The sequence below is a fragment of the Arthrobacter alpinus genome (assembly GCF_900105965.1).
GTDB classification, from domain to species: domain Bacteria; phylum Actinomycetota; class Actinomycetes; order Actinomycetales; family Micrococcaceae; genus Specibacter; species Specibacter alpinus.
In genome coordinates, this window is record NZ_FNTV01000001.1 from 2,759,163 (window position 1) to 2,874,505 (window position 115,343).

Here is a 115,343-nt window from a genome sequence, read left to right on the forward strand (position 1 = left end):
GTGTTCGCCCGTGATGGTGCCCCCCAGCTCCAGGGCCTTGTCGATCGACTCGTCCAGGGCCGCATTCAGCGCCTTGATCCCGGCCGGCTCAAACGTTGGCACCGAGAACGTTGGGTGCAGATTCCCGTCGCCGGCATGCGCAATAACCTGCAGCTCCACCCCGTGCCGCACCGCCATCTCCTCCAGCGCCGTGATGTAGTGGACCAGCTGCGAGCGCGGCACGGCCACATCCTCGCCCACCCGGTTTTCGGCGTCCACGTCCAAGCCGCGGTTGTTGCGCCGCAGCTCAACCAATCGTTGCGCCTCGGCCGGGTTTTCCCTGCTGACGAACCCGCCCAGCTTTTCAAGTTCGACGGCGGCGATCGCCTCTTCCGCTTCGGCCGCCAAGCCGTCGAACTGGATCAGCAGCAGGGCATTCCCCCGTTGCGAGAGCGTGCTGCCGTTGCGGAAATCAAGCTCCTTGAGCGAGGGCCCGTCCAGCAATTCCAAAATGCAGGGCTGTACGCGCGCAGCACCCACGGCCAACACCCCGGCGGCAGCCTGCTGCACCGACGGGAAGAACACAGCCAGTGTGCGCACAATGGCTGGCAAGTACCGCAGCCGGACCGTGGCACCCACAACAATGCCAAGGGTCCCCTCGGATCCCACAAAGAGTCCCGTCAGGTCGTACCCTGCCACGCCTTTAAACGTCCTGTGACCGGTGTGGATCAAGGAACCGTCGGCCATGACCACGTCCAGGGACAAAACGGCGTCTCGCGTCACCCCGTACTTGGCGCAGCGCAGACCGCCCGCGTTTGTGGCGATGTTCCCGCCGATCGTGGAGATCTTGAAGCTGGCCGGATCCGGGGCAAACATCAGCCCATAAGCGGCAACAGCATCGTTGAGGTCTCCGTTGATGACGCCCGGTTCAACGCGAGCAATCTCATCATCCGGATTGATCTCAAGGATTTGGTTCATCCGAGTTAAATTAAGCACCACGGATCCTGCGGTAGCGTGGGCGCCGCCGGACACCCCGGTTCCGGCACCACGGGTCACCAGCGGTACCTTGTGCGTTGCGGCCGCCCGCACCACGGCTTGAACATCGGCCACGCTCTCGGCCCACACCACTGCCACCGGCTGCTGATAGTCCGTGACGGGGCCTTGGTCGATCGCGTACGTCTGCAGATCTGCCGCGTCGACGCTGATCTGGCCCTCCTGCAAGGACGTCCGCAGAGCGTCCAAGAAGTGAGGATCCAAGAGAGTAACGTGTGCGTTCATGTGCTGTGCAGCCCTTCCGTCAATGCCGTGTGTGCCACTTCAGTCTAGGAGCTGCACACCCGGCCAACGGTCGGGGCACCCGCTGCGGTCAGGCGGGGACGTTGATCCCCGGCAGCCGCCACACCTGAACGCCCGGGCCCTGCAGCTCGAGCTCCGTGGCATACACGGCAAAGCCACCCACGCTGAACGCGGGGGCCGCCTTGAGCGACTCATTGCTCCTGGCATCCAAGCCGAGCAGCGCAATCTCCACCCGGGAATCGGCCCGCGTCGCAATGAGCAGCAACGATTCCTCGGGCGATTCGCGCACAAAGGCGAGCACATCGCCGTCGGCCATCAGCCAGCGCATGCCGCCCTCGGACACGGCGGGGCTCTCATGGCGCAACGTCGTCAACGCCGAGTACGCACCGCGCAGGTCCGTGACAACACGCCCCGGCTCGTCCCACGGAATCGGCGTGCGCGCAGCCTCGCCCACATCGCCTTCCAAGCCAAACTCATCGCCGGCAAAAATCACGGGAATACCCGGCAGCAGCATCGACATCGCCGCAGCCACCACGGGCCCGCCAGGAATCATGACGCTCGCCGCCCGCGCCGTGTCATGCGTGTTCAGCGCGTTCATGGTGGCGTTGCGCACGGGCCAGCTGAAGGCGCTGGAAAGATCACGATGCGTGGCAAGTACGACGTCGGCACTCACCTTGTTTGGGCCCGGCAGCGGGGTGCCAAAGAAGTCCACGCGGGCGTCCGGGCTGCCCAACCATTGCCACAGTGGGCGGGTGAAGTTGGAGTACGTCATGGCGCCCTGCCAGCCGAAGCCGTCCACGTCCGCGCCGGCGTCGGAGGTTTCCTCACCCAACAGCAGCGCGTCCGGGTTGATGTCCAGGATCCGCGCCTGGATGAGCGCAGCCACTTCCTTGTTGATGTCCTGGGCGCCCAAACGCCCGGTCATGTTCCCCACATCGATCCGCCATCCGTCAAGATTGAACGGCGGCTTGAGCCAATGCGCCACGACGGAGTCCTCGCCCGTGACAAACGCTTCGCGCAGGGCAGGTGAGGCCCAATTCAGCTTGGGGAGGGACTTTACGCCCCACCAGCTCTCGTAATCGCTATGGTCCTCGTTGAAGTAAAAGTAGCCGCCCTCAACGCTGGACGGGTCCGCCTGTGCACGCGTGAACCATTCATGGGCATCGCCGGTGTGGTTCGCGGTGAGATCACCCATGACCTTCATGCCCCGGGCATGAGCCGCGTCAACCAAGCGGATGAGGGCTTCGTCGCCACCCAACAGCGGGTCCACCTCCATGAACGTTGAGGCGTCATAGCGGTGGTTGGAGCGGCCGGGGAAGAACGGTGTCAGGTAGACAATGTCGGCGCCGAGGGCGAGCAGTTCGTCAAGCTTTTCGGTGACGCCGTCGAGGTCGCCACCATAGAACTGGCGGGCAACATCCGGGCCCCGCCCTTGGACCGGCGTATCCCACGTGCACGCCACAGCCCAATCGGGTGTGGGGCGCCCATCCGCCTGTGCGGACCGCGCAAAACGGTCGGGGAACACCTGGTACATGACGGCTTCGCGCGACCACTCCGGGGCAGCAACGGCCGTGGTGATGCGGAAATCGTTGTAGTCCGAGGTGTCGCGGTTGTGCAGGCCGGCGTTGTTGAGGTGCCAGTAGCTGGCTCCCCCGCCTTCATCACCGGCCACTTCAATGACAAATCGGTACAGAGCCACGGGGTTCACATGGAGCATGGAGGCTTCCCACCAGGTCCAACCGCCATCGGAGCCAACAACTGTGGCCTCGTCATACCGGGGTTCGGCGTCCTGGACGCTGCGCACCCAGACCCTCGAGGCGGTTCCCCAATCTTGAGGCACTCGCAACCGCAAGGTGCAGCGTTCACCAAGTTTCGGCGTCGAGCTTCCCACATAAAGTGCCGAACCATCGTGATGCGGTTGATTAGCTGCCATGTTTACCCCTTTACTCCACCTTGAACCAAACCACTGACAATGTACCGCTGAAGGAACAGGAACAGGGCCATGACAGGCACTGCGGCCAAAACTGCTCCGGCGGAGAATACGCCCCAGTTCTTGGACCGGGTATCAGCAACGAAGGAATACAAGCCCACGGCCAGGGTCTGCGAATCGGGATCGGTCAGGACCACGGAGGCAATCACAAACTCGCTGGAAATGCCGATGAAGGAGAGCAGCGCCACCACGGCCAGGATGGGTGTCACCAGGCGCAGGATGATGCCGAAGAAGATCTGCACGTGGGATGCGCCGTCGATCTTCGCAGCCTCATCCAGCGATTGCGGAATCGTGTTGAAGAAGCCGTACATGAGGTACGTATTCACGCCCAGTGCGCCGCCCAGATAAACCATGATCAGGCCCATCTGGCTGCCCAACCCCAGTGCGGGGATGATCTCGGAGATGCCGCTGAGCAACAGGAAGATTGCGACCACGGCAAGCAACTGCGGGAACATCTGCAGCAGGAGCAGCGAAAGCAGGCCCATCCGCCGGCCCTTGAACCTCATGCGTGAGAAGGCGTAGGCGGCCATGGCACCCAAAAAGACTGTGGCAGCCGAGGTGACCACGCCGATCACCAAGGTGTTGATGAACCAGCGGCCAAAGGGGCGGGCGGGATCATTGAACAGCTTGACGAAGTTTCCAACGTCAACCTGGGTGAACAGGCCCTTCGTGCCAGCCAGCGTGCCATTGGAATTCAAGGCCGCCGAGAGCACATACAGCAGGGGGAAGATGGCGAACAGCGTGACGACCACACCAACGAGGTGACGCCAACCCTTGTCCTTGAACCACACACCGAAGGGACGCCGCTTCGCTTTCGGCAGCTCGGTTACTGTTTGCACGTCAATGGTGGTGGTGCTCATCGGTTCACTTCCTCAAGTGCCTTGGTCTGCTTGAAGCTGATGGCGGAAACGGTGGCCACGATCAGGAAGATGACGATTGCCAGCGCGCTGGCCAGACCGTAGTCACGCCCCGTGCCCTGCCCGAACGCCACCTTGTACACGAGTGTGATGAGGATGTCCGTGGAGCCAATGTCCCGGGTGGTGTCCTCAAAACGCGGCCCGCCGCCGGTCAGCATGTAGATGACATTGAAGTTGTTGAAGTTGAACGCGAACGAGGCAATCAGCAACGGTGCGATCGAGACCAGGAGCAGCGGCAACTTGATGGAACGGAAAACCCGCCACGCTCCGGCACCGTCCACCCGGGCTGCTTCATCGAGTTCGGTGGGCAGCGATTGCAGGGCACCCGTGCACACCAGGAACATGTAGGGGAAGCCCAGCCACAGGTTGACCACCAGGACGCTGATCTTGGCCAGCACCGGATCCGTCAGCCACCCGATCTCGGCCCCGCCCAGCAGCGTCTGGTTCAGCCAGCCGAATTGAGGGTTCAAGATACCTGACCACACCAGGCCCGAGAGGAACGCCGGGAAGGCATAGGGCAGGATCATCAAAACCCGGTAGACCTTCTTGCCGCGCAGATCGTCACGATTAAAGGTGATGGCCAGGAACAGGCCCAGGCTAAAGGTCAGGATCACCGAGGCGATGGCGAAGGTGAACGTCCACGCCACCACGTTCAGCAGCGGTGCCCGCAGGTTGGGATCGGTAAAGGCACGGACAAAGTTGTCGAACCCCACGTTGATCTTCCAGCCGGTGGCCAGCCGGTCACCGTTTGCGTTCGCAAAGGCGCCCTCGCCGTTGTCTGTGAAGGTGTCTCCGGTTTCGGTGTCCGTAAAGGTGTCAGTGTTCGAGTCGTAAACCATGTTGGGTTTGAACGCGTAGGCAGTGCTGCCGTCGGCCGTGCGTAGGCTGCCTTCGGCCGGGTCGTCGGAAGCCGGGACCGAAATACTCAAGATGTCCGTCTGGTTTGCCACGATCTGGGCAAAGTTCAGGGTTTCAAAGCCCGGGAGTGATGCTGCTTTTCCGGTGCTGTCGAGCGTTGCATCGGTGACAGTGGTCAGCGGTTCCGTTGCGGACCCCACGCTGACAGTGCCATCAGGTGCAGTAAACAAGAGGAAGAGTTCACCGTCCTTTTGAAGCACGGCTGTCTTAAATGCTGTCGAATCCGGAACGCGCTTTTGCGCCGTCATCTGGATGGCCGAGATGGCATCCTCTTTGGAGCTGTTGTGCCCGTCGCCATAATTGGTGAAGGCAATGTAGCCGGAGTAAAAGACCACAAACACTTGAAAGATCACCAGAAAGAACACGCCTGGGGCCAGATACTTTGCCGGCAATCCACCTTTGCGAAGGTAGATCCAGTTGACCAGCAGCGTGACAGCGGCTGCAATGGCAAGGATGGCCCATGATTCGCCCAGGAACAGCGTGATCATGACGAAGACGGCAAAAGCATCAACCAACCCCAGGAGCACCACCTTGGCCAGGGTGCCCTTGAGGGAGTCCATGCTGTGTGTCTTCTTCGTTGCCCGCTGTTGTGGCGGTTGCTGGCCGCGGGTCACCCGGGGTGCGGGTCCGGCGTCGTTGGTGGTGGAAACTCGTGTCACGTGGCTGTCCTCTTGCAGGGGTTCAAGCTGGTCAAAACGGTGTGTGGCGCGAAGGCATGGAACCTTTGCGCCACACACCGGTGCAGGCAATGGTGCTTATGCGGCGATCTTGGACTTGATGGCTTCTGCCATCTTGGGCCAATCCGCGGTGGGATCGCCCTTGCCCTTGATCAAGTCCAGCTCGGTGGCTCCCCAGTCGTTCCAGACGGCATCCATTTCCGGAATTGCCGGCATGGGGACGCCGATTTCACCGATGGCACCGAAGGCGGCCACGATGGGGTCCGAGGACGCCTTCTCGAATGACGCCTTCAGGGCTGGCGGACGCCCACCCGTGGCGAACATGGAATCCTGTGCGGCTTCGGTGGTCAGGTAGTTCGTGACGAATTCCGTGGTGGCCAGCGCGTTGGCGCTCTTGGCGCTGATGAAGAAACCGTTGACGCCGACAAAAGGCTGCGCGGGCTTGTCGCCCGCGGTGGGCAGCGGGTCAACGGCCAGCTTGATACCGGCCTTCTGGATCTCCGGGACGTTCCACGGTCCGGTCAGGTAGTAAGGGCTCTTCCCTGCCTTGAACTCTTCCTTGGCAATGTCACCGGTGATGTTGGAGTTCAGAACCTTGGAACCGGCATCTCCCCATTCCACCAACTTCTTGGCGAAGGCAACACCCTCGGGACTTCCGATGAGGAGGTTCTTGGGGTCGTAGCCGCCTTCGGCGTCCAGACCAAAAACAGCCGAACCCATGGAGGTCTGCAGCGGGTACAGGTGGTACGGATCGCCCTGCTTCGGATCCAGCCCCACCAGGAAGGGGTAGTTGGCCTTGCCTGCCTCGACAAGGCCCTGGCCGGCAGCCACCGCCTCGTCGAAGGTCTTGACAGCGTCGGGCAGCAGAGCCGTGTTGCGCAGCAATGCGATGTTTTCAACCGAGTACGGGACGCCATAGGTTGAGCCCTTGAACGTCATGGCCTTGATCGCCGTGGCCGAGAAAGCCGAGGTCTTCTCACCCAGCTCAATGGGCGCAATGACACCGTTTTGTACAAACTTGCCTACCCAGTCATGCGGGCCAACAATCAGGTCCGGGCCCTTGCCGGTGGGAACCTGCGTGATGAAGTCATCCCGCACAGCGGCGAAGTCCTTGACTACGAGCTTCACTTCGATGCCGGTGTCAGCCTTGAACTTTGCTGCGATGTCCTTCAGCGCCGGGGAACGCTCCGCGTCAACCCACATGGTGATGGTTGCTGCGCCGCCGGCAGCCAGGTCTTGTGCCGTGGCTGAGGCGCTGCTTGAGGCCTTGGTATCACCACCGCAGGCACTGAGCGCGAGAGCTCCCACTGCGGATAGTGCGCCAACGGCAAAGACGCGACGGCTGACCGGGGTGGCACTTGTATTTGGCAACTTCATTGGTGTCCCTTTCTTGAGCCCTTACGCCCCTTGAGTGCGGGTTCGGGCAAAAATCACATAAGTGGCCTACCTCACAGAGCGTAAGCATTTTCAAAGATACATGAAAACGGTTCCAAAAAGAAGAGCAACTTGTTCGGAGCTACATTCTGGCGCTCAAATGGCCGAAAAACACTGATTTTCAGGCGGACTTAACACTCGACACGGAATCCACTCATCGCGGGAAATCTTGTTACCCAACAGTATTTTAAGATGACGGTCACCATTTTTGAGAACGTTTACATTCTTGCTTCCAGTCCTTAGAGTAGTAAGCATGTCTGTCTTCTCCCCGGACCTCGTTGTCCCTTCCTCCACAGCTGCAGCAACAACCTCGGCACCCTTTGCCGGCCAATTGACGCCGGTTCATCTGGCCATTGCCGAGAACAAACGGCACTGGTCGGCCGATTCCGTGATCTATCAGGTTTATCCGCGCTCATTCCGTGACAGCAATGGCGACGGCGTGGGAGACCTGGCTGGCATCACGCTTGAATTGGGCCAATTGGCCGATCTTGGTGTTGACGCCGTGTGGCTCTCGCCGTTTTACAGCTCGCCACAACGCGACGCCGGCTACGACGTCTCCGATTATTGCCAGGTCGACCCGCTCTTTGGCACCCTCACCGACTTCGAAAACCTCATGGAGACGGCTGACTCACTGGGCCTGCGCGTGATCATCGATCTGGTCCCGAACCACTGCTCCGATCAGCATGCCCTCTTCCAGGCAGCCCTCTCCGCCGCCCCCGGCAGCCAGGAGCGGGACATGTTCATCTTCCGCGATGGACAAGGCAGCGACGGCTCCCTGCCGCCCAACAACTGGCAGTCCCACTTTGGCGGCCCGGCCTGGACCCGCACAACGAATCTCGACGGCACTCTCGGCCAGTGGTACCTGCACCTTTTCGATTCAACCCAGCCCGATTTCAACTGGGACAACTCCGCCGTCCACACAGAATTTGAACGCATCCTGCGGTTCTGGCTCGATCGCGGCGTTCACGGCTTCCGCGTCGACGTGGCCCACGCCCTGGTCAAGGCCCCAGGCCTGCCCAATTGGGGCGGCACGGCATGGGGTGGCAGCTCAGAGGGCTTCCCCGGGCATCTGGCTCCCATGTTTGGCCAGCCGGCCCTGCACGACATCTACCGCCGCTGGCGCGAGGTCCTGGCAGACTACGGCCCGGACAAGATCCTGTGCGCCGAGGCCAACGTCGATCCGCTTGAGCGTATGGCGGATTGGGTCCGCCCCGATCAAATGCACCAAGCATTCAACTTCCCCTACCTGACCACCGGATTCTCGGCACCCGCCCTGCGCAACGTGGTCCAGTCGTCACTGAACGCCTTCGACGCCGTGGGCGCCACCAGCACCTGGGTGCTCTCCAACCACGACGTCGTCCGCCACGCCACCCGGTTCGGGTACGACGGCGCCGGCCCCCGGGACGGCGACGGCGTCGGCTCAGGTGACGCACAGCCCAACCTCCCGCTGGGCCGCCAACGTGCGGCCGCGGCGTCGTTGTTCATGCTGGCCCTGCCCGGTGCCTGCTACCTCTACCAGGGCGAGGAGCTGGGTCTTCCCGACCACACGACGCTCCCCCATGACGCTCGCCAAGACCCAACCTTTGCCCGCACTGGTGGTGAACGGCTTGGCCGCGACGGTTGCCGCATCCCGCTGCCATGGCGCGCCGACAGCCACGCGGCCGGGTTCAGCGACGGTGCCACGGAACCAGCCGCACCTTGGCTCCCCCAGCCCGCCGACTGGCAAAGCTACGCCCGCGACACCCAAGCCGGCGATCCGGCGTCGCACCTTGCGCTGTACAGCAACGCTCTCAAGCTGCGGCGCGAGCTCAAGCTGGGCACCGGGTCGCTGCAGTGGGCCGAGGAATTCTGCACGGAGCATTCGCTGGCATTCCTGAACGGATCCACCTTGGTGCTGCTCAATACCGGCACCGAACCCTTGCAGTTGCCCGGCGGCACCATCCTTGCGCGGTCACTTCCCGAACTCGGCGACAGTGCTCAACTAGAATCGTCCGAGGCTATCTGGCTTAAACTGTGACATCTGGACCGAGAGGCAATAAAGTGGCGGGCATCAAAGAGGTGGCGGAACTTTCCGGGCTGTCCATAGCTACCGTGTCTCGTGCGCTGGGCGGCAAGGGAAGCGTCTCCGAGAAAAGCAGGAAACTTGCCCAAGAAGCGGCCGCAGAACTTGGATTCGTACTGTCTTATGCAGCGTCCAGCCTCGCCTCCGGTCGAAACCACAACATTGGCATTGTTGTGCCCAGTGTGGATCGCTGGTTCTATTCATCGGTGATTGACGGCGCCTCCTCGGAACTCATCGAGGCCGGCTACGATCTCACCCTGTACACCACGAGCCAGAACGAGAGTCACCGCGCAACCATCCTCACCGATTTCCTCCTGCGCAAAAGGCTCGACGCCGTCATCGCCGTTTCGCTGGAACTCACCGAGTCGGAGGTCAGCCAGCTATTGGCAATCCACCGACCGGTGCTGGGAATCGGTGGACCCCTGCCCGGTGCTGACAGCCTTCGTGTGGATGATTTCCAACTTGCAAAAAGGGCCACCGAACACCTGATCGGGCTTGGCCACACACGCATTGCCCATATTGGTGGCGACCTCGAGTATGACTCAGACTTCAAATTGCCCGGGACCAGGCGCAGTGGCTACCAAATGGCCATGAAGGAGGCCAGGCTGCCCACCTCTGAAGCATGGCAGCAGAGCTCAGACTTTACTGTTCAAGGCGCTTACGCGACGGCACGGGGGCTCTTGGGCGCCGGCAGGATCCGGCCCACAGCTGTTTTCGCGGCCTCCGATGAGATGGCCATAGGAACCATCCTCGCGGCCCGAGACTTTGGTCTGCGTGTCCCCGAGGAACTCTCGGTCATCGGAATTGACGGCCACGAGCTCGGCGAGGTCTTTGGGCTGACAACCTTCGACCAGAATCCACGCGGCCAGGGGGCCCTTGCAGCCCAACGGATTTTGGCTAGGTTGGATCAGTCTGGGCGGGGCGAGGGTGTTGTTTTCGAGCCGGTTGCGGAGGAGTTTCCTACTTTTTTGGTGGTGCGGCGGAGCACGGCCGTTCCGGCGGCGGAGTGAGTGGCGTTTGTCTAAGTAGTTACCCGGTGGTGTTTTGTTTGTTAAGTGAGGGAGGCCCCGCACCATTGCTGGTGTGGGGCCTCGACCTTCTTTTTACGTGTTGTCCGGCGGTGTCCTACTCTCCCACATCCTCACGAATGCAGTACCATCGGCGCTGTGGGTCTTAGCTTCCGGGTTCGGAATGGGACCGGGCGTTTCCCCCACGCTATGACCACCGTAACTCGTTCCCCTGAACCGTCAGCTGTTGCTGGGGTTGGGTGGCTTGTTGGGTGTTCTTGTTATGGAACAACAGTATTTTATTGTACAGGGTCCTGGTGATGGTCCTTCACCACTGATGTGGTGGGGGTTCTCACAGGGGTACCCTGTTTTTTTGGTTTCAACGAACAAACGCCTGGGTTTGTTGGTTGGGAACCACATAGTGAACGCGAGCAATCTTTGTGTATAAAGATGTGTGTGTTGTGTAAGTTATCGGCCTATTAGTACCGGTCAGCTTCACGAGTCTTTAGTCCTCGCTTCCACATCCGGCCTATCAACCCAGTGGTCTAGCTGGGGGCCTCTCACACTTACGTGTATGGAAATCTCATCTTGAAGCGGGCTTCCCGCTTAGATGCTTTCAGCGGTTATCCCATCCGAACGTAGCTAATCAGCGATGCACTTGGCAGTACAACTGACACACCAGAGGTTCGTCCGTCCCGGTCCTCTCGTACTAAGGACAGCCCTTCTCAAATTTCCTGCGCGCGCAGCGGATAGGGACCGAACTGTCTCACGACGTTCTAAACCCAGCTCGCGTACCGCTTTAATGGGCGAACAGCCCAACCCTTGGGACCTACTCCAGCCCCAGGATGCGACGAGCCGACATCGAGGTGCCAAACCATGCCGTCGATATGGACTCTTGGGCAAGATCAGCCTGTTATCCCCGAGGTACCTTTTATCCGTTGAGCGACGGCCATTCCACAATGTGCCGCCGGATCACTAGTCCCGACTTTCGTCCCTGCTTGAGGTGTCCCTCTCACAGTCAAGCTCCCTTGTGCACTTACACTCGATACCTGATTGCCAACCAGGCTGAGGGAACCTTTGGGCGCCTCCGTTACTTTTTAGGAGGCAACCGCCCCAGTTAAACTACCCATCAGGCACTGTCCCTGACCCGGATTACGGGCCGAAGTTAGATGTCCAAAGTGACCAGAGTGGTATTTCAACGATGACTCCATCACAACTAGCGTCGTGACTTCACAGTCTCCCACCTATCCTACACAAGCCACTCCGAACACCAATACCAAACTATAGTAAAGGTCTCGGGGTCTTTCCGTCCTGCTGCGCGTAACGAGCATCTTTACTCGTACTGCAATTTCGCCGAGTTTATGGTTGAGACAGCGGGGAAGTCGTTACTCCATTCGTGCAGGTCGGAACTTACCCGACAAGGAATTTCGCTACCTTAGGATGGTTATAGTTACCACCGCCGTTTACTGGGGCTTAAATTCTCAGCTTCGCTCAACAAGTTGAGCTAACCGGTCCTCTTAACCTTCCAGCACCGGGCAGGAGTCAGTCCGTATACATCGTCTTGCGACTTCGCACGGACCTGTGTTTTTAGTAAACAGTCGCTTCCCCCTGGTCTCTGCGGCCCACACCCGCTCATGAAGAGTAAATCTTCTTCACGGGGCAGGCCCCCCTTCTCCCGAAGTTACGGGGGCATTTTGCCGAGTTCCTTAACCATAATTCTCTCGATCGCCTTAGTATTCTCTACCTGATCACCTGTGTCGGTTTGGGGTACGGGCAGTTTGAACCTCACGTCGATGCTTTTCTAGGCAGCATAGGATCACCGAATTCCCCCCTACGGGGGTCCCATCAGATCTCAGAATCGTCATTGAAGACAACACGACGGATTTGCCTATCGTGTTTCCTACGTCCTTAGACCGGGACAACCATCGCCCGGCTCGGCTACCTTCCTGCGTCACACCTGTTAATACGTTTACCTCCCTAAGTCAGGTCCCACGCTCCCCACACAATCCTGGCCCGAAGGCACGCAATTAGTGGTTTGGGTGGTTAGTATCCTTAGTTCAATATGGGCGGTTCTTCACCGGTACGGGAATATCAACCCGTTGTCCATCGACTACGCCTGTCGGCCTCGCCTTAGGTCCCGACTTACCCAGGGCAGATTAGCTTGACCCTGGAACCCTTGATCATTCGGCGGACGGGTTTCTCACCCGTCTTTCGCTACTCATGCCTGCATTCTCACTCGTGTAGGCTCCACCGCTAGTTCACACTGCGACTTCAATGCCTACACGACGCTCCCCTACCACTCCAAACCCCTGAACCACAGGACGAACCTAATGGCTAGGGCAATGTTTGAAATCCACAACTTCGGCGGTGTACTTGAGCCCCGCTACATTGTCGGCGCGGAATCACTTGACCAGTGAGCTATTACGCACTCTTTTAAGGATGGCTGCTTCTAAGCCAACCTCCTGGTTGTCTAAGCAATCCCACATCCTTTCCCACTTAGCACACGCTTAGGGGCCTTAGTTGGTGGTCTGGGCTGTTTCCCTCTCGACTATGAAGCTTATCCCCCACAGTCTCACTGCTACGCTCTGACTTACCGGCATTCGGAGTTTGGCTGACGTCAGTAACCTTGTAGGGCCCATTAGCCATCCAGTAGCTCTACCTCCGGTAAGAAACACGCAACGCTGCACCTAAATGCATTTCGGGGAGAACCAGCTATCACGAAGTTTGATTGGCCTTTCACCCCTACCCACAGCTCATCCCCTCCATTTTCAACTGAAGTGGGTTCGGTCCTCCACGCGCTCTTACACGCGCTTCAACCTGGCCATGGGTAGATCACTTCGCTTCGGGTCTAGATCACGCCACTACACTCGCCCTATTCAGACTCGCTTTCGCTACGGCTTCCCCACACGGGTTAACCTCGCGACGTAACACTAACTCGCAGGCTCATTCTTCAAAAGGCACGCCATCACAAGAACAACTACACCAAGGTGCACGCTTGCTCTGACGGATTGTAAGCACACGGTTTCAGGTACTATTTCACTCCCCTCCCGGGGTACTTTTCACCTTTCCCTCACGGTACTTGTCCGCTATCGGTCATTAGGTAGTATTTAGGCTTATCAGGTGGTCCTGACAGATTCACACGGGATTTCTCGGGCCCCGTGCTACTTGGGATACTCACCTAAGGGAGTGCACTGCATTTCAGTTACGGGACTCTCACCCTCTACGGTCGGCCATTCAAAACCGTTCACCTATACATGCACCATTCCCCTCAACGAACCGGCAGATCCGTCACGGTAAGTCCCACAACCCCGCACCATGCAACGCCCGCCGGCTATCACACATGACACGGTTTAGCCTGTTCCGCGTTCGCTCGCCACTACTAACGGAATCACTTTTGTTTTCTCTTCCTGTGGGTACTGAGATGTTTCACTTCCCCACGTTCCCTCCACACATCCTATATATTCAGATGCGGGTCACCACCTGGTCTTGCAACCGGTGGCGGGGTTCCCCCATTCGGACACCCTCGGATCAAAGTTTGGTTATCAACTCCCGAGGCTTATCGCAGATTCCTACGTCCTTCTTCGGCTCCTAATGCCAAGGCATTCACCGTGTGCCCTTAAAAACTTGACAACACACAAGTTGTCACTCTTACTTATCGAGAGAACCATGAAAACCGCTACCACCACACCCAAAAGGTGTACCAGCATCAGATCCAGGTTCTAATTATCTCAAAGAAATTGCTTCTTTATAAAGATGCTCGCGTTCACTATGTAGTTCTCAAACAACAACCCCACCACACACATCCCCACCCAACAACACGCAAAAGTGTTTCATCGGTGGATCCGTTGTGTGCGGGAAACCAGAAACACACCAACCCCTTCAACCACACACCCCACAGGGGTGCGGATCGAAACAGTTGTTGTTTCAGGACCCAACAGTGTGCCAAACACATAACAACCAGAAAACCCTCAACCCGAAAGGTTCGTTCCTCACACCCCCAAAAGAGGTGTTGTACTTGAACCAGGCTAAGCGTGACCGATCATCGGCTATTTTATTGATATTCCACCCTTGAGCAACTCACCCAGAAACATACGTTCTGGCAATGAGTCTTTACTCCTCACACCACCAACACAACCCATGCGGGCCATCTCGTGGCGTTTGGTGCTCCTTAGAAAGGAGGTGATCCAGCCGCACCTTCCGGTACGGCTACCTTGTTACGACTTAGTCCCAATCGCCAGTCCCACCTTCGACAGCTCCCTCCCCACAAGGGGTTAGGCCACCGGCTTCGGGTGTTACCAACTTTCGTGACTTGACGGGCGGTGTGTACAAGGCCCGGGAACGTATTCACCGCAGCGTTGCTGATCTGCGATTACTAGCGACTCCGACTTCATGGGGTCGAGTTGCAGACCCCAATCCGAACTGAGACCGGCTTTTTGGGATTAGCTCCACCTCACAGTATCGCAACCCATTGTACCGGCCATTGTAGCATGCGTGAAGCCCAAGACATAAGGGGCATGATGATTTGACGTCGTCCTCACCTTCCTCCGAGTTGACCCCGGCAGTCTCCTATGAGTCCCCACCATTACGTGCTGGCAACATAGAACGAGGGTTGCGCTCGTTGCGGGACTTAACCCAACATCTCACGACACGAGCTGACGACAACCATGCACCACCTGTAAACCGACCGCAAGCGGGGCACTTGTTTCCAAGCGTTTCCAGTTCATGTCAAGCCTTGGTAAGGTTCTTCGCGTTGCATCGAATTAATCCGCATGCTCCGCCGCTTGTGCGGGCCCCCGTCAATTCCTTTGAGTTTTAGCCTTGCGGCCGTACTCCCCAGGCGGGGCACTTAATGCGTTAGCTACGGCGCGGAAAACGTGGAATGTCCCCCACACCTAGTGCCCAACGTTTACGGCATGGACTACCAGGGTATCTAATCCTGTTCGCTCCCCATGCTTTCGCTCCTCAGCGTCAGTTAATGCCCAGAGACCTGCCTTCGCCATCGGTGTTCCTCCTGATATCTGCGCATTTCACCGCTACACCAGGAATTCCAGTCTCCCCTACATCACTCTAGTCTGCCCGTACCCACCGCAGATCCGGAGTTGAGCCCCGGACTTTCACGGCAGACGCGACAAACCGCCTACGAGCTCTTTACGCCCAATAATTCCGGATAACGCTTGCGCCCTACGTATTACCGCGGCTGCTGGCACGTAGTTAGCCGGCGCTTCTTCTGCAAGTACCCTCAACCAGACAACGTCTGGCCTTGTTCCCTACTGAAAGAGGTTTACAACCCGAAGGCCGTCATCCCTCACGCGGCGTCGCTGCATCAGGCTTTCGCCCATTGTGCAATATTCCCCACTGCTGCCTCCCGTAGGAGTCTGGGCCGTGTCTCAGTCCCAGTGTGGCCGGTCACCCTCTCAGGCCGGCTACCCGTCGTCGCCTTGGTGAGCCATTACCTCACCAACAAGCTGATAGGCCGCGAGTCCATCCAAAACCAATAAATCTTTCAACCAATCCCCATGCGAGGAAAAGTCAATATCCAGTATTAGACCTCGTTTCCAAGGCTTATCCCAGAGTTAAGGGCAGGTTACTCACGTGTTACTCACCCGTTCGCCACTAATCCCCAGTGCAAGCACCGGTTCATCGTTCGACTTGCATGTGTTAAGCACGCCGCCAGCGTTCATCCTGAGCCAGGATCAAACTCTCCGTTAATAACTAAACAGACACACACATTCACACCGGAAAAAGGTAATGAACACATGCACTAAATTCGAAACCAGCTAAACGATCAGCCATCACCACAGGGGCGGCAACAACCAATCAAATAACCAATTCAATATAAATAAATTGGTATCAATAAAACTTGGCACACTATTGAGTTCTCAAACAACAACCACACCCAGCCACACACTCGAACCAACTTTTCGTCAGTCCGCCATGATCAGTACCAGGGCAACCCACCAAAGACCAGTAAACCTGGCATCTTGGTGGGGGTTTTTCGTTCCCCCAACGAGCGGGGCAACTCGAAAAACAATACACACCTTTTCGCCAACACGCAAACCACACAGCCCCCTCAAGGCCCCATACGGGCCCCACCGGCCCCTAATGGCAGCGCCACCCCGGCACAACTTCCTTGAGATAGCACCAATTTTGGGCCCCTAAAACTCCGCAATGAGACGTAGCCTACACCCGCCCCAACGGCAACAAAAAGCCACCCAACACACCCCGCCCACCCCTGAAAAAAGGGAAAGAATCCACCCCGAGCAACCACCAGCAAGCAACCCACACACCCTGGCCCGCTCTCAGCCGGCACAAGAGCACCACTTTCTCAGCTCACATGAACACGCAATGACACCCCGGCGAGCACTACCGCCCGGCCCCACGTCTTCATCACGGCCAGGAACCCCACCACCACGCCGGCAAAAGCAACAACAACTGGAGCTGCAGCTACAGCTGTTGTTGCTGTGGCGCCTTGGCGAAAGGCAGCTGGGACGAAGGTGTCTTTGCCGACTCGACCACCCACCACCACACTCCCACCCTGACCACGCCCCCCTATCCCTCACAAACCACACCAGCACCATCCCGGCACCGCCCGTGGAGCCGGCATGATCACACGGCCTCCCCCTCTGACCAGGCCGGCCGCCCCCAGGGGTGTCGGGGAGATCCACGAGCGGGCTGACTCGGGGGGGTGCACTGGCGGGTTAAACAGTGGTGGCCGCCCCTGGTGTGGGGTGGCCATGGTGTGGTGCGGGAAGGCTGCACCGTCCTGCCCTGTCCCAGCAGCGGTGCCCTGCCGCGGTGCTGTGTTGTATCCGTGCACTGCTGCTGCGCGGTGCTGGTGGTGGGATGCAGTGCTGCTGCGCCGTCCAGTGTTCTCGTGCAGTGTTGTCGTGTGGGTGTCTGTTAAACATGTGTGGCCACCTGGTGGGGTGGCCGTTGCGTGGTGGGTATGTCTTAGTGGTGGCGGGTGGTGCTGGCCGTTGCGTTGGGTGGTGGTGGGTTTGGTGTTTTGTTTGTTAAGTGAGGGAGGCCCCGCACCATTGCTGGTGTGGGGCCTCGACCTTCTTTTTACGTGTTGTCCGGCGGTGTCCTACTCTCCCACATCCTCACGAATGCAGTACCATCGGCGCTGTGGGTCTTAGCTTCCGGGTTCGGAATGGGACCGGGCGTTTCCCCCACGCTATGACCACCGTAACTCGTTCCCCTGAACCGTCAGCTGTTGCTGGGGTTGGGTGGCTTGTTGGGTGTTCTTGTTATGGAACAACAGTATTTTATTGTACAGGGTCCTGGTGATGGTCCTTCACCACTGATGTGGTGGGGGTTCTCACAGGGGTACCCTGTTTTTTTGGTTTCAACGAACAAACGCCTGGGTTTGTTGGTTGGGAACCACATAGTGAACGCGAGCAATCTTTGTGTATAAAGATGTGTGTGTTGTGTAAGTTATCGGCCTATTAGTACCGGTCAGCTTCACGAGTCTTTAGTCCTCGCTTCCACATCCGGCCTATCAACCCAGTGGTCTAGCTGGGGGCCTCTCACACTTACGTGTATGGAAATCTCATCTTGAAGCGGGCTTCCCGCTTAGATGCTTTCAGCGGTTATCCCATCCGAACGTAGCTAATCAGCGATGCACTTGGCAGTACAACTGACACACCAGAGGTTCGTCCGTCCCGGTCCTCTCGTACTAAGGACAGCCCTTCTCAAATTTCCTGCGCGCGCAGCGGATAGGGACCGAACTGTCTCACGACGTTCTAAACCCAGCTCGCGTACCGCTTTAATGGGCGAACAGCCCAACCCTTGGGACCTACTCCAGCCCCAGGATGCGACGAGCCGACATCGAGGTGCCAAACCATGCCGTCGATATGGACTCTTGGCAAGATCAGCCTGTTATCCCCGAGGTACCTTTTATCCGTTGAGCGACGGCCATTCCACAATGTGCCGCCGGATCACTAGTCCCGACTTTCGTCCCTGCTTGAGGTGTCCCTCTCACAGTCAAGCTCCCTTGTGCACTTACACTCGATACCTGATTGCCAACCAGGCTGAGGGAACCTTTGGGCGCCTCCGTTACTTTTTAGGAGGCAACCGCCCCAGTTAAACTACCCATCAGGCACTGTCCCTGACCCGGATTACGGGCCGAAGTTAGATGTCCAAAGTGACCAGAGTGGTATTTCAACGATGACTCCATCACAACTAGCGTCGTGACTTCACAGTCTCCCACCTATCCTACACAAGCCACTCCGAACACCAATACCAAACTATAGTAAAGGTCTCGGGGTCTTTCCGTCCTGCTGCGCGTAACGAGCATCTTTACTCGTACTGCAATTTCGCCGAGTTTATGGTTGAGACAGCGGGGAAGTCGTTACTCCATTCGTGCAGGTCGGAACTTACCCGACAAGGAATTTCGCTACCTTAGGATGGTTATAGTTACCACCGCCGTTTACTGGGGCTTAAATTCTCAGCTTCGCTCAACAAGTTGAGCTAACCGGTCCTCTTAACCTTCCAGCACCGGGCAGGAGTCAGTCCGTATACATCGTCTTGCGACTTCGCACGGACCTGTGTTTTTAGTAAACAGTCGCTTCCCCCTGGTCTCTGCGGCCCACACCCGCTCATGAAGAGTAAATCTTCTTCACGGGGCAGGCCCCCTTCTCCCGAAGTTACGGGGGCATTTTGCCGAGTTCCTTAACCATAATTCTCTCGATCGCCTTAGTATTCTCTACCTGATCACCTGTGTCGGTTTGGGGTACGGGCAGTTTGAACCTCACGTCGATGCTTTTCTAGGCAGCATAGGATCACCGAATTCCCCCCTACGGGGGTCCCATCAGATCTCAGAATCGTCATTGAAGACAACACGACGGATTTGCCTATCGTGTTTCCTACGTCCTTAGACCGGGACAACCATCGCCCGGCTCGGCTACCTTCCTGCGTCACACCTGTTAATACGTTTACCTCCCTAAGTCAGGTCCCACGCTCCCCACACAATCCTGGCCCGAAGGCACGCAATTAGTGGTTTGGGTGGTTAGTATCCTTAGTTCAATATGGGCGGTTCTTCACCGGTACGGGAATATCAACCCGTTGTCCATCGACTACGCCTGTCGGCCTCGCCTTAGGTCCCGACTTACCCAGGGCAGATTAGCTTGACCCTGGAACCCTTGATCATTCGGCGGACGGGTTTCTCACCCGTCTTTCGCTACTCATGCCTGCATTCTCACTCGTGTAGGCTCCACCGCTAGTTCACACTGCGACTTCAATGCCTACACGACGCTCCCCTACCACTCCAAACCCCTGAACCACAGGACGAACCTAATGGCTAGGGCAATGTTTGAAATCCACAACTTCGGCGGTGTACTTGAGCCCCGCTACATTGTCGGCGCGGAATCACTTGACCAGTGAGCTATTACGCACTCTTTTAAGGATGGCTGCTTCTAAGCCAACCTCCTGGTTGTCTAAGCAATCCCACATCCTTTCCCACTTAGCACACGCTTAGGGGCCTTAGTTGGTGGTCTGGGCTGTTTCCCTCTCGACTATGAAGCTTATCCCCCACAGTCTCACTGCTACGCTCTGACTTACCGGCATTCGGAGTTTGGCTGACGTCAGTAACCTTGTAGGGCCCATTAGCCATCCAGTAGCTCTACCTCCGGTAAGAAACACGCAACGCTGCACCTAAATGCATTTCGGGGAGAACCAGCTATCACGAAGTTTGATTGGCCTTTCACCCCTACCCACAGCTCATCCCCTCCATTTTCAACTGAAGTGGGTTCGGTCCTCCACGCGCTCTTACACGCGCTTCAACCTGGCCATGGGTAGATCACTTCGCTTCGGGTCTAGATCACGCCACTACACTCGCCCTATTCAGACTCGCTTTCGCTACGGCTTCCCCACACGGGTTAACCTCGCGACGTAACACTAACTCGCAGGCTCATTCTTCAAAAGGCACGCCATCACAAGAACAACTACACCAAGGTGCACGCTTGCTCTGACGGATTGTAAGCACACGGTTTCAGGTACTATTTCACTCCCCTCCCGGGGTACTTTTCACCTTTCCCTCACGGTACTTGTCCGCTATCGGTCATTAGGTAGTATTTAGGCTTATCAGGTGGTCCTGACAGATTCACACGGGATTTCTCGGGCCCCGTGCTACTTGGGATACTCACCTAAGGGAGTGCACTGCATTTCAGTTACGGGACTCTCACCCTCTACGGTCGGCCATTCAAAACCGTTCACCTATACATGCACCATTCCCCTCAACGAACCGGCAGATCCGTCACGGTAAGTCCCACAACCCCGCACCATGCAACGCCCGCCGGCTATCACACATGACACGGTTTAGCCTGTTCCGCGTTCGCTCGCCACTACTAACGGAATCACTTTTGTTTTCTCTTCCTGTGGGTACTGAGATGTTTCACTTCCCCACGTTCCCTCCACACATCCTATATATTCAGATGCGGGTCACCACCTGGTCTTGCAACCGGTGGCGGGGTTCCCCCATTCGGACACCCTCGGATCAAAGTTTGGTTATCAACTCCCCGAGGCTTATCGCAGATTCCTACGTCCTTCTTCGGCTCCTAATGCCAAGGCATTCACCGTGTGCCCTTAAAAACTTGACAACACACAAGTTGTCACTCTTACTTATCGAGAGAACCATGAAAACCGCTACCACCACACCCAAAAGGTGTACCAGCATCAGATCCAGGTTCTAATTATCTCAAAGAAATTGCTTCTTTATAAAGATGCTCGCGTTCACTATGTAGTTCTCAAACAACAACCCCACCACACACATCCCCACCCAACAACACGCAAAAGTGTTTCATCGGTGGATCCGTTGTGTGCGGGAAACCAGAAACACACCAACCCCTTCAACCACACACCCCACAGGGGTGCGGATCGAAACAGTTGTTGTTTCAGGACCCAACAGTGTGCCAAACACATAACAACCAGAAAACCCTCAACCCGAAAGGTTCGTTCCTCACACCCCCAAAAGAGGTGTTGTACTTGAACCAGGCTAAGCGTGACCGATCATCGGCTATTTTATTGATATTCCACCCTTGAGCAACTCACCCAGAAACATACGTTCTGGCAATGAGTCTTTACTCCTCACACCACCAACACAACCCATGCGGGCCATCTCGTGGCGTTTGGTGCTCCTTAGAAAGGAGGTGATCCAGCCGCACCTTCCGGTACGGCTACCTTGTTACGACTTAGTCCCAATCGCCAGTCCCACCTTCGACAGCTCCCTCCCCACAAGGGGGTTAGGCCACCGGCTTCGGGTGTTACCAACTTTCGTGACTTGACGGGCGGTGTGTACAAGGCCCGGGAACGTATTCACCGCAGCGTTGCTGATCTGCGATTACTAGCGACTCCGACTTCATGGGGTCGAGTTGCAGACCCCAATCCGAACTGAGACCGGCTTTTTGGGATTAGCTCCACCTCACAGTATCGCAACCCATTGTACCGGCCATTGTAGCATGCGTGAAGCCCAAGACATAAGGGGCATGATGATTTGACGTCGTCCTCACCTTCCTCCGAGTTGACCCCGGCAGTCTCCTATGAGTCCCCACCATTACGTGCTGGCAACATAGAACGAGGGTTGCGCTCGTTGCGGGACTTAACCCAACATCTCACGACACGAGCTGACGACAACCATGCACCACCTGTAAACCGACCGCAAGCGGGGCACTTGTTTCCAAGCGTTTCCAGTTCATGTCAAGCCTTGGTAAGGTTCTTCGCGTTGCATCGAATTAATCCGCATGCTCCGCCGCTTGTGCGGGCCCCCGTCAATTCCTTTGAGTTTTAGCCTTGCGGCCGTACTCCCCAGGCGGGGCACTTAATGCGTTAGCTACGGCGCGGAAAACGTGGAATGTCCCCCACACCTAGTGCCCAACGTTTACGGCATGGACTACCAGGGTATCTAATCCTGTTCGCTCCCCATGCTTTCGCTCCTCAGCGTCAGTTAATGCCCAGAGACCTGCCTTCGCCATCGGTGTTCCTCCTGATATCTGCGCATTTCACCGCTACACCAGGAATTCCAGTCTCCCCTACATCACTCTAGTCTGCCCGTACCCACCGCAGATCCGGAGTTGAGCCCCGGACTTTCACGGCAGACGCGACAAACCGCCTACGAGCTCTTTACGCCCAATAATTCCGGATAACGCTTGCGCCCTACGTATTACCGCGGCTGCTGGCACGTAGTTAGCCGGCGCTTCTTCTGCAAGTACCCTCAACCAGACAACGTCTGGCCTTGTTCCCTACTGAAAGAGGTTTACAACCCGAAGGCCGTCATCCCTCACGCGGCGTCGCTGCATCAGGCTTTCGCCCATTGTGCAATATTCCCCACTGCTGCCTCCCGTAGGAGTCTGGGCCGTGTCTCAGTCCCAGTGTGGCCGGTCACCCTCTCAGGCCGGCTACCCGTCGTCGCCTTGGTGAGCCATTACCTCACCAACAAGCTGATAGGCCGCGAGTCCATCCAAAACCAATAAATCTTTCAACCAATCCCCATGCGAGGAAAAGTCAATATCCAGTATTAGACCTCGTTTCCAAGGCTTATCCCAGAGTTAAGGGCAGGTTACTCACGTGTTACTCACCCGTTCGCCACTAATCCCCAGTGCAAGCACCGGTTCATCGTTCGACTTGCATGTGTTAAGCACGCCGCCAGCGTTCATCCTGAGCCAGGATCAAACTCTCCGTTAATAACTAAACAGACACACACATTCACACCGGAAAAAGGTAATGAACACATGCACTAAATTCGAAACCAGCTAAACGATCAGCCATCACCACAGGGGCGGCAACAACCAATCAAATAACCAATTCAATATAAATAAATTGGTATCAATAAAACTTGGCACACTATTGAGTTCTCAAACAACAACCACACCCAGCCACACACTCGAACCAACTTTTCGTCAGTCCGCCATGATCAGTACCAGGGCAACCCACCAAAGACCAGTAAACCTGGCATCTTGGTGGGGGTTTTTCGTTCCCCCAACGAGCGGGGCAACTCGAAAAACAATACACACCTTTTCGCCAACACGCAAACCACACAGCCCCCTCAAGGCCCCATACGGGCCCCACCGGCCCCTAATGGCAGCGCCACCCCGGCACAACTTCCTTGAGATAGCACCAATTTTGGGCCCCTAAAACTCCGCAATGAGACGTAGCCTACACCCGCCCCAACGGCAACAAAAAGCCACCCAACACACCCCGCCCACCCCTGAAAAAAGGGAAAGAATCCACCCCGAGCAACCACCAGCAAGCAACCCACACACCCTGGCCCGCTCTCAGCCGGCACAAGAGCACCACTTTCTCAGCTCACATGAACACGCAATGACACCCCGGCGAGCACTACCGCCCGGCCCCACGTCTTCATCACGGCCAGGAACCCCACCACCACGCCGGCAAAAGCAACAACAACTGGAGCTGCAGCTACAGCTGTTGTTGCTGTGGCGCCTTGGCGAAAGGCAGCTGGGACGAAGGTGTCTTTGCCGACTCGACCACCCACCACCACACTCCCACCCTGACCACGCCCCCCTATCCCTCACAAACCACACCAGCACCATCCCGGCACCGCCCGTGGAGCCGGCATGATCACACGGCCTCCCCCTCTGACCAGGCCGGCCGCCCCCAGGGGTGTCGGGGAGATCCACGAGCGGGCTGACTCGGGGGGTGCACTGGCGGGTTAAACAGTGGTGGCCGCCCCTGGTGTGGGGTGGCCATGGTGTGGTGCGGGAAGGCTGCACCGTCCTGCCCTGTCCCAGCAGCGGTGCCCTGCCGCGGTGCTGTGTTGTATCCGTGCACTGCTGCTGCGCGGTGCTGGTGGTGGGATGCAGTGCTGCTGCGCCGTCCAGTGTTCTCGTGCAGTGTTGTCGTGTGGGTGTCTGTTAAACATGTGTGGCCACCTGGTGGGGTGGCCGTTGCGTGGTGGGTATGTCTTAGTGGTGGCGGGTGGTGCTGGCCGTTGCGTTGGGTGGTGGTGGGTTTGGTGTTTTGTTTGTTAAGTGAGGGAGGCCCCGCACCATTGCTGGTGTGGGGCCTCGACCTTCTTTTTACGTGTTGTCCGGCGGTGTCCTACTCTCCCACATCCTCACGAATGCAGTACCATCGGCGCTGTGGGTCTTAGCTTCCGGGTTCGGAATGGGACCGGGCGTTTCCCCCACGCTATGACCACCGTAACTCGTTCCCCTGAACCGTCAGCTGTTGCTGGGGTTGGGTGGCTTGTTGGGTGTTCTTGTTATGGAACAACAGTATTTTATTGTACAGGGTCCTGGTGATGGTCCTTCACCACTGATGTGGTGGGGGTTCTCACAGGGGTACCCTGTTTTTTTGGTTTCAACGAACAAACGCCTGGGTTTGTTGGTTGGGAACCACATAGTGAACGCGAGCAATCTTTGTGTATAAAGATGTGTGTGTTGTGTAAGTTATCGGCCTATTAGTACCGGTCAGCTTCACGAGTCTTTAGTCCTCGCTTCCACATCCGGCCTATCAACCCAGTGGTCTAGCTGGGGGCCTCTCACACTTACGTGTATGGAAATCTCATCTTGAAGCGGGCTTCCCGCTTAGATGCTTTCAGCGGTTATCCCATCCGAACGTAGCTAATCAGCGATGCACTTGGCAGTACAACTGACACACCAGAGGTTCGTCCGTCCCGGTCCTCTCGTACTAAGGACAGCCCTTCTCAAATTTCCTGCGCGCGCAGCGGATAGGGACCGAACTGTCTCACGACGTTCTAAACCCAGCTCGCGTACCGCTTTAATGGGCGAACAGCCCAACCCTTGGGACCTACTCCAGCCCCAGGATGCGACGAGCCGACATCGAGGTGCCAAACCATGCCGTCGATATGGACTCTTGGGCAAGATCAGCCTGTTATCCCCGAGGTACCTTTTATCCGTTGAGCGACGGCCATTCCACAATGTGCCGCCGGATCACTAGTCCCGACTTTCGTCCCTGCTTGAGGTGTCCCTCTCACAGTCAAGCTCCCTTGTGCACTTACACTCGATACCTGATTGCCAACCAGGCTGAGGGAACCTTTGGGCGCCTCCGTTACTTTTTAGGAGGCAACCGCCCCAGTTAAACTACCCATCAGGCACTGTCCCTGACCCGGATTACGGGCCGAAGTTAGATGTCCAAAGTGACCAGAGTGGTATTTCAACGATGACTCCATCACAACTAGCGTCGTGACTTCACAGTCTCCCACCTATCCTACACAAGCCACTCCGAACACCAATACCAAACTATAGTAAAGGTCTCGGGGTCTTTCCGTCCTGCTGCGCGTAACGAGCATCTTTACTCGTACTGCAATTTCGCCGAGTTTATGGTTGAGACAGCGGGGAAGTCGTTACTCCATTCGTGCAGGTCGGAACTTACCCGACAAGGAATTTCGCTACCTTAGGATGGTTATAGTTACCACCGCCGTTTACTGGGGCTTAAATTCTCAGCTTCGCTCAACAAGTTGAGCTAACCGGTCCTCTTAACCTTCCAGCACCGGGCAGGAGTCAGTCCGTATACATCGTCTTGCGACTTCGCACGGACCTGTGTTTTTAGTAAACAGTCGCTTCCCCCTGGTCTCTGCGGCCCACACCCGCTCATGAAGAGTAAATCTTCTTCACGGGGCAGGCCCCCCTTCTCCCGAAGTTACGGGGGCATTTTGCCGAGTTCCTTAACCATAATTCTCTCGATCGCCTTAGTATTCTCTACCTGATCACCTGTGTCGGTTTGGGGTACGGGCAGTTTGAACCTCACGTCGATGCTTTTCTAGGCAGCATAGGATCACCGAATTCCCCCCTACGGGGGTCCCATCAGATCTCAGAATCGTCATTGAAGACAACACGACGGATTTGCCTATCGTGTTTCCTACGTCCTTAGACCGGGACAACCATCGCCCGGCTCGGCTACCTTCCTGCGTCACACCTGTTAATACGTTTACCTCCCTAAGTCAGGTCCCACGCTCCCCACACAATCCTGGCCCGAAGGCACGCAATTAGTGGTTTGGGTGGTTAGTATCCTTAGTTCAATATGGGCGGTTCTTCACCGGTACGGGAATATCAACCCGTTGTCCATCGACTACGCCTGTCGGCCTCGCCTTAGGTCCCGACTTACCCAGGGCAGATTAGCTTGACCCTGGAACCCTTGATCATTCGGCGGACGGGTTTCTCACCCGTCTTTCGCTACTCATGCCTGCATTCTCACTCGTGTAGGCTCCACCGCTAGTTCACACTGCGACTTCAATGCCTACACGACGCTCCCCTACCACTCCAAACCCCTGAACCACAGGACGAACCTAATGGCTAGGGCAATGTTTGAAATCCACAACTTCGGCGGTGTACTTGAGCCCCGCTACATTGTCGGCGCGGAATCACTTGACCAGTGAGCTATTACGCACTCTTTTAAGGATGGCTGCTTCTAAGCCAACCTCCTGGTTGTCTAAGCAATCCCACATCCTTTCCCACTTAGCACACGCTTAGGGGCCTTAGTTGGTGGTCTGGGCTGTTTCCCTCTCGACTATGAAGCTTATCCCCCACAGTCTCACTGCTACGCTCTGACTTACCGGCATTCGGAGTTTGGCTGACGTCAGTAACCTTGTAGGGCCCATTAGCCATCCAGTAGCTCTACCTCCGGTAAGAAACACGCAACGCTGCACCTAAATGCATTTCGGGGAGAACCAGCTATCACGAAGTTTGATTGGCCTTTCACCCCTACCCACAGCTCATCCCCTCCATTTTCAACTGAAGTGGGTTCGGTCCTCCACGCGCTCTTACACGCGCTTCAACCTGGCCATGGGTAGATCACTTCGCTTCGGGTCTAGATCACGCCACTACACTCGCCCTATTCAGACTCGCTTTCGCTACGGCTTCCCCACACGGGTTAACCTCGCGACGTAACACTAACTCGCAGGCTCATTCTTCAAAAGGCACGCCATCACAAGAACAACTACACCAAGGTGCACGCTTGCTCTGACGGATTGTAAGCACACGGTTTCAGGTACTATTTCACTCCCCTCCCGGGGTACTTTTCACCTTTCCCTCACGGTACTTGTCCGCTATCGGTCATTAGGTAGTATTTAGGCTTATCAGGTGGTCCTGACAGATTCACACGGGATTTCTCGGGCCCCGTGCTACTTGGGATACTCACCTAAGGGAGTGCACTGCATTTCAGTTACGGGACTCTCACCCTCTACGGTCGGCCATTCAAAACCGTTCACCTATACATGCACCATTCCCCTCAACGAACCGGCAGATCCGTCACGGTAAGTCCCACAACCCCGCACCATGCAACGCCCGCCGGCTATCACACATGACACGGTTTAGCCTGTTCCGCGTTCGCTCGCCACTACTAACGGAATCACTTTTGTTTTCTCTTCCTGTGGGTACTGAGATGTTTCACTTCCCCACGTTCCCTCCACACATCCTATATATTCAGATGCGGGTCACCACCTGGTCTTGCAACCGGTGGCGGGGTTCCCCCATTCGGACACCCTCGGATCAAAGTTTGGTTATCAACTCCCCGAGGCTTATCGCAGATTCCTACGTCCTTCTTCGGCTCCTAATGCCAAGGCATTCACCGTGTGCCCTTAAAAACTTGACAACACACAAGTTGTCACTCTTACTTATCGAGAGAACCATGAAAACCGCTACCACCACACCCAAAAGGTGTACCAGCATCAGATCCAGGTTCTAATTATCTCAAAGAAATTGCTTCTTTATAAAGATGCTCGCGTTCACTATGTAGTTCTCAAACAACAACCCCACCACACACATCCCCACCCAACAACACGCAAAAGTGTTTCATCGGTGGATCCGTTGTGTGCGGGAAACCAGAAACACACCAACCCCTTCAACCACACACCCCACAGGGGTGCGGATCGAAACAGTTGTTGTTTCAGGACCCAACAGTGTGCCAAACACATAACAACCAGAAAACCCTCAACCCGAAAGGTTCGTTCCTCACACCCCCAAAAGAGGTGTTGTACTTGAACCAGGCTAAGCGTGACCGATCATCGGCTATTTTATTGATATTCCACCCTTGAGCAACTCACCCAGAAACATACGTTCTGGCAATGAGTCTTTACTCCTCACACCACCAACACAACCCATGCGGGCCATCTCGTGGCGTTTGGTGCTCCTTAGAAAGGAGGTGATCCAGCCGCACCTTCCGGTACGGCTACCTTGTTACGACTTAGTCCCAATCGCCAGTCCCACCTTCGACAGCTCCCTCCCCACAAGGGGGTTAGGCCACCGGCTTCGGGTGTTACCAACTTTCGTGACTTGACGGGCGGTGTGTACAAGGCCCGGGAACGTATTCACCGCAGCGTTGCTGATCTGCGATTACTAGCGACTCCGACTTCATGGGGTCGAGTTGCAGACCCCAATCCGAACTGAGACCGGCTTTTTGGGATTAGCTCCACCTCACAGTATCGCAACCCATTGTACCGGCCATTGTAGCATGCGTGAAGCCCAAGACATAAGGGGCATGATGATTTGACGTCGTCCTCACCTTCCTCCGAGTTGACCCCGGCAGTCTCCTATGAGTCCCCACCATTACGTGCTGGCAACATAGAACGAGGGTTGCGCTCGTTGCGGGACTTAACCCAACATCTCACGACACGAGCTGACGACAACCATGCACCACCTGTAAACCGACCGCAAGCGGGGCACTTGTTTCCAAGCGTTTCCAGTTCATGTCAAGCCTTGGTAAGGTTCTTCGCGTTGCATCGAATTAATCCGCATGCTCCGCCGCTTGTGCGGGCCCCCGTCAATTCCTTTGAGTTTTAGCCTTGCGGCCGTACTCCCCAGGCGGGGCACTTAATGCGTTAGCTACGGCGCGGAAAACGTGGAATGTCCCCCACACCTAGTGCCCAACGTTTACGGCATGGACTACCAGGGTATCTAATCCTGTTCGCTCCCCATGCTTTCGCTCCTCAGCGTCAGTTAATGCCCAGAGACCTGCCTTCGCCATCGGTGTTCCTCCTGATATCTGCGCATTTCACCGCTACACCAGGAATTCCAGTCTCCCCTACATCACTCTAGTCTGCCCGTACCCACCGCAGATCCGGAGTTGAGCCCCGGACTTTCACGGCAGACGCGACAAACCGCCTACGAGCTCTTTACGCCCAATAATTCCGGATAACGCTTGCGCCCTACGTATTACCGCGGCTGCTGGCACGTAGTTAGCCGGCGCTTCTTCTGCAAGTACCCTCAACCAGACAACGTCTGGCCTTGTTCCCTACTGAAAGAGGTTTACAACCCGAAGGCCGTCATCCCTCACGCGGCGTCGCTGCATCAGGCTTTCGCCCATTGTGCAATATTCCCCACTGCTGCCTCCCGTAGGAGTCTGGGCCGTGTCTCAGTCCCAGTGTGGCCGGTCACCCTCTCAGGCCGGCTACCCGTCGTCGCCTTGGTGAGCCATTACCTCACCAACAAGCTGATAGGCCGCGAGTCCATCCAAAACCAATAAATCTTTCAACCAATCCCCATGCGAGGAAAAGTCAATATCCAGTATTAGACCTCGTTTCCAAGGCTTATCCCAGAGTTAAGGGCAGGTTACTCACGTGTTACTCACCCGTTCGCCACTAATCCCCAGTGCAAGCACCGGTTCATCGTTCGACTTGCATGTGTTAAGCACGCCGCCAGCGTTCATCCTGAGCCAGGATCAAACTCTCCGTTAATAACTAAACAGACACACACATTCACACCGGAAAAAGGTAATGAACACATGCACTAAATTCGAAACCAGCTAAACGATCAGCCATCACCACAGGGGCGGCAACAACCAATCAAATAACCAATTCAATATAAATAAATTGGTATCAATAAAACTTGGCACACTATTGAGTTCTCAAACAACAACCACACCCAGCCACACACCAACAACAACCCGTAAACAACAGGTAAATCCTTGACGATCAGCACCAGGGCAACTTCATAATCATACCCGCATGAATTCTCGGAAGTCAAATCCTTGATTTCGACTAAATTCAAATTTTTCATTTGAACACAAAACAAAAAAACCTATTTTCGAGGTCATTGTTTTGGTCTTGTCCGGATCCGAACCGTTCGTTCAGCGGAGTACTAACAATAGCACCTGTTTGCCGTGAGAACAAACGGCAAACAGGTGCTGAAGTTAAGGTGTACAGCTACCGGCTAGTAGTCTGCTGGCGCCAGGTAGAGAGCGCCCAGCGGCGGAACCCGCAACCTCAAAGATGAACTCTGCCCATCCCAAGGAAGGGCTTCCGCTTCCAAGAGTCCGGTGTTCCTGACATCGGACCCGCCGTAGACGGCAAGATCTGTGTTGAGAACTTCTTGCCACTGACCGGCCGCCGGCAAGCCAACGCGGTAGCCCTCGTAAGCCAATCCGGCAAAGTTGATGATGCAGACCAATGGATTGCCTGCTTTGTCCCAACGAACAAACGACACCACGTTGTTCTCTGTATCCCCGCCGTTGAGCCAGGTGAAGCCTTCAGGAACGTTGTCCAGTTCGTGAAGAGCAGGAATGGCTGAATAATTCTGGTTCAAATCCTTGACCAGCGTCTGAATTGCACTGTGTGAAGGATTCTCTGCCAACCACCAATCGAGACCGTGTTCTTCGCTCCATTCTGATTCCTGGCCAAACTCGGTCCCCATGAAGATTAGCTGCTTACCCGGATGCGCCCATTGGAAAGCTAGGTAGGCTCTCAGGTTGGCGAGCTGTTGCCACCTGTCCCCTGGCATCTTGCGCAACAAGGAACCCTTCCCATGAACCACCTCGTCATGGCTGATGGGTAAAAGGAAGTTTTCCGTAAAGGCGTAAACCATCGAGAACGTGATCTGGTTGTGGTGCCAGCCTCGGTTAACCGGGTCTTCTGACATGTACGTCAGAGAATCGTGCATCCACCCCATGTTCCACTTGATGCCGAATCCCAAGCCGCCTTCGCTGGTTGGGGCCGTGACACCGGGGAACGCAGTGGACTCTTCTGCGATGGTGACAATTCCAGGGTTGCGCCGGTACGCGGTTGCGTTCATCTCCTGCAGGAAACTGATTGCTTCCAGGTTCTCCCGGCCGCCAAAGCGGTTGGGGCTCCAAGCACCGTCATCGCGTGAGTAGTCCAGATACAACATGGACGCCACGGCATCAACCCGCAGCCCGTCAATGTGAAATTCCTCGATCCAATAGAGCGCGTTGGCCACCAGGAAATTCCGCACTTCATTGCGGCCAAAGTCAAAGATCAGCGTTCCCCAGTCCGGGTGCTCGCCTAGTTGTGGGTTGGCGTGCTCGTATTGAGCCCCGCCGTTGAAATTGGCCAGCGCCCATTCGTCCTTGGGAAAGTGGGCCGGAACCCAGTCCATGATGACGCCCACGCCAGCCTGGTGCAGGGAATCCACAAGGAAACGGAACTCATCCGGGTGACCAAAGCGAGAGGTGGGTGCGTAATACGAGGTGACCTGATAGCCCCATGAACCACCAAAGGGGTGTTCCGAGACCGGCATGAGTTCAATGTGCGTGAATCCGAGCTCCTGAACATAGTCAACTAGTTCAGTGGCGAGCTCTGTGTAATTCAATCCGGGGCGCCACGAACCCAGGTGCACTTCATAAACGCTCATGGGCGAATTGTGCGGATCGCCTTTTGCGCGCTTCGCCATCCAGTCGCTGTCCTGGAAGGAGTACTTGGATTCAACAACACGCGAGGCCGTCAGCGGCGGCACCTCAGTGCCATAGGCCATGGGGTCGGCCTTTTCCAGCCAGTCACCGCTCTCGGTGAGAACCTCAAATTTGTAGCGGTCACCCGCGGCCACATCCGGGATAAAGAGTTCCCACAAGCCACTGTTGCCCAAGCTGCGCATGGCAGTTGAACGGCCATCCCAGCCATTGAACTCGCCGGTGACTCGAACGGCCTGGACCGCTGGCACCCAAACGGCAAAGCTGACGCCGGAAACGTCACCCAATTCGGAGTGGTAGCGCTGAACGTGCGCACCCAGTACCGTCCACAACGTTTCATGCCGGCCTTCGGCGATGAGGTGCATGTCAAGCTCACCGACCGTTGGCAGGTACCGATAGGGATCGTCGCTGCGATGCACGCCATCTGCGTAGGTGACATCGAGGCGGTAATCCGGAACATGCCCCGGCTCTTGAGCCGGCAGTACGGCTACCCAAATGCCGCCGTGCTCGTGCGTCATGGGAATCACGCCCTGTGCGGTAACCAGGTCCACCGCTTCAGCCAAATGCCGCAGTGCACGCACGGTCACGTATCCGTCACTATCCAAATGTGCCCCGAGCACAGAGTGCGGGGCGTAATAGGTGCCCTCGGAAATTCGTGCCAACACACCCGCATTGACTGCCAGAGGGGCCATTTTATTTAGTCCCATGTCCACACCACTTTCAATTGATTCAAACAGTTCCCGCACAGCATTCACCGGCACCCACGTCCAGGTAGGTCGGTTTTGCAATTCATATACAACCTCGTAGAGAGCCTTATCCAGCCACAATGCCACGAAAAGTGCACTATTACGCGAATACGTCTCCCCCGAGCCGCTTTCGTAGCCGGCCATGAAAGCATCGGCATTTCTTTTGGCCCATTTCGCGCCTTGACCGCGTGTCAGCGCGCCAGTACCGGCGGCTTGGGCGCCAGCGTAGTCAAAGGACCGCAGCATGCCAGCCAAATCTCGGATCGTCACGTCGGGCCGAGCCCGTTCGCGCAGGGGCCGGAGGGGTTCGCCTTCAAAGTCCAGGAAGAACCAATCCGGTGTCTGAGCCGAGTCTTTAAGAACGAGCTGGCCCAGGTGCAGATCACCGTGGATTCGCTGAATCTGCGGCACCACATCTATTTCGCGCAACCGAGCCAAAATATTGCGGAACTGTTTGTCATAAGGCCCGACCACGGGGCGGGCGATGCCCCAGGCCCATTCCAACCGGGCGGCAATGGCCTCGACGAACACCCTTGCCTCGGATTCTTCGGCCTGATGAGAGCCCATCCCTGTACGCAGATTGGCGTGGACTCGGGCTAACGCAACACCAATTGCATGGGCGTTTTCGGTGAAGTCCGCATCCGAGCCGGCCACATTCAGGGCCAGCGCCCACCCATCCTGCGCACCTTCGATGAAATCGTGAACTACGCAGAGGATGGTGCCTGAGCTGCCGTACTCCACGACAGCCTGCAGCGTCGGAACGTTGCTGACAGGGGCTTCGGTTGCCACCGAGGCCAGCGCTCGTCCCACTTCAACCTCGGGATGCGCCCCGGCGTGGAGCACCCTAAAGAACTTGGCGATCTGAGCGCGTCCGCCCTGGCGGAAAACGACAGAAGAGTTGGATTGCTCCGAGTCGAGCACTCGAACCTCGGACAAGGTGTCCGTTGGCTGGACCCGGAGTTCAGGGTTGCGCCATATGTGCACGCTGCCGTCACTGGCGAATGCTTCCCCAGCCAGGGATCCTGAACCCGTCAAGGCTGAAAGCCAGACTCGCAGGAAGACGGGATCGGCCAACCCATCACGCACACGCCCGCCGGGCCATCCATCACTCGACGCGACGGCACCCAGCTCTCCGCCCTGCATCGCGGCAGTAGCGGCGAAAACAGGAGAAACGGGAGAACCCACCTCATTTAACACAGCCGCGCCATCTCTATGAAAACTCAGCGGAAGCTGCAGCGTCAGGCGCTGTCCGACGTCGTCCTCGGGGCCAGTGCCGTCGGCAGCCGGGAAATCGACGGCAAGCAACACCACCAAAAGTGTGACATCGGGGTCAGGGGACGGCAGCTCAAAGCGTTCGGCAACAGCCAACCGTGCACCAATGCCGGCGCTGCCTTTGCGGGGGTACCAGCGCTGGTGCGGAAGCCAATCTGCAAGGAGGTCCAGGAGCGTGGCGGCCATCAGTATCCGTACACCGATCCATCGATCACAGGCAGGGCCTGCGTCTGATTTGAGAGAACGTTGGAGGACTGCGAACGCACCCTGAGCCAAAAGAAATCGTATGATCCAAGGGTCAGGGTCAGGTGACCGTCTCCTTCGATACCGGGGAAAATGTCGCCGCCAAAAATATCGCGCAGGCCACGGCCAGCCAGTGAAGGAATATCAAGTGTGGTGGCGGATGGGTGCTGGGAGAGGTTGTAGACGCAAAGGATGGATTCGGGCTCTTCGCTTTCCTCGTTACCCACGGGCAGAACGCGCAGGAACGCCAGAACCGATTCATGGGTGGACGGTACGTTCTCGTACCGCCCCAGCCCAAAGGTTGGATGGGCCTTGCGAACCCTCAGGATCTGCTTGTTCCAGTGCAGCAGGGAACTTGTGTGGGCCGTCTGCGCCTCAACGTTCACATGGTTGTAGTGATACACCAGCGATTGCACAACGGGCAGATACAGTTTGCCTGGATCGACGTGGGAGAAGCCGGCATTGCGGTCCGGATTCCATTGCATGGGTGTGCGGGACGCGTCGCGGTCATCCAGCCAGATATTGTCCCCCATGCCGATCTCGTCCCCGTAATACAAGAAGGGACTGCCCGGCAGAGCCAACAACAGGGCGTTAATGAGCTCCATTTCGGCTCGTGAGTTATCCAGCAACGGGGCCAGCCGTCGTCGAATACCAATGTTGGCGCGCATGCGTGAATCCGGGGCGTACCACCCGAGCATTGCCTCGCGCTCATTGGGCGTGACCATCTCCAGCGTCAGCTCATCGTGGTTACGCAGGAAAGTCCCCCATTGCGCACCGCGAGGAATCTCCGGTGTGGTGGCCATCGTGTCAATAATTGGCGCGGCTTTTTGATCCCTCAGAGCGTAGTAGAGGCGGGGCATGATGGGAAAATGGAACGCCATGTGGCATTCGGGATCTTCCGGCGTGCCGAAGTAGTCGACAACCTCATGGGGCATCTGGTTGGCCTCGGCGATGATGATTCGTCCGGGGAATTCTGAGTCCACCATGGCGCGCAGTTCCTGCAAAAAGTGATGCGTGGCCGGGAGATTCTCACAGTTGGTGCCGTCCTCGGCATAAAGGTAGGGGATGGCGTCTGCACGGAAACCATCGATCCCCTGCTCCAGCCAGAATCGCACCACCTCAAAGATGGCCTCGCGGACAGCAGGGTTCTCAAAGTTCAGATCCGGCTGGTGGCTGAAGAAACGGTGCCAGAAGAATTGGCGCCTGATCGGGTCAAAGGACCAGTTGGAGTCCTCGGTGTCGACAAAGATGACCCGCGCGTCCTTATACAGCTCGGTAGTGTCGCTCCACATGTAGAAATCGCCGAAGGGACCATCGGGATCCGCCCGGGAGGATTTGAACCACTGGTGCTGATCCGAGGTGTGGTTCATGGGCAGGTCGATAATGATCCGCATGCCCCGCTCATGGGCTTGGGTCACGAGCGACTTGAAATCTGAAATTGTTCCGTACGTTTCCATGACGGCCCTGAAGTCACGAACATCGTAGCCGCCGTCGTGCAAGGGCGAATCGAAGAACGGCGGCAACCACAGACAATCGATGCCCAGCCATTGGAGGTAGTCCAGGCGGGAGATCAGCCCCGAAAAATCGCCCGAACCATCACCGTTTGCGTCGGCAAAGCTTTGGACCAGGACCTCGTAGAACACGGCCTTCCGATACCAGTGCGGATCGTGGGCCAGCCCAGGCGCGTTCAGGTTGAACTGCGGTGCACTATTGGTATTGGGAAAGGCCATCTTTTAGCGCCTGATGTGCAAGATGTGAGCAGGTTCCATGTGTGCATCCAGACGGAAGTAATTCTTCTTGCCCCAGTTCCACGTTGCCCCCGTGACGAGATCGTCCACAATGAACGTTCCGTCCGAGGAAAGCCCGTCAAGCGCGAGAGCGTCAAGGTCCAGGGTGACTTGGCCTTCACGCATGCTGTGCGGGTCAACGTTGATCACCACGATGACGGTGTCCTTGCGTGCGGGTTCATCCGCGGTGGAGGCGATGTGCTTGTGTTTGCTGAACACAAGGGTGGCGTCGTCGGAGCTCTCATGCAGGCTTAGGTTTTGCAGATCAAGCAGGGCCGGGTGCTCGCGGCGAATCTTGTTCAGCTTTGTCACGAAGGGCGCCAAGGATTTTCCTTGCTCTTCCGCTGCGGCAAAGTCACGGTCCTTGAACTCATATTTTTCGTTGTCGATGTTCTCTTCAGAACCCGGGCGGGCCACATGCTCGAAAAGTTCATACCCGGCATACATGCCCCACAGCGGACTGCCCATGGCGGCAAGGATGGCGCGGATCTTGAATGCCGCAGGTCCACCATATTGCAGGTACTCGGTGAGGATGTCCGGGGTGTTGACGAAGAAATTGGGGCGGAAGTAGCCGGCCGATTCGCGGCTGACGTGGACGAGGTATTCCTCCAGCTCAGCCTTGGTGTTGCGCCACGTAAAGTAGCTGTACGACTGCTGGAAACCGGCCCTGCCCAAGGCCGCCATCATGGCCGGTCGGGTAAAGGCTTCGGCCAAAAATACGATGTCGGGGCGTTCGGCGTTGATGGTGCCGATGAGCCATTCCCAGAACCAGACAGGCTTGGTGTGGGGGTTGTCCACACGGAAAATACGGACGCCGCGGTCAACCCACAAACGCACAATGCGCAAAATCTCGTGTGAAAGTCCCGCCGGATCATTGTCAAAGTTCAGCGGATAAATGTCCTGGTACTTCTTCGGCGGATTTTCCGCGTACGCGATGGTGCCGTCAACCCGCGTGGTGAACCATTCGGGGTGCGCCTGCGCCCATGGGTGATCGGGAGCGCACTGAAGCGCCAGGTCCAGGGCAATCTCCAGGTTCAGCTCATTCGCTGCGGCCACGAAGGCGTCAAAGTCCTCGAATGATCCCAGCTCCGGATGGATCGCGTCATGTCCACCATCCGCCGATCCGATGGCCCATGGCGATCCGGGATCTCCCGGGCGCGTGGTCAGTGAATTGTTGGGTCCCTTGCGGTTGATGGTGCCAATGGGGTGGATGGGCGGCAGGTACAACACATCGAAGCCCATGTCTGCGACCGCTTGCAGCCGGTTCACGGCCGTGCGGAAGTTTCCGCTGGTCCATTCACCGGATTCAGGATTGCGGTAGGCGCCTTCCGAGCGCGGAAAGAATTCGTACCAAGCGCCGCGTCCGGCAGCGTCTCGCTCAACCAGCAGCGGGAAGGACCTGCTGCGTGTCACCAAATCCCGCAGTGGGAAGAGCGCGACGGCGGTGCGAACCTCACGGCCGGTTCCGGCGGCCAGGCGGTCGTTGACGTTCAGGGACGTATCTGTCAGGGTGTTCGCCGCATGCTTGAATACCTTGGCAGCCTCAGGTGCGGTTTCCTTCGCGGCCTTGGCCGCGTTGCCCAGGAGCAGCGCACCTTCGGCCAGCATGACGTCCACATCGACGTCGGCATTGATTTTGACCTGTGCGTTGTGAGCCCAGGTGGCGTAGAGATCAGTCCACCCCTCTACGGCAAAGCTCCAGTTGCCTTCGAAAGACGGAGTCAACACGCCTTCCCATGAATCGGTGCCCTTTGCACCCGGCTTGAGCCTTGCGTGCTGCGCCTCGCTGCCATCCGGGGCAAACAGGACGGCGGTGGCACCCAAAACATCGTGGCCTTCACGGAAAATCACGGCACTCACCCGGACATCGGCACCCCGAACGCCCTTGGCCGGGAATTTTCCGTCTTCCAACACGGGCTGGACGTTCGTGACAGGAATACGTCCAAACCGCAAACCTTGCTGCGGGTCCGAGGGCTCAGCCGCGGCTGAGCCTTGGGAGGATGCTGCGGCTGACGCTGTGGGTGAATGCTTGAATTTAGTCACAGACATGACGTTAGCGACTCCCTGCCCGGATTGCTAAGGTCTTCCGCCATATCGGCGCGTTGGGGCGTCACACGCGCGCGATTTAGACGCTTGTGTCCCGTGCCCGCGTAATGAATGGGCATTTTTTCACAAGTGCTGTAAACGTTCGCAGAACTTGGGTTAGGGTGACCGGCATGAAGGCAATTCGCAGATTTACAGTCCGCACCGTCGTCCCTGCCCAGATTTCCGCCCTGACCAGGCTGGCCACCAACCTGCGCTGGTCGTGGCATCTGCCCACCCGAACGCTGTTTGAATCGTTCAATCCCGAGCTCTGGGAAAAATCTCGACGCGACCCCTTGGCCATGCTGGCGTCCATGTCGCGAGAACAGCTACAGGAACTGGCCCACGACCCCGATGTAGTTGCCCGCGTCGCCGCCGCCGAAGAAAGCCTGAGCAGATACCTCACCGAACCCCGCTGGTACCAGGGCCTCGGGGCCGGCGCACCGGAATGCATCGCCTACTTCTCCCCTGAATTTGGTATTACCGAGGTACTCCCCCAGTATTCCGGCGGCCTGGGCATTCTGGCAGGTGACCACCTGAAGTCCGCATCCGACCTCGGGGTGCCGCTGATCGGCGTCGGACTGCTCTACCAGGCCGGCTACTTCAAGCAATCACTCTCGAAGGACGCCTGGCAACAGGAAAGCTACCCTCTGCTGGACCCCGACGCCTTGCCACTGACCTTGTTGCGTGAGGCGGACGGCACTCCGATTCAGATTCAGCTCCCGCTGCCCGGTGACAGGTTGCTGCGAGCCAATATTTGGCGCGCCGATGTGGGCCGCGTGCCCCTGCTGCTGCTGGATTCCAACGTTGCCGAGAATGACGACGCCGCCCGCGGCGTCACGGACCGGCTCTACGGAGGCGGCGGCGACCACCGGCTCTCGCAGGAACTGTTGCTGGGCATGGGCGGAGTCAAGGCGCTTCGCGTCTACGCCCGCCTCACCGGAACTGCCGCACCCGAGGTGTTCCACACCAACGAAGGCCACGCAGGATTCCTGGGGATCGAGCGCATCCGCGAACTGATGGACCCGGCTGCGACGGAATCCCCGTTGTCCTGGAGCGAGGCGCTTGCGGCCGGCCGCGCGTCGACCGTTTTCACCACTCACACGCCCGTTCCCGCCGGGATCGACAGGTTCCCGCGCAGCATGATCGAGCACTTCTTTGCCGGCAAACTGGCGCCCGGGGTCCCGGTGCCGGAAATCCTTGCGCTCGGTGCGGAAAACTACGACGGCGGTGATTCCGAGGTCTTCAACATGGCCGTCATGGGGCTGCGCCTGGCTCAGCGTGCCAACGGCGTGGCCAAGCTCCACGGAGTGGTCTCTCGGGGCATGTTCGCAGGACTGTGGCCAGGCTTTGACCAAGAGGATGTGCCGATCACCTCGGTCACAAACGGTGTCCACGTGCCGACCTGGGTTGACCCGGAGCTGGCTGCCTTGGCCCGGGACCGGTTTGGTGCCGAGGTGCTGGACGGGCCCGACTGGTCCAAGGTCTATGACGTGAGCGATGAGGACGTCTGGGCTCTTCGCCGCCGATTGCGTTCAGCCTTGGTGGAGGACGCTCGTGCCCGCCTGCGTGCCTCATGGAAAAAGCGCGGCGCCGCCGATGCCCAGCTCGCCTGGACGGATGCGGTTCTGGACCCGGACGTATTGACGATCGGATTTGCCCGACGCGTACCCACGTACAAGCGATTGACCCTGATGCTGCGCGACCCTGCCCGGCTCAAGGCGCTGCTGCTGCACCCCGAGCACCCCATCCAAATCATCATCGCCGGAAAGTCACACCCCGCCGACGATGCCGGCAAGAAGATGATTCAGGACCTGGTCCAGTTCACAGACGACCCGGAGGTTCGCCACCGGATTGTGTTCCTGCCCAACTACGACATCGCCATGGCCCGCACGCTCTTCCCGGGGTGCGACGTTTGGCTCAACAACCCGCTGCGGCCGCTGGAGGCTTGCGGCACTTCCGGTATGAAGGCGGCCATTAACGGCTCACTCAACCTGTCAGTCATGGATGGCTGGTGGGATGAAATGTACGACGGCGAAAACGGCTGGGCGATCCCCACGGCCAATGCCGGAACGAGCGATGAGGAACGCGACGATATTGAGGCCTCTGCCTTGTACGAGTTGCTCGAAACACAGGTGGCACCGCGGTTCTATGGTGAAGTGGTGGCTGCGGCCGCCGGGGCGGCCGGGCCTTCCCAGCCACACGACGGCACTCTTCCCTCGCACTGGATTTCGATGATCAAGCACACGCTGGCGCACCTTGGCCCTCAGGTCTCGGCCGACCGCATGGTGGCCGAATATGTGCAGCGCTTGTACCAGCCCGCTGCCATTGCCGGCCGGTTGGCCCGTGCCGACGACTTCGCCGCAACAAGGAACTTGGCGGCGTGGATTGATCATGTCCGGCCTGCATGGCATGAGGTCACTGTGGAACATGTGGAATCTTATGGCCTTCAGGACGAACCCCAAATTGGGGAATCTTTGCAGGTTCGCGCCCATGTGGACCTGGGGCAGCTGAATCCCAGCGATGTGCAGGTCAGCGTTGTCTATGGCACCGCTGGCGACACTGATGACCTCAGCGAAACCCGCAGCATTCCCTTGGACGAGGTTACTCCCGCGAAGGATGCCACGTCCGGCCGCTACCAGTTCTCCGCCGAACTCATGATCGACCGGTCTGGGAACTTTGGCTACGGCGTCCAGGTACTCCCCCGCCATGCCGCACTGGCAAATCCGGCAGAGCTGGGACTCATCACGACGGCATAGTGCTCCGGTGATCGAGCTTGTCGAGACCTGGGTCTCGACAAGCTCGATCACCGGAGGGCCACTCGCCCAACGAGGGGTGGCGGCTACTTGGCCGGTAGATCGTTTCGGTAGATCTGCACCGTGTTGGCGTCGACTCGCACCGTCTCGCCGGCCTTGACCACAGGGATGGTACGAGGCAGGCGGAAGGAGGGTTCGCCGTCGTCCGTCAGAGAGGGCTCGGCGGTGGTCATCCGCAACATGTAGGGCCGCGGTTCGGGCGCCTGAGCAGCGTCCGTCTCAGCTGACTCCACTCCCGCCGATTCCAGAGCTTGTGAATCCGCAGGCTCGTGGACAAAACGCGGATTGGCAGGCAGGACCACGTCCTCATTGGTGATGCCGGTGTTGAAAACAACCAAGCCGTCGACCTTGCCATCGGGCGAACCCATGAGCATGGTCAGAACACGTTCGTGCGGGTTCTTCCATTCCTCGGGCGACATGGGGCGACCATCGGCGCCATACCAGTGAATGAAGGATTGCCCGCCACGGGTGGGATAGCTGCTGGGCTGGGCGGCCAGGAAGTCTTTACGAATCTTCAGCAGGCGACGCGTGGCGGCCAGCATTGTTTTCGCTTCCTCGTCCATGGACCAGTCAACCCAGGCGATCTCATTGTCCTGGCAGTAAACGTTGTTATTTCCGCCCTGGCTGCGACCCAACTCGTCACCCGCGGTAAGCATGGGCACGCCGAGCGCCATCAGCATGGTGGCCATCAAGTTACGGCTGCTTCGTGCCCGCTGGGCCAGGACAGTCTTGTTGTTGGTAATACCCTCAACACCGTGGTTCCAGCTGCGGTTGTTGCCGGTGCCGTCCCTGTTTTCTTCCTGGTTGTCCAGATTGTGTTTGTAGTTGTAGGCCGTCAGGTCAGCCAGCGTGAAGCCGTCATGAGCCGTGATGAAGTTGATCGAGGCCATGCGGCTGCGTCCGGAATCGGCAAACAGCTGTGCCGAGCCGCCCAAGGCGTCGCCAAACTTGGCCAGCCCGTTGTGGTGGTAGCCCGCGAGCATGGTGGCCCGATCAGTCAGCCACACTTCGCGCAGGGTGTCGCGGAAAGAATCGTTCCAGTCCGCCCATCCCGTGGGGAAGTTGCCTGTCTGCCAACCCCCGTAGCCAACATCCCACGGCTCCGAGATGAGCTTCGTTGAAGAGAGCACACCGTCAGCGGCCGCCGCCAACAAAAACGGGTGCTGATTATCGAATTCATGCTCACCGTTGCGGGCCAGCGAGACGGCCAAGTCAAAGCGGAACCCGTCAATGTGGAACTCTTCGACCCAGTACCGCAATGAATCCAAGGCCATTTTCATGACCTGTGCATTTCCAAAGTTCAAGGTGTTGCCACAGCCTGTGGTGTCGTAGTACTGGCCGTCACGCATCCGGTAGTACTGCTCTTCAGCCAAACCGCGCCAGCTCAACGACGGGCCGCCCCGGCCACCCTCAGCCGTATGGTTGTACACCACGTCCAGAATGACCTCGATGCCGGCCATATGCAGCAGCTTGATCATGCCCTTGAGCTCTGCCTGGACCGCGGCAGGACCGGCCTCGCGCGCCTCGGCGCTGGCGTAGTCCACATGCGGAGCAAAGAAACCAAGGGTGTTGTAGCCCCAATAGTTGCTCATCCCGGTGCCGTGCAAATGCGGCTCGTCAATGTGGAAGTGAACGGGCAAAAGCTCGACGGCTGTCACGCCCAGATCCTTCAGGTGCGCAATCATGACGGGGTGAGCCATGCCGGCGTACGTTCCACGAATTTCTTCGGGAATATCCGGGTGCAGCATTGTCTGCCCGCGCACATGCGCCTCATAGATGACGGTTTCACGCCACGGGGTGTTGGGCCTGGCCACGGTGCCCCAGTCGAAACCGGAGTCCATGCGCACCGAGAGGTAACTTTCCGCTCCGTCAGGACGTTCAGACTGGTCGATGTAGCGTCCATGAGGGTCCAACAAAAGCTGCACGGCCTCGGGGTCGATCAGCAGCAATTCCTCGCGGGTTGCCTCGAGATCGGTGTAGAAACCGTAGCGGGTGCCAACGGGCATGTCCTCCACGAAAACGTGGTGCACGCCGTCGGTCTTGTCAGGCAGCAGCACCGCCTTCCAGACATCCCCGGGGCCCTGAAAACACAGCACCACGTTTCGGTGAGCAGGAGCATAGACAGCAACATTGGCTGCATGACCGGGACCGTCATTGGGAACGTCACTGACTCCCAACGGAAAATGACGCGACAAAGCCGCCCCCAGCGTACTGATGGCCTCCACCACGGTTTCCGGCATGGTTACGCCTTGACCGCGCGTTGCCTCGAGATCTCGTACAGGCTGATGCCGACTGCCATGGAGGCGTTCAGGGATTCCATGGCGGAGTTGATCGGGATGGAGACAATCTGGTCGCAGTTTTCGCGCACCAGACGGGACAGGCCCTTGCCTTCAGAGCCGACCACGATGCACACCGGCTCCTGAGCCAAGGTGAGATCGGGCAACGCAACGTCGCCGTCGCCGTCGAGCCCCAGGACAAAGAAGCCCATCTTCTGGAACGCGCCGATGGCGCGGTTCAGGTTGGGAGCCTTGGCAACGGGCACGCGCACGGCGGCACCGGCGCTGGTCTTCCAGGCAGCGGCCGTCACACCGGCGCTGCGGCGCTCCGGGACAATCACGGCGTGGCCGGAGAAAGCGGAAACGCTGCGGATGATGGCACCAAGGTTGCGGGTGTCGGTGATGCCGTCAAGTGCCACGATGAGCGGCGCGTTGGCGATATGGCCCTTCTTCCACTTGGCGATGATCTCGCTGGCCGTATCAACGGCGTCCTCGTATTCGTACGGAGGAATCTGCAGAACCAGGCCCTGGTGGATGGCGTCTTCGGTGAGACGGTCCAGCTCCGGCTTGTGGGCTTCCAACAGCGGGATGCCGCGCGCGGTAGCCAGCTTGATGGACTCGCGAACGCGCTCGTCCATGTCTACGCGGACAGCAACGTAGAGGGCCTTGGCGGGAATGCCCGCGCGCAGCGCCTCGACGACCGAGTTACGGCCGGTCACGAGCTCCTCGGTAGCCTTGCCCTTGGGACCGCTGTTGCGGCGCGGGGAGTTGCTGGTGCCGGCACCGCGCTTGGCGGCTGAACGCTCGGCCAGCTCCTGGTTCTTGTATGCCTTGTGGTAGGTGCGCTCGGCAGCCTTGGGAGTGGGGCCCTTGCCTTCAAGAGCCTTCCGGCCATGGCCGCCTGTGCCGACGCTGGGGCCCTTCTTGAGCTTGCGTACTGCCCCGCGGTGTGAATCATTGGCCATGGTGAAACCCTTACGATTGGTGCGGCGCCCTGTGTTTCCATGGCCCCGAAGTTCGTCAAATCAAATCTAGTCGCATGCGCTTTTAGGCACGCAAGATTACGGGAAACAAAAGACCCGTAGCTACCAGCTTACGGCCTGAACACAAATTTCGGGGTGCAGAGCCGAAAAAGTGCGCATTCTCACCGCTCGGCCTGCGGTGAGTGCGAGAGCGCTTTGCGAAAACGGACGTTTGGTGAGTGCGGCGTCTGAGTGGCTAGCGCTTGAGCGACCAGGTGGAGCCGGTGGCGGAATCCGCAATCTCGACGCCGGCCGCGGCCAGGGTGTCGCGGATCCGGTCCGATTCCGCCCAATTCTTCTCGGCCCGGGCCTGAGCCCGAGCATCCAGCTGTGCCTTGACCAGCACGTCGAGCGCCGCCAACTCAGCCCCTGAACCACCGCCTTGTTGCCATTGCGCGTCCAGCGGATTGATGCCCAAGGCAGATGTCATGGCCACGGCTGATGCCAATGCCGCCGCTGCCCCGCCGTTGTCATTGCCGGCCAGCGCGGTGTTTCCTGCGCGAACTGTCTCGTGAAGAACGGCAAGAGCGGCGGGGATGTTCAGGTCATCGTCCATTGCGGCACGGAAGGCTGAGGGCAACTCGATGTTGCCCGATTGGCCGAAGGATCCGTCAGGGTGAACCTTGACAAGGGCAGCATTCACGAACGTCTCAATGCGTTCGACGGCGGCCGCGGCCTCCTCGAGCGAGCCCGGACGGTAGTCCAGCACGGAACGGTAGTGGGCCTGACCCAAGTAGTAACGGACCACCAAGGGTCGGGCAATTTCAAGCATTTCGCGCGGGTTGATCGTGTTGCCGATGGACTTGGACATTTTTTCACCCTGGTAAGTGACCATGCCGTTGTGCATCCAAAAGTTGGCGAAGCCGTGGCCCGCAGCCTGCGACTGGGCCATCTCATTTTCGTGGTGCGGGAAGCGCAGGTCGAGCCCGCCACCGTGGATGTCAAACTCAGTGCCAAGGTATTTGGTGACCATGGCGGAGCACTCAAGGTGCCAACCGGGGCGGCCGGCGCCCCACGGCGAGTCCCAACGGGCGGTCTCGGGATCGCCGTCCTTGTGACCTTTCCACAGCGCAAAGTCGCGGGGATCGCGCTTGCCGCGCGGATCGGCGTCGGGCGCGGCCTGCATGTCGTCAATATTTTGGTTGGTCAAGGAGCCGTAGGCCGGCCAGGAGCGGACATCGAAGTAGACGTCGCCGGAATCATCCAGTGCCGGGTAAGCGTGGCCGCGCTCAATGAGCGTGGCGATCAGCGCGTGCATTTCGGGGATGTGGCCCGTGGCGCGAGGTTCATACGTGGGCTTGAGAATGCCAAGGGCCGCGTAAGCGTCGGCAAAAGCCTGCTCAAAACGGTAAGCCAGTCCCCACCAGGGCTCGTTGTTCTCGGCAGCCTTAACCAGGATCTTGTCGTCAATGTCCGTCACGTTGCGCACTACTGTGACCTCGTAGCCGCTGGTCTGCAACCAGCGGGTCAGCTGGTCAAAGGCAAGGGCGGAACGGACGTGGCCAATGTGTGGCTCGCCTTGGACCGTGGCGCCGCAGTAGTACAGCGAAGCCCGCCCCTCTTTGAGCGGGACGAAGTCGCGTACGGCGGCGGAGGCAGAGTCATGGAAGCGCAGGGTCACGGCTCTAGGTTATCCCGTTGCCCAGCGTCATGGGGTGCACGGGCAACCACCAATGCCGTGGCGTAGGCGGTGATCCCCTCATCGCGGCCGGGGAAGCCGAGTCCGTCGGACGTGGTTGCGCTGACGGAGACGGGCGCTCCGGCGGCTTCGCTGAGTGCCGCCTCTGCCTCGAGACGGCGTGGACTGAATTTGGGCCGATTGCCCACAAATTGCACGGCGATGTTGCCAATCTCAAAGCCTGCCGCACGCACAATTCGGGCAGCTTCGGCCAACAGCCGAACACCTGAGGCGCCCTGGTATTCAGGGCGGTCGGTGCCAAAGTGGGTACCAAGATCACCCACCCCCGCTGCGGAAAACAAGGCATCGGCGGCGGCATGGGCCACGGCATCGCCGTCCGAATGGCCGCTCAGGCCGCGTTCGCCTTCCCAGAGGAGACCTGCGAGCCACAGCGGCGCGGGGCTGTCCTCGGATGCGAACGCGTGAATGTCGACACCAATTCCGGTACGGGGCAACATCATGGGCCTAACCTTCAATCCAGCGCGGACGCAGCGGCCCTGCCAACATGGCCTCGGCCAACAACAAGTCCATGGGTGTGGTGATTTTCAGGCTGTGGGTTGATCCCTGCACCACAAAGACCACCTCGCCCAGGGCTTCCACGAGCATGGCGTCATCAGTGATGCGCGAGGCCGCCGCGGCATCCAGCGTCGACAGGTATTCATGAGCCCGGCGCAGCGTCTCCAACTGGAACCCCTGCGGCGTTTGCACGGCACGGAGTTGGTTGCGTGGCGGAGTGTCAACGACCTTTTCCAGGCCGGCTCCCGTGGCGGGGAGGCTGGCGGGGACAACGGTTTTGATGGTGTCGGTGACGGCCAACGCCGGGATCACCGCGGAGGCGCCGTCGCGCAAGGCTCCGGCCACACGGTTGAAAACGCCCGACGGCGTGAGCGGCCTGGCACCGTCGTGAATCATGACGGTAGTGATCCCGGTGGCGATCGCTTCAAGGGCTGCGCTCACGGATGCCGATCTCTCCGCGCCACCCTCCACGATGGTGAAGAGAACACCGGCTGTGGCGGCCTCGGCACCCACGTTCCGGCAGATGGCGTCCAACTCTGGATCGTCTGCCGGGATGGCGACACAAATTTGCGCAGCCACGCCAGCTTTGATCACGCCGCGGACGGCATGAACCAGCATGGCGTGCCCGCCCAGCGGCACGCGTGCTTTAGGTACCCCGTGTCCGAGTCTCTGCCCGGATCCAGCTGCAACCACCACGACGGCGCACGAGCCGTCCTTCACCTCAGTCATGGACTCCACTTTAGTCCGCCCCGGGTGCAGCTAGGGCGCGCTGCGCGTGCGCATGCGTTGTGCTGTCGAGATCAACTTCGAAGAAGACGCGAAAAAGCCCCCATACCGGACGGTACAGGGGCTCTCGAGGATGGAAGCTATGAAGCCAAAACCTCGTCAAGAACCTCGGAGGCCTTGTCTTCGTCTGTTTTCTCAGCCAAGGCAAGTTCCGAAATCAGGATCTGACGGGCCTTTGCCAGCAGACGCTTCTCACCGGCAGAAACACCGCGATCGTTATCACGGCGCCAGAGGTCGCGAACAACTTCTGCAACCTTGATTACGTCACCGGAAGCAAGCTTTTCCAAGTTTGCCTTGTAACGGCGGGACCAGTTGGCGGGTTCCTCCGTAAACTCTGCACGAAGAACGTCGAAAACGTGCTCCAGGCCTTCCTTGCCTACGACATCGCGCACTCCCACAAGGTCAACGTTCTCAGCGGGAACTTCGATCGTAAGATCCCCCTGGGCAACCTTGAGCTTGAGATACATTTTCTCTTCCCCGCGAATGGTGCGCATCTTGATCTCTTCGATCTTTGCCGCACCATGATGTGGGTAAACTACTGTCTCGCCGACCTCAAAAAGCATGTGGATTCTCCCTTTCCAATACTCCTAGTTTACCACGGTTAACTCTCCACTCCCTTGAGTTTCCGCAGGTCAGAGGTCCAGAAACTACGCTGACCGCGCAATTGTTCCAACAATTGGAGATTACCCACCCCCTTGACTATTGGCTGTTGGGATGCATCTCACCGGTGACCGCGCCAGCAACAAAGTTGCCCGCTTGAGCACCGAAGCGCACATTTGCCGCAATTATGGATAAGCTGGACAAAGATATTTTGTCTTTTCCATGAGGAGTTACTGACGTGAGAATCGCTGCCGGCATCCGCGGTACCAAACGAGCGCAACGCTTGAGCCTGATTGCAGCCATCGGCATTGGCGCCATGGCGTTCACCGGTTGCAGTGCCATCAACGAGCAAAGCACCACCCGCGTGTACTCGGCATCGGACGGTGTCCGCCTTGACATGGGCCAGCTGGAATTGCGCAACGTGCTGATCGTTGCCGAAGCCGCTGACGGTCCGGGCCGCGTGACCGGAACGTTCTACAACCAATCAGAATCCGACATCACCTTGACCATTAGTGGTGCTCAGGGAGCTCAGACGGAGATCACCGTCAAGCCCGGAGCCCCCACAGTCCTGAACAGCACCGCCGACAGCTCCATCCTGAGCACGGTAGCCAGCGCCCCCGGCGCCGTTGAAACCGTTGAGTTGCGCACCTCGGGTAGCTCCAGCGAATCGGCTACCTTGCAGGTTCCCGTCATGAACGGAACACTCAAGGAATACAACAAGTCGCTTCCCACCCAGGCCCCGAGCGTCGAGGCCACCGCAGAAGCAACAGCATCAGCAACTGCAGATGCCGAGCACAGCGCTGAGGCGACCACTGCTCCGTAAGCAGGCACAAAAGTGGGGCCCGTTGCTTGACTGCAACGGGCCCCACTTTTTTGTCCCCACAACGTCCTGACCACCTCAGGATTGGCGAGCAATTTGTTGTGTATGTAGCCAAATGGAGTTGTTGCTGATGGCTGGCCGTACGACGACGCTTCGCCAAAAACACTCCGGCTGCCAGGGACGCCTGTAAAAACGACGAAGGGCTTAGGGCTCGAACTTGTAACCCAAGCCGCGCACTGTAACCAGGAACTTCGGAGCCGCCGGATCGGGTTCGATCTTGCTGCGCAATCGTTTGATGTGCACATCGAGCGTCTTGGTATCGCCCACGTAGTCCGATCCCCAGACCCGATCGATCAGCTGGCCACGGGTGAGAACCTTGCCCGCATTGCGCAGCAACATTTCGAGCAGCTCGAATTCCTTCAAGGGGAACGCCACGGTGTCGCCGAGGACACTCACCACATGACGCTCCACATCCATGCGGACCGGACCGGCATGCACCGTGGAATCCATGAGCTCTTCCGGTTCCGCCTGGCGCCGCAGCACGGCACGAATCCGCGCGATCAGCTCACGGGAAGAATAGGGCTTGGTCACGTAGTCATCCGCACCCAATTCCAGCCCCACTACCTTGTCAATCTCAGAATCCTTGGCCGTCAGCATGATGATGGGCACGCTGGAGCGCTGGCGCAAGTGCTTGCACACCTCGGTGCCACTCATACCGGGCAGCTGCAGGTCCAACAGGACCAAATCGGCACCGTTGCGTTCAAATTCCACGAGGGCGTCCAGGCCGTTGTCCACGACCTGCACCTCATACCCCTCTTTGCCAAGAAGGAATGACAGGGGGTCGCTGATGGACTCCTCGTCTTCAACAATCAAGATTCTGCTCACGCTCGTTGCGCTCCTTTAGATCAAGCCGTGGTGCCGCTGCGCGCGGTGGTGCGTGCCGCCGTCGGACGTTGGTGTGGAAAGTTGGGGAAGCCGGACGGTGAAGGTTGAACCCATCTTCGGGGCCGACCACAATGTCACCTCACCGCCATGGTTGCTCACAATGTGTTTGACAATGCTCAGACCCAATCCAGTGCCGCCGGTGTGGCGTGAGCGGGCGGCATCAACCCGGTAGAAGCGCTCGAAGATTCGGTCCTGCTCCTGTGGAGAGAGGCCATCGCCTTGATCCGAGATGCTGACGGAGACAACGCCGCCACTGACCTGCAGGCCTATGCCCACCTGGGTGTTGTCCGGCGAGTAGCGCACAGCATTGTCAATCAGGTTGCGCAGCGCGGTCACCAATTGCGCCTGGTCGCCATAAACCTCGGCCGGTTGGGCGGCACCGACTGCGAGCTTGATGTTCTTGCTCTGCGCGGGCAGCCGTGTCCGGTCCACGGCCTCGGCAATCACGGCGTTCATGTCCACCTCCGTGGCAACACGGGCTACGTCCTTGCCCTGCAGCCGGGACAACTCGATGATGTCCTGGACCAGAGCCGCCAGCCGGGCCGACTCGGTCATCATATGGGAGGCGAAGCGGCGCACAGTAGCCTGATCCTCCGGCGCAGACTCGAGCGCCTCCGCCAACAGGGAAATGGCACCAACGGGAGTCTTGAGCTCATGGGATACGTTGGCCACAAAGTCATTGCGGACGGCCTCAGTGCGGGCGATCTCGGTGCGGTCATCCGCCAGTAGCAGGATGTATTCCTCGGTCAGCGGCGCCACACGGACCTGAATGACAAGGGTTCCCTGGCCTGGGGCACCGTGGGCGCCCATGGGGTCAGCGACGGTGTGGGGTTCGGCGTGGCTGGAACCGGCGGAATCGGCCGCTTCGTGGTTTGAATTGACCGTAACCTTGGCGGCTGCCGGCAGGGCACCGCGGGCCAGGATGAGGTCCCTTTCCTCAATGACGCCATCTCGGCGCACCCGGTGGGCCAGGTCAAGAAGCTCCTTGTGAACCAGCGTGTGCCCGCGCACCAGACCGTAGGCGTAGGCGCCCGGGCTTGCGCGCACCACGCCGTCGACCGTGTCAATGACGATGTAGGCCTTACCAACCACGGAAAGCACCTCTGCAGCGCCGTCGGGCAAGGTTGGCTCGGTAATGTCCGGGGTGAGTCGGCGCGAACGGTCGCTGATACTGAACGCGAACATGCCAAATATGCCCAAGGCCAGGCCAATGAGCCCTGCTACCAGTCCAATTACCAAGGGATCCACGGAACCAGCCTAAGCTCTGCCCGCGCGAAAATGATCAAAACAGGTGCATGGCGGCACCCGTTCAACTAACGTTCACCTTTAGGTGCTGCCCCGTTTACCTTTGAATGTCATGCTGAGACGTAGTTAGGGCCCCTTTTGCCCTGCCCATGAAAGGACACACGCGTGCGTAAAGTTTTCCAGGCCGAACTTCACCAGATTGGCGAAGGACTCATCGAGATCTCCGACCTGGTTGGAGAAGCCGTTACCAAGGCCTCTGCAGCCTTTGCCGCGGCCGATCTCCAAGCGGCTCAGGAAGTTATCGCCGCGGACGCCCGCATTGACTTCCTGCAGAACGATTTGGACGAGCGCGCCATCGACGTTTTGGCGTTGCAGGGACCGGTTGCCAGTGATCTGCGCATGATCGTCGGATCGTTGCGCATGAGTGCTTCGCTTGAGCGCATGGGTGATCTGGCCCGGCACATTGCCCAGCTGACCCGCCTGCGTTTCCCGAACATCGTCATCCCGGCCCAGCTGACCGAAACATTCGCCGAGCTGGCCCGCCAGGACATGATCATTGCCGCCAAGGTTTCCGAGCTTCTCGAATCCCGGAATCTGGAACTCGTGGCCGATATTTCCACGGCCAAGATCGAGATCAACAAGCTGCACAAGAGCGTGTTCTCCACCATGGCCTCACCGGAATGGACGGAAACCCCGGCCACCACTGTGGATGTCACCCTGGCCAGCCGCTACTTCGAGCGCTTCGGCGATCACGGCGTGTCCGTTGCCCGCAAGGTTTCCTACCTGGTCACCGGCGAATGGCAGCCCGAGGACTTCCTCGCCAGCTAATTTTCCCGGTGGCGTTGCAAAAATGCGCCCGCCTCCCACTAATGAACCCCGTCTACGGGGCGCATTCTTGGGAGGCGGGCGCATTTTTTCATTGGGCCGCACTCCTCGGGGTGGGAGTGCGTGGGGAACGACGACGGCGGGTCACCCTTTCATCAAGGGTGACCCGCCGTCGTTAGTACTTTAAGCGTTGGTTACTTCTTGCCCTGGTTGGCAACGGCCTGGATGGATGCTGCTGCTGCTTCCGGATCCAGGTACTTGCCGCCGGGGGTGATGGGAGCGAAGTTCTCATCGAGTTCGTAAACCAGCGGGATGCCCGTGGGGATGTTCAGGGACGCAATGGCCTCATCGGAGATGCCGTCCAGGTGCTTGACCAGGGCGCGCAGCGAGTTGCCGTGAGCCGTGACCAGAACCGTCTTGCCAGCCTTCAGGTCAACCTTGATGTCTGATTCCCAGTACGGGAGCAGGCGGACAAGGACGTCCTTAAGGCACTCGGTGCGCGGGAGGGCGTCGCCCAAGTCCGCGTAACGGGGATCGTGGGCCTGCGAGAATTCACTGTCGTCGGAGAGTGCCGGCGGCGGGGTGTCGTAGCTGCGGCGCCATTCCATGAACTGCTCCTCGCCGTATTCGGCCAGGGTCTGGGCCTTGTCCTTGCCCTGCAGTGCACCGTAGTGGCGCTCGTTCAGGCGCCAGTCGCGCTTGACGTCGATCCAGCCGCGGTCAGCAACATCGAGGGCGAGGTTCGCGGTGTTGATGGCACGCTTGAGGCGTGAGGTGTACAGCACGTCGGGGAGAATATTGTTCTCAACCAACAGCTCACCGCCACGTGCGGCTTCGGCGCGGCCCTGATCATTCAGGTCTACGTCCACCCATCCGGTGAACAGGTTCTTGGCGTTCCACTCACTGTGGCCATGGCGTAGCAAAATCAACGTATAAGTCATGCTTTCATCCTACCGGGCGGTGCTGGGCGGCCCGAATTGCTACGCGGCGGGGCTACTTCACGACGCGCCCGCGTGCCGTGAAGCTATGCGTGGAATTCACCACGAGTTCAGCGCATTTGTTCACAGCAGCGCCCACCCGCTGTCAGGATTTGGTGCGGGCGCGCCTAAACTTGATGTGTGGTTCAACGTGCGCAGCGGGTCAAGGGTGCCTCCAGCGACCCCGCAACACAGGCGGCGCGCCAGCGCAACAAACCATTTGGCAATGTCACTCGCGGCACCACCAACCCCAACCGCTTGCGTCGAGTTGACCGGTGGCTGGCCGGCCCACAGGCCTGGCGACTCTCCACGGAAGCAAACCCGCTGGTGGTTGACCTGGGCTACGGCGGCTCCCCTGCCACCGCCGTCGAGCTCTATTCACGCATCCACGCAGTATGTCCCAGTGCCCACGTGACGGGCATCGAAATTGAGCCCGAACGCGTCCGCATCGCCAAACATTTAGAACATGAGGGCCTTGACTTCCGGGTTGGCGGCTTTGAAATTCCGGTTCCTGGCAACGCGACCATGGTGCGCGCCTTCAATGTCCTGCGCCAATATGACGAGGCCGATGTCCGCCTTATTTGGGCCACCGTCTGTTCCCGCCTGACACCGCTTGGCATCTTCGTTGACGGCACGTGCGATGAGATCGGCCGCCGCAGCACATGGGTTGCCCTGGGCGTTGACGGCCCGCAATCGCTAACCGTTTCCATGCGTTTTGGTGCCTTCGAGCTGCCCTCCGACGTTGCGGAACGGCTGCCCAAGGCCCTGATCCACCACAACATGCCGGGTGAAAAAATCCACGGATTCCTGCAGTCCATGGATAAGCATTGGCTCGCCGGCGCCTCGCTGGCGCCCTTCGGCTACCGACAGCGCTGGCTGCGCATGTGCAAAGCTATGTACGACGACGGATGGCCAGTTGTGCGCGCACCCTCCCGTTGGCGTTTGGGCGAGTTGACCGTGGCGTGGTCTGCCGTAGATCCGGACCCCATGGAGAGAGGCTCAGCCTAGCCGTGCCGCACCACGTGAAAACAGGAACGGAGCAGGTCATGAGCGATGCAGTAATTCCAGAGGTTCTCCATCTCGCCGCGTTCGCCGATGGCCCCGGAGGCGGCAATTTGGCTGGCGTGGTGTTGGACGCCATGGAGCTCAGCGATGAACAAATGCTTGAGGTGGCCCGGGACGTGGGCTACTCGGAGACTGCTTTTGTCACCACAGCTCTTGACGCCAAGAGGAGTGCCAGTATCAGGTACTTCTCCCCCGGCGCCGAGGTGCCTTTTTGCGGCCACGCCACGGTAGCGACGGCCGTTGCCCTGGCTGAAAAATATGGTCCCGGCACCTTTTCGCTTGCCACTCAGGCCGGTGAAATAGTACTGCAGACAACCCCGTCCGAGCATGGCATGACGGCCTCATTCACGAGCCTTGAACCCTCCGTCACCGAGATCGCACCAACCGTACTGACACGCTTATTAGACTTGCTGGGGCTGGACGCCGAGCAGCTGCACCCCGGGTTTCCGGCCAAGTTGGCCTTTGCCGGAAACACGCATCCGATGATCGTTGTGCGTGACAGGGCGGATTTAGACAGTTTCACCTTTGATGCGCAGGGCCTGCGAACTCTGATGGATGAACAAGGCTGGGCCGGCACCGTCACAGTCATGTGGGTCGACAAAGACGGTGATCACGTACCGGTTTCGCTGGAGATCGAATCCCGGAACTTGTTCCCGGTTGGAAATATCAGGGAGGACCCGGCAACGGGTTCGGCCGCCGCGTCAACCGGCGCCTATCTGCGCTCCATAGGGGCTGTTCGCACGCCGGCGTCGCTGGTTATCCGGCAAGGGCGGCACGTGGGCAGGCCGTGCATTTTGCATGCCAGTGTTCCAGCCCAGGGCGGCATTACGGTGACGGGAACTGCCACGCAGGTGGCGTGATCGCCACACTCGACGGCATCAGTGCACGCGGGCCATACCGTGTGGTGCTTACCAGGAAGAGCCGCGGTTTTGCTGTCCCCGACCACGGCCGCGGACCTCGACCAACGCCGGGCGAACATCGGCCAGATAAACGCCAGCTGCCGTCGCTCCGGCCAGGCTCAAGATCAGCCCCATGCCAATCGAAGGAACACTCAGGGTCATGAGCGGACCAATGATGTACAGGAAGCCGAAGAACACGGCACCGCCGGTCAGGGCCAGCCAAAAACCCTTGGTCCTCTTGTAAACACGCTCAAAATCGCTGGACGAGGTGCGCACGCAATCGATTAGCGCCCACACCTGAATACCCAGCACCACCAGGCCCAGGGCAACCAGAATGAAAAACTCTACAACGTTCAAAAAAGTGAGCACACTTCAAGCTTACAGGGCGCCGTGATGGATGGAAGTGACCACCACCACCGGGGAAGACCCACCCGGCGCCCTGGGCGCTACTCGGACGCAGTCACCGTGGTCAGTGCCTGATCCAGATCGGCCCAGAGGTCTTCAACGTTTTCAATGCCAACACTCAGGCGCAGCAGATTCGCCGGTACGGAGATGGGCTCATTTGCATGCCGACGGCGGCGTTCAATGAGTGATTCCACGCCTCCCAGCGAGGTGGCCGGCGTCCATAGGCGCAGCGCCTCAACCACGGCCTCGGCGACTGCCTCGCCACCTTCAACCTCAATGCACAGGATCGAGCCGAAGCCGGTCATCTGCGCCTGCGCCCTGAGGTGACCGGGGTCGGAAGGCAGGCCGGGGAACAAAACTCGGCTGACGCCGTCGTGCGCGTCAAGACGGCTGGCCAGCTCCATGGCACTTGCCTGCGAGCGCTCTACCCGCAAGGCCAGGGTGCGCAGTCCACGCAAGGCCAGCCAGGCCTCGAAGGGTCCGGCGATGGCGCCATGGATGGAGCGGTGGTGCAGAAGGGCATTGCGCAGCTCTGGGTTTGAGGTCAGCAAGGCCCCCATGATGACATCCGAGTGCCCCGAGAGGTATTTGGTGACCGAGTGCAGCACGATGTCCGAGCCGAGCTCCAACGGCTTTTGCACCAGAGGCGTTGAGAAGGTGTTGTCAGTGACCACCACGGCGCCAACTGCCTGCGCGGAGCGGCACAGGCCGTGGATGTCGGCCACCTCCAGCATGGGGTTTGTGGGGCTCTCCAACCACAGCATGTCCGCAGCCTTCTCCCCTGCCCCGGTGAGTGCGGCAATGACCTCATCGTTATTGGCGATGTCAACGGTCCGCAGCGTGAACAACCCCTTGGCCTCCAGCTCCTGCGCCATGACCAGTGCACCCTGATACGAGTGGATCGGCATCACGAGGATCCCGCCTGCCGGAATCAAGGACAAGGCGGCGGAAACCGCGGCAAGGCCCGAACTGAAGATCAGGCCCGGGAGCGTAGCGCCTTCCAGCTGGGACAGTGCTTCTTCCAACGGATCCCAGGTGGGGTTCGAGTAGCGACCGTACGCCCTGTCTCCATCAACTACCGTCCCCGTGCCCACATAGGTCGAGGACAGGACGATCGGCGGGTTCACTGGGGCGTCATGCTCGCGCGCGGGTCTTCCTGCGGCCACCACAACGGTGTCGGGGTGGAGATTGTCGGGATGCGAGGAAGGCTGGTGCGTCATACCGTCCAGCGTAGACCGCGTACGTCGCCGCCGGGCTCAATATGACACAGGTGTTCAATATTTGGGACGCTCCCTTGTGGACAACGCGTTCCGGGGTCAAGGGTCCATACAGCTTGGGCCGGTAGGGTGGTGGAGTGACTCTTTCTACTGCCGCGCAGCCGGGCCTCTTCATTGCTTTTGAAGGTGGCGACGGTGCCGGAAAATCCACCCAGGCCGCCTTGCTCACCCAGGCCCTGTCCGACGCCGGACGCACAGTTTTGCGAACCCGTGAACCGGGCGGGACTCCCGTGGGCGAAAAGCTGAGATCGTTGGTGCTCGAACACGGCCAGGGAGAGATTGATGCCAAGACGGAGGCGTTGATCTTTGCCGCTGCCCGAGCTGCGCACGCCACACAGGTGATTACACCGGCCGTTGCGCGCGGTGAGATTGTTATTAGTGACCGCTACGCAGACTCCTCGATCGCATACCAGGGTGCCGGACGCGGTCTTGGCACGGAGGCAATCGTCAAGCTCAACGATTGGGCCACGAGCGGGCTCTGGCCGGACCTGACAGTTTTGCTGGACGTCTCCCCTGCCGAGGGCCGCGAACGCCGAACCGCTGGGGAAGCTGCGGAGGACAGGATGGAGTCCGAGCCCGACGACTTCCACGCCACGATTCGCGCTGCCTTCCTGGAACTGGCCGCCGCAAATCCACAGCGCTACTTGGTTCTCCCCGCCGACGGCTCCGTCACGGAGCTCTCGAAAGCAATTCAAGAACGCGTCTCCTCACTTATTGGCGTTTCATGAGCGTCTGGGTTGACCTGCAGGGGCAGGAATCCGTGGTGGCGCAGCTGCGCCGGGCCGCGCAGTCCGGCTCCCCTACGCACGCGTGGCTTTTGACCGGCCCACCCGGTTCGGGGCGTTCCAATGCGGCGTTGGCCTTTGCCGCCGCGCTTGTGTGCGAGCAGCCCGAACTGGCCGCGCGTGGTTGCGGGGCATGCAAGGCCTGCCACACCACCATGAGCGGCACCAATGCTGACGTGACCTTTGTGGCAACGGAGAAAACGACCATCACGATCGAGGAGTCGCGGGCCCTTGTGCGCAAGGCGCACGACAGCCCCTCCTCGGCTCGCTGGCGCGTCATGATCGTCGGAGATGCGGACCGCATGGCAGAGCGCACCACGAACGTGCTCCTGAAGGCGATCGAGGAGCCGCCGCCGCGCACCATCTGGATTCTGTGTGCCCCCAGCCCTGCCGATGTCCTCGTCACGATCCGTTCGCGCTGCCGCACCCTGACCCTGCGACTGCCTCCCGTGGCCGATGTTGCCGCGCTCCTGGTCCGCCGTGACGGGATTGACCCCGAGCTGGCACTGACGGCCGCCCGCGCCGCCCAAAGCCACATTGGCATTGCCCGCCGCCTGGCCACTGACTCCGGAGCCAGGGAGCGCCGCGATGCCACTGTCAGGCTCCCGCTGAACCTGCGTGATGTCACCACTGCAGTCATGGCCGCTGCGTCCCTGCTGGAATTGGCCCAGGCCGAGGCTGCCTCCTCCAATGAAGAGCGCGACGCCGTTGAAAAGGCCACGTTGCTGCGAAACCTTGGCGCCCCCGAGACCGGGACGCTTCCGCCATCCCTGCGCAGCCAGGTCCGTGCCTTGGAAGAGGACCAAAAACGCCGTGCCAAGCGTTCCGTGACGGACCACCTGGACCGTGCCCTGACGGACCTGTTGTCCTTCTACCGGGATGTGTTGGTTCTGCAGTTGGACGCCCGGGGAGGGTCCGGCGATGGGCCCGCATCGGTTGAACTGGTCAATGAACCACTGCGCACGGCGCTGGTGGAATTTGCCGCCCGCGCCCGCCCCGAATCCACTCTCGAGCGGCTGGACGCCATCAACGCGGCCCGCCGCCGACTCACCACCACCAATGTTGCCCCGCTGCTGGCCCTTGAGGCCATGGCAGTCAGCCTGCTCTAACCTGTGAAGGACTTCCGTATGCCTGCTGCTCATGTTCGACGGCGCCACCGCCTGATTCTCACGGTTGCGGCCAGCATCGGGGCTCTTTTGCTGAGCTCCTGCTCCGTGTTGGCTCCGGAGAAGAATACGGAGACCTCTGCTTCGGCCGAGATTGTGGGCGATGTTCCCGCCGAGCTGAAGGACTTTTACACGCAGCCGGTCACCTGGACCACCTGCAACGGCGGTTTTCAATGTGCCGAGGTGAAGGTGCCCCTGGACTATGAAAAGCCCGGCGATGACTCCATCAAGCTCTCCGCGATCCGGCTGCCGGCCAGTGGCAAGAGGCTTGGCGCCATGCTGGTCAATCCCGGCGGGCCGGGCGGATCCGGGGTGAACATGGTCAAGGACGGCGCACAGACGTATTTCTCTGACAAACTTCGCGGCGCCTATGACGTGGTGGGTTTTGATCCACGAGGAGTACAGCGTTCGGCCGGCGTGAAATGTCTGGACGACGCCCAGACGGATGCCGCCCGGCAGCAAGACTTCGATCTCTCCACTGATGCAGGCTTTGCCGCCGCCGAGGCCGAGACGAAAAAGCAGTCGGAACTATGCCAAAAAAATTCCGGATCTGAGCTGGCTCACATCGACACGGTAAGCTCCGCCCGGGACTTGGATATTTTGCGTGCCATCGTGGGCGATAAGCAGCTGAACTACATGGGCTTCTCCTACGGCACCAAACTTGGCGCAACCTACGCCGGGCTGTTCCCGGACCGGGTGGGGAAGTTCTCCCTTGACGGCGCGATGGACCCGTCCCTGGATATCGATGGGGTGTCCATGGGGCAGGCTGTTGGCTTTGAAAACGCGCTGCGGGCCTGGGCTGCCGATTGCCTCACCGGCACCGATTGCCCTGTGTCAGGAACCGTGGATGACGCCATGGGGCAGATCCAGGAATTGAACGGCGTCTACGCCGCAACTCCGCAACAAACACCAGAAGGCCGGGTTGTGACGGGCACCGAGTTCACCGGCGCCTTGGCCTTTGGTATGTACTCCACGGACTTGTGGGAGCCGCTGAAGGGGGCGTTGACGCAGGCCTTTGCCGGTGACGCCTCCGGCATGCTCATGCTGGCCGACTTCTCCGCCGATCGTGATTCAAGCGGCGTGTACAACTCCAACACCTCCGCCGCGTTCACGGCTATCAACTGTCTCGATTACCCCATGAACTCGGACACGGCACATATGCGCGAACAAGCCGAACTCTTGAAGAAGGCCGCACCGACCTTTGGCGATCTGTTGTCCTACTCGGGATTGACCTGCAAATACTGGCCCTACAAGGCAACAGGAAAACCCGCCCCGATCTCTGCAGCGGGGGCCGGCCCCATTCTGGTTATTGGCACCACCGGGGACCCGGCAACACCCTACCCCTGGGCGCAGGATCTGGCGAAGCAGCTGGATTCGGGCGTTCTTGTCACGTGGAAGGGCGAGGGGCACACGGCCTATGGCCGCTCCAACGAATGCCTGACGTCCACGGTGGATGCCTACTTTGTGGATGGCAAGGTTCCGGCATCCGGGACCAGTTGCTGAAATAAGCATGAGCGCGGGCCTGCCGATTTTGTACATCAGGCCCGCGCATATTAGAGTTGTTACTTGTGTTCAGCACGTCAACCCGGTTCGGGTTGTAGCAGGACACAGGCCTCCATAGCTCAGTTGGTAGAGCGTTTCACTCGTAATGAAAAGGTCAACAGTTCGATTCTGTTTGGAGGCTCCACTAAAACCCCGCCACGGCGGGGTTTTTTGGTTTAACGCTTGGTTTTATGCGGTGGGTGAGTGCCTAGAGATTGCGCAGCAAGGCGGCAACGGCAGCCAGATAGGCCGCATCGTCCCGAGTCCCCGCCATGGGAACCTTAAAAAGCCAGCCCTGCATCAAGGCAAGTACCGCAGGAAGAATTGCCGTTGCCGCCCGCATTCCAGCCTCAGCATCCAAACCCTGGGTTTCCCGGTACCAGGTAGCCAAATAGCCTGCCAGGTGCTCCACCATCTGGTCATAGGAGTCGCGGGCGATGGCGCCGATGGATTCCGAATGCGAGGACAGACCCCAGATCTGAACCACCAGTCCGCCGTCGCGCATGGGGCCGGAGACCGTGTCCATGAACTCCAGCAACGCCTCAGCCGGGTGGGGCACGGGTACACGGGCAGCCATCCGGTCCAGGACGGCCACCCTGCCACCAACCAAACGAGTGGCCAAGGCGGCAAGGATCTCATCCTTGCCCTTGTAGTACCCGTAGATGGCGCCGGCGGAAAGCCCGGATTCGGCGATGATGTCAGCCATGGACATGACAGCCAAGCCCTTGCGATGGGCGCACTCCAAGGCAGCCTGCTCGATTCGCAGGGCCATTGCTTGTCTGTGTTCATCACTTACACGGGGCATGTGATGCAGACTATCAGGAAAAAAGAACGATCGTTCTTGACACGGAAGCACTGAACTGCCTTAATAAAGAACGATCATTCGTTTTCTTTCGAGCTGCCCCAAGGAGCACCCATGTCAACCATCACACCACCCCACACCCGTTGGGGGCTGACTCTCGCAACGGCTGTGGGGGCAGCAGCTCTTGTGGCCGTCGTCCTGCTGGCCTTCCTATGGCCCACGGTGACCTCCAGCGTTCACAACCTTCCCGTCGTCATCACAGGCAACGGCCCGGCCACAGCCACGCTGACCACCCAGCTCGAGAAGTCTGGCGCCTTCGCGATCAACTCCGCCGGAGACCGGGCCGCCGCCGTCAACGCCGTAGAGACCCGGTCCGCCTATGGCGCGTTCGTGGTTGCCGAGGATGGCTCGGGCGTTGAAGTGGTGACGGCCTCCGCCGCCAGCCCCGTGGTTGTTCAGATCATGAACCAGGCTGCCACCGGCATTTCCCAGGCCCTGGCACAACAGGGCGCCGGTGCGCAGGCCGCCGCGGTACAAGCGGCGCTGGCCGCCGGAGACCTGCGGGCCGTCGCAGCAGCAGTAGCGCCAGTCAGTGCACCCAAGGTAAGCCTGACCGACGTCGCACCCCTGAATCCTGCGGATCCCCGCGGCACGGGACTGGCTTTGCTGGGCCTGCCCCTGGCCATGGGCGGCATGATTGGTGGCGTCCTAATTTCACTGGTGGTGACCGGATTCCGACGCCGGCTGACGGCGGCCGCCGCGTACGGCGTGGCGGGCGGGCTCGGCCTGGTCGGCATCCTGCAGGGCTGGCTTGGAATCCTGTCCGGACCATACTTGCTCAACGCCTTGGCGATGGGGCTGGGCCTCTTTGCCATCGCCATCACGATTGTTGGGCTTGAGTCGCTGCTGGGCAAGCCGGGCATTCCGGTCGGCGCCGTGCTGACCATGTTCATCGGCAACCCGATCTCCTCCCTGGCATCTCCCAAGGAGTTCCTTCCGGGACCGTGGGGCGAGATCGGCCAGTGGTTCGTCCCCGGCGCCACGGGCACCCTGCTGCGGGACCTGTCCTACTTCCCGGACGCAGCGATGGGCATCCACTGGCTGGTGCTGCTGGTGTGGTCGGCGGCCGGCATTGCCCTGGCAGTCCTTGGTCGCCACCGCGATGAGGAAGCTGTTCACCTGCCCTCTACCCTGGAGCTTTCACCGTCCGACGCCGAATCCGGCACCGCACCAAGCCTCAGCAACGCCACCGCCTAGCTGGGCCGAGTTTGGCATCTTCATCCTGCTCAGCATGACGCTTCCTGCCGTGGCGCTGCTGGCACCGACCGGCTATGGCGAATTAAGAGTTCGACGGTGGTTGATCTGGACAGGCCCGGCCACCGCGGCGTCAGCTGTCCAGCGGGAAAACGACTCCCTCACCGACGACCTTCAGAGATAGCTCCGTACCCGGGCGGGCGAGCATGGCGTTCCAATGCCTGATGCTGATGATCTCCCCGCCGACCGGCTGGTGCGGATCGAGGGGATGCTCGGCGTCGCCCTGGATCGGCGCGAGCTGGATGCGGACGGTAGTTTCGGGGCCAAAGTAGTCCGTGTCCACCACTCGCCCGCGAATGGGCCCGCCGCTGGCGATCCGGATTTGCTCGGGGCGCAGCATCAAATGGACTTTGCCTTGGGCGGGCGGGCGCCGAACAGGGATGCCGCCCAAGGAGCACAGTGCAAGGGAGCCTTCCATCCACGCTTCGAGGATGACGGCGTCACCCAAGAATTCGGCCGTGGCCCGGTCAATGGGGCGCGTATAAACAACGAACGGGCTGCCGATCTGTGCCAGCTTTCCGTCGCGCATGACGGCCACTTGATCGGCGAAGCTCAAGGCCTCGGCTTGATCGTGGGTCACCAAAATGGTGGTGACACCGGCCTGTTCCAAGGTTTGGGACACGGCCCGGCGTGTAGACACACGCAGGCCCGCGTCCAGGGCGCTAAAAGGCTCATCCAGCAGCATGAGCTCAGGCTGCCTGGCCAGTGCACGGGCGAGGGCCACGCGTTGTTGTTGGCCACCGGATAGCTGATGTGGGCGGCGTTTGGCGTAGGAGCGGTCCATGGAAACCATCTCCAGCAGCTCCCCCACTCGCAGCGCCGCTGCCTTGCCGCGCAGAGGCAGACCGAAGGCAATGTTGGCACCAACGCTCAGGTGTGGGAACAAGGCCCCATCCTGCGCAACGTAACCCACGCTGCGCTTGTGGGCAGGAACCCACTGGGCTGCGCCAGCAACCTCCGAGCCGCCCAAGGCAATCCGGCCGGAATCCGGCGCCGAGAATCCCGCGATCAGCCGCAAGAGGGTTGTCTTGCCCGAGCCTGAGGGCCCCACAATGGCCGTGGTACGTCCGGGGGCAACCCCAAGGTCCACACCCTTGAGCACCTCGGTGCCACCAAAGCTCTTACGAATATCACGGACCTGCAGGTGGTCGCGGGTGTTGCTGGGCGAGGTGTTCATTGTCCTGCGGCTTTCTTGGATTGCACAAAGAGTAAGTACGTCATGGGCGCCGAGAGCACGATCATCAGCAAGGCGTACGGTGCCGCCCCCATGTAATCAATTTCGCTGCTCAGCGACCAAAACTCGGTGGCCAGCGTGCGAGTCCCGTTGGGCGCCAACAAGAGCGTGGCCGTCAGTTCGTTCACGATTCCCAAAAACACCAGGGCCGCACCACCGGCGGCAGCCGGAGCAGAAAGTCGCAGGGTGACCAGCAAGAAGGCCAACAGGGGTGGTTTGCCCAGCGCTTGTGCGGCTTCATCCAGCTGAACCGGCGCCTGTGCCAGCCCGGCTCGGAGGTTCACCAACGCTCGCGGCATGAAGAGCAACGCGTACGCGGCCACCAGAACAACAGAGGTTTGGTAGATCGCCGGAACGTTGTGGACGGTAATCGTGACGAGCGCCAGTGCCACCACAATGCCGGGCATGGAACTGGAGATGTAGTTGACAGCTTCTAAGAGTTTGCTAAACGGTCCGGGGTGCCGGATCACCAAATACGCCAGGGGGAAGGCCAACACCGTTGTCAGCACGGCTCCTGCCAAGCCGTAGCCAAGTGTCTGCAACAAAGCGTTCATGAGCGCGGGGGCTTCCCAGATGGCGGCGCCACCGGCAATGACCCAGCGGCCCACATGCCACAGCGGCACGCCGAGGGCAAGCGCCGAAATTCCGATCAGCAAGAGCTGGCCGGGAAATTGGTACCAGCCTAAGGACAAGCGGCGCGGGTTGGCTTGAGCGCCCGAACCTACGCGGGCGTAACGGGCACTTCCGCGTGATTTGGATTCTGCCAGCAACAGCAGCAAGCAAAAAAGCACCAGCACGCTCGCCAACATATTGGCCGCAGCCCCATTAAACGTTGACCGGAATTGGTCGTAGATGGCCGTGGTGAAGGTGTCGAAAGCAATCATGGCGAACGCGCCATATTCGGCCAGCAGATGCAGTGACACCAGCAGGGCCCCACCAGCTGTTGCGATGCGCAACTGCGGCAGCACCACCCGGAAGAAGACGTGCCAAGGCCCCAAGCCGAGGGATGCCGCGGATTGTTCCAGGGCCGGGTCCAAGCGGCTCAGCACAGCGGCGACGGGAATATAGACCAGCGGGAAGTATGAAAGGACGGAGATCAGCACCCCGCCGAAAATGCCGCCTAGGGACGGGATTGCGCTGACCCAGGCGTAGCTGTTCACAAACGCCGGAATGGCCAGCGGCGCGGCCAGCAGCACAGCCCAGGCCTTGTGCCCAGCCAGCCGGGTGCGTTCAACAAGCCATGCCCCGCCAACGCCAATCACCACACACAACGGCACGGTGATCAGAACCAGCGCCAGGGTGTTAAACAGCAATTCGCCAACACGGGGCGGAACACCAAAGTCATGATGGTGTCCAACCCCGTATTGGCGGTGGCTGCCACAACGTATCCCAGTGGAAGCAGGGAGAACGCCGCGATCAGTACGCAAAGGACCACGACGGGCCAGGGGCCGAGGCGTGAGCCCCGGCCCCTGGCCGTGTGACGTAAATTTTTGGAACTCGGCGCGCCAGCCGCCTTCGTACTTTGTTGTGGAGTCATTGAAACTAGAGTAGCCCGGCCGCCGTCATGAGCTCGGTGACCTTGCTCGAGTTCAGCTTGGCGGCATCAACCGCGGGTGCCTGCAATTCCGTCAGCGGGACCAGCTTGTCGTTGGCGGGAACGTCGGATCCAACCGGGTATTCAAAGCTGGTACCGGTCTGCAGAATGCCCTGGCCACCCTTGCCCGTCACAAATTCAAGGAACTTCGCGGCACTGTCCTGGTGCGTGCTGGAAGCCAAAACGCCACCACCGGAAACGGAGACAAACGCACCTGGATCCTGGTTCTTGAAGTAGTGCAGTCCTACGTTCTTGGAGTTCTCGCCGGTTTTGTTCTGATCACCGAACCAGTAGTAGTGGTAGATGACAGCGCCTTCAATTTCACCGGCGTTGACAGCCTTCATGGCCGTGGAGTTGCCCTTGTAAGCCTTGGAATTGTCCTTCATGGCCTTGAGCCAATCAGCCGTGGCGGCCTCACCCTTGAGCTCGAGCATGGCAGAGACAATGGCCTGGAAATCGGCACCGGAGGGTGAAGCTGCCCAGCGGCCCTTCCACTCCGGCAGGGCCAGATCCATGACGGACTTGGGCAGCTGGTCTTCGCTCAGCTTGGTCTTGTCGTAGGCGAAGACGGTGCTGCGGGCGGCAATGCCGGTCCACTTGTTGGTGGATGGGCGGTACTCGGCCGGGACCTGCTCCTGGACCTTGGCGCTGATGTCGGCAAACAGGCCAGCGTTTTCAACCTGCGTCATGGCGGGCGAGTTTTCGGTGAGGAAAACATCGGCCGGCGACTTGGCGCCTTCAGCGATGATCTGGTTGCTCAGCTCAAGATCGTCGCCGTTGCGCACGGTTACCTTGATGCCGGTTTCCTTTGTGAATTCGTCAACCCACGCCTGTGTGAGTGATTCATGCTGTGCGTTGTACACCGTGATGGAGTCCTGTGCACCTGCCGCGGCGCTGGTGCCATCCGCGGGGCGGTGGAGCCGCCACAGGCGGCAAGTGTCAAGACTGATGCGCCGGCCAGCACGGCCACGGCGGTCTTGCTGAACTGCTTCTTGGTAAACCAGGTCTTCATGGGAGCCCTTCGGCGTCAATAATAATTAGCGAATGCAAATTGATCGTAATCGACGCCAGGGCAGGCTGCCCTCACTCAGATATGATTTGTGATGCAGATCACGTCATTTTGTGCCCCGTGGACCTGAACAAGCTGCTACCCGCCGGTAGATTTCCTTGTGTTGAGCAGTTCGGCGGCCCGGTCCACCTGCTGGTGCACAAGTGCTGCCTTAAGCTCCACCCCGGACACCTCGCCCGCACCCAATCGCAGCAAGGCGAGCGCTTCCGCTGTAGCTGCAAGGGCATTGCCGGCCCGCGAAAGTTCGCGGTGGACGTCATTGAGATAACCGCCGGTACCAGTGGGAATTTCCATACCCTCGCTGGGGCCAGCAATTTGTGCACCCATCGCGATGGCGCGCACGGCGGGAAGCAGTTCTGCGAGATTGTTGGCCACAATCACCATTGCCTGATAATTCGCAGCAGCCTGCTCTTGGCTCTGGTTGGGTGCGGCACCGGCCTCTTCCAGACCTTCGAGCATCTGGTGGAAGCGGTCAAGTCCACGGCGGAACCTATCGTGTGTGCGGCGCCAAACGCCCTTACCGAGCTCGGCGTCGTCGCGCTTGGCTTGGCGAGAGGAAGTGAAAAGTCCTTTGAGCACGCCGGTCATAGATATTGCCCTGGATCGCTGGAATCACGCCGACCAAAGCCTGGATCGCCGGTGCCCGCAGCATGCTGTTGACCCGACGGCGCACGCTGGGGTTCGCCGTTTTCGCCCACAACCACTCCCGGGGCAATCACCGTTCCAGGTGGCAGTTGGCGCTGTGCCAGCCGGGCGGCCGTTTGCTGATTGGCCATGGCTTGAACAGCCAACGCCGTTTGAATGCCGTGGAACAAACCTTCCAGCCAGCCAACCAGCTGCGCTTGGGCAATGCGCAGCTCTGCGTCTGAGGGCGCGCTCTCTTCCGTGAATGGCAAACTAAGTCGGTGAAGTTCCTCAACCAGTTCCGGTGCCAGGCCATCTTCAAGCTCCTTGATGGAGGCTTGGTGGATTTCCGCGAGGCGGAACCGGGCGGCGTCGTCCAAAGGTGCGCTCTTGACCTCATCAAGCAGTTGCTTGATCATGGTCCCGATTCGCATCACCTTGTCCGGCTGATCCACCATCTCGGCCACGTTGCTCGGCTTTGGCGAACGTGCCGGGGCGGCCTCGTTTTGCACGCCATGTTGCGCGCCGCCCATCGTGGCGGCCGTGGGTGAGCTGTCCATAATTTTGCCTTCGGCCGGATGGTCAGTGGCCGGAATCTGCGCCTCGTCACTCATGATGTAAGTCTCTCACGGCGTTGCCGGATCCGTCCTGCACACAAGTGTTGCGCACGGGGTCGTGGCCACGACTCATTTCACCGCAAATGCCCTGTTAGCAGCAGCGTCCCTCCGGGTTGGCATCCTGGCGGTCCATCTTGTCCCGCCAAAACTCCTTGACAGTCAAGGGCGGCGCCGCGCAGCCAGTGGCTTGGTGGTGGTCAAGGTACTTCTCATAGGCGTCCTCCCCAAGACGCCTTTGAAGTACCGTCCCACGGATCCCAAGCCAATGACTGCACGGCGCACCACGTGCATGATTAGTGCCCGGCCCTTGCTGCTTGCTTGCCGGATTCGGCCCATTCCTTCATGAGAGCCTTTTCTGCCGCACTGGGCGCCATGGACGCCGGCGCGAAGATCCGCGAAGCCACGGCAGGATCCTCCTTGCTGGGACCACCACCGGCCCTGATGGAGCGCACGGTGACCAGAATCGCCGTCGTAATCACAACAAGTGAGAGGACAACGAAGATGATGGAGAGCGTGCCCTGAACCGTGGTGTTGCGGACAACAGCCTCCATGGCTGCAACGTTCTTGGCGCTGCCGAAGCTCGTCTTGCCATCCGCCAGCGCCTGCTTGAATGCGTTGTGCTGCGCCCAGTAGCCCACGGCAGGAACGGTGGAGAAGATCTTCTGGAAGGATGCCACCACGGTGACCACCGTGACGAAGACCAGCGGCAGCGCCACCATCCACAGGTACTTCACATGGGTGTTCTTGGAAACGATGACCAAGCAGACAGCCAGGGCTATGGCGGCTAGAAGCTGGTTTGCAATGCCGAACAGCGGGAACAAGGTGTTGATGCCACCGAGCGGGTCGGTGACACCCATGATCAGGATGGCACCCCAACCGGCAACCATGATGGCAGTGGTGATCCACGAACCCAGGCGCCAGGACGTGTCCTTGAACTTCGGCACAAAGTTGCCGATGGAATCCTGGAGCATGAAGCGGGCAACACGGGTTCCGGCGTCGACGGCTGTCAGGATGAAGAGAGCCTCGAACATGATGGCGAAGTGGTACCAGAAGCTCATCATGGCCTTGCCTCCGGCAACCTGCTGCATGATGTGCGCCAAGCCCACAGCCAAGGTCGGTGCGCCACCGGTGCGGGACACGATTGACTCTTCGCCGACGTCGGACGCAGTCTGGGCGAGTGTGGCCGGGTCAACGTGGACGCCGGTCAGGCCCAGCGAGTTCACGAACGCCGCGGCCCCCTCAACGGTGCCTCCGGTAGCCGCGCCGGATGCGTTCATGGCGAAGTAGATGCCACGGTCAATGGAGAGCGCGGCCACGAGGGCCATGATCGCAACGAAGGACTCCATCAGCATTCCGCCGTAGCCGATGTAGCGGGCCTGGCGTTCCTTTTCGATCAGCTTTGGCGTGGTGCCGGAGGCGATCAAGGCGTGGAAACCGGAGAGCGCACCGCAGGCGATCGTAACGAAGAGGAATGGGAACAAGGAACCGGAGAACACCGGACCGTCGGAGCGGCCGGCAAATTCGCTGAAGGCCGGGACGTTGATGGTGGGGCGAACCAACACGATGGATCCCGCCAGCATCACGATGGTGCCGATCTTCATGAACGTGGAAAGGTAATCGCGTGGTGCAAGCAACAGCCATACGGGCAGGATTGCGGCGATGAAACCGTAGACAATCACGCACCAGGCCAGGGTGGGCCGGTCAAGGTGAAATGCTGCCGCACCCCATTCGGTGGCCGCGACCATGCCACCGCCGATGATGGCAGCGAGCAGCAGGACCACACCGATCAGGGACACTTCCATGACCTTGCCCGGACGCAGGTAACGCAGGTAAACACCCATGAACAGGGCGATCGGGATGGTCATGGATACGGAGAACACACCCCATGGGGATTCTCCCAGGGCATTGACAACAACCAGGGCCAGAATGGCCACAATGATGATCATGATCAGCAGCGTGGCGATCAATGCCGCAGTACCGCCGATGACGCCGAGTTCTTCGCGGGCCATCTGGCCCAGGGAACGACCGCCACGGCGCATGGAGAAGAAGAGAACAAGGTAGTCCTGCACCGCACCAGCAAGGACGACGCCGACGATGATCCAGATAGTGCCGGGCAGGTAACCCATTTGGGCCGCCAGGATGGGTCCAACCAGTGGTCCGGCGCCTGCAATGGCGGCAAAGTGATGCCCGAACAGGACGTTGCGGTCAGTGGGGACAAAGTCCTTGCCATCGGCCTTGTATTCAGCAGGAGTGGCGCGCTTGTCGTTGGGCTTGAGGAGGAACTTCTCAATGACCTTGGAGTAAAAGCGGTAACCGATCAGGTATGTGCAGACCGCTGCAAAGACAAACCAAATGGCGTTGACGGTTTCACCGCGAACCACGGCCAGAACAACCCAAGCCACACCACCGAGGAGGGCGATGGCCGCCCAAATGGCAATCTTCAGCGGCGTCCATTTGTGGGTTTCCGCTTCGGCCTCGAGGTCCACGGCCACGGGCGGCAGCTCCGGATCCTGGACCAAGACATCGGCTGGATCGCCAGCCCGTTCTGACGGCACTGTCATGTTTTTCCCTACGCTAAGACTTCAAATACGGCCATTTGAGACTAGTCATAGGCTGCAGGTCACATTCTCACTGTGGCGTGAATCATGGCCGAAAATCTGCAGGCGGTAGTGATTTTGCGACGAACGGGGAACTGAGCCCGGTGACCCGGCTTGCCGGGAGCCGTCACGACGGCGAGTGGCCACTTTGCTGCTCGCCGTCTGGCACTACCGGGCCCACTAAAGCGTCAGCAGCACCTTGCCGACATGGGAACCTGAATCCAGGTATTCGTGCGCGGCAGCGACCCGTGCCAACGGGAAGGTCTTGTCCACCATGGGCTTGACGGCGCCGCTGGAGACCAGCGGCCATACATGGGCTCGAACTTCCTCCATGATGGCGCTTTTTTCCTCAACGGACCGGGCCCGGAGCGTAGTGCCGATGATGGCCGCACGCTTGGTGAGCAAAGCACCCAAGTTGAGTTCCGCCGTCGCACCTCCTTGGAGGCCAATGATGACCAGCCGGCCGTAGGTTGCCAGCGCATCGACGTTGCGGGCCAGATACTTGGCACCCACAACGTCCAAGATGACGTCGGCCCCGCGGCCCTCGGTGAACGCCTTGACCCGCTCCACAAAATCCTCGGTGCGGTAATTGACCGCTAGATCCGCTCCGAGGTAGCCGGTGAGCATGGCGACTTTCTCGTCGCTTCCGGCAGTGGCAATCACGCGTGCGCCGGCAGCCTTCGCCAGCTGAATGGCCATGGCACCAATGCCGCCGGCGCCGCCGTGAATGAGAACGGTTTCACCGGCCTGCAGCTGCGCCGTCATGAACAAGTTCGAGTGGACGGTGGCGGCGACCTCCGGCAGGGCTGCGGCCGAGATCACATCGATTCCCTCAGGCAATGCAAGCACCTGTCCTGCCGGAACTACAACCTGGGCGGCATATCCACCACCAGTGAGCAACGCCACAACTTTCTCGCCCAAGCTAAATGGCCGGGTCACATTCGGGCCGAAAGAAGCGATCCGCCCAGAGACTTCCAAGCCCAAAATGTTGGAGGCGCCCGGCGGTGGCGGGTAGAAACCGCGCCGCTGTTGCACGTCCGCGCGGTTGATTCCTGCGGCAATCACGTCAATGAGGACCTCGCCGGGGCCAGGCACGGGTGCCGAAACCTCAGCCAGTGCCAGCACCTCCGGTCCGCCTGCACCTGTTGTAACTATCGCCTTCATGACCTTCTCCATCGCCCGTTTTGCACCCAAGAATTCTAGCCGCGCCATTGCTCATTTTGGTGGCATGGCCCTGCCTATGAAACACTACTAGGGTAAGGAAGGTTGTCCGAGCGGCCGATGGAGCTGGTCTTGAAAACCAGTGTGCGGTAACCCCGTACCGCGAGTTCGAATCTCGCACCTTCCGCGCTTATGAAAGGAAGCGGTCTCATCACGAGATCGCTTCCTTTTGCGTTTAACATTCAGCTCCCACAGCTGTGGGCTGTTTCATAACAATCTCTTTCGTTTTCAAACAAAACCCCCATGTTTCCTTGACCGCAGCCAACCGTTCATGAAGGATTCACATCGATGTGTTTGGCTCAAACACGTTACCGCGATGCCGGTTGGGGGCGCGCCTATTGCCGACTTCCCTCCATTAAAATCTGCGGATCATCACTCACGGCGCCTGGGGGCGCCATACTTTTGAGAGTTGGAGACATGACGAGCAACACCTTCATCAAAGCCGGGTTGGGGGCCGCACTGGCCCTTGGCCTGGTGGTGGCACCGCTGGCGATCACGCCAGCGGTGGCCGCAGACGAACCGGCAACAACCATTGCCCCTAGTGAACAGGGCTCGACGCCGGAGCTTGCGTCGGGTGGGTCTCTGCCGGCCGCAGTCACCGCGGCAGGCACCCTTGCCGCACCGAATGTGATTATCAACGAGGCGTACCTCAATGGCGGCAGCGCAAACGCCGCCTACAAGAACAAGTATGTGGAGCTCTACAACCCCACCGGCGCCGACATCAGTTTGGCTGGCTGGTCGCTGCAGTACCGTTCCACTGGCGGGCAGGCCGCGCCCACGGGGCTGGCCACGCTGTCCGGCACGATCAAGGCCAATGACTACTACCTGATCAAGGGCAACTCCAATGGAGTTGTGGGCAGTGAACTGCCTGCCAGCGACGCCGACGCGAGCGGTTTCGCCTTTGCCGGTGGCGGCGGCACGCTCATCCTCTCCAACCAGGCATCACGGCTTCCCGCCGACCTCCCCACCGGATCATTGGTGGGAACCACCGGTGTGGTGGACTTGCTCGGTTACGGCTCCTCCAACACCTTTGAAACCGCGGCGTCCTCGGCTGCGAACGCTTCCTCCTCTCTGAACCGCACGGGCTTTGCAGATACGAACAGCAACGCGGCAGACTTCACCACCGCAGCTCCCTCGCCGGTTGGCACCGGTGGCGGCGATGAACCGCCTGCACCACCGGCGGATTCGGGCACCAAAACTATCGCCGAAATCCAAGGCGAAGGCGCCGCGAGCCCCCTCGTGGGCACCACCGTAACCACCAAGGGCAAGGTCACCGCGGCCTATCCCACGGGTGGTTTCAATGGCTACTTCATTCAGACTCCGGGTACTGGCGGCGACCTTGACCTGGCCACACACAATGCCTCCGACGGCGTCTTCGTCTACTCACCCTCCACCGTTGCCGACGTCAAGATTGGTGACTACGTCCAGGTCACTGGTCTGGTCAAGGAATTCGGCGGAGCCTCAGACACCGCAACCACCACAGAGATTGATGTTGCCGCTGGTGCAATGACCCAGCTCTCCGAAGCTGCCCCGGAAGTCAAGGCGGCCGTCATCACCGTGCCAGGATCCGTAGCGCGGCGCGAAACCCTTGAGGGCATGCTGGTTGCGCCTCAGGGTGACTTCACCATCACGGACAACTATTCACTGAACAATTACGGCGAGGTTGGCCTGGCCACGGGCACCGCACCGTTGGTTCAGCCCACGGCGGTGGCACCCTACGGCTCAGCCGAGTACACCGCTGCCGTTGCCGACAACGCTGCTCGCGGCATCAAGCTCGACGACGGCGCGAGCACCAATTTCCTCAGCGCCGCCGGGTCCCTAGTGGAACTTCCGTGGTTGAGTCAGGAAACGCCGATGCGGATCGGCTCCACCTCAGAATTTATGGCTCCGGTGATCTTTGACAACCGCAACAACGCCTACAAGTTCCAGCCCTTGGAAGCACTCACGCCTGCCAATGCCGGCACCGTGCAACCCATCGCTTTCGGGAACACCCGCGTAGACGCACCGAAGCCCGTTGGCGGCAACCTCAAGGTTGCCTCCTTCAACGTGCAGAACTACTTCACGGAGACCGGTGACAAGGACGGCTCCTGCCAGTTCTACACGGACTACAACGGCAACAAGATCAGCGTCAAGGGTGGCTGCGACCAGCGTGGTGCTGCCGACGCCGAGAACCTCAAACGCCAGCAAGACAAGATTGTGGCTGGCATCAATGCTTCCGGTGCCGACGTTCTCTCGCTGGAAGAAGTAGAAAACTCCGCCAAGTTTGGCAAGGACCGCGACAGCGCCTTGGCCACCTTGGTTGACGCTCTCAATGCCGCAACGCCGGGAATCTGGGACTACGTCCACTCCCCCGCAGCACGGCCCGACGTTGCGATTGAGGACGTCATCCGCACGGCGTACATCTACAAGAAGAATGTGGCCGCCCCCGTAGGCGAATCCGTGATTCTTGATGACAAGGCGTTCACCGGCATTGCCCGTCAGCCCTTGGCCCAGTCCTTCAAGCTTGTCGGTGCCGAAGATTCCACCAAGGTGCTGTTGATCGTCAACCACTTCAAGTCCAAGGGTTCAGCGATCGGCAATGATACCGATCAGGGACAGGGCAACTCCAACCTGGCCCGAACCGCCCAGGCCGAGGCGCTTGTCGAGTTCTCAACCAAGCTCCAGGACGAGCTGGACACCGACAAGGTGCTGCTCATGGGTGACTTCAACGCCTATGGTTTTGAAGATCCCATTAACGTCATGACCGAGGCCGGCTATGTGGACCAGGATCCCAAGACGGGCAAGCACTCCTACAGCTTTGGTGGCATGGTTGGCTCGCTTGACCATGTTCTTGCCTCACCCGCTGCCGAAAACATCATCACAGGCGCCGACATCTGGAACATCAACTCCGCGGAGTCCATTGCCATGGGCTACAGCCGGTACAAGTACAACGCCACGGATTTCTACACCCCGTCAGCGTTCTCTGCTTCCGACCACGATCCCGTGGTGGTTGGCCTGGACCTTGGCGGAGAGGATGAATCCACCAAGGAAATCAACCTCCTGAACATCAATGATTTCCACGGCCGCATCGACGCCAACACCGTGAAGTTTGCCGGCACAGTTGAGCAGCTTCGTGCAGCCGCCGGTGACGCCAACACGGCTTTCATCTCCGCCGGTGACAACATTGGGGCCAGCCTGTTTGCCTCCGCATCCCAGGAAGACAAGCCAACCATCGATGTGCTGAACGTGCTGGAACTGCAGGCATCCGCCGTCGGAAATCACGAGTTCGACAAGGGCTACGCGGACCTGGACGGCCGCGTCACTGCTGCAGCCGACTGGGACTATCTTGGCGCCAACGTATACGCCAAGGGCACCACCACTCCCGTCCTGGATGAATACAAGGTCATTACGGTCGACGGCGTGAAGGTCGCCATCATCGGCGCCATCACGCAGGAAACCCCCACCTTGGTTACCCCCTCCGGCATCTCCTTGTTGGATTTCGGCGACCCTGTTGAGGCGGTCAACCGCGTGGCCAAGAAGATCACCGACGGCAAGCTCGCCGATGTCATCGTGGCCGAATACCACGAGGGTGCCGGTGCCGGAACGCCCGAAAAGGCAACCTTGGAAGAGGAAGTCGCTGCAGAGGGCGCATTCAAGGAAATCGTGACGAAGACCAGCGGATCGGTCAACGCGATCTTTACCGGTCACACTCACAAGCAATACACCTGGGACGCCCCGATCCCCGGCGTTTCCGGTGACGCCGGGCTGAAGACCCGCCCCGTGCTCCAGACCGGAAGCTACGGCGAGTTCATCGGCCAAATCGTCCTGACGGTCGACGCGGACAACAAGGTTGTCTCGTACACACAGAAGAACGAACCCCGCACCAAGACCGACGACGCCGCACTGGTGGCCGAGTACCCACGCGTTGAAGAAGTCAAGACCATCACAGACAAGGCCCTGGCCGACGCCAAGATTGCCGGCAGCGTTCCCGTAGGCAAGATCTCCGCCGACATCACCACTGCACAAACCTTCGACGCCGCATCAGGCACGTATACACGCGATGACCGTGCCAGTGAGTCCGCCCTGGGCAATCTGGTCGGCAACTCCCTCCTGGACGCCCTCAAGGGTGAGCAGACCGGAGGAGCCGAGATCGGCGTCGTCAATCCCGGCGGACTCCGCGCCGACCTGCTGTACAAGAACGAAGGCTTCGACGATGGCGTGGTCACCTATGCCAACGCCAACGCCGTGCTGCCGTTCGTGAACAACCTGTGGACCACCTCGCTCACCGGCGCCCAGGTCAAGACCATGCTGGAGCAGCAGTGGCAGACCAACGCGGACGGCAGCATCCCCAGCCGCCCGTTCCTGAACCTTGGCCTGTCATCCAACGTGGATTACACCTTCGAATCCACCCGCAAGTTGGGCGACCACATCACCTCCGTGGTCATCAACGGCGCACCGCTGGATCCCGCACGGTCCTACCGCGTGGGCACGTTCAGCTTTCTGGCCACAGGCGGCGACAACTTCCGCGTCTTCACAGAAGGCACCAACACCAAGGATTCCGGTTTGATTGACCGGGATGCGTGGATCAAGTACCTGGGCGGGCAGTCCGCCACGGCACCCATTGCTCCCGACTTCTCCCGCCGCGGCGTGGATGTGGTCAACTCACCGGCAACTGTCACCGAGGGCCAGAAGGTCACCTTGGGCTTGAACAAGCTGGATCTCACTTCACTCGGAGCCACCAAGTCCAGCCAGGTGACAGTCCGCTACGAACCTTCGGGCAGTGGCGGAGGCACCGGTTTCGCGGTCCTCGCCGGTGTGGTTCTGCCGTCCGAGTTGGGCACATCGCCGGTGGCCAACGGTGCCGCAGCGTTGACCTTCGCAGTCCCTGAGAAGCTCAACGCGGGCCGTTTCACCATCACCACCGATGGCGGAACGTATGCCCGGCTGCCGATCACCATCCCGGTGACGGCGGATGTCGGGTCACCATCCACACCCGGAACAGGTACCCCGCCGGCCACCGCTGACCCGGGAACCTCGCCTTCAGCGAATCTCCCCGTGGGTGCCGGGGGATCCGGGGACCTCGCCTCAACAGGAACCAGCGCACTTCCGCTTGGACTGGGCGCCCTGGTCCTGTTGGGTGCTGGCGCAGCCGTTTCCATGGCGGCGCGCCGCAAGGCCGCACGCCACTAGGCACCGCCCCAAAGGACTCACCGCGCCCGTTCCCGCTTTTCGCCCCGTTCCGACGTGCGCGAAAAGCGGGACGGGCGCGGTGCGTTGCGGGTGGGCCTGGACAAGCTCGACCACCGGGGGCTAGTTCAGGATGTGGGCCGCGATCGCATCGGCGTCTCGGACCGTGCGGTAGCCGCTGCGATATTTAGCTGACGCTTCCGCCGCGATAGCCGTACCCCATTGCACCGAGGAGAGCTGCAAGCCCAAAACGTACAAGCCGCGCACCGGCTCACCCACACCGTCCACCGTCCGGTACGGCGGCGCCGAGACGTCCAAACCGCTCGTGACGACGGGCTCGCCGTCGGACGCCAACATGTGGCGCGGACGGGCCAGACCGTCCGTCAGAAGATTTTGCATCAACAAGGAGTCGGTCCGAGTGATGTTGTTGGCAGGGGCCAATGCTTCCACCAAATAACGCGCCTCCCATGGGGTGCCAGCCACCCATGGCGAACCGGCCGTGAAAAGCCCGTACTGGATCCGGAACAACGGATCGGGACCGGCAAAGTGCACAACACCGGCACGCACCAAAGCTGCCAGCTGTTCCATCCGGACCGCCGGCGGCCCACTAGCCAATCCCTCAACGAAGCCTTCAAACCAGCCACGCAACTCGCCGAGCCATGAGCCCTGCGTGATGCCACCATCGGCCACAAGGGACTTGATGATGGCCCGGCCCGCGTTCAAGGCGCCAATGGCCATCTTCACCGGATCGTCCTCGCCGCGGAACGACGCCGCAGAGTCGGCCACCAAGTACTCCAGAACCGCGGCATCCATGTCCGCATACGAATCAAAACGATGCCCCTCACCCGCCCGCAGCGGATGCCGGGCCAGCGGCCGCGCCAACCCTTGCAGGTCCAGGATGTGTCCCTCTTGCACGTGGCGGGCCAAAAGTTCCTTGAGTCGGGGCGCCCAACCTGGATCCCCGCCGTCGAGCCCTTCATGAAGCAGTGCATCCAGCTCCGGCAACAGCTCTGGCGACACTGTTTCCGGGCGGGTCCGGGCCAGCGTTGTGTAGTACGCCCAGAGTGTGTCGCGGTGCAGCAGCGGCCAAATATCGTGGTCGAAACCGGCGGTGGCACCCATGGCCCGAATAGCGGCAACGGCATCCTCGCCAAGGAACCGCAACGTGATGCTTTTCGGGTAGTAGCTGGCCATTTCGGCCTTGGCGCGGTACGGCGTGCCACGGCGCGAGGCCCCAACAATCACCGGTTCCCGCCCCGAGGCCACGTAGCGCAACGACTCCCCCGCAGGCTGTCCCGTGGCCTCGAAAACGCCGCCGCGTCCCTCGGTCAGCTGTCCCAGGACGTCAAAAAAGTTCAACCCCATGCCGCGCACCAGCACGGTTTCCCCCGCTGGCAGCAGATCCCAATTCACGTCGTTGGGCACGGCTGGCGGGAAATAGCTGAGCCCGTGGGTCCGGGCCTCATCGCGCAATTCCCGCTGGGCCGGACTGAGCTTGGATTCAACATGGCCCAAGGCCAGCACTACCTGATCAGCGTGCAGGCTTTCCCCGCCCTGAAGTACGACGCCGAACCCACCCTTCTCGTGGTCCCTCGCCACCCGCTTGGCCTCGGTGGGGTGGATGGTGAGACTTACGCCTTGCGGCAGGGCTTCGGTCAGCTGGTCAAAGCACCAGCTCAGGTAGCGGCCATAGAGTGCGCGGCTGGGGAAGTTAGTGGACTCGAGCCCAGCCAGTTCGGTTTTGTCGCCGTCGCTGAGCTTGTCCCAGGGCTGGTCCTGCTGCGCCGTACGCCATTCGTTGAAGCTGCAGCCAGTCAGGGCAGGGGCCTCAACGCCCTGATCGGGGATCAGCGTGGGGAAGAAACTTTGCGTGTTCATCAAGTACAGGCGCGACTGCTCCGTGCGCCAGACGTGGCCGGCCCCCGGCGGGAAGGGGTCCACCAGATGGATGTGGAGCTGCTTGACCCCGGCTGCTGCGTTTTTGGCGTGATGAGCCAGAAGGCGTTCCATGACGGAAGTCCCGCGGGGCCCCGCCCCCACAATGACAACACTCTGCACACCCATAGATTCCACACCTTGAGCTTAACCGATGGGCTCGATGCCTAGGATGGGGCTATGACTGAAGCTGGCGCACCCCTGAGAATTGCCGAACAACCCGAGGATGAGTTCCTGTGGCTCGAGGACATCCACGGCGACGACGCCATGGACTGGGTCCGCGAGCGCAATGCCCGCACGGATGCCGCGTTGGTGAACACAGCGTATTCGGATTTGGAGGCGTCGGTTCTGCAGGTGCTGGACTCGGCGGACCGGATTCCCATGGTGTCCAAGCGTGGCGGTTGGTATTACAACTTCTGGCGTGACGCCCAGAATCCCCGCGGGCTCTGGCGCCGAACCACGTGGGAGAGCTACCTCGGCCCTTCCCCGAAGTGGGATGTCTTGCTGGACATTGACGCCTTGTGCGCGTCGACTGGCGAGGACTGGTTCTGGGCTGGGGCATCACTCCTGCGCCCAGCTCCAGGGGAGGAATACAGGCACGTCATGGTGGCTCTCTCCCCGGATGGTGGCGACGCCGTGGCATACCGCGAGTTCGATCTCTCCTCCCTGAGTTTTGTAGTGGGTGGCTTTGAGCTTCCCTCAGCCAAGACACGCCTTGGCTGGTTGGACGTGGACACACTGTACGTGGGCACGGACACGGGCGCGGGTTCAATGACGGAATCCTCGTACCCCGCAGCAACGCGTGTTCTGCGCAGGGGCGAAACCTTGGAGCAGCTGGCGGAGAAGGAACCTCTATTCTCCGTCCCGCTGGACCACCTGAGCGGCGGTGTCTCACACAGCAGCACCCCCGGATTCGAACGCGACGTTGCCTACGATGTCCTGGACTTCTTCAACAGCCGCAGCTACCTGCGAGTTGGTGAGGACTGGGTGCACATTGAAGTGCCGGATGACATGAATGTCTCTCTGCACCACGAATGGCTGCTGCTGAGACCACGCACGGACTGGGCCGTCGCCGGAGCTGTCCATGCGGCGGGCGCTTTGCTCGTGATCGAGTTGGCCGCGTTCATGGCGGGCAGCCGGGAACTGCGGACCATCTTCGCCCCCGCGGCGGCACAGTCGCTCCAGTCCTGGAGCTGGACCAAGGATTTGTTGCTCCTGAATCTACTTTCCGATGTTTCCTCGAAGATCCTGGTGTTGGATCCAGCCGCGGGTTGGGCCGCCACCGAGTTGGACGCGTGCCCTCCACTGCATTCGGTGGACGCCTACGCCGTGGATTCCGAAGACCCGGAAGCCGGCAACGACTACTGGCTCGTCGCCACGGGATTCCTCACCCCTTCCACGGTGTACCGCGGCACGTTGGCTGTTCCCGCCGCCGGGGACAAGACCGACGGCCTGGCGACCGGTGCGGGCGCCGTCCTGGTGCGGGAGGCGCCGTCGTTCTTCACGGCGGAGAACTACAGCGTGGAGCAGCACTTCGCCACCTCGGCCGATGGCACGCGCGTGCCCTACTTCCAGGTGGGGCCAAAGGACCTGGTGCTCGACGGATCCAACCCCACCTTGTTGAGCGGGTACGGCGGATTCGAAGTGTCGCGTACCCCTGCGTACAGCGGCACAGTGGGACGCACCTGGCTGGAGCGTGGCGGCGTATTTGTGGTGGCCAACATCCGCGGCGGCGGCGAATACGGGCCAACATGGCACACGGCCGCGCTGCAGGAGAACCGGCACCGCGCGTACGACGACTTTGCCGCAGTGGCTCGCGATCTGTCGGCACGCAAGGTGACCTCGCCCTCGAAGTTGGGGTGCGCGGGTGGCAGTAACGGCGGGCTGCTGGTGGGCAATATGCTCACGCACTACCCCGAGTTGTTTGGGGCGGTCTCCTGCGGGGTGCCGCTGCTGGACATGCGGCGCTACACAAAGTTGTCGGCTGGCGCGTCGTGGATCGCCGAATACGGTGACCCAGACGTGCCCGAACAATGGGAATTCATCAAGACGTTCTCGCCGTACCACCTGCTGCGTTCCGGTATTGAGTATCCGGCGACGTTCATTTGGACCGCCACCTCGGACGACCGTGTAGGTCCGGTGCAGGCCCGGAAGATGGCCGCACGCATGGAATCGATGGGAATTGACGTCTGGTTCCACGAGGCGCTCGAGGGTGGGCACTCAGGCGCCGGGAACAACGAACAGGCCGCGCGGTTGCACACGGCATCGCACGAATTCCTGTGGCGCGCTCTGAACGGGAAGCTCTAAATTCATGCGGGAACGTTCCGGCACCGTGTGATTTTGCCTCTACCCCCGCCCTCGTTTTGCTTTGTGGGGCATCTACTGGGTAAAGTTTGGGATGCTGGTTAGGGGCTTCTACCTTAGCCAGTGCTGGAGACGTGCCAGAGCGGCCGAATGGGCTTCACTGCTAATGAAGTGTGGGGCACAACTCCACCGGGAGTTCAAATCTCCCCGTCTCCGCAGTAAAAATGCGCTCCCTGATGATTCATCGGGGGGCGCATTTTTTGTTTGCCCAAGCGTGGGCTGTGGCATCGGCAGCGAATCAAGCCGCCAACGGCTGCATGATTCGTCACACGGGCCAGCATTCCACGTCCATTCAAACATCAGACCATTAGACTTGGCGCATGGCCGTAACTGACGAAGCAATTACAAAAATCAAGGACATGATCATTTCCGGCGAGCTTTCCGCTGGGGACCGGTTGCCGCCGGAGAAGGAGCTCAGTGAGAAGCTGGGCCTGTCCCGCAGCTCCTTGCGTGAAGCCGTCAAGGCTCTTGAAATCATCAAGGTTCTCGACGTGCGCCGGGGCGACGGCACCTACGTGACCAGCCTGGAGCCCAAATTGCTCACGGAGGCCATGACGTTTATTGTGGATCTTCACCAGGATGAATCCATTATGGACATCTTTGAAGTTCGCCGGATCCTGGAACCCGCCGCCGCTGCCATGGCCGCCGGACGCATCACGGCCGAAGAAATCGCCGCACTGCGAGCCACCATGGAAAACATCGACGATTCAACCAGCGTTGAACAACTCGTTGAGCACGATCTCATCTTCCACCAGCTCATTACCTCCGCGGCGAACAATTCCTACCTCGCCAGCGTTCTGGACGCGCTCTCCAGCAGCACCGTCCGGGCCCGGATCTGGCGCGGCCTCACACAAGAGAAGGCTGTGGACCGCACGCTCTCCGAGCACGCGTCCATCATCGAGGCCCTGGAGCGCGGGGACGCCGAACTGGCCAAGGCCCTGCTGACTGTGCACATCAGCGGCGTTGAGCACTGGCTCCGCCAGGCGTTGTAGACGCGAAACACCCCTCACCCCCAGCTCACCGCATCTCACCGGGCTTGCCACACTAACTAGTTAGACATACGATCTAGCTATGAGTTCATCATCAGAAGAGCTGTGGCCCGGGGATTGGAACCGCGCGTCCTTGGGATTGTGCGCACTCCAAGCACTTAAGGACGGCCCCAGCTATGGTTACGCCATCATCACCGCGTTCGAGCGGGCGGGCCTTGGAACATTCAAGGGCGGCACCCTGTACCCACTCCTGACCCGCTTCGAAACGGCCGGCTGGGTCGAGGTCGAATGGCGGGCAGGCGAAAGCGGCCCGGGTAGAAAGTACTTCTCCCTGACCCCGGCCGGCGTGCTCGAGCTCGAACAGCAACGCAATCAATGGCTTGCCTTCACCCAAAGCACGACGGCGTTTCTCGCCGACGACAGCAACCGAGGAGTTTCGCTATGACCAAGGAGCAAACGATGAAGACCGCCACTCACAAGAAATGGCTCGATGAGCTGGCCTTGGAGCTGCGTTTGAACGACGTCCCCGGAAAGTCGATCGGGGACGCCCTTGCCACAGTTGAGGAGTTTCTTGCCGATTCCGGCCAGTCCCCCGAAGCGGCCTTTGGCACGCCCCGCGAGTATGCTGCACGGCTCGCCGCCGAGGGCGGCCGGCCCTCCAGAAAGGGCATGCGTGGGACCATCGCACTCAGCACCACCAGCCTGCTCGCGTTCCTTGTATTCACTGCGGCCCTGACCCCATCGCCCAACGGAGGGCAGATGCTTATTAGCGGATGGCAACTGGCCAGCATGTTGGTTTTGGCCGCCCTCGTGATTTCCCTGCCGCTCTATCTGACTCACCTGCTCCGGCACCTCTGGGCATTGATTGCCGTGCCTGTCGTTGGGTCGGCCGCAGGCGTGCTTTCGGCCGTACTGACCCCGAAGTCAGCCGATGACGCGTTTCTGGCACTCCCGCCGGCGCCGATCCTGCTGATCAGCGCCGCCCTGATACTTGCCCTGTCGATAGTCGGCACCATTATTGTTGTGCGCGGGGAACCGGATCCGGTAGTCAGCCCGCTGGACTCCACCCCCGCCCGCGCATGGAAGGCACGCTGGTTCGAGATCCTCACCCAGTGGCTGTTCCCTATCATCGCCGCACTCATGTTTGGCCTCACGGCGATGATCAAGGCCGGGTCCTGACCGCGCCGAACACCTCTGGCCGGTAACGGCGCTAGCTGTAGAGCGCCGGCGTGGACCCCAGAATCGCCGCCGCTCTAATCCCAATGCGTTGGCCTGCACGCCAGCTTCACAGCAGGCGGCGGTGGCGTAGCCACCCCAAGCTGACGAACCTGCGATTTCCATGCCGCCGGGACACCGGAAACGGTTGCGATCAGGAGCTTTGGGCGAAAGAAATCCTCGCCGTAAGCAGACATGTTATTGGACGCACTGAGTATGACCGGTCACCCACCCCGTGGCAGTCTTGCAGCTGGCCTCGGCCTGTGAAATCCCTGCCGTCATCCACAAGGGAGGCACCGGCGTCGGACGCTGCCTTGGCCGGGACACTTTGGACCAGGCGTGACGATGGCAATCCCAACTCCGGCACTCAGCCCCTGTTTTCCCCGGCCACACCATGACCGCGCACGCTCACGTCGATACTGAACCTGCCCGGAGAATTGCCGGTGAGGTAGGCGTGGCGGCCCGTCGTGGCATCCGTTGCGCCGAGAAACTCATAATCTTCACCCGGTGAGTATCCCGGCGCAACCGCTTGATTTCGGGCAGCATCTGAGGTGACCACCAATTCCGTCTCGCCAATACGGTAGACACCTGAACCATCAACAAAGTGCACGTCCCGGGAAGAAAGCGGGAGCCCACCGAGAAACGTGCCGTCCCCCCGAAAGGTAAGTTCGAGGACCCAAGGAGCCTTTGGGCCGGTCATGTCGATATCGATGTGGGCCCCGGCGTCTGTGGGTGTCACAACGATCTCGGTTTCCAGCTGGATCCGGTCACGCTCCCGCCGGGAGAAAGACATGGCAGCATGGAACCTGCCCTCGTCCTCCAACTGGTATTGTCCTTTGGTGCTGCGTTCGGACTCGGCAAGGGGCTGGTAGTAGCTGGCCCCAACCGCTTCACTCAGCGCGTAGCTCTCACCTCCCTCCCGGACCGTGAAGCCCGAGGCCCGAAATGGCCCGAGCCCAAAGAAGGTGCGCGACAGTCGGACAGCGTCAAGAACAGCTTCACCTGCAAACAGCCGCATGAACGTCGGGTTATTTGCCAAGCCCGAACGTACTCTGCCCGCCTGGGCATAGTCCGATCCTCCGTAGACTACGATCGTCCGCTCCGGTCGAGCGTCCACGGCAAGTTTCGAGTCAGGCCACAGCGACCGCCTGTGGGTTTCCGGGGCCTCACATGCTGGCAACTTTTGCGACAAGCCAGGGTTGAGCAGCAACTCCGCGATGATGGTTGACGCTCCGTCCAAGCCCGCCTCAAGCGCCTGTTCGGCCGCCCAGGAAAAATCACCACGTTGCCGCTCTATGGCGAACCGCCTATACGCCACCAGATAAGGGGACAGAGAGAAAGCGTCATTCTGATCCTGCCGGCGCGAGTGCACGGTTTCAACCATGCGGTCCGGCAGGATCAATTCGAGAGTGCTTGCAAGGTTGACCTCCACCACTTCATGAAGATCCGGCCGCTGCAGGACATCCCCAATAAGTATCAGGGACGGGTTTGAAACATGGGCCGCGTAATTGGCCGACCGCTCCGAATAACTCCCGTCCGCATTTACATCAATGCCTTCGGCCAACCACTCGAGAATACGGTCATAAAGCTGAGGAGAGGGTCGGCGTCGATATAGTCTCGCAAGGGCTGCACTCAGCTCCCAGCGGTGGTTTGGGGTATGGATCCCGCCGGCGACGAGCGCCGGCTCCGCTGCATCCGCAATCACCTCGAGTGCCTTTTTCACCCGGTTGAGCATCGGGGTGCTGCCCAGCGATTCAGCACGGCAAATGACCTCAATGGTGTCGCACACATCATTCACGGTGAACGCCGAGTCGGGCGGCGATGAAACATTGTCACCGCCATAGAACAAGCCATTTGGCGTTTGAAGGTCACGCAACGTCGAGGCAAGAGTCAGCGCGGCGGCCAACAACTCAACATTCTCGTGATAGCTGGATCCACCGAAAAGGTATGCCCCAACCAAGAGCTTCATGCGATCCATCAACTGCCTATGGGCCCAACCATTGAGGCCCTGTGGAACCTCAGCCAGTGTCTGTTCAACGGCTGTGTCGACCGCAGTGCCTACAGCCGCGAGGAATGGCATGTCCACATCCGCTGGCCTCATTCCTTCAATCCTGCATTGATGTCGGCATTCATGACGTATTTCTGGAAAACAATGAAGAGCAGGACGAGCGGAAGGATGGAAATAACGGAGGCAGACAACAGCACAGACCAGTTGACGTTATCCGCCCCCACGATCGATTGGATGGCGATCTGCAGCGTGAATTTGCCTGGGTCATTGATGACGATGAGCGGCCAAATGTAATCATTCCAGCGCCATTGGAAAGAAAAAATCGCCAAGGTGACGATAATGGGCTTGGCGATGGGAATCATGATGCGGGCAAAGATTCCCAACTCACTCGCACCGTCAATTCGGGCAGCTTCAACCAGCGAGTCCGGGACTGTGACAAAGAACTGGCGAAACATGAGGATTCCCGTTGCCGTGATGATTGATGGAACGATCAACCCTGCCAGCGAATCGTAAAGCCCGAGATCTCGAATGACAAGAAAAGTTGGTGAGAGGATTACTTCCGTCGGAAGCATGGTGGTGGCAAGAATGCAGACAAAGAAAACCTTCAACCATGGGTTCTTGTACTTAGCGAGCGCGTAGCCAGTGCAGGCACTGGCTACAACCGTCAGAATGGTGGTAATGACGGCGACGATGGTGGTATTCAAGAAGAATTTGTAAAAGTCGTAGCTTTCCCAGGCTTGGCTGTATCCGGTCACATCCCAGGATTCCGGAAACAGCGTCAGCGGGTAGGAAAAGAGGTCGCCGGCGGGTTTAAACGAACTCAGGGCAAACCACAGGACCGGGAAGCCAAACGCCACGGCCATAATCCACAGGACAGTGGATGCCGCGACAGCCTTGGTGCGTTCACCGGAACCGCGCAAAGCCGGCCGTGTCGATAAAGGCGCAGTGGGCTTGGTCTGCCCAGCTGATTTCTGACGAGTCATGTTACTCATGTTCAAGCTCCCTTGCGTTTATTGACCCACAGCTGCGCGAGAGCAATGACCATCAGGATTACCATCAAGATCATGGACGCCGCACTCGCGTATCCGATTTGACCGTTCTGAAATCCAGTGCGGTAGATGTACTGAACCAACAAGTTGTTCTCAGTGCCTGGCCCGCCATTATTAAGCGCCTGGATCATGGCGTATTCCTTTACTGCGCCAATCGTTGACAACAAGATAACGATGAACGACGTCGGGGCAATGCTTGGGAGCGTGATGTGTTTGAACTTCGCCCACGATCCGGCTCCATCAAGTTCAGCGGCCTCATAATAGGCCTGCGGCACATTCTTGATTGCCGCGATAAACAACAGCATGTTGAATGCGGTTCCTGCCCAGGATGCCGCAAAAACAACCACAATCAGTGATATGTCTGCATTGGACTGCCAAGGAACGGGTGCTCCACCAAGACTTGCGATCAGGAAATTCACGAGACCGAAGTTCTCGCCGAACATCCAGCGCCAAATTACGCCGGTAACGATCGGCGAGATCAGCCACGGAATAAAGAACACCACGCGGGCGATGGTCTTTCCGACAGCGTATTTGCTGACAAGGAGCGAGGCGATGGCGAGCGAAATAATGTAGCTGAGGGGCACCGCCATGACAGCAAAAAGCAGCGTCCGTGTCAGCGCTTGGTAGAAAGTGGGATCCGCCATGAGCTGGGAGTAGTTATCGAGTCCGACGAAATCGGCGTCACCCACACCCGTATAGTCCGTAAAAGAGTAAATCAACCCGATGGCGCCCGGCCAGGCAAAGAACAAGGCGAAGAGCAGTAGATTTGCAGAGATAAGTATTAGCGGTGCCAGAGAGTACCTATTGGACGTCTTGGAACGCCCCGAGTCGCCTTGGTCCGCGCCAGTAGGCTCACGGTTTGGTTGGCCACCTATTACTCGCCTCCGACTTGTTTGTCATACCCGGCGATGATGTTCGCAAGCGTGGTCTGGGCGTCCTGCTGCCCGTTGATGTAAGCCCCCATCTGCGAAACGGTGGGGTCATCAGCGAGTGCCTTGCCATTCAGAGCCCACTGAACCTGGGCCTCCGCGAAGGATCCCGAGATGGGATCCGCCAGCTCGATCTCACGGTTGTACAGCTCGAATCCATCGAGGGCCGCCTTGGACTCGAACGGATAGGACAGGTCAAGCCCGGTTTCCACGGAGAGGAAGCCGTTGGTCTCCGCAAGGACTTTGTAATTCTCCGGAGCATACATCCAGGCAACGAAATCATGGGCTGCCTTGCCCTTCGCATCTGAGTTGTCGAAGGCGACGGTAAGACCCCCATAGTTCAAGTCAGTTGCGTGCACGGGCTGCGCCGGAGACGGAACGGCGGCCCACTTGAAATTGGTGATGGTGCTCTCGAAATCTGCAATCTGCCAAACCCCTGAGAAGTAGGCCGCCACTTGACCACTCTTAAAGAGTGCGTTCGCGTCCGCTCCGCTGGTCCACACGGATTTTGGCATGATGGCGTCGTCGTTCATCTTCTTGAATGTCTCGTAAATGCCAACCGTCTTGTCGTTGGAGGCGAACGAGCCGCCCGTACCCTGAACCGCGTTGCCGCCCATCTGGTATTGGAAGGCTCGTAGCCGTGACGGCGATGAATCAAAAGTCAGGTTGTATTTTGCGCCGGCAGAATTGCGAACCTTGGTTGTCGCTTCAAGAAATTCGTCCCACGTCCAGGTGTCTTTGGGGTCGGTCGGGTAAGTTACGCCAGCGGCCTCGAACAGACTCGCATTGATGAACATTCCGGATGCCGTCACATCGGAAGGAATGCTCATCACGCTCCCATCGCTGTCGGTGATAACAAGGTCCTTATTGATCTTGTTTGCCTCATTGTTCACAATGTCGGCGAGATCCATGGTTGCCTTGGTCCAGATTGGATCGATACTTGCTACACGGGCCACGTCAGGAAGATCGTTGGCCTGGGCAGAACTGCGGAGCTTGGTGGCATAACCGTCGTAGGGGATGTTCACTACATTGATCTTTGTGCCTGTTTTCTCTTCGTAGGCCTTGGCAAGCTGGTCGTATCCTGCCTGCTGCTCCACACTCGTCGAGATCCAAAATGTCAACGATGAGGCGTCTCCGCCTGAGCCGCTCGAGCAGGCGGCAAGGCCGGTGACCATAGCCATAGACGTTAGAACTGCAGCCGATTTGAGCACAGATCGACGGGATACCGAGGGGCTGAGAGGGCTTGATTTCATCTTTGAGATCTCCTGTGAGGGGGTCCGTGCGGAACACCAGTGGTCATTCAGAAACTAAGTCCTTACATTAGGACATAGTTCACACTAGGACATAGATCACGTCTCGGCAAGCCCTTTCCCAAAGAAGCGGCTACACCGCGGAAAGGCCTTTCCAAGGTGTTTGGGAACGTGTAGCGTATCCCTCTAAGCGCAAGCAATGAGGCTCATTTAGTGACGCCGCCACGCCTATTCAGTGTCCCTGGGGTGTTCGTGACCCCAAGCGGCACTACCTATATCGCAGCTCTGCACCACCGGAAATTTGTCCGCAAAATTATTGTCAGGACGATATGTCAACAATGGCGGGTTCAGGGCGACGATTCATCCTTCATGGAAAGGTTCATCGTTGAATCCGCACTCACATACTTCCCGGCACCACAGAAAAATGCTTCCCATCTTCGGCACTCTTGCGGCAGTTTCCATCATCGCCAGCGGTTGTACGGGCGGGGTTGCAGAAACCACCACTGCACCTGTTGCTGCAACCCTGCCGTCGGAACCGTTTACTGATGCCCAGCTGAGCGCGAAGTATCCATCGGATCGCACGGTGGATTACGCACCGCTCCTCTCAAACTTTGAGACCATCAAATCGACGTTTCCGGAAGTTCTTGTCGAGAACTTGGACATGACTCTCGAGATTAATCAAAATGCCAACGAACAAGAATCCGAGATGGCCATTGTCGACGAGTATGGCGACATGTCCTACACCATGGGCGATGCCCTGGGGGAAAAGCTGGGCAAGCTTTATCAGGCAGCAGTTGACGACGGCCGGCTCCCCAAGACAACAGCCCTGATCCACAAGGATGGTGGCCGGGCCCAGAGTGAGTCAACCAATCCTTCCAAAGAGTATTTCAACTATCCTCGCCCCTATCTGCAGGCCCCGGAAGAGGTTGTCCACCGCGACAAGGAGGACGGTGACGCCTACGAATCTTCCAGCGGCTCGTACCCGAGCGGGCACACAAACCAGGCATATTGGCAAGGCACCTTGCTCGCAACCCTGCTTCCCGAGCTCGCTGACCAGATTCTTGCCCGAACATCCGAATCCGGAAACTACCGTGTCGTCATGGCGATGCACTACCCGCTGGACATTATCGGCGGTCGCATGATGGGCCAGGCCGCAATCGCCAAACGCTGGGCCGACCCCGAGTTCCGAACGCTCCTCCAAGCTGCCGGTGACGAGCTCCACGCCGTCTTGGAAGCAGACTGTGGCGCCCAGCTTGCTGAGTGCATCGCCGGTGATGTCCCGTATCTGGATCCGGAGGTCGCGGCCGAGACGTATCGGGACCGTCTGACTTACGGGTTCGAGCAAATCGGTGAAGCCGACATAGCAATGGATGTACCGCGCCTAGCAGCTTCTCTTCTCATCTCCAGCCATCCAGAACTCACGGAGATTCAGCGTCTACGAGTACTGGAAATAACGGCAATCGATTCCGGATACCCTCTTGATCTGAGCGTCCATTCAACCGCCTCATGGCAGCGTCTCGACTTGCTGGCCGCCATGGCCGCGAACGTCACCATCGACGGCTCCGGTGACGTAAAAATCAAGTAGCATCTCCCCCTGCACTCGGGAGCGTCTGGGGTTCAGACTTGGCGGCAGGGCCCGGAGCCAGGCCCCGGCGTCGTACGTTAAACACGAGCGCCCTGATGCGGCCACCAAGTGGCGGCCACATCAGGGAAGTCCCGGGAGAATCTACTCGTACAGGTTCGCGGCGATATCCGGATCCGCGATGTTGGTCTTGTCGTACCAGTAGAAGCCGGTGTCGATGACCTTTTCCACTTTTTCGCCCTTGATGGCGGCCACGGCGGCCTTGACCGTCTCGTAGCCAATCCCCACAGGGTTCTGCGTCACGGCGCCGGCCATGAGGCCTTCCTTGATGGCATCCATCTGCGCCTTTCCGGAGTCGAAGCCAACAATAGTCAGCTTGCCGGTCTTGCCAGCTTCCTTTACAGCGTTCACCACACCAATTGCGGCGCCCTCGTTAGTGCCGTACATGCCGGCCAGGTTGGGGTACGCAGTCATGATGGCCTTGGCGGCGTCGGTGGACTTGGCCTGGTCGCCGTCGGCGTACTGGATGTCAACAATCTTGATGTCCGGCGCGTTGGCCTTTAAGTAGTCAACGAAGCCGTCGCGGCGGTCGGTGCCGGAGGTGGCGGTCTGGGAGTGGCCCACGATCGCGATCTCGCCCTTGTTGCCCAGCAGCTCGGCCATGTGCTTGGCTGCTTCGGCAGCAGCAGCCTTATTGTCGGTGGAGGCCGTGGCAACGGGGATTTCGCTTTCAACACCGGAGTCGAAGGCGATCACAGGAATGTTCTTGCTCTTGGCATCCTGCAGAACACCCTCGGCAGCCTTGGAGTCCAAAGCCGCCAACGCCAGCGCCTGCGGGTTCTTGGCCATGGCATTGTTCAGCTGGTCCATCTGCTGCTGAACATTGGTTTCCTTGTCCGGGCCCTCGAAGGAGATCTCGACGTCGAATTCCTTGGCAGCCTTTTCCGCACCTTGCTTCACTGACTGCCAGAACTGGTGCTGGAAGCCCTTGGACACAATGGCGATATAGGTCTTGCCGCCGGCGGCCGGTGTTTCGGTTGCCGTGTCACAGGCGGCAAGGCCCAGAGACAGTGCAGTTACCGAGGCCAGGGCCAGGAATTTTCTTCTTTGCATGGGTTTAACTCCTTTGTATAAACGCAGTGAAAAAACTGATGGTGGAGAAACTTAGTTGGTGGCCCTCTTGCGGCGCATCATGTCCAGGTACACGGCGAGCAGGATCACCACGCCCACAGCTACCTGTTGCCATTCCTGCGGGATGGACAAGATGGACAAGCCGTTGGTCAGCACCGACATGATCAGCGCGCCAATGACGGTGCCGATGATGGAACCCTTGCCCCCGGCCAGGGATGTTCCGCCAATCACGACGGCGGCGATCGCCTGAAGTTCCAGGCCTGCACCTCCTGCGGGCTGGGCGGAGTTGAGGCGTGCCGTGGCAATGACGCCAGCCAGGCCCGTGAAGCAGCCGGCAATGGTGTAAATCAGCACGGTCCACTTGGTGACATTGACACCCGAGAGTGCCGTTGCCTGCATGTTGCTGCCAATGGAGTATGTGTACCGGCCAAGAATGGTTTTGGACAACAGCAGTCCGGCAATAATCGCCGCAGCGAACAAGATGAACACGGCATTGGGGATCACCAGCCCGGGGATTGACTTGCCGAGGGCGAATATCTTTTGGAATCCGGCAACTTCGTTGGTGTAGATCGGCTTGGTGCCGGAGATGACCAGGGCCAGGCCCGCGGCAACCATCATCATGGCGAGGGTGGCAATGAAGGAGGGAATCTTCATGAACGCCACGAGGAACCCGTTGATGCCACCCATGAGCGCACCAAACAAAACGCCGCACAAGACACCCACGATCATGGGCATGCCCAGTTGGGTCATGAAGACTGCCGTCATGACCGAGCACAGTGTCATGCCCGTACCGATGGACAGGTCAATGCCCCCGGTGATGATGACGAAGGTGGTGCCCAGCGCCAACAGCCCTGTCACCACGGTGGAGAGCAGGATGTTGGAAAGGTTTGCGGCCTGGTAAAAATTGGAGCTGGCCACGGAGAAAAACAGCACCAGCGCCAGGAGGCTGGCAAAAGCCAGAAGCTGCTGGAAGCTGGCCCGGAGCCGGGTGTTGAATTCGGATTGTTTGTTGCTGGCAACTTTGGCAGCCTGCGCAGCGTCCTTTGTAAGGGTCATCAGTTCGCCGTACTTTCTTACGTGGTGGAGCGCTGCGCGCTGGGTAGAGGCGCAAGGACTGCGCCAGTGGTGTTGTGGGTTGCCAACTCCATAATGTTTTCCTGGTTGGCCTCTTCGTTGGAGAGGAAGCCGGTGAGCCGACCCTCGCTCATCACGGCAATGCGATGGGACAGGCGCAGCACTTCCGGCAGTTCCGAGGAAATCATGATGATGGACTTGCCCTGAGCCACCAGATCATTCAGGAGTGCATAGATCTCCTCCTTGGCGCCGACGTCGATTCCCCGGGTTGGCTCGTCGAAGATCAAGATCTCGCAATCCTTCACGAGCCATTTGGCAATGACAATCTTCTGCTGGTTGCCACCCGAGAGGTTTTTGGCAACCTGGGCGCTGGAAGGCGTCTTGATGCGCAGTTTGTCGATGTAGCTTGAGGCCGTGGACTTCATGGCCTTGTCGTTGAGCACGCCCATCCGGCTGAACATTTTTAGCGAACTCAGCGCAATGTTGTCCTTGACGTCACGCTCCAGCAGCAGGCCAAGGTGTTTTCGGTCCTCGGAGAGGTACCCCACGCCCATGCTCGCGGCGATGGCGGGATTCCCAATCGAAACGGCAGTTCCCTTGAGCTCAATGGTCCCGGCCGAGATCCGGTCTGCGCCAACAATGGCACGGGCAATTTCGGTGCGCCCGGCCCCCATGAGACCCGCGAAGCCGAGGATCTCGCCGCGGTGCAGCTCGAAGTTGATGTCTCGCAGGAAATCCTTGGTCTCCAAGCCGCTGACCTTCAGCACCACCTCGTCCGACGGCGCTTGGGTTGCCGGACGCTGGTTGCCAGAGATTTCACGGCCCACCATGAGATTGATGACCTCACGCATGGTGGTGCTTTCGGTGTTAACCGTGTCAATGTAGGCGCCGTCGCGGATCACGGTAATGCGGTTGGAGATAGCCTTGAGCTCGTCCATGCGGTGCGAGATGTAGATGACGCCGGTCTGCTGGTTGGTGAAGTTGCGGATCAGATCATGCAACGTTGCCACTTCAGCGTCGTTGAGGGCTGCGGTGGGTTCATCCATGATCAAAATACGCGATTTGTAGGACAGCGCCTTGGCAATTTCGACCATCTGCTGCTTGGCCACGGTCAAGTCCCCCACGCACGCCTTGGGATCCAGATCAATGTTGATCTGGTCAAAAAGCAGCCGGGCTTTGCGGTTTAGGGTCCTTTCACTCAGGAAGATGCCGCCCCGCCGCGGCTCGCGCCCAATGTAAATGTTCTGGGCCACTGTCAGGTCCTGCATCAGGTTGAATTCCTGGTGGATGATGCTGATGCCAAGCTCTTGCGCGTGCTTGGTTCCGTTGATGAGGACTTCCTGGCCATTTATTTCAAAGGTGCCCGAATCCGGGACATAGATGCCCGAAAGCAACTTCATGAGGGTCGACTTGCCGGCACCGTTTTCGCCTACGAGAGCGAGAACCTCGTTGTGCCCTAAGTCCAGCTGCATGTCAGACAGGGCCTTGACACCAGGAAAGCTCTTGTTTACCCCGGAGATCCGAAGAAGTTTCTTACTCATGCTGCCCTCTCAAGGCTTCTACATTTGATCCGACATCAGACCTCTCTGGAGATCTGACACGGGTGGCTGACATTTTTGTCTTCACCATCAAAAACATGAAATGCGCCTACTTCCCGCCTACGTCTGCGTATGCGGGGGAATTCAACTTCCATCATGGTATGTTATCTGCGCCACAAATACACGCACATTCACAGAATACATCCGATGTTTACTTAAATGTTATCGAGAATAGATTCTTTGCGCCGTCCCGGACCAGATGGCCTGGCGATCAGCGGGGCTCAGCGAGGACAGCAAGGACTCCGCGATCCCTACCGTTTGCCGGTACTTGCCACCGAGCAGGCTTACCGGCCAGTCCCCACCAAACATGAGCCGGTCGGGACCAAAGGCAGAAAGTGCAGTGTTCCAGACGTCTTCTAAGGCTTGGGCCGAGTAGTCAGTTCCTCCGGCATGAAGGCCCGATACCTTCGCCGCGGTGTTCGGCAACGCTGCCACTGCCTGCAATTGCTGCTTCCACCGCGCCATCTCGTCTGTGCTCCCGTCGCGCGGCGGTTTACCAAGGTGGTCAATCACCACGGTCAGCTGCGGCAAAGCCTGGGCAAGTTCAACTACCTGGTTCAAATAGCGCGGGAAGGCATCCGGAACGTCAAAGGGCAGCCCGGCCTCGGCCACCATCGCCAGTGACTCACGCACGGACTTCAGTGCCAAGACATCTGGCCGGGGATCGTCGTGAATCAAGGTGCGCACCCCGCAATACACCGAATGGGCTCCCCACCGCTGGAGAAATGTTGCCGTGGCGGGCGGGTCCTCCAAAGGAAGCCAACCCACCACACCCGCTATCCAGTCATGCTTTTTCGCGGCCAATAACATGGCCTCATTATCGGCAGCCGTGTCATCGGCCTGCACCAGAATTGCCCGGTCCACACCGGCTGCAAAGAGCACCTCTTGGGCTTGTTCGGCCGTGAAGCTCCGGAACAAGATGCCGTGGGCAGGCTTCAACCAGGAATACTGCCCAGGAGCCAGTTCCCAAAGATGCAGATGCGCGTCAAGGCGGCTCACGGAGGCCCCCGGGGCGCCACCAACCGCCACAGCCGCCCGTCCGGCGTCGTGCCCTAATTCAGAATCAGGCGTGGACAAGGCGCTCGTCCAACAACCCGCGTGAAACCAGCGCAGTCCACAAGTCAGCAGGGATCTCCACAGCCATGCGCGCTGCCGTCTGGGACATCTGCTCGGCAGTGGAAGCTCCCACAACCACGGTTGCCACGGCTGGGTGACTGAGTGCGAACTGCAGAGCCGCGGCAGGAAGTTCCACGCCGAACTCATCACAACAGGCGGCGAGCGCCTTGGCCCGGGAAAGGATGTGCGCCGGGGCTGGCTCGTAGTTGTAGTGGGCGTTAGCCGAAACCACTGGGCGGGCCAGCAGGCCGGAGTTGTAGACACCGCAATTGGCGACCGCCACATGGCGTTCGCGACACAGCGGCAACAGGTCCGCGGCGGCCGGCTGCTCCAGGAGCGTGTATCTCCCGGCCAGCATGATGATGTCGAGATCGGCCGCGGCCACGCAATCGCGGAGCGCAGCGGCGGAGTTGGCACCCACCCCGATGGCCGTGATGAGCCCCTCCGCTCGAAGCTTTTCCAGCGCGGGCAGTGCTTGCTTGATGCCGGCGTCGAGATCGTAAACATCGGGGTCATGCAGGTACGCGATGTCGATCCGGTCCAGGCCGGTGCGCTCAAGTGAATCCTCAATGCTCCGCCGGATGCCTGCCTCGGAAGGATCCCAACGGCGGACAACATCGGCGGGCACATCGAAGCCTTGGGCATCCCGGTCGCCGGAGGGGTTCGCCACCGGTTCCAAGACTCGGCCCACCTTGGTGGAAATGACAAACTCTTCGCGAGGCTTGGCGGCCAAGAAGGCGCCAAGGCGGCGTTCGGAAAGGCCAAGACCATAGTGCGGAGCCGTGTCAAAGTACCTGACGCCCGCGTCCCAGCCGGCCGCGATGGTGGCGGTAGCAACGGCGTCGGGCATGGCTCGGTAAAGGTTGCCGATGCCGGCGGCACCGAAGCCCAACCGGCCCAGTTCGGGAAGGCTCATGGCAGTTCCCACACTTTCGCCAGTCCCGTGTCATCGCCTGAGTAGTCGTCCTCAACCTCGAGGAGTTCGGCCATGACGGCCTGCCAGGCAATATTGACCGGGTTCAGCGCCAATTCCTTCCGCATGGCCTGGTAGTCAGCTACCTCCACCACGTGGAAAAGCTCCCGTCCACTGCGCCAGATGTTCCATGTACTGACTCCTGCCGCGCGCAATGCGGCGTCCAACTCATCGCTGATGCGGGCGTGAACGGAATCGTACTCCGCCTCCTTGCCAGGCTTCAACCGGGTGTGCAGGGCAATTCTCTGGCTCATGACAAATCGCTTTCGGGGTGCAGGAAAAGTTCAATGACCGGAACGGCCACGCGTGGACGCTGGACGGGAAGTTTCAGCGTCAACGTACCGGGCGCCTGACCGGCAGGGGTCATATGACCGGCGGCCTGTCCGGGATCAAGGACGAGGAAGGGAATTTCGGACGCGTCGTTGAGCAGTTGCGCGTACCGAACCTTGCCAGCCAAACCGGGCAGGTGGACAAATTGAAATGGCCATGCAAACAGGTGCAGGTACAGGCGGTTCCCGCGCAGCGTGTAGCGGGCGTCCTGCGGCGCGGCCATCCCGGCAGCACCGGCACCGTAAATGGAGCGGCTGTGCAAGCGCATCCACTCGCCAATGCCTGCCAACGATTCACGGGCGCGCGGATCAATCTCGCCCCGCCCCGTGGGACCGACGTTCAAGAGCAGGTTGCCACCCTTGGAGACCCCGTCAATGAGCATGTGGATGAGTTGTTCCGGGGACTTGTAATCCAGGTTGTCCCGGTCATAGCCCCAACTGCCGTTGAGTGTCTGGCAGGCCTCCCAAGGAACTTCCTTGTCGCCGCTGATCATGGCGCCGGCGGGCTGGTATTGCTCCGGGGTCACAAAGTCACCGGGAACGTTGAGCCGGTCATTGACGATGATGCCCGGCTGCAGTTCCCGGATCAGCTCCATCAGCGCCACTGAACCCCAATCTTCGGCGCCCTTGCCGCGGAACTTGGGTTCGCCGTCGGGGTTGGCAGTAGCCTCATCCGGATAGGAGAAATCGAAGAAGAGGTAGTCGATCTGCCCATAATTGGTGAGCAGCTCACGCACCTGGCCGTGCAGGTATTCACGGTACCGGGCGCCGTCGCGAGTCTTGTTCAGTTCCTCCCAATCCGGGTTGTTCCGCGCGGCGTGGTTGCCGTCAATCGTGAAATCCGGGTGGTGCCAATCAATGACCGAATGGTAGAAACCAACCTTCAACCCGGCCTCGCGCAACGCCGCAACATACGGCGTGAGCAGATCCTGGCCGCAAGGGGTATTGGTGGCCTTGTAGTCAGTGAGCGCCGAATCCCACAGCGCAAAGCCATCGTGGTGCTTGGTGGTCAGCACCACGTACTTCATGCCGGCGCTCTTCGCCGCGGCCGCCCACTCGCTCGGGTCGTAAAGATCAGGGTCAAAATGGTCAAAATACTTGCTGTACTCCGCCGCATCCATGTTCTCCCGGTACATGACCCATTCATGGCGGGCAGCCAAGGAATACAGCCCCCAATGCACAAACATGCCGAGGCGATCTTCGGTGAACCACGGCGCGTGAGGGATGGCTACCTGGGTAGCGGGCGCTGTTGACATGTTGCTAGACCAATTCCTTCTGTGTTGCGACCTGTTCTGCAGCGTCTGCCAACCAGAAAGCGCCGTCGGGGAAAGTGTATTCAGCTACCGAGGCTGCATGCATCTCACTGCCGCCTCCCGGACTCAGCGGCGGCCAGTAGCAGCCGTCATGAACGTCGATCGGGGTGACGAAGTGTTCGTGCAGGTGGTCAACGAATTCAATCATGCGGTCTTCTTTTTTTCCGGACACAGCCACAAAGTCAAACATGGACAGGTGCTGGACGGCCTCGCAGAGTCCCACACCGCCAGCATGTGGGCAGACGCGGACACCGAACTTGGCGGCAAGGAGCAAGATGGCCACGTTTTCATTCACGCCGGCCACGCGGGCTGCATCGATCTGCAGCACCTGTAGCGCATCGGCCTGCAGCATCTGCTTGAACATCACCCGGTTTTGCACGTGTTCGCCGGTGGCCACGGGGATGGGTGCCACACCGCGGGCAATGGCTGCGTGGCCCAAGATGTCATCAGGGCTGGTGGGCTCTTCGATCCAGGCGATGTCGAACGGAGCCAAGTGGCTCATCCACTCAATAGCCTCGGCCACGTCCCAGCGCTGGTTGGCGTCAACGGCAATCTTGATATCGGGGCCCACGGCCGCCCGCGCCGTGCGCAACCGGCGCACGTCGTCGTCCAGATCGGCACCCACCTTGAGCTTGATCTGCTTGAAGCCGCTGGCGACAGCCTCACGAGCCAGCCGGGTCAGCTTCTCATCCGTGTACCCCAACCAGCCCGGTGTTGTGGTGTAGCCGGGGTACCCCTCGGCCAGCAAGGTGGCTGTGCGCTCTTCGCGTCCGGATTCGGCTGTGCGCAGGATGTCCAACGCTTCGTCGCGGGTCAGTGCATCGGTCAGGTAGCGGAAATCCACCAGGTCCACGAGCTCCTCAGGGCTCATGGTAGCCAGCAACTGCCACAGCGGCAATCCCGCACGCTTGGACTTGAGGTCCCATAATGCATTGACCACGGCACCGATGGCCATGTGCATCACACCCTTTTCCGGCCCCAACCAGCGGAGCTGGGAATCGTGGGCCAGCTCGCGCCATGTGCCACCCATATCTTCGAGCAGTTCCTCGGCATTGCGGCCCAGCAGGTAAGGGGTTAGCGCTTTGATCGCGGCCGTTTCTACATCATTTCCACGGCCAATCGTGAAGACGAAGCCGTGCCCCTCGTGGCCATCGCCACTATCCGTCACAACCCGCAGATACGCGGCCGAGTAGTCCGGGTCCGGATTCATGGCGTCAGAGCCATCTAGATCACGCGACGTTGGAAAACGGACGTCGCTGGTCTCGACGGCAATGATTGTACTCACGGGCTGCTCCTGGTTGGCGAAAGGCTAAAAAGTTATCTCAAGCTAAACATCGGATGTTTTCTGTGTCAATATTGGAAATGCTACTGAAATAGCCGTAGGGTGTGGATAAAACTACCTGAAAGCTCAGACGTTAAGGTTCCGCCAGGACTCCCTAACCACTACCGAACCGCCCGTTAGAGGTAAGAACTTCATGAAGATTGCACGCCTTGGTGAGCAGGGACGGGAAATTCCCGTTGTTATTGCCACCGACTCCACTGGTACTGAAATCAGCTATGACGCACGACCCGTCACGGCCACGATCGACGGCGCGTTCCTGGCCGGTGGCGGTATCGCCGCCCTGCGCGAAGCCGTGAACAACGGCACGCTTCCTGTTCTGGAAAACGCCACCCAGTTGCGTATTGGCTCCCCCATCGCCCGGCCCAACAATGTCATCTGCATCGGCATGAACTACGCCGCCCACGCGGCTGAGTCCGGAGCCCTGCCACCCACCATTCCGGTGGTTTTCCTCAAGCCGAACAACACCGTGGCCGGTCCCTTCGACGCCGCACCGATCCCGCCGTTGTCCGCCAAATACGACTGGGAGGTGGAGCTGGGCGTGGTCATTGGCCGAGAGGTCAGCTACCTGTCCACCCTCGCGGAGGCCGCCGACGCCGTGGCCGGTTACGTCATTGCCAATGATCTTTCCGAGCGCGAATACCAAATTCCTGGCGCCGCGGGCCAGTGGACCAAAGGCAAGTCCCTGCCCAAGTCCACGCCGCTGGGCCCGTGGTTGGTGCCCGCCGGCGACGTTGATGAGAACGGCCTCCAGCTCAAGAGCTGGGTCAATGGCGAACCGCGCCAGGACTCCAACACGGCCGATCTGATTTTTGACGTTCCCACGATCATTCACCATCTGAGCCAGTACATGGTTTTGGAGCCAGGGGATGTGGTGCTGACGGGCACTCCGGAAGGTGTCGCCCTCTCGGGGCGCTTCCCCTACATCCAGAACGGCGACATCGTGGAAGTTGAAATTGATGGGCTGGGACGCCAGCGCCAAGAATTCTTCCGTACAGGCACCGACACCGCCAACACCTCAGCACAGGAGGCCTAAGTGAGCCAGGATCTAGCAACTCTTACAGCCGTGGTCACGGGCGGCGCATCAGGAATCGGCGCCGCCATCGCCGCCAAATTGCAGGGCATGGGCGCACAGGTTGCCATCCTTGATCTGTTTCCGAAGGATCTCCCCGCAGGTCAGCTCGGCTTTGCCTGTGACGTGTCCGACGACGCTTCCGTCACCGCCGCGATTGCCGGCACAGTTGCGGCCTTCGGCGGCGTGGACATTGTGGTCAACAACGCCGGCATTGGCGCGATCGGCTCCGTGGAAGATAATGACGATGCCGAGTGGGCCCGCGTCTGGAACATCAACGTGGTGGGCATGGTTCGCGTTTCCCGCGCCGCCCTGCCGCACCTGCGCAAGTCCTCTGCCGGAGCAATCGTGAACATCTGCTCCATCGCAGCTACCGCCGGCCTGCCGCAGCGGGCCCTATATTCGGCCACGAAGGGCGCCGTTCTCTCACTGACCCAAGCCATGGCTGCGGACCATCTGCGGGAGGGTGTTCGCGTCAACTGCGTCAACCCGGGCACGGCCGATACCCCGTGGGTTGGTCGACTTCTCTCTCAGGCGGACGATCCTGCGGCCGAACGCGCCGCCTTGAACGCCCGCCAGCCGCATGGCCGGCTGGTGACGGCAGAGGAAGTTGCGGGCGCCGTGGCCTACTTGGCCAGCCCGCTTTCCGGTTCCACCTCCGGGACATCAATTGCAGTAGACGGCGGAATGCAGGCCCTGCGTCTGCGCCCCGTGGAGGCTTAGAACGAAATATGCGGCACTGGCTCGGCATTTTTCCGGCGACTATCCGACACATGGCAGAGGGCGGCCTTGGTGTCTCCTTTGCGTCGCCTACATGAAATGCCGGGCCACCGCCGTCCATCTCCCAGCGCGGCGCGCCACCTAAGTGATGCGACGTTGCCCAAAACACGCAGTTAAGTGATGCAGTGTTTGATTGGGGTTAGCCGGCTTGTGCCAGCACCAGCGGCAGGACCTGATCGGCACCGGCCTGGCGCAGCGCTCGTCCCGCCACTGTGAGTGACCATCGGCTGTCTACGAGGTCATCCAATAGCAGGACCGGCCCGGCCGGTCCTGCGGCAAGCGAGGCCTGAAGTTCAGCCCCCACGGAGAACCGCTCCCAGACTCCGGCGAGACGGTAGGCACTGTTGCCGCCTCGTGCGCCGGTGGGTCCGCCAAATTCAAGGGACATCTCCCCCAAATACGGCAACCGGCCAATCTCACAGATGGCCTGCGCAAAAGATTGCAAGAGCTGGGGCTTGGTGCGCGACGGCATCGACACAACGGCAACCGGGCGACCGGCACCCTCCCAACCGCCCTGTCCCCATTCGCGCAGGACCGCAACCACGGCGTGGGCCATGGCCGCATCAATGGGCGCATCCGGTGTTCCCTGGGCAAAGATGGATCGCAACGCATTGCCCCACCCAAGATCGGTGAGCCTGGCCAAGGCGCGGCCCGTTGCCACAAGCTCATCTGCTTTGAGCTTTCCCTTGATCGGCACACCAAGCCGGTCCATCCCCGTAGGCCACATGGCCCGCGGGTCAAGGGGCAGCCCTGCATGGCGAAGCGACTCGCCCGCAGCCTGCGCAGCAGCCGAGGCGACCTCCGCGTTGAACCAGCGTCCGGCACAGTTGTCGCACCGACCACAGGGCTCGGCCGTGGAATCGTCCAGCGCGGCTGCCAGATATTCCATGCGGCAACCTGACATGCGCTCGTATTCGATCATGGATTGTTGTTCATCCACCCGGGCCTGGGCAATGCGACTGTAGCGTTCCTCGTCATAGCTCCACGGCTGGCCTGTGGACTCCCATCCACCGGCAACCCGCCGTACGGCACCGTCCACGGCGAGGACTTTTAGCAACAGCTCCAGTGGCGTGCGGCGAAGGTCAACGCGGGCCTCCAGGGCCGGTGTTGACATGGGTTTGGGTGATTCGCCCAGTGCGGTCAGGACGGCCATCGCCTTGTCTTGGGCTGGCATCGACGCTGTGGCAAAATAACGCCAGATCTCTGCGTCTTCGCTGCCGGGCAACAACAAAACGTCAGCATTGGCACTGCCACGACCCGCACGACCCACCTGTTGGTAGTAGGCCACAGGGGACGACGGCGCACCAAGGTGAACAACGAACCCCAGGTCTGGTTTGTCGAACCCCATGCCCAAGGCGCTTGTGGCAACCAAGGCCTTCACCTGATTGTTTTTGAGGGCTTCTTCCAAGGATTCACGCTCCATGGTGTCGGTGCGTCCCGTGTACGCCTTGACCACGTGTCCGGCCTCAGCCAGAAGCCGGGCGGTATCCTCCGCGGCCGAGACTGTCAGCGTATAGATAATGCCGCTGCCGGGCAGCTCCGCCAGGTGTGTGAGCAGCCAGCCAAGTCGATCGCGGGAATCAGCCAGCCGCAAGACGCCCAAGCGCAGCGACTTGCGCGCCAGCGGTCCCCGAATCGTGAACACGCCGGTTCCCAATTGCTCCTCAATATCGGCAACCACGCGCGAATTGGCGGTGGCGGTGGTGGCCAGCACGGGTACCGAGTCCGGAAGCTGCGCAATGAGATCGGCGATCCGGCGGTAATCAGGGCGGAAATCGTGGCCCCAGTCCGAAATACAGTGAGCCTCATCAACCACCAGGAGACCCGTGCGGCGTATCAACGAGGGGAGCTGGTTCTCGCGGAAGGAGGGATTTGTGAGCCGTTCGGGCGAGACAAGCAGCACATCTACTTCATCAGCGGCCAGCGCGGCAGACACCTCACCCCACTCCGTTGCATTGGCGGAGTTAATGGCCATGGCTCGAACACCAGCGCGTTCGGCGGCGGCGACCTGGTCTCGCATGAGAGCCAGCAAGGGCGACACGATCAGCGTGGGGCCGGCGCCCCGGGCTCGCAGCAGCAATGATGCAACGAAATACACGGCCGACTTCCCCCAACCGGTTCGCTGGACCACCAAGGCTCGCCGGTTGGCGTCAACGAGGGCCTCGATTGCTTCGAACTGGCCATCGTGGAATACAGCGTCCTGCCGCCCCACCAGTGCCCGCAGCACCTCAAGTGCCTGTTCCTTGGTGTTGGGGTCGAATCCCTGCCCGTCCGGATATCCGGACGGTATGGCGGTGGATGTGCCTTGCGCTGGGTGCATTGTCATGCGTCCCAGTATTCCAGCGACCACCGACATCCCACGAGCCACTCTGGGTGCAACTGTGGATAACTGCGGCTTGGCCTAACATCGGCCGCGATTTCTCGGCGGTAGCATGGTGGGGTGACTACTGAAGATTTTTCGCCGGTTAATTTGTCCGATTCTTTCAAGGCTTATGACGTTCGCGGGATCGTGGGCGATTCCATCACCGCTGCCTCGGTGCAGGCCGTGGGTGCCGCGTTCGTGGAAGTTCTGGGCCTGAGTGGGCAGACGGTACTGGTTGGTGGCGATATGCGCCCCTCCTCCCCCGAGTTCTCCCAAGTCTTCGCTACCGGCGCCGCCAACCGCGGCGCGAACGTGAAACTCTTAGGCCTGATCTCCACCGACGAGCTCTACTTCGCCTCCGGAGTACTCAACGCCGCCGGCGTGGTCTTCACCGCCAGCCACAACCCTGCCGAATACAACGGCATGAAAATGACCAAGGCCGGAGCGGTCCCGCTCTCCTCCGAGACCGGGCTCACCGAGATCCGCGATCTCGCCCAGTCCTACCTGAACACCGGCCTGCCCGCCACCACCCCCGGCAGCGAAGGGACCATCAGCGAGGCCGACGTCTTGAAGGACTACGCCGAATTCCTGCGTTCCCTCGTAGACCTCACCAGCTCACGCCCCCTGAAGATCGTGGTCGACGCCGGTAACGGCATGGCCGGCCTGACCACCCCGGCCGTCCTGGGCGACGCGCTCCTGCCCGGACTACCCTTTGAGATCGTCCCGCTGTACTTCGAGCTCGACGGGACCTTCCCCAATCACCCCGCGAACCCGCTGGAACCGGCCAACCTCGTAGACCTCCAAGCCGCCGTCGTCCAGCACGGCGCGGACCTGGGCCTGGCCTTCGACGGCGACGCCGATCGCTGCTTCGTCATCGACGAACAAGGCGCCCCCGTCTCCCCCTCGGCCGTTACCGCATTGGTGGCCCGCCGCGAGATCGCCCGGGCCAAAGCCGGTGGTGAAGAACGCCCCACCGTGATCCACAACCTCATCACCTCCCGCGCCGTGCCCGAGCTCATCGAGCACGACGGCGCACGCGCCGTGCGCACCCGCGTGGGCCACTCCTTCATCAAAGCCACCATGGCAGAAGAAGGCGCCGTCTTCGGCGGTGAACACTCCGCGCACTACTACTTCCGCGACTTCTTCAACGCAGACACCGGCATGCTCGCCGCCATGCACGTCCTGGCCGCCCTCGGCGAACAAGACGAACCGCTCTCCGAGCTGGGACGCGAATACGAGCCCTACGTCTCCAGCGGCGAGATCAACTCCCAACTCGAGGACGTCCCGGCCGCCGTGACCCGCGTCCGCGACGCCTACACCCGCGATGACGTCACGATCGATGAACTCGACGGCCTCACCTTCACCGCTGCCAACGGCGACTGGTGGTTCAACCTCCGCGCCTCCAACACCGAACCCTTCCTGCGCCTCAACGCCGAAGCCATCAACACCACCACCATGACCACAATGCGCGACACCGTCCTGGACCTCATCCGCCAGTAACACCACCACAACCCACGGATACAACAGAAGTACAGAAGCCACGCAGGAGCATTGATGGACCACGAAGCAACAGAACCCACGCAGACAGAAATGGACAAGCTGGTCCAGGACGATCTGAACAAGTTGATCGGCACCGCCCTTGGCGTAGCAGCAGAGCAGCTGGAAGCACACGGCGCATTTTTGCCGGTGGGTCTGGTTCTCACCCACGACGACGAACTCAACATGATTGCAGTTGCCCCGAACACCGCCGATGGTGACGAGGAAAACGATCTTGACGCAGATGAGATGGTTGCGGACCTGTTTGAGGCGCTAGGGCAACAGCGCGAACAAAACCGGGCGGCCGCCGTGGTCTGTGACATCCACCTTCCTGAAGATGCCACGGATGCCATTCACGTCATGGCCGAACACAGCACGGGCGTTGCTGTCTCGGCAGTGCGCCCCTACCGCCAGAGCGAGCAGGGCTGGGACTACAGCGATCCCTTCCTGGAAGCCGGCGAGAAAGTGATCTGGCCTGCTTAGTGCGCATTAACAGCTTTTCTGATGTGAGTCTGAGGCTCCTCATGGTTTTGTGTGCCGCGCCAGGTGCGGAGTTGCCTACCACGCGTGAGCTCGCCGAGACCGTGAAGACCCCTTACCACCATGTCAGCAAGGCCGTCCTGAAGTTGCGGCAGATGGGTCTGGTTGAAGCCATTCGTGGCCGTAGCGGCGGCGTGCGAATCACCCCCGAAGGCAGAAAAGCCACGGTGGGTGGTGTGTTGCGTGTTTTGGATGATCACGCCGACGTCGCCGCATGCCAAACCGTCGCCGGTGAATGTCCGCTAATCCACGGCTGCGGACTGCGCGGCGCACTCAATCATGCACGGGAAGCCTTTTACGCGTCGCTGGACGATGTGACTGTCAGCAGCCTGGCTCCCCAAACCCAGACCGGGCCCGTCTCCGTGACGTTAAGCACTCGCCCACAGGGCTAATCCGCAGCATTTCGCGCTCTTTTCTACGAATCGTAGAAATTGCAGTCCTATTGGTGTCAAAAGTCGCATATCAAATGCTACTTTGGAAGTGTCACTCTGACTTTTATCCAAGGAGTAAAGATGCTTTCGGAAAAATCACGGCCCCTCATCGCCGCAACCCTCCCACTGGTGGGCTCACGGCTCGGCGCCATCACCCCGAACTTTTACAACCGGATGTTTGCCGCCCACCCCGAGCTCCTGAACGGCCTGTTCAGCCGTGCCAACCAAAACAACGGCGAGCAGCAGAAAGCCCTGGCCGGCTCCATTGCCGGCTTTGCCACCGCACTCGTGGCCAACCCAGACATGATTCCCGAACAGCTGCTCAGCCGAATTGCGCACAAACACACATCACTGGGCATCACCGAGGACCAGTACCAGATTGTTTACAAGTACCTCTTTGAAGCCATCGCCGAGGAACTCGCCGACGTCATCACCGCCGAGATTGCCGAGGCCTGGACGGAGGTCTACTGGCTCATGGCCAACGCCTTGATCAAGCTTGAAAAGGGCCTCTACGCCATCCAGGCCAATAACAAGATGTGGATGCCATGGACTGTTATCGAAAAGACTCCGGCGGGCACCGACGCCATGACCTTCGTCTTGGAACCGAGCGATGACACCGCCGTTACGATCGCACGGCCCGGCCAGTTTGTTTCCGTCAAGGTCGCCCTGCCGGACGGACTGTTGCAGTGCCGCCAATACTCGCTGTCCGCTGACGTGGATTCGACCACTCGTCGCGTTTTCACCACCAAGCGCGATGACGGTGGCGAGGTCTCACCAGTGCTGCACCGAGATATCAAGGTGGGGGACGTGGTCGAACTTTCCAATCCATACGGCGATGTGACCCTCGACGGCGACGGACCCGTGGTCTTTGCCACCGCAGGAATTGGTTGCACTCCCTCGGCCTCTGCCCTGCGATCCCTGGCCGCCAATGGCGCCAACCGTGAAGTCATGGTGCTGCACGCCGAAAGGAATCTGGCAGCCTGGGCCTTGCGCGATCAAATGACGACTGATGTTGCCTCGATTGACGGCGCGCAATTGCAGCTGTGGCTGGAAGAACCCGCGGAGGGCTTCCACAAGGGCTTCATGTCCTTGGAGGGCCTGGACCTCCCAGCCAATGCTTCCATGTACGTTTGCGGACCCCTGCCATTCATGAAGGCCATCCGCAATCAAGCCATTGAGGCGGGCATTCCCTCCGCGAAGATCCACTACGAGGTCTTCGGCCCGGATCTGTGGCTCGCCGGCACCGACGCGTAGGCTGCCAACGCAAAAGCAGGAGCCGAGGGTCCCGGAGCGGGGAAATCTTACTGCTCAGGGGGAGAACCTCGGCTCCTGCTTTTAACGACTAAGCGGCGAAGCGGGCCTTCAAGCTGGTCAACTCCGCAGCCATCGCTGCCGGCAGTGAGTCACCAAAGCGTGCGTACCACTCGTCGATTCCCGCCAGTTCGGTTTCCCATTCAGCGGGGACCACCTTGAGTGCGTCTTCCATGTCCGACGCCGGGACCGCCAACCCGTTCAGGTCCAGTGATCCTTCTGCCGGAACGAAGCCAATGGGGGTCTCGACGGCTTCAGCGGTGCCTTCGAGGCGTTCCACCACCCACTTGAGAACTCGGCTGTTCTCACCGAAACCTGGCCAGGCGAATCCACCACTGGAGTTGCGGCGGAACCAATTCACCAGGAAGATCTTCGGCAGGCGAGCCTGATCGGCCTTGGCGGAAAGCTCGATCCAGTGCTTGAGGTAGTCACCGGCGTCGTAGCCAATGAACGGAAGCATGGCCATGGGATCGCGGCGGACCACACCGACGGCGCCAGTTGCAGCCGCCGTAGTTTCCGAGGACAGCGTGGAACCCATGAAGATGCCGTTGGCCCAGTCGCGAGATTGCGTGACCAAAGGGATGGTGGTCTTGCGACGGCCACCAAACAAGATGGCGTTGATTTCCACGCCCTCAGGTGAGTAGTAGTCGTGCGAGAGCATGTCCACCTGATCGATGGGGGTGCAGAAGCGCGAGTTGGGGTGCGCAGCCGGGGTCTCGGAGTCAGGGGTCCAGCTGTTCCCCTGCCAATCCGTGAGGTGCCCGGGAACCTCGTCCGTCATGCCCTCCCACCAAACGCCGCCGTCGTCAGTCAAAGCAACATTGGTGAAAATGGAGTTGCCCTTGGCGATCGCAGCCATGGCGTTGGGGTTGGTGGACCAGCCAGTACCGGGGGCCACGCCAAAGAGACCTGCCTCAGGGTTGATTGCGCGCAGCTCGCCGTCCTTGCCGAAGCGCATCCAATTGATGTCATCTCCCAACGTCTCCGCCTTCCATCCGGGGATGGTGGGCTCGATCAGGGCCAGATTGGTCTTTCCACAGGCCGACGGGAATGCGGCAGCTACGTGGTAGTCCTTGTTCTCCGGGCTGGTGAGCTTGAGGATGAGCATGTGCTCAGCCAACCAGCCCTCATCGCGTGCCATGACGGAGGCGATGCGCAAGGCGAAGCACTTCTTGCCGAGCAAGGCGTTTCCGCCGTATCCGGAGCCGTAAGAGAAGATGGAGCGCTCTTCGGGGAAGTGCACAATCCACTTCTCATCGTTGCAAGGCCAGGCAACATCGCTCTGGCCGGGAGCCAGCGGCGCGCCTACCGAGTGCAGTGCCGGAACGAAGAACGCATTGGTGTCCTCGATCTTGTGCAGTACCTCGGTACCAATGTTGGCCATGATGCGCATGGAGGCAACCACGTAAGCAGAGTCGGTGATTTCGACGCCAAATTTGGGATCCTCGGCGTGCAGGGGGCCCATGACGAAAGGAATCACGTACATGGTGCGTCCACGCATTGAGCCGGCGAACTTCTCATCCAGGATCGCCTTCATGGCGGTCGGGTTCATCCAGTTGTTCGTGAATCCGGCATCCCGCTCTTTTTCGGAGCAGATGTAGGTCCGACCTTCAACTCGGGCCACATCTTTGGGGTCCGAGAATGCGGCGAACGATTTAGGGAACAGCTCCGGATTCAACCGCGTTAGAGTTCCGTCAACAACCAGCTGATCGGTCAGCTCTGCATATTCCCGTGCAGACCCGTCTACCCAGCGGATATGATCCGGCAAGGTCAAAGCCGCAACCTCAGCTACCCAGGCTGCCAAGCCCTCGTGGGTCGTCATTGCCTGCTCAACGTGTTCTTGCACTGGCGCGTGGCCCATCGTGTTTCCCTTCATCGGGTGGTAGGTGGTGTCTAAATGCTATGACCCGGAAATAGGCCGCCCCGGGTATCGGATATGGGATGTACCTAGGGTTGCTGGTACAGAAATCCCGGATTTCTGCGGATTACCACTTTTGTTATGGTCGACATTTGTGAGCTAGATCACCTAGACCGGTCTAGTGTCGGGGAACACTGCCAAATAGAGCCTTCCCGATTTGTACTCCGCGGCTAAGTTGGGTTAGAGTTATTCACGGCCCGAGGGTCAACAAAGAAACAAAGAAACAAAATATGCGTGCGTAGCTCAACGGATAGAGCACCTGACTACGGATCAGGAGGTTGGGGGTTCGAGTCCCTTCGCGCGCACTTCAAGAAAAAGTCCCAAACATTGCGTTTGGGACTTTTTCATTTAACTGCCCCACTCTTGGTCGCCGACCCAGGCGCCTGGGTCGCCACCGCCCCACGCGACGGGGCGGAAATCCGCTTGGGCCGCCGATTCCAACAACTCCCACCCCTCTCCGACCTTCGGTGCGCCACAGTGGCCCGCAGCGCTGTTTCGCGGAACCGGACATTCAATCCGAAGAAGCGCGTTACAAGACAAGAGTGTTGCCGATCACATTAGCTATGTGCTTTGATAATAAGAATCAGCCTATCAGGCCCGATTTTTAAGTCATATTTCACTAATAGCTATGAACTTTGTTCATATGTTACCGTTCTCATGATTCCCGATCGAACGTTCTGGGCCATGCAACCCATCGATGTAAGTTCCTCTGCACCTCGTCACTAGAAAAGGACATTTCTTATGGAGAAAGCAACTGAACCACAGCACCTTGATGTCGGAAATGCTGGGCTAACGCTCGGTCGTCGCGCTTTTGTCGGCGCTGCAGGCATGATGGCGCTCGCCTGCGCAGCCGCACCCGATGCCCTTGCCGCACCGAAGGGCACCAGCCCCGGTGGGCCGTCCGAACAAACCTGGCGTGAACTGTTCGCCGGCAAGACTCTCAACAAGGACCTGTGGGAGTACGAGCTTGGGAACATTCGCGGCAACGAACAGCAGCACTATTCCAGTGGCACAGACAATGTTCGAGTCAAGGATGGACAACTCGTCATCGCCGTAACGGATAGACCGGCTGCCGAGCAGTACCGCAATACCGCACGCCATGGCGCCAATGCACGTCTGGTCAAGTACAACTCCGGCAGCATCCGGACTCATGGCCGGAAGGACTTCCTCTACGGCAAACTCGAGATTCGCGCCCGCCTGCCCAAGGGCAAGGGCGCCTTCCCCGCCATTTGGATGCTGGGGCACGACTTTCATCTCGACGGTCGAATCTCCACATCTCAAGGAACTGGCTGGCCAAGCTGCGGCGAGCTCGACGTCGTCGAACTGATTGGCGCCCCCACCCTGGAAAGGGCAAGTCAAGGAGAAACGGCAAAGGCTGATGTCAGCAACCGCAAGATCTATGGCACCCCTCACTTTGCGTACCGATTGGGCGATGGGGACGGCGACGGCACTTACCGTCCTTACGCCCTCGGCGGAGCCAGCATGATCGCTACGGACTTCAACGACGACTTTCACGTTTTCGGCATCAACCGGACACCAGAGAAGCTCGAGTGGCTGCTCGACGGGGAGGTATACAAGACTCTCTTGTTCACCGACCCGGATCCACTGGAGAACGAGCGCCGCCAAGCCGCGGCTGCCGGCATGCTCCGCCCCATGTACTTGCAGATAAACCTCGCCACCGGCGGCAACTGGGCCGGCGACGCCGGAGACCACCTCGCCGAAGACGGCACCAGCATTGTCGTCGACTGGGTGAAGTATGAACAAACTCCCGAGCAGAAGGCGGCAGACACTGCGTACTACGCAGCGCTTCCGAAGCTCCAGGGCGTGGTCGACATCGCCATCCGGCAAGGCCAGCTCGTCGATCTGGCGAAGGAGGTTTCCGTGGATACCGCCGGATACGAGGCCGCATGGTCGGTTAACGACACCCCAATGTTCGTCAACGGCGGTGCGGCCGGTGGACGGAACGAGGTCCGAGTGGTGGCCAGCAGCCATGCCGGATCGCCGACCACGGCGGACCTTCCTGCTGGCGTTTACACGCTGTACTACACCGCTGTTCCGACGGGTACGTTCCTGGGCTCCAGCTACAAACTTGCCCCGACCGTGCCTACCCAACGCGCCCGTGCCGTACTTGCGGTCCTACCTGCCAACGGCATTACAGGCGAGCCACGCGGCAAGGTGGGAACTATTGACCTCCCGGATGGCTGGAACTTCACCAAGCCCTCCCTGAAAATCGCAAAGAACGAAGAGTTCGAGGTCACCTTCATCAATCCCTTGGACATGACGGTTCCCGCCGAGAAGCGCTTGCCCGTCACCTTCACGCTCGCCAGGGACGCCATTACCTTGTGAGGGGTGGACGTCAGTCCCGGTTCATCGACATAGTCATTGCCTGCGATGCAGGCCGGCGCCCTAGGTGCTAGGAAGCACGACGCCGGAGCGGCTGGTAGGGCGAAATCCTACCTAGGCCGGCTGTCCGGCGTCGTGCGTTAGCTAAGACTCTAGGCCTGGAGTGCGTGCGGGTGGCCAGCTTCAACGAACTCCTTGATCTTGGCGCGGATGCCATCGAAGTGGGAATTCAACAGGGCTGCCGCCCTTGGCGCATCTTGGGCGGCGACGGCCTCATAGATGCTTCTGTGTTCAGAAGCCGTGTGCATCAAATCGGTACCGCCGGTGCCAACCTGCAGGTGGATCTTGCGGTATACCTTCCAGAAGACACTCATGAGGTTCATGAGCAGATCGTTGCCCAAGGGTTCAAAGAGCAAGCGATGGAATTCCGCATCAGCTTCCGCGAACCCTTCTCCGCGCTCGGCAAGTTGCTCCATCTTCACCACGGCAGCCTCAATGAGAACCAGATGCTCCTTGGTGACCATGGCAATGCAGGCACCCATGAGACCGGCTTCGAGCGCTTGGCGAATATCAACAAGCTGCAATGCCTCAAGGCCCTCATGGCGCAGGGACAGCCGGCCGCGGAACGTCAGGCCGTCCGCGAGAGCATCAAAGTTGCTTGGCGCTACAAACATCCCAAAGCCATGGCGAATTTCAATGACACCCAGGGCCTGCAAAACCTTCAATGATTCGCGCAGGGTGTTTCGCCCAACGCCCAAAACTTCACAGAGTTCGCTTTCTGTAGGCATGGCATCGCCAGCATCAAGATCGCGGCTCAAAATGAGCTCCATGATGTCCGCCTGAAGTGCGCGAAGCCGAACCTGGGCACTAAACCGTGCCTTCGGCGTTATGGTCGAATTGGACAACAAAACTCCTCAGAAAATATGTATTGCAGGAACTCCGAATTCCGCACTTTAATGGTGTTATTGGGAGCATTTGCCCCAATGCATCCAACAGTTTGAATGTCTTCGTTCTGCGTCTTTCGGGCCGTGCCGCCACTCGCGAACCAACGTGATCTAAACCATAGAATATCGGATGTCCGACGACTTGCCTACAACCGACCCCGGGCCCTGCAATACCAAGTCGGCAATGAGTCACAGATGAGCACCTATTCAAGCATCAGCGAGTCGGGTTGACCGAGATCAAATCGAGACCATGCACACACTTGACCAACCGCTGTGATCACGATTACAGTTTCCTCATAAGCATCGGACGTCCTACATCCGATAACTACACTTTAGACGAAATGGTGAGTCAACAGAATGAGCAATACTCTTCAGAACCTGCCTTCCAGCCCCGCTTCACGGCGCACGTTCCTCAAGGCCGCTGGAGTCCTTGGAGCAGCAACCGCGTTCACGGCAACACTCGCAGCTTGCGGATCCTCGGATAAGGGCACGGAGACCAGTGGCTCCGCAGCCGCAGTCAACAAGGATCTCTCCATCGAGGCCGGCATCTCCTACTCGCTCTCCACGGGTTTCGACCCCATGAGCTCCTCAGGCGCCACCCCGCTGGCCGCCAACCTGCACATCTTCGAAGGCTTGGTTGAACTTCACCCGGCAACGCGTGAACCGTACAACGCGCTGGCCAAGGAAGACCCCAAGAAGATCGATGACCTGACCTACCAGGTTACGATTCGCGACGGCGCCAAGTTCCACGACGGCACCCCGGTCACCACCGAAGACGTTGCTTACTCCTTCGAACGCGTCATGGACCCGGCCAACAAGGCCCTGTTCGCACAGTTCATCTTCTTCATCGATTCCGTCAAGGTTGTCGACGAGAAGACTGTTGAGTTCAAGCTCAAGACCGCATTCGCCGGCTTCGGCCCCCGCATCTCCGTGGTCAAGGTTGTCCCCAAGGCCATTGCATCAGCCGACCAGAAGGCCTTCGACGCCAAGCCGATCGGCTCCGGCCCGTACAAGTTCGTTTCCGCAGCCAAGGACGACAAGATCGTCTTTGCTCGCAACGATGACTACAACGGCCCGAAGCCGGCCCTGGCCAAGGACATGACCTGGCTGCTCCTCTCGGATGCATCCGCCCGCGTTACGGCAATGCAGTCCGGCCGCGTTCAGGCCATCGAAGATGTTCCCTACCTGGATGTTGACGCCCTCAAGGGCAAGGTTGACGTTGAGTCCGTTCAGTCCTTCGGCCTGATGTTCCTCATGTTCAACACGACCAAGGCCCCCTTCGACAAGAAGGAAGTTCGCCAGGCCCTGCACTACGCCCTGGACAAGGAAGCCATCATCAAGACCGCCCTGCTGGGCAATGGAACGGCTGCTTCTTCCTACTTCCAGGAAGGAAGCCCCAACTACCAGAAGGCTTCCACCGTTTACGCCTTCGACGCAGACAAGGCCAAGTCGCTGCTCTCCGCGGCAGGCGTATCCGGCCTGAAGCTGACCCTGACCAGCACGGACACCGCCTGGGTCAAGGACGTCATCCCGCTCATCAAGAAGAACTGGGATGCCGTTGGCGTGGAAACCACGCTGGAGCCCTTGGCTTCCGCAGCTGTCTACGCACCCGAAAAGGTTGGCGGCCTGAACTACGACGTCGTCGCCGCTCCCGGCGATCCCTCCGTCTTCGGTAACGACGCTGACATCTTGCTCAGCTGGTTCTTCCGTGGCGACACCTGGGCCAAGAACCGCTTCGCATGGAGCGAAACCGCAGAGTACAAGGAAGTCCAGACCAAGCTGAACGCAGCACTGGCCGCTTCCGAGGCTGACGCCAAGAAGCTCTACAGCGAAATCATCAACATCATCGCTGAAGAAGCACCGCTGTACCCGATCTTCCACCGCAAGCTGCCTACGGCTTGGGATTCCAAGAAGCTCAGCGGCTTCGCACCGCTGCCCACCACCGGCGTTTCCTTCGTTGGCGTTGGACGCACCGAGTAATTTCGGCGCTTTGCTTCACTTTGCATGACAGATTCACCACGCATGACACACCCGGGGGGCTGTGGCCACTAGGCTGCGGCCCCTCAGGTCTCACACCATATTTCCTATGACGCAGCACACAGTTTCTTTTGACTCGAAGCTGCAATTAGAACCGGAGTAAGTACATTGGCAAATTTCTTGCGACTGCTTGGGCGCAGGCTCGCGGCACTGCCGTTGATGATCTTGGGTGTAACCCTGCTCGTCTTCGTGGTGCTGCAGTTCGCTCCCGGCGACCGTGCCGTTGCCGCACTTGGTGAAGGAGCCTCCCCGGAGGCTTTGGAACAGTACCGCCAGGTCAACGGCCTCAACGATCCCCTCTTCATTCAGTATTTTCAATATCTAGGCCGACTCATTACGGGCGACTTTGGATCTACCCTCCCGCCAGCAAAGCCCATCACTGAGGTCATTGCCAGCGCGTTCCCCGTAACTTTGCAGTTGACCTTTGTTGGCGTGATCATTGCGGTTGTTATTTCACTTATCTTCGGTGTTCTTGCAGCCCTCTACCGCGACACCTGGGTTGACCAGGTCATCCGCGTCTTCTCAATTGCTGCCATTGCAACCCCGTCGTTTTGGTTGGGCATCTTGTTGATCCAGTGGTTCGCCCTGGGCGATAACTCCTGGTTCCCCTCCGGCGGCATGGCCGATCCCGATGAAGGTTTCTCCGGGTGGATGAGCTCCATGGCCCTTCCTGCCCTGGCCTTGGCCATTCCCGTTTCGGCCTCGCTGATCCGCGTTGTTCGCACGTCCATGGTGGAAGAACTGGATAGGGACTACGTCCGTACGGCCATCGGCAACGGCGTCCCCTACACCACCGTTGTTTCCCGCAACGTCCTGCGCAACGCCCTTGTCACCCCCGTGACCGTGCTGGGTCTGCGCATCGGCTACCTGCTCGGCGGCGCCGTTGTGATTGAAATGATTTTCTCACTGCCGGGCATGGGTCAGCAGATCCTCAACGGCATCACGAACTCGGACACCAACCTGGTCCAAGGCGTGGTCCTGGTCATCGCCGTGACCTTCGTCCTGGTGAACATCCTGGTTGACCTTATCTACCTGCTCATCAACCCCCGAATCAGGACGGTCTAAGTCATGCGAAGCAAACTTGCCGAACGGCTAAGCGCGCCTGGTCTGCGCTTCAAGGCCCTTAACGTGGGCTCCAAACTGGCCCTGATCTTCCTGATCTTCATTGTTGTTGTGGCCATTCTGGCTCCGTGGATCGCCCCTCACGACCCACTGGAAACCGGCGACCCCGCCACGGCTCCCAACGGGGCCCACTGGTTTGGTACGGACCGCATTGGTCGCGACGTTCTCTCCCGCCTGATGTACGGCGCCCAGGCGTCGCTCATGATCGGTCTCGGCGCTGTTGCCCTGGCCATCATTGTTGGCGCGACCCTCGGTGCCCTCGCGGCGACGTCGTCCAAGGCCACCAACGAGATCATCATGCGCATCATGGACATCTTGATGGCATTCCCCGGTATCGCCCTGGCCGCTGTCTTGCTGACGGCCTTTGGCAACTCGGTGCCCACCATTATCTTGGCCATCGGCATCATTTACACCCCGCAGCTTGCCCGCGTGGTTCGAGCCAACGTGCTCTCCCAGTACGGTGAGGATTATGTCCGTGCCGAGCGTGTGATCGGCGCAGGCCGCGCGTACATCATGCTGAAGCACATTGTCCGCAACACCGCCGCCCCCGTGCTGGTGTTCGCTACCGTCATGGTGGCCGACGCCATCATCTTGGAGGCCTCGCTGTCCTTCCTTGGCGCAGGTATTCAGGATCCCGATCCCAGCTGGGGCAACGTCATCTCCTACGGGCGTAACCTGGTGCTCTCCGGCGGCTGGTGGGCAACCACCTTTGCCGGTCTGGTCATCTTGCTGACGGTGCTTTCGCTGAACATCCTGGCTGAAGGCCTCACAGACGCCATGGTCAACCCGAAGCTGAAGCGTGCCGCTCCAGTGAAGGACGACGACGGATCGGCAGCTGCCGCTCT

71 protein-coding genes, 4 tRNA genes, 9 rRNA genes and 2 pseudogenes (2 of these 86 cut by a window edge) are annotated in these 115,343 nt (G+C 59.7%); 31 read left to right on the forward strand and 55 right to left on the reverse strand.

Going from position 1 to position 115,343, the window contains the following annotated elements; genetic code table 11:
- From BLV41_RS12560 to BLV41_RS12580, 5 genes are all read right to left on the reverse strand, one after another.
- Positions 1–1,257, reverse strand: the 5' portion of a protein-coding gene (locus BLV41_RS12560) for an FAD-binding oxidoreductase (protein ID WP_074711885.1). 138 nt of this gene lie to the left of the window's left edge; only the first 1,257 of its 1,395 coding nucleotides appear in the window; its start codon is at positions 1,255–1,257; the stop codon falls past the left edge of the window.
- Between the two features lie 88 nt (positions 1,258–1,345).
- Positions 1,346–3,208 carry a glycoside hydrolase family 13 protein gene (locus BLV41_RS12565; RefSeq protein ID WP_074711886.1) on the reverse strand — a complete coding sequence of 621 codons (1,863 nt, stop codon included), beginning with the start codon at positions 3,206–3,208 and terminating at the stop codon, positions 1,346–1,348.
- Between the two features lie 2 nt (positions 3,209–3,210).
- Complete coding sequence (locus BLV41_RS12570; protein WP_074711887.1) at positions 3,211–4,125, reverse strand: sugar ABC transporter permease; 915 nt, start codon at positions 4,123–4,125, stop codon at positions 3,211–3,213.
- The gene (locus BLV41_RS12575; protein WP_074713302.1) at positions 4,122–5,714 is read right to left on the reverse strand and encodes an ABC transporter permease subunit; all 1,593 of its coding nucleotides are present in this window, start codon (positions 5,712–5,714) and stop codon (positions 4,122–4,124) included. The genes BLV41_RS12570 and BLV41_RS12575 overlap by 4 nt, the downstream gene beginning before the upstream one ends.
- A gap of 141 nt (positions 5,715–5,855) precedes the next feature.
- Complete coding sequence (locus BLV41_RS12580) at positions 5,856–7,154, reverse strand: sugar ABC transporter substrate-binding protein (RefSeq protein WP_074711888.1); 1,299 nt, start codon at positions 7,152–7,154, stop codon at positions 5,856–5,858.
- Positions 7,155–7,464: 310 nt separating this feature from the next.
- Between BLV41_RS12580 and BLV41_RS12585 the strand changes: the two genes are divergently transcribed.
- Together BLV41_RS12585 and BLV41_RS12590 are read left to right on the forward strand one after the other, a co-directional pair.
- Complete coding sequence (locus BLV41_RS12585; protein WP_074711889.1) at positions 7,465–9,228, forward strand: glycoside hydrolase family 13 protein; 1,764 nt, start codon at positions 7,465–7,467, stop codon at positions 9,226–9,228.
- Between the two features lie 23 nt (positions 9,229–9,251).
- Positions 9,252–10,283, forward strand: a complete 1,032-nt coding sequence (locus tag BLV41_RS12590) for a LacI family DNA-binding transcriptional regulator (RefSeq protein WP_074711890.1) — start codon at positions 9,252–9,254, stop codon at positions 10,281–10,283.
- 102 nt (positions 10,284–10,385) lie between these two features.
- Here BLV41_RS12590 and rrf (BLV41_RS12595) read toward each other — a convergent pair.
- From rrf (BLV41_RS12595) to BLV41_RS12665, 14 genes are all read right to left on the reverse strand, one after another.
- Positions 10,386–10,502: ribosomal RNA gene (rrf, locus tag BLV41_RS12595) — 5S ribosomal RNA — on the reverse strand.
- A gap of 238 nt (positions 10,503–10,740) precedes the next feature.
- Positions 10,741–13,910, reverse strand: a 23S ribosomal RNA gene (locus tag BLV41_RS12600).
- Positions 13,911–14,452: 542 nt separating this feature from the next.
- A 16S ribosomal RNA gene (locus BLV41_RS12605) occupies positions 14,453–15,989 on the reverse strand.
- A 616-nt stretch (positions 15,990–16,605) separates the two neighbouring features.
- The gene (locus BLV41_RS12610; protein ID WP_139244316.1) at positions 16,606–16,800 is read right to left on the reverse strand and encodes a hypothetical protein; all 195 of its coding nucleotides are present in this window, start codon (positions 16,798–16,800) and stop codon (positions 16,606–16,608) included.
- 554 nt (positions 16,801–17,354) lie between these two features.
- Positions 17,355–17,471 (reverse strand): 5S ribosomal RNA (gene rrf, locus BLV41_RS12615).
- A 238-nt stretch (positions 17,472–17,709) separates the two neighbouring features.
- Positions 17,710–20,878: ribosomal RNA gene (locus BLV41_RS12620) — 23S ribosomal RNA — on the reverse strand.
- Between the two features lie 542 nt (positions 20,879–21,420).
- A 16S ribosomal RNA gene (locus BLV41_RS12625) occupies positions 21,421–22,958 on the reverse strand.
- A gap of 616 nt (positions 22,959–23,574) precedes the next feature.
- Positions 23,575–23,769 (reverse strand): hypothetical protein, encoded by a 195-nt coding sequence (locus tag BLV41_RS12630; RefSeq protein ID WP_139244316.1) that lies wholly within the window; start codon positions 23,767–23,769, stop codon positions 23,575–23,577.
- A gap of 553 nt (positions 23,770–24,322) precedes the next feature.
- Positions 24,323–24,439 (reverse strand): 5S ribosomal RNA (gene rrf / locus BLV41_RS12635).
- Between the two features lie 238 nt (positions 24,440–24,677).
- Positions 24,678–27,848, reverse strand: a 23S ribosomal RNA gene (locus BLV41_RS12640).
- Positions 27,849–28,390: 542 nt separating this feature from the next.
- Positions 28,391–29,928: ribosomal RNA gene (locus tag BLV41_RS12645) — 16S ribosomal RNA — on the reverse strand.
- The 16S, 23S and 5S rRNA genes sit together here, the layout of an rRNA operon.
- A gap of 475 nt (positions 29,929–30,403) precedes the next feature.
- Positions 30,404–34,099, reverse strand: a complete 3,696-nt coding sequence (gene glgB, locus BLV41_RS12655; protein WP_074711893.1) for a 1,4-alpha-glucan branching protein GlgB — start codon at positions 34,097–34,099, stop codon at positions 30,404–30,406.
- Positions 34,099–35,886: a maltose alpha-D-glucosyltransferase gene (gene treS, locus BLV41_RS12660; protein ID WP_074711894.1), complete on the reverse strand. Its 1,788-nt coding sequence runs from the start codon at positions 35,884–35,886 to the stop codon at positions 34,099–34,101. The genes glgB and treS overlap by 1 nt, the downstream gene beginning before the upstream one ends.
- 3 nt (positions 35,887–35,889) lie before the next feature.
- Complete coding sequence (locus BLV41_RS12665; protein ID WP_083360765.1) at positions 35,890–37,992, reverse strand: alpha-1,4-glucan--maltose-1-phosphate maltosyltransferase; 2,103 nt, start codon at positions 37,990–37,992, stop codon at positions 35,890–35,892.
- Positions 37,993–38,159: 167 nt separating this feature from the next.
- Between BLV41_RS12665 and glgP the strand changes: the two genes are divergently transcribed.
- Positions 38,160–40,784, forward strand: coding sequence for an alpha-glucan family phosphorylase (gene glgP, locus BLV41_RS12670; RefSeq protein WP_074711895.1), 2,625 nt, complete (start codon positions 38,160–38,162; stop codon positions 40,782–40,784).
- A gap of 83 nt (positions 40,785–40,867) precedes the next feature.
- On the opposite strand, the gene glgX is transcribed toward glgP, so the two are convergent.
- From glgX to BLV41_RS12700, 6 genes are all read right to left on the reverse strand, one after another.
- Positions 40,868–43,081 carry a glycogen debranching protein GlgX gene (gene glgX, locus BLV41_RS12675; protein WP_074711896.1) on the reverse strand — a complete coding sequence of 738 codons (2,214 nt, stop codon included), beginning with the start codon at positions 43,079–43,081 and terminating at the stop codon, positions 40,868–40,870.
- Positions 43,082–43,083: 2 nt separating this feature from the next.
- Complete coding sequence (rlmB, locus tag BLV41_RS12680; protein WP_074711897.1) at positions 43,084–44,082, reverse strand: 23S rRNA (guanosine(2251)-2'-O)-methyltransferase RlmB; 999 nt, start codon at positions 44,080–44,082, stop codon at positions 43,084–43,086.
- Between the two features lie 253 nt (positions 44,083–44,335).
- Positions 44,336–45,760, reverse strand: a complete 1,425-nt coding sequence (gene cysS, locus BLV41_RS12685; protein WP_074711898.1) for a cysteine--tRNA ligase — start codon at positions 45,758–45,760, stop codon at positions 44,336–44,338.
- Complete coding sequence (ispF, locus tag BLV41_RS12690) at positions 45,757–46,278, reverse strand: 2-C-methyl-D-erythritol 2,4-cyclodiphosphate synthase (protein ID WP_074711899.1); 522 nt, start codon at positions 46,276–46,278, stop codon at positions 45,757–45,759. The genes cysS and ispF overlap by 4 nt, the downstream gene beginning before the upstream one ends.
- Positions 46,279–46,282: 4 nt before the next feature.
- Entirely contained in the window at positions 46,283–47,062 is a 780-nt protein-coding gene (ispD, locus tag BLV41_RS12695; RefSeq protein ID WP_074711900.1) for a 2-C-methyl-D-erythritol 4-phosphate cytidylyltransferase, read from the reverse strand.
- Positions 47,063–47,199: 137 nt separating this feature from the next.
- Entirely contained in the window at positions 47,200–47,682 is a 483-nt protein-coding gene (locus tag BLV41_RS12700) for a CarD family transcriptional regulator (RefSeq protein WP_044570041.1), read from the reverse strand.
- Positions 47,683–47,957: 275 nt separating this feature from the next.
- Here BLV41_RS12700 and BLV41_RS12705 point away from each other — a divergent pair, with 275 nt between their 5' ends.
- Complete coding sequence (locus tag BLV41_RS12705) at positions 47,958–48,542, forward strand: hypothetical protein (protein ID WP_244516890.1); 585 nt, start codon at positions 47,958–47,960, stop codon at positions 48,540–48,542.
- A gap of 201 nt (positions 48,543–48,743) precedes the next feature.
- On the opposite strand, the gene BLV41_RS12710 is transcribed toward BLV41_RS12705, so the two are convergent.
- Complete coding sequence (locus tag BLV41_RS12710) at positions 48,744–49,424, reverse strand: response regulator transcription factor (RefSeq protein WP_044570039.1); 681 nt, start codon at positions 49,422–49,424, stop codon at positions 48,744–48,746.
- Between the two features lie 15 nt (positions 49,425–49,439).
- Entirely contained in the window at positions 49,440–50,732 is a 1,293-nt protein-coding gene (locus BLV41_RS12715) for a sensor histidine kinase (RefSeq protein ID WP_244516891.1), read from the reverse strand.
- A 162-nt stretch (positions 50,733–50,894) separates the two neighbouring features.
- On the opposite strand from BLV41_RS12715, the gene phoU reads away from it, so the two are divergent.
- Positions 50,895–51,557, forward strand: coding sequence for a phosphate signaling complex protein PhoU (gene phoU / locus BLV41_RS12720; RefSeq protein ID WP_074711901.1), 663 nt, complete (start codon positions 50,895–50,897; stop codon positions 51,555–51,557).
- A 191-nt stretch (positions 51,558–51,748) separates the two neighbouring features.
- Here the strand turns inward: phoU and BLV41_RS12725 are convergent, their stop codons facing one another.
- Positions 51,749–52,495, reverse strand: a complete 747-nt coding sequence (locus BLV41_RS12725) for a phosphoglyceromutase (protein WP_074711902.1) — start codon at positions 52,493–52,495, stop codon at positions 51,749–51,751.
- A gap of 177 nt (positions 52,496–52,672) precedes the next feature.
- Here BLV41_RS12725 and BLV41_RS12730 point away from each other — a divergent pair, with 177 nt between their 5' ends.
- Together BLV41_RS12730 and BLV41_RS12735 are read left to right on the forward strand one after the other, a co-directional pair.
- Positions 52,673–53,539, forward strand: coding sequence for a class I SAM-dependent methyltransferase (locus BLV41_RS12730; protein WP_074711903.1), 867 nt, complete (start codon positions 52,673–52,675; stop codon positions 53,537–53,539).
- A gap of 38 nt (positions 53,540–53,577) precedes the next feature.
- Positions 53,578–54,456 carry a PhzF family phenazine biosynthesis protein gene (locus BLV41_RS12735; protein ID WP_074713305.1) on the forward strand — a complete coding sequence of 293 codons (879 nt, stop codon included), beginning with the start codon at positions 53,578–53,580 and terminating at the stop codon, positions 54,454–54,456.
- Between the two features lie 48 nt (positions 54,457–54,504).
- Here the strand turns inward: BLV41_RS12735 and BLV41_RS12740 are convergent, their stop codons facing one another.
- Together BLV41_RS12740 and BLV41_RS12745 are read right to left on the reverse strand one after the other, a co-directional pair.
- On the reverse strand, positions 54,505–54,864 hold the full coding sequence (locus tag BLV41_RS12740) for a DUF2516 family protein (protein ID WP_074711904.1): 360 nt from the start codon (positions 54,862–54,864) through the stop codon (positions 54,505–54,507).
- A 77-nt stretch (positions 54,865–54,941) separates the two neighbouring features.
- A complete protein-coding gene (locus BLV41_RS12745) occupies positions 54,942–56,120 on the reverse strand; it encodes a trans-sulfuration enzyme family protein (protein ID WP_074711905.1) in 1,179 nt (392 codons plus the stop codon).
- Positions 56,121–56,254: 134 nt separating this feature from the next.
- On the opposite strand from BLV41_RS12745, the gene tmk reads away from it, so the two are divergent.
- From tmk to BLV41_RS12765, 4 genes are all read left to right on the forward strand, one after another.
- The gene (gene tmk, locus BLV41_RS12750) at positions 56,255–56,905 is read left to right on the forward strand and encodes a dTMP kinase (RefSeq protein WP_044579982.1); all 651 of its coding nucleotides are present in this window, start codon (positions 56,255–56,257) and stop codon (positions 56,903–56,905) included.
- On the forward strand, positions 56,902–58,071 hold the full coding sequence (locus BLV41_RS12755) for a DNA polymerase III subunit delta' (protein WP_074711906.1): 1,170 nt from the start codon (positions 56,902–56,904) through the stop codon (positions 58,069–58,071). The genes tmk and BLV41_RS12755 overlap by 4 nt, the downstream gene beginning before the upstream one ends.
- Positions 58,072–58,089: 18 nt before the next feature.
- On the forward strand, positions 58,090–59,631 hold the full coding sequence (locus tag BLV41_RS12760; protein ID WP_074711907.1) for an alpha/beta hydrolase: 1,542 nt from the start codon (positions 58,090–58,092) through the stop codon (positions 59,629–59,631).
- Positions 59,632–59,739: 108 nt separating this feature from the next.
- Positions 59,740–59,815: transfer RNA gene (locus BLV41_RS12765), tRNA-Thr, on the forward strand.
- Positions 59,816–59,878: 63 nt separating this feature from the next.
- Here BLV41_RS12765 and BLV41_RS12770 read toward each other — a convergent pair.
- The gene (locus BLV41_RS12770; protein WP_083360766.1) at positions 59,879–60,475 is read right to left on the reverse strand and encodes a TetR/AcrR family transcriptional regulator; all 597 of its coding nucleotides are present in this window, start codon (positions 60,473–60,475) and stop codon (positions 59,879–59,881) included.
- Positions 60,476–60,586: 111 nt separating this feature from the next.
- On the opposite strand from BLV41_RS12770, the gene BLV41_RS12775 reads away from it, so the two are divergent.
- Positions 60,587–61,729, forward strand: coding sequence for a hypothetical protein (locus BLV41_RS12775; RefSeq protein WP_074711909.1), 1,143 nt, complete (start codon positions 60,587–60,589; stop codon positions 61,727–61,729).
- 130 nt (positions 61,730–61,859) lie between these two features.
- On the opposite strand, the gene BLV41_RS12780 is transcribed toward BLV41_RS12775, so the two are convergent.
- The 8 genes and pseudogenes from BLV41_RS12780 to BLV41_RS12815 all read right to left on the reverse strand — a co-directional run bounded on the left by BLV41_RS12780 (position 61,860) and on the right by BLV41_RS12815 (position 70,685).
- Positions 61,860–62,963 carry an ABC transporter ATP-binding protein gene (locus tag BLV41_RS12780; protein WP_074711910.1) on the reverse strand — a complete coding sequence of 368 codons (1,104 nt, stop codon included), beginning with the start codon at positions 62,961–62,963 and terminating at the stop codon, positions 61,860–61,862.
- Positions 62,960–64,557: pseudogene (locus tag BLV41_RS12785) on the reverse strand (ABC transporter permease). Before BLV41_RS12785 ends, BLV41_RS12780 begins: the two are co-directional and overlap by 4 nt.
- Positions 64,558–64,562: 5 nt before the next feature.
- Positions 64,563–65,626 (reverse strand): annotated as a pseudogene (locus BLV41_RS12790) (iron ABC transporter substrate-binding protein).
- 135 nt (positions 65,627–65,761) lie between these two features.
- A complete protein-coding gene (locus BLV41_RS12795) occupies positions 65,762–66,271 on the reverse strand; it encodes a hypothetical protein (RefSeq protein WP_074711911.1) in 510 nt (169 codons plus the stop codon).
- On the reverse strand, positions 66,268–66,921 hold the full coding sequence (locus BLV41_RS12800; RefSeq protein WP_074711912.1) for a bacterial proteasome activator family protein: 654 nt from the start codon (positions 66,919–66,921) through the stop codon (positions 66,268–66,270). The genes BLV41_RS12795 and BLV41_RS12800 overlap by 4 nt, the downstream gene beginning before the upstream one ends.
- Positions 66,922–67,015: 94 nt before the next feature.
- The gene (locus BLV41_RS12805) at positions 67,016–67,180 is read right to left on the reverse strand and encodes a YbdD/YjiX family protein (protein WP_074713306.1); all 165 of its coding nucleotides are present in this window, start codon (positions 67,178–67,180) and stop codon (positions 67,016–67,018) included.
- A gap of 37 nt (positions 67,181–67,217) precedes the next feature.
- Positions 67,218–69,485: a carbon starvation CstA family protein gene (locus BLV41_RS12810; protein ID WP_074711913.1), complete on the reverse strand. Its 2,268-nt coding sequence runs from the start codon at positions 69,483–69,485 to the stop codon at positions 67,218–67,220.
- Between the two features lie 216 nt (positions 69,486–69,701).
- Positions 69,702–70,685, reverse strand: coding sequence for an NAD(P)H-quinone oxidoreductase (locus BLV41_RS12815; RefSeq protein WP_074713307.1), 984 nt, complete (start codon positions 70,683–70,685; stop codon positions 69,702–69,704).
- A gap of 96 nt (positions 70,686–70,781) precedes the next feature.
- On the opposite strand from BLV41_RS12815, the gene BLV41_RS12820 reads away from it, so the two are divergent.
- Both BLV41_RS12820 and BLV41_RS12825 read left to right on the forward strand, forming a co-directional pair.
- Positions 70,782–70,869, forward strand: a tRNA-Ser gene (locus BLV41_RS12820).
- A 290-nt stretch (positions 70,870–71,159) separates the two neighbouring features.
- On the forward strand, positions 71,160–75,911 hold the full coding sequence (locus BLV41_RS12825) for an ExeM/NucH family extracellular endonuclease (protein WP_074711914.1): 4,752 nt from the start codon (positions 71,160–71,162) through the stop codon (positions 75,909–75,911).
- A gap of 120 nt (positions 75,912–76,031) precedes the next feature.
- On the opposite strand, the gene BLV41_RS12830 is transcribed toward BLV41_RS12825, so the two are convergent.
- Positions 76,032–77,972 carry an FAD/NAD(P)-binding protein gene (locus BLV41_RS12830; protein ID WP_074711915.1) on the reverse strand — a complete coding sequence of 647 codons (1,941 nt, stop codon included), beginning with the start codon at positions 77,970–77,972 and terminating at the stop codon, positions 76,032–76,034.
- 51 nt (positions 77,973–78,023) lie between these two features.
- Here BLV41_RS12830 and BLV41_RS12835 point away from each other — a divergent pair, with 51 nt between their 5' ends.
- From BLV41_RS12835 to BLV41_RS12855, 5 genes are all read left to right on the forward strand, one after another.
- Positions 78,024–80,150: a prolyl oligopeptidase family serine peptidase gene (locus BLV41_RS12835; protein ID WP_074711916.1), complete on the forward strand. Its 2,127-nt coding sequence runs from the start codon at positions 78,024–78,026 to the stop codon at positions 80,148–80,150.
- A 125-nt stretch (positions 80,151–80,275) separates the two neighbouring features.
- Positions 80,276–80,363, forward strand: a tRNA-Ser gene (locus BLV41_RS12840).
- Between the two features lie 164 nt (positions 80,364–80,527).
- Positions 80,528–81,199 carry a FadR/GntR family transcriptional regulator gene (locus tag BLV41_RS12845; RefSeq protein ID WP_074711917.1) on the forward strand — a complete coding sequence of 224 codons (672 nt, stop codon included), beginning with the start codon at positions 80,528–80,530 and terminating at the stop codon, positions 81,197–81,199.
- 79 nt (positions 81,200–81,278) lie between these two features.
- On the forward strand, positions 81,279–81,641 hold the full coding sequence (locus tag BLV41_RS12850) for a PadR family transcriptional regulator (RefSeq protein WP_074711918.1): 363 nt from the start codon (positions 81,279–81,281) through the stop codon (positions 81,639–81,641).
- 14 nt (positions 81,642–81,655) lie between these two features.
- Positions 81,656–82,375, forward strand: coding sequence for a hypothetical protein (locus BLV41_RS12855; protein ID WP_074713308.1), 720 nt, complete (start codon positions 81,656–81,658; stop codon positions 82,373–82,375).
- 403 nt (positions 82,376–82,778) lie between these two features.
- Here BLV41_RS12855 and BLV41_RS12860 read toward each other — a convergent pair whose 3' ends face one another.
- The 4 genes from BLV41_RS12860 to BLV41_RS12875 all read right to left on the reverse strand — a co-directional run bounded on the left by BLV41_RS12860 (position 82,779) and on the right by BLV41_RS12875 (position 87,572).
- On the reverse strand, positions 82,779–84,512 hold the full coding sequence (locus BLV41_RS12860) for a hypothetical protein (protein ID WP_074711919.1): 1,734 nt from the start codon (positions 84,510–84,512) through the stop codon (positions 82,779–82,781).
- Complete coding sequence (locus BLV41_RS12865; RefSeq protein ID WP_244516893.1) at positions 84,509–85,411, reverse strand: carbohydrate ABC transporter permease; 903 nt, start codon at positions 85,409–85,411, stop codon at positions 84,509–84,511. The genes BLV41_RS12860 and BLV41_RS12865 overlap by 4 nt, the downstream gene beginning before the upstream one ends.
- Before the next feature lie 2 nt (positions 85,412–85,413).
- Positions 85,414–86,157 carry a carbohydrate ABC transporter permease gene (locus BLV41_RS12870; RefSeq protein ID WP_244516895.1) on the reverse strand — a complete coding sequence of 248 codons (744 nt, stop codon included), beginning with the start codon at positions 86,155–86,157 and terminating at the stop codon, positions 85,414–85,416.
- A gap of 185 nt (positions 86,158–86,342) precedes the next feature.
- Positions 86,343–87,572, reverse strand: a complete 1,230-nt coding sequence (locus BLV41_RS12875) for an extracellular solute-binding protein (protein WP_244516896.1) — start codon at positions 87,570–87,572, stop codon at positions 86,343–86,345.
- Between the two features lie 499 nt (positions 87,573–88,071).
- Here BLV41_RS12875 and BLV41_RS12880 point away from each other — a divergent pair, with 499 nt between their 5' ends.
- Positions 88,072–89,232: an acid phosphatase gene (locus tag BLV41_RS12880; protein WP_083360768.1), complete on the forward strand. Its 1,161-nt coding sequence runs from the start codon at positions 88,072–88,074 to the stop codon at positions 89,230–89,232.
- 141 nt (positions 89,233–89,373) lie between these two features.
- Here the strand turns inward: BLV41_RS12880 and BLV41_RS12885 are convergent, their stop codons facing one another.
- The 8 genes from BLV41_RS12885 to BLV41_RS12920 form a co-directional block, all read right to left on the reverse strand.
- Positions 89,374–90,342, reverse strand: a complete 969-nt coding sequence (locus BLV41_RS12885) for an ABC transporter substrate-binding protein (RefSeq protein WP_074711923.1) — start codon at positions 90,340–90,342, stop codon at positions 89,374–89,376.
- A gap of 51 nt (positions 90,343–90,393) precedes the next feature.
- Positions 90,394–91,416 (reverse strand): ABC transporter permease, encoded by a 1,023-nt coding sequence (locus BLV41_RS12890; RefSeq protein ID WP_083360769.1) that lies wholly within the window; start codon positions 91,414–91,416, stop codon positions 90,394–90,396.
- Positions 91,417–91,433: 17 nt separating this feature from the next.
- Positions 91,434–92,975, reverse strand: a complete 1,542-nt coding sequence (locus BLV41_RS12895; RefSeq protein ID WP_074711924.1) for a sugar ABC transporter ATP-binding protein — start codon at positions 92,973–92,975, stop codon at positions 91,434–91,436.
- A 219-nt stretch (positions 92,976–93,194) separates the two neighbouring features.
- Entirely contained in the window at positions 93,195–94,109 is a 915-nt protein-coding gene (locus BLV41_RS12900) for an amidohydrolase family protein (RefSeq protein ID WP_211481629.1), read from the reverse strand.
- Positions 94,096–95,064: an aldo/keto reductase gene (locus BLV41_RS12905; protein ID WP_074711925.1), complete on the reverse strand. Its 969-nt coding sequence runs from the start codon at positions 95,062–95,064 to the stop codon at positions 94,096–94,098. The genes BLV41_RS12900 and BLV41_RS12905 overlap by 14 nt, the downstream gene beginning before the upstream one ends.
- Positions 95,061–95,375: an L-rhamnose mutarotase gene (locus BLV41_RS12910; RefSeq protein ID WP_074711926.1), complete on the reverse strand. Its 315-nt coding sequence runs from the start codon at positions 95,373–95,375 to the stop codon at positions 95,061–95,063. The genes BLV41_RS12905 and BLV41_RS12910 overlap by 4 nt, the downstream gene beginning before the upstream one ends.
- Entirely contained in the window at positions 95,372–96,706 is a 1,335-nt protein-coding gene (locus BLV41_RS12915; RefSeq protein ID WP_074711927.1) for an alpha-L-fucosidase, read from the reverse strand. The genes BLV41_RS12910 and BLV41_RS12915 overlap by 4 nt, the downstream gene beginning before the upstream one ends.
- A gap of 4 nt (positions 96,707–96,710) precedes the next feature.
- Positions 96,711–98,048, reverse strand: a complete 1,338-nt coding sequence (locus BLV41_RS12920; protein ID WP_074711928.1) for an L-fuconate dehydratase — start codon at positions 98,046–98,048, stop codon at positions 96,711–96,713.
- 190 nt (positions 98,049–98,238) lie between these two features.
- Here BLV41_RS12920 and BLV41_RS12925 point away from each other — a divergent pair, with 190 nt between their 5' ends.
- Both BLV41_RS12925 and BLV41_RS12930 read left to right on the forward strand, forming a co-directional pair.
- Positions 98,239–99,138 carry a fumarylacetoacetate hydrolase family protein gene (locus BLV41_RS12925; RefSeq protein WP_074711929.1) on the forward strand — a complete coding sequence of 300 codons (900 nt, stop codon included), beginning with the start codon at positions 98,239–98,241 and terminating at the stop codon, positions 99,136–99,138.
- Complete coding sequence (locus BLV41_RS12930; RefSeq protein ID WP_074711930.1) at positions 99,139–99,897, forward strand: SDR family NAD(P)-dependent oxidoreductase; 759 nt, start codon at positions 99,139–99,141, stop codon at positions 99,895–99,897. It abuts the gene before it with no gap.
- A gap of 196 nt (positions 99,898–100,093) precedes the next feature.
- Here BLV41_RS12930 and BLV41_RS12935 read toward each other — a convergent pair whose 3' ends face one another.
- The gene (locus BLV41_RS12935) at positions 100,094–102,280 is read right to left on the reverse strand and encodes a RecQ family ATP-dependent DNA helicase (RefSeq protein WP_139244319.1); all 2,187 of its coding nucleotides are present in this window, start codon (positions 102,278–102,280) and stop codon (positions 100,094–100,096) included.
- Between the two features lie 114 nt (positions 102,281–102,394).
- On the opposite strand from BLV41_RS12935, the gene BLV41_RS12940 reads away from it, so the two are divergent.
- The 4 genes from BLV41_RS12940 (at position 102,395) to BLV41_RS12955 (ending at position 106,077) form a co-directional block, all read left to right on the forward strand.
- A complete protein-coding gene (locus tag BLV41_RS12940) occupies positions 102,395–103,816 on the forward strand; it encodes a phosphomannomutase/phosphoglucomutase (protein ID WP_074711931.1) in 1,422 nt (473 codons plus the stop codon).
- A gap of 54 nt (positions 103,817–103,870) precedes the next feature.
- Positions 103,871–104,335, forward strand: a complete 465-nt coding sequence (locus BLV41_RS12945) for a hypothetical protein (protein WP_074711932.1) — start codon at positions 103,871–103,873, stop codon at positions 104,333–104,335.
- A complete protein-coding gene (locus tag BLV41_RS12950; protein WP_074711933.1) occupies positions 104,335–104,784 on the forward strand; it encodes an RrF2 family transcriptional regulator in 450 nt (149 codons plus the stop codon). Before BLV41_RS12945 ends, BLV41_RS12950 begins: the two co-directional genes overlap by 1 nt.
- 120 nt (positions 104,785–104,904) lie before the next feature.
- Positions 104,905–106,077, forward strand: coding sequence for a globin domain-containing protein (locus tag BLV41_RS12955; protein ID WP_074711934.1), 1,173 nt, complete (start codon positions 104,905–104,907; stop codon positions 106,075–106,077).
- Between the two features lie 88 nt (positions 106,078–106,165).
- On the opposite strand, the gene BLV41_RS12960 is transcribed toward BLV41_RS12955, so the two are convergent.
- On the reverse strand, positions 106,166–107,995 hold the full coding sequence (locus BLV41_RS12960; RefSeq protein WP_074711935.1) for a phosphoenolpyruvate carboxykinase (GTP): 1,830 nt from the start codon (positions 107,993–107,995) through the stop codon (positions 106,166–106,168).
- A 289-nt stretch (positions 107,996–108,284) separates the two neighbouring features.
- Between BLV41_RS12960 and BLV41_RS12965 the strand changes: the two genes are divergently transcribed.
- A tRNA-Arg gene (locus BLV41_RS12965) sits at positions 108,285–108,357 on the forward strand.
- Between the two features lie 436 nt (positions 108,358–108,793).
- Positions 108,794–110,398 carry a glycoside hydrolase family 16 protein gene (locus BLV41_RS12970; RefSeq protein WP_074711936.1) on the forward strand — a complete coding sequence of 535 codons (1,605 nt, stop codon included), beginning with the start codon at positions 108,794–108,796 and terminating at the stop codon, positions 110,396–110,398.
- A 149-nt stretch (positions 110,399–110,547) separates the two neighbouring features.
- Here BLV41_RS12970 and BLV41_RS12975 read toward each other — a convergent pair whose 3' ends face one another.
- On the reverse strand, positions 110,548–111,300 hold the full coding sequence (locus BLV41_RS12975) for a FadR/GntR family transcriptional regulator (protein WP_074711937.1): 753 nt from the start codon (positions 111,298–111,300) through the stop codon (positions 110,548–110,550).
- A 396-nt stretch (positions 111,301–111,696) separates the two neighbouring features.
- On the opposite strand from BLV41_RS12975, the gene BLV41_RS12980 reads away from it, so the two are divergent.
- From BLV41_RS12980 to BLV41_RS12990, 3 genes are all read left to right on the forward strand, one after another.
- Positions 111,697–113,319: an ABC transporter substrate-binding protein gene (locus BLV41_RS12980; RefSeq protein WP_074711938.1), complete on the forward strand. Its 1,623-nt coding sequence runs from the start codon at positions 111,697–111,699 to the stop codon at positions 113,317–113,319.
- Positions 113,320–113,484: 165 nt separating this feature from the next.
- On the forward strand, positions 113,485–114,441 hold the full coding sequence (locus BLV41_RS12985) for an ABC transporter permease (protein ID WP_139244320.1): 957 nt from the start codon (positions 113,485–113,487) through the stop codon (positions 114,439–114,441).
- Between the two features lie 3 nt (positions 114,442–114,444).
- Positions 114,445–115,343 carry the 5' end (the start) of a dipeptide/oligopeptide/nickel ABC transporter permease/ATP-binding protein gene (locus BLV41_RS12990; RefSeq protein ID WP_074711939.1) on the forward strand. 1,138 nt of this gene lie beyond the right edge of the window, so the window shows 899 of its 2,037 coding nt (coding positions 1–899); its start codon is at positions 114,445–114,447; the stop codon falls past the right edge of the window.

Bases quoted from the DNA above. Each gene is read 5' to 3' on its own strand.
- BLV41_RS12925 (WP_074711929.1), top strand. From the start codon at position 98,239: ATGAAGATTGCACGCCTTGGTGAGCAGGGACGGGAAATTCCCGTTGTT.
- BLV41_RS12955 (WP_074711934.1), top strand. From the start codon at position 104,905: ATGCTTTCGGAAAAATCACGGCCCCTCATCGCCGCAACCCTCCCACTG.
- BLV41_RS12770 (WP_083360766.1), bottom strand. From the start codon at position 60,475: ATGCCCCGTGTAAGTGATGAACACAGACAAGCAATGGCCCTGCGAATC.
- BLV41_RS12570 (WP_074711887.1), bottom strand. From the start codon at position 4,125: ATGAGCACCACCACCATTGACGTGCAAACAGTAACCGAGCTGCCGAAA.
- BLV41_RS12910 (WP_074711926.1), bottom strand. From the start codon at position 95,375: ATGAGCCAGAGAATTGCCCTGCACACCCGGTTGAAGCCTGGCAAGGAG.
- BLV41_RS12970 (WP_074711936.1), top strand. From the start codon at position 108,794: ATGGAGAAAGCAACTGAACCACAGCACCTTGATGTCGGAAATGCTGGG.
- BLV41_RS12585 (WP_074711889.1), top strand. From the start codon at position 7,465: ATGTCTGTCTTCTCCCCGGACCTCGTTGTCCCTTCCTCCACAGCTGCA.
- BLV41_RS12725 (WP_074711902.1), bottom strand. From the start codon at position 52,495: ATGACTTATACGTTGATTTTGCTACGCCATGGCCACAGTGAGTGGAAC.
- BLV41_RS12735 (WP_074713305.1), top strand. From the start codon at position 53,578: ATGAGCGATGCAGTAATTCCAGAGGTTCTCCATCTCGCCGCGTTCGCC.
- BLV41_RS12860 (WP_074711919.1), bottom strand. From the start codon at position 84,512: ATGAGGCCAGCGGATGTGGACATGCCATTCCTCGCGGCTGTAGGCACT.
- BLV41_RS12835 (WP_074711916.1), top strand. From the start codon at position 78,024: ATGACTGAAGCTGGCGCACCCCTGAGAATTGCCGAACAACCCGAGGAT.
- BLV41_RS12745 (WP_074711905.1), bottom strand. From the start codon at position 56,120: ATGACGCACCAGCCTTCCTCGCATCCCGACAATCTCCACCCCGACACC.
- treS (WP_074711894.1), bottom strand. From the start codon at position 35,886: ATGGCCTTTCCCAATACCAATAGTGCACCGCAGTTCAACCTGAACGCG.
- BLV41_RS12800 (WP_074711912.1), bottom strand. From the start codon at position 66,921: ATGAGTGACGAGGCGCAGATTCCGGCCACTGACCATCCGGCCGAAGGC.
- BLV41_RS12665 (WP_083360765.1), bottom strand. From the start codon at position 37,992: ATGTCTGTGACTAAATTCAAGCATTCACCCACAGCGTCAGCCGCAGCA.
- BLV41_RS12960 (WP_074711935.1), bottom strand. From the start codon at position 107,995: ATGGGCCACGCGCCAGTGCAAGAACACGTTGAGCAGGCAATGACGACC.
- BLV41_RS12890 (WP_083360769.1), bottom strand. From the start codon at position 91,416: ATGACCCTTACAAAGGACGCTGCGCAGGCTGCCAAAGTTGCCAGCAAC.
- glgP (WP_074711895.1), top strand. From the start codon at position 38,160: ATGAAGGCAATTCGCAGATTTACAGTCCGCACCGTCGTCCCTGCCCAG.
- ispF (WP_074711899.1), bottom strand. From the start codon at position 46,278: ATGATGTTGCCCCGTACCGGAATTGGTGTCGACATTCACGCGTTCGCA.
- BLV41_RS12565 (WP_074711886.1), bottom strand. From the start codon at position 3,208: ATGGCAGCTAATCAACCGCATCACGATGGTTCGGCACTTTATGTGGGA.
- BLV41_RS12825 (WP_074711914.1), top strand. From the start codon at position 71,160: ATGACGAGCAACACCTTCATCAAAGCCGGGTTGGGGGCCGCACTGGCC.
- glgB (WP_074711893.1), bottom strand. From the start codon at position 34,099: ATGGCCGCCACGCTCCTGGACCTCCTTGCAGATTGGCTTCCGCACCAG.
- BLV41_RS12700 (WP_044570041.1), bottom strand. From the start codon at position 47,682: ATGCTTTTTGAGGTCGGCGAGACAGTAGTTTACCCACATCATGGTGCG.
- BLV41_RS12580 (WP_074711888.1), bottom strand. From the start codon at position 7,154: ATGAAGTTGCCAAATACAAGTGCCACCCCGGTCAGCCGTCGCGTCTTT.
- BLV41_RS12760 (WP_074711907.1), top strand. From the start codon at position 58,090: ATGCCTGCTGCTCATGTTCGACGGCGCCACCGCCTGATTCTCACGGTT.
- rlmB (WP_074711897.1), bottom strand. From the start codon at position 44,082: ATGGCCAATGATTCACACCGCGGGGCAGTACGCAAGCTCAAGAAGGGC.
- BLV41_RS12850 (WP_074711918.1), top strand. From the start codon at position 81,279: ATGAGTTCATCATCAGAAGAGCTGTGGCCCGGGGATTGGAACCGCGCG.
- BLV41_RS12855 (WP_074713308.1), top strand. From the start codon at position 81,656: ATGAAGACCGCCACTCACAAGAAATGGCTCGATGAGCTGGCCTTGGAG.
- BLV41_RS12915 (WP_074711927.1), bottom strand. From the start codon at position 96,706: ATGTCAACAGCGCCCGCTACCCAGGTAGCCATCCCTCACGCGCCGTGG.
- BLV41_RS12865 (WP_244516893.1), bottom strand. From the start codon at position 85,411: ATGAGTAACATGACTCGTCAGAAATCAGCTGGGCAGACCAAGCCCACT.
- glgX (WP_074711896.1), bottom strand. From the start codon at position 43,081: ATGCCGGAAACCGTGGTGGAGGCCATCAGTACGCTGGGGGCGGCTTTG.
- BLV41_RS12845 (WP_074711917.1), top strand. From the start codon at position 80,528: ATGGCCGTAACTGACGAAGCAATTACAAAAATCAAGGACATGATCATT.
- BLV41_RS12905 (WP_074711925.1), bottom strand. From the start codon at position 95,064: ATGAGCCTTCCCGAACTGGGCCGGTTGGGCTTCGGTGCCGCCGGCATC.
- BLV41_RS12755 (WP_074711906.1), top strand. From the start codon at position 56,902: ATGAGCGTCTGGGTTGACCTGCAGGGGCAGGAATCCGTGGTGGCGCAG.
- BLV41_RS12830 (WP_074711915.1), bottom strand. From the start codon at position 77,972: ATGGGTGTGCAGAGTGTTGTCATTGTGGGGGCGGGGCCCCGCGGGACT.
- BLV41_RS12885 (WP_074711923.1), bottom strand. From the start codon at position 90,342: ATGCAAAGAAGAAAATTCCTGGCCCTGGCCTCGGTAACTGCACTGTCT.
- BLV41_RS12775 (WP_074711909.1), top strand. From the start codon at position 60,587: ATGTCAACCATCACACCACCCCACACCCGTTGGGGGCTGACTCTCGCA.
- BLV41_RS12810 (WP_074711913.1), bottom strand. From the start codon at position 69,485: ATGACAGTGCCGTCAGAACGGGCTGGCGATCCAGCCGATGTCTTGGTC.
- BLV41_RS12795 (WP_074711911.1), bottom strand. From the start codon at position 66,271: ATGACCGGCGTGCTCAAAGGACTTTTCACTTCCTCTCGCCAAGCCAAG.
- BLV41_RS12780 (WP_074711910.1), bottom strand. From the start codon at position 62,963: ATGAACACCTCGCCCAGCAACACCCGCGACCACCTGCAGGTCCGTGAT.
- BLV41_RS12875 (WP_244516896.1), bottom strand. From the start codon at position 87,572: ATGGTCACCGGCCTTGCCGCCTGCTCGAGCGGCTCAGGCGGAGACGCC.
- BLV41_RS12895 (WP_074711924.1), bottom strand. From the start codon at position 92,975: ATGAGTAAGAAACTTCTTCGGATCTCCGGGGTAAACAAGAGCTTTCCT.
- ispD (WP_074711900.1), bottom strand. From the start codon at position 47,062: ATGACTGAGGTGAAGGACGGCTCGTGCGCCGTCGTGGTGGTTGCAGCT.
- BLV41_RS12815 (WP_074713307.1), bottom strand. From the start codon at position 70,685: ATGAAGGCGATAGTTACAACAGGTGCAGGCGGACCGGAGGTGCTGGCA.
- BLV41_RS12935 (WP_139244319.1), bottom strand. From the start codon at position 102,280: ATGACAATGCACCCAGCGCAAGGCACATCCACCGCCATACCGTCCGGA.
- BLV41_RS12945 (WP_074711932.1), top strand. From the start codon at position 103,871: ATGGACCACGAAGCAACAGAACCCACGCAGACAGAAATGGACAAGCTG.
- BLV41_RS12880 (WP_083360768.1), top strand. From the start codon at position 88,072: ATGCTTCCCATCTTCGGCACTCTTGCGGCAGTTTCCATCATCGCCAGC.
- BLV41_RS12980 (WP_074711938.1), top strand. From the start codon at position 111,697: ATGAGCAATACTCTTCAGAACCTGCCTTCCAGCCCCGCTTCACGGCGC.